Consider the following 114,646-nt stretch of genomic DNA (forward strand, 5'->3'; position numbering starts at 1 on the left):
TTAAGCGATGATTTTGGAGACCACGCCTGCGCCGACTGTGCGGCCGCCTTCGCGGATGGCGAAGCGCAGACCATCTTCCATCGCGATGGGGGCGATCAGCTCGACTTCGAACTTCAGGTTGTCGCCGGGCATAACCATTTCCGTGCCAGAAGGCAGGGTCACAGTGCCGGTAACGTCCGTGGTGCGGAAGTAGAACTGAGGACGGTAGTTCGCGAAGAATGGGGTGTGACGACCACCTTCTTCCTTCGTGAGGATATAGGCCTCAGCTTCGAACTTCGTGTGTGGCTTCACAGAACCTGGCTTGCAGAGAACCTGACCACGCTCAACGCCCTCACGGTCAACACCACGCAGAAGCGCGCCGATATTGTCGCCCGCTTCACCACGGTCAAGCAGCTTGCGGAACATCTCAACGCCTGTGCAGGTCGTCTTGGAGGTGTCGCGGATACCAACGATCTCAATCTCGTCACCCACATTGATCACACCACGCTCAACACGGCCCGTCACAACTGTGCCGCGGCCAGAAATCGAGAACACGTCTTCAATTGGCATCAAGAATGGCTGGTCAACTGCGCGTGCAGGCGTTGGGATGTAGCTGTCAACAGCTTCCATCAACGCGCGGATCGAGTTCTCACCAATCTCTGCGTCACGGCCTTCCATCGCCGCCAAAGCAGACCCTTTAACAACAGGAATGTCATCGCCAGGGAAGTCGTAAGAAGACAGAAGCTCGCGGATTTCCATCTCAACAAGTTCCAACAACTCTTCGTCATCAACCTGATCGACTTTGTTCATGTAAACAACCATCGCAGGGATACCAACCTGACGACCAAGCAAAATGTGCTCGCGCGTCTGTGGCATAGGGCCATCCGCCGCGTTCACAACCAAGATCGCGCCGTCCATCTGTGCCGCACCGGTGATCATGTTCTTCACATAGTCAGCGTGACCAGGGCAGTCCACATGCGCGTAGTGACGCGCATCTGTCTCATACTCAACGTGCGCAGTCGAAATCGTGATCCCGCGCGCCTTCTCTTCAGGGGCGCCGTCAATCTGATCATACGCCTTGAAATCACCAAAATACTTCGTGATCGCCGCTGTCAGTGTCGTCTTGCCGTGGTCAACGTGACCAATCGTGCCAATGTTCACGTGCGGCTTATTACGTTCAAACTTTTCCTTTGCCATGATGGCCTCCTTGTCTTGTTCAGAGCGGCGGGAAACTGCCCGCCCTACGGTTGGTGGGTAGGGCGGGGTTCACCCCGCCACCCTGGTTTAGGCATATTTCGATTGAATCTCGTCCGAGATGTTCTGCGGAACAGGATTGTAGTGATCGAACAGCATGGTGAACTGCGCGCGGCCCGAAGACATCGAACGCAGAGTGTTGATGTAGCCAAACATATTCGCCAACGGAACGAAGGCATTGATCGCAACAGCGTTACCGCGTGGCTCTTGGCCAGAAACCTGACCACGGCGCGATGTCAAATCGCCAATGATCGACCCTGTGTATTCTTCAGGGGTGACCACCTCGACCTTCATCATCGGCTCAAGCAGTTTCGCGCCTGCTTTTTTCAGACCTTCGCGCATACACATACGAGATGCGATTTCGAAGGCGAGAACGGAGGAGTCCACATCGTGGAATTTACCGTCCAAAAGCGCGACTTTGAAGTCGATCACAGGGAAGCCTGCGAGCGGGCCAGAGTCCATAACGGACTGGATGCCCTTTTCAACACCAGGGATGTATTCCTTAGGAACAGCACCACCAACGATGCGCGACTCAAAGCTATAGCCTTCGCCAGGCTCAGTTGGCGTGATTTCCAACTTAACTTCCGCGTATTGACCCGAACCACCCGACTGCTTCTTGTGGGTGTAAGTATGCTCAACCGCGTGACCAATGGTTTCGCGATAGGCCACCTGAGGCGCACCAATATTCGCTTCCACTTTGAATTCACGCTTCAGACGATCCACCAGAATGTCGAGGTGCAATTCGCCCATGCCCTTCATGATGGTCTGGCCTGATTCAAGGTCAGTTTCCACACGGAAAGAGGGGTCTTCTGCCGCCAGACGCTGAAGACCTTGAGACATTTTCTCTTGGTCGTTCTTTGTCTTTGGCTCAATCGCGATCTCGATCACAGGATCGGGGAAGGTCATGGTTTCGAGAACCACAGGATCTGCCGCATCGCAAAGCGTGTCACCTGTTGTGGTTTCTTTCAGACCTGCCAAGGCGATGATGTCGCCTGCAAAGGCCTCATCAATCTCTTCGCGGTTGTTGGAGTGCATCATCATCATACGACCAACACGCTCTTTTTTGCCTTTGGTCGCATTGAGGATAGAACCGCCCTTTTCCAATTTGCCCGAGTAGATACGGGTAAAGGTCAAGGAGCCAACAAACGGGTCGTTCATGATTTTGAACGCCAGACCTGCAAAGGCCATGTTGTCATCTGCGCGGCGTGCAATGTTACGGGTTTCCGTCTCATCGCCTGGCTTAAAGCCCATGTAGTCGACCACATCGAGAGGGCCGGGCAAGAAGTCAATCACAGCGTTGAGCAAAGGCTGAACGCCTTTGTTCTTGAATGCAGAGCCGCCCAATACAGGCACAAAGCTCAAGGACAAGGTGCCTTTACGGATCAGCTTGCGCAGGGTCGCGATGTCTGGCTCGTTACCTTCGAGATAGGCTTCCATCGCCGCATCGTCCTGCTCAACCGCATTCTCGATCAGGACCGAGCGCCACTCGTCAGCGGTATCCTGCAGGTCAGCGCGGATTGGCTGGCGCTTCCAAGATGCACCAAGGTCTTCGCCTTCCCAAACCCATTCTTCCATCGTGATCAGGTCGACAATGCCTTCCAGCTTGTCTTCGGCACCGATGGGGAAGTTCACAGGAACAGGTGTTGCACCTGTGCGGTCTTTGATCATCTTCACGCAGTTGAAGAAGTCAGCGCCGATCTTGTCCATCTTGTTGACGAACACGATACGGGGAACCTTGTAGCGATCCGCCTGACGCCAAACGGTTTCCGTCTGAGGCTCAACGCCTGCGTTACCATCAAGCAAGCAAACCGCGCCATCGAGAACAGCCAAAGAACGCTCAACTTCGATGGTGAAGTCAACGTGTCCCGGTGTGTCGATGATGTTATAACGGAACTTTGTGTCGGAAGTGCCTTCCGCGGATGGGTCTTCTTGCCACTGCCAGAACGTGGTGGTCGCAGCGGAGGTAATGGTGATCCCACGCTCCTGCTCCTGCTCCATCCAGTCCATGGTGGCCGCGCCATCATGCACTTCGCCGATCTTATGCGAGCGGCCTGTGTAATACAGGATACGTTCTGTGGTTGTGGTTTTGCCCGCGTCAATATGGGCCATAATCCCAAAGTTGCGGTAGCGCTCCAGCGGATATTCGCGTGCCATCTGGTGGTCCTCAGGCTAGAATTAAAATTACCAACGATAATGGCTGAACGCTTTGTTCGCATCCGCCATCTTGTGGGTGTCTTCACGTTTCTTGACGGCTGCGCCGCGTGCGTTGACCGCATCCACCAATTCGCCTGCAAGGCGCTCTTCCATGGTGTTTTCGTTACGGGCACGGGCCGCATTAATCAGCCAGCGGATCGCAAGCGCTTCACGGCGCTCAGGGCGCACTTCAACGGGAACCTGATAGGTCGCACCGCCCACACGGCGGGAGCGCACTTCAACAGCAGGTTTGATGTTGTCGAGCGCTTCGTGGAACACTTCCACAGGCGCGCGCTTGAGACGCTGCTCAACGCGATCAAACGCGTTGTAAACGATCTTTTCTGCGACCGATTTTTTACCATCGATCATCAGATTATTCATGAACTTTGTCAGAACACGATCACCAAATTTGGCGTCGGGCAAAACTTCGCGTTTTTCAGCGCTGTGACGACGGGACATGTCTGTATCCTCTTACTTCGGACGCTTCGCGCCATATTTCGAACGACGCTGACGGCGATCTTTAACGCCCTGCGTATCAAGCACACCGCGCAGAATGTGATAACGCACACCTGGAAGGTCTTTCACACGGCCGCCACGGATCAGAACAACAGAGTGCTCTTGGAGGTTGTGTTTCTCACCAGGAATGTAGCTGATGACCTCAAAACCATTCGTCAGGCGCACCTTGGCAACCTTACGCATAGCTGAGTTCGGCTTCTTTGGCGTCGTGGTGTAGACGCGTGTGCATACGCCGCGCTTCTGCGGGCAGGATTCCAAGTGCTGCGACTTGGAGCGTTTTACTTTGGGCTGCCGTGGTTTACGGATCAGCTGTTGAATCGTAGGCATTCGGTTCCCCGTCTTGCTCATGTCAAAGGGCATCTTGCGTATGCAAAACACCAAAACCGCAAGCGCCCTTTCCCTACCTGGAGGCCGCCGCGGTGGAATTCTCAGAGGATCGAGGCATCAAATCGCCTGGATCATGACCACTCAGTTCTGTATCTTGGGCAAGCTCGCGCAAGGCGCAAAATGCCGCTTATGGCGCGGCGTATAGGGGGAATCGTATGGGGTGTCAACAGCGGCAGGGTCTGCGCTAGTCCCGCTGCATTTGAGACGGGCCAGATATTGGGACATCGGCCACTGCGGTTGCCGTCAGCGAGGCCGCCAACCGTTCAGCACGGCGCGCCACGCGATGTTCACGCAGTAGCGTGAAAATGCCCGAGGCCACGACAATCGCAGCCCCAATTAAGGTCAAAAGATCGGGCCAATCCCCAAACACGAAGAACCCCAAAATTAGCGCCCAAACAAGGGCTGTATAGCGAAACGGCGCGACCACGCCAATTTCACCCACGCGCATGGTCATGATAGAAAACAGATAACCCCCAATGATGCAGATTGCAGCGCCAATGATATAGGTCGCCTCAATCATGTTTATCGGTTGCCAATCTTCACTGATGGACAAAACCCCACCCGATAGGCCAACAGCAATGGCCGTAATAAATGCCACACCCATCGAGGGGGCCTCGGGTGACAAGCGGCGGGTCAGAAGATCACGAATGGTCACGAAACCCACAGTCATCAGCGCATAGATGGAGTAGATGGTGAACCCCTCGCCCCCGGGTTTTACGATCAACATGACACCCGCAAAACCAACCGTAATGGCCAGCATCCGCCGCCACCCCACAGGTTCGCGGAACACGAGAAAGGCAACCAATGTCACACTTAGCGGTAAAGCCGCCAGAATTGCGGCAACATTGGCCAAAGGCATATGGATCAATGCAATCATAAAGGTGATCATGGCGGCTATTTCGGCCAATATGCGGCCGATGACCTTGCCGCGATCCACAGGTGGAATGTGAAAGCGCAGCTTCCCCATCCACCAAAGCAGGGCCACCATCATAATGGCTGTCAGAACCCCCCGCAAAAAGATCATCTGAAACAGTGGCACAGTCTGAGTGACCAGTTTCACCAATGTATCATTGAGCGTAAAGGCGGCCATGGCGCCTGACATCAGCAATGCGCCCTTGATATTGGGTGTCAAAAACCGCGCTCCTTGGTGGTCTGAGCGGAAATCTAGGCTCAGTCATCGTCACTATTGGGGTCACTTTCGCGCAATCGCGCAAGCGCAGCAAGGGTCTTGATCGGTTGCAGCGCAAAGCGGTCGCGCATCAGGGTTTGTGCTTTGGTGATCTCCATCAACTCGGCAGTGGGGGGATAGAACGATCACTGTCATTCACCCCATGCAGCGTGCGCACGAACATCACATCATTTGGGTCGCACCATGTGCGCACATTGGCCGCAATCTTGCGATGGTTCCACCGATAAACATTGGCGAGACTGTCATTATGCGTGACCATCGCGCTGGCCAATCCCAAAGGGCCGATTTCCGAAAATTCCCAATAGGGTTTTTCTTGGGAATTCATGTTCCAATAAATGCCGCGATGAAAGGCGATAGCGGCAGGCGTGTCTTCATCAGCCCACCCCAGTTTCAACAACTGATCTGCGACCGCGCGTGTCTTGGCGATATAGTCACAGGCCACGGCATCATCGTCATCAATGCGAAACCCCGTGATGAATTTCGAATGCCGATCCCACCCACGCCGAAAGGCGCGGCGGGTAGAGTTTAGAGGCCCCGCTGCCTCAAGGGTGCAAACCTGCAGGAAGGGATAAGGGTCCATCAAATCCTTCAGACGCCGCCGCCACCGATAGGGCATCGTATCCGCGATCAAAGCGATCAATTTGAAATCCTGATCCGTTTGAGCGGCCAAGGACGGGAGGCAGATTTGTTCAAACAACACAAAGCGCTGCTTCATGCGCGCAGGATCATAGAGCATGGCCTCTAGCGCCCATTGCTCCATCGTGGCCGAAGCAAAGCCACCTTCGCCCGCATAGGAAAAACGGCAGACGCCCACAATCTGATTGGATAAATCCTTGGCCATATGCCGCTTTCATTCCCAGTTTAGCACCCCAAGCTTACGAGATGGGCGCGCATCGGGAAAGAGGCGGTATAAAAAAGGAAACGCCCCATTGCGAGATCGCAACGGGGCGCTTCAATAGCTTACTGCGCATAGCGCAAGATGCTCTTACTCTTCGCCTTCGCTTGCAGCGTCTGACGCGGCATCGGCCAGATCAGCTTCGCTTGGTGCAGCAAGGGCTGCAGCGGCTTCTGCCTCAGCGCGGGCCGCCTCAATCACCTTGTTGTCACGCTCGGCTGCGATGCGGCGAACACGCTGTGTCGCGCCGCCTGTGCCCGCAGGGATCAAGCGACCCACGATGACGTTTTCCTTGAGGCCAACCAACTTGTCACGCTTGCCCTGCACCGAAGCCTCGGTGAGAACGCGGGTTGTCTCTTGGAAGGACGCCGCAGATATAAAGCTACGAGTCTGCAAGCTGGCCTTAGTGATACCAAGCAACACGGGCTCACCTGTCGCTGGACGACCACCACGGGCTTCGACTTTGGCGTTCTCCTCATCGAATTCCGCCTTGTCGACATGCTCACCCTTCAGCAGCGTTGTCTCGCCTGAGTCGAGGATTTCAATCTTCTGCAACATCTGGCGCACGATCACTTCGATATGCTTATCGTTGATCTTCACACCTTGCAGACGATAGACGTCCTGCACCTCGTCAATGAGGTAATCTGCCAAAGCCTCGATCCCCATGATCCGCAAAATATCATGCGGTGCAGGGTTTCCGTCCATGATGTAATCGCCCTTCTGAACGAAATCACCTTCGACAACGGGGATGTGCTTGCCTTTTGGAACCATGTATTCCACGGGCTCCATTGACTCATCAACAGGCACAACACTGATGCGGCGCTTGTTTTTGAAGTCACGGCCAAAGCGCACATAACCATCAACCTCTGCGATGATGGCGTGGTCTTTTGGACGGCGGGCTTCGAACAATTCCGCAACGCGCGGCAGACCACCGGTAATGTCCTTGGTCTTTGCACCTTCGCGCGGGATACGGGCCACAACATCACCCGCCTCGACAGATTGGCCATCTTCCACCGAAAGAATGGCGTCCACCGACATCGGATAGGTCACAGGGTTGCCCTGATCATTGCGCACAGGTTCGCCATCGGCACCCACGATCAAGATTTCGGGCTTAAGTTCATTGCCCTTTGGCGCAGCGCGCCAATCCATCACGATCTTCTGGGTCATGCCAGTCGCGTCATCGGTTTCATCGCGAACTGCGATGCCGCTGACGAGGTCGACATATTTCACTGTGCCCGATTTCTCGGCGATGATTGGAAGGGTGTATGGATCCCACTCAAACAAGCGGTCGCCACGAGACACTTTGGCGCCCTCGGCCACGTGCACCTTGGTGCCGTATCCCAGTTTGAACGCGGCGCGCTCGACCCCGTTATCATCAATGATAGCAATCTGCATATTGCGGCCAACAACGATCACATCGCCCGCGGCGTTCTTCAGCGTGTTGGCGTTTCGATACTCAATTTTGCCTTCTTGACCAGCTTCTTGGAAACTCTGCTGGCCACCTTGTGCAACCCCACCAATGTGGAATGTGCGCATCGTCAGCTGCGTGCCAGGTTCACCAATGGACTGAGCCGCGATGATACCGACCGCTTCACCCACGTTTACACGTGTGCCGCGCGCAAGGTCACGACCATAACAGACGGCGCAAACACCCTCTTCCGCCTCACAGGTCAAAGGCGAACGGATTTTGATCGACGCCAGACCGGCGGCTTCCACCGCATCTGCCTTGCGCTCGTCAATCAGCTCACCGTTGGAGACGATCACTTCGCCCGTTGCAGGTGCGATGACATCTTCGCCAGCCGAGCGGCCCAAAATCCGCTCTGCCAATGAAGAGACAACCTCGCCATCATTGATCGCTGCTTCAGCGGTGATTGTGGCATCGGTGCCGCAATCGACCATACGCACGATACAATCCTGCGCCACGTCCACCAAACGGCGGGTCAAGTAGCCCGAGTTCGCCGTTTTAAGCGCCGTGTCAGACAGACCCTTACGGGCGCCGTGGGTCGAGTTGAAGTATTCAAGAACGGTCAGACCTTCCTTAAAGTTCGAGATGATTGGCGTCTCGATGATCTCGCCCGATGGTTTGGCCATCAGACCGCGCATACCACCCAGCTGCTTCATCTGCGTCACAGAACCCCGCGCGCCCGAGTGGGCCATCATGTAAACGGAGTTTGGTTCGGACTCTGCGCCATTCTCATCGAATTTCTTCGCCGAGATGGTCGCCATCATCGCGTCAGTGACCTTGTCATTGGCCTTCGACCACGCATCAATCACCTTGTTGTATTTCTCACCTTGGGTGATGAGACCGTCCATATATTGCTGTTCGAATTCCTTCACTTGGTCGCGGGTTTCATCAACCAACGTCCATTTCGTGTCAGGAACAACCATGTCGTCCTTACCGAAGGAGATACCAGCACGGAACGCTTCACGGAAACCAAGGCTCATGATCTGGTCACAGAAAATGACGCTCTCTTTTTGACCGCAATAGCGATAGACAGTGTCGATGACCTGCTGCACTTCTTTTTTGCGCAGCAAGCGGTTCACCAATTCAAACGGCGCTTTTGCGTTTAGCGGCAGAAGCGCGCCAATGCGCAAGCGGCCAGGCGTGGTTTCAAACCGCTGATAAACCTCGTTGCCCTCGTCATCAATTTGCTTGATGCGCGCGGTCACTTTGGCGTGCAGATGCACCTCACCTGCGGTCAGAGCGTGCTCGACCTCCTCGATGGAGGAGAAGGACATGCCTTCACCCTTCATGCCTTCGCGTTCCATGGTCACATAGTAAAGACCCAAAACCATGTCCTGAGACGGAACAATGATCGGCGCGCCGTTTGCAGGCGACAGAACGTTGTTCGTGGACATCATCAAAACGCGGGCTTCAAGCTGCGCTTCAAGGCTCAATGGAACGTGAACGGCCATCTGGTCGCCGTCAAAGTCTGCGTTAAACGCAGAACAGACCAAGGGGTGCAGCTGAATAGCCTTACCTTCAATCAAGACAGGCTCGAATGCCTGAATGCCCAAGCGGTGCAAGGTCGGCGCGCGGTTCAAAAGAACGGGATGCTCGCGGATCACTTCGTCCAAGATATCCCAAACTTCGGGGCGCTCTTTTTCAACCAATTTCTTGGCTTGCTTGACAGTCGAAGACAGGCCCTTGGCTTCAAGGCGCGAATAGATAAACGGCTTGAACAGTTCCAACGCCATTTTCTTTGGCAGGCCACACTGGTGCAGTTTCAACTCTGGGCCCGTCACAATGACCGAACGACCCGAGAAGTCGACCCGCTTACCCAAAAGGTTCTGACGGAAACGACCCTGCTTGCCCTTGAGCATATCAGACAGCGATTTCAGCGGGCGCTTGTTGGCACCTGTGATCACGCGACCACGGCGGCCATTGTCAAACAACGCATCCACAGATTCCTGCAACATCCGCTTTTCGTTGCGGATGATGATGTCAGGTGCGCGCAATTCGATCAGACGCTTTAGACGATTGTTGCGGTTGATCACGCGGCGATAAAGATCGTTCAAATCCGATGTCGCGAAACGACCACCGTCAAGCGGCACAAGCGGACGCAATTCTGGTGGGATCACAGGGATCACTGTCAGCACCATCCATTCTGGACGGTTGCCAGACTCGATGAAATTCTCAACAATCTTGAGGCGCTTGATGATCTTCTTCGGCTTCAATTCGCCAGTGGCTTCCTTAAGGTCTTCGCGCAACTGTGCTGCTTCAGCCTCAAGGTCGATATTGGCAAGCATTTCGCGGATCGCTTCCGCGCCGATATTCGCTTGGAACGCATCAGACCCATAGGCGTCCTGCGCGTCCAAGAATTCTTCTTCGGACAAGAGCTGACCATAGCTCAGATCGGTCAGACCTGGCTCAATCACCACATAGTTTTCGAAATACAGGATCCGCTCCAGATCACGCAGCGTCATATCCAGCATCAGACCAATGCGGGATGGCAGCGATTTCAGGAACCAAATATGCGCAACAGGTGCAGCCAATTCGATATGGCCCATGCGTTCGCGGCGCACCTTTTGCAAGGTCACCTCAACGCCGCATTTTTCGCAGACAACGCCACGATACTTCATGCGCTTATATTTGCCGCACAGACATTCGTAATCTTTTACAGGCCCAAAGATACGCGCGCAGAACAGGCCGTCACGCTCGGGCTTAAAGGTGCGGTAGTTGATCGTCTCAGGCTTTTTGATCTCGCCATACGACCAGCTGAGAATACGCTCAGGGCTGGCAAGCGAAACTTTGATCTCGTCAAACGCTTTTGGCGCGACAAGCGGGTTGAACGGGTTGTTCGTGAGTTCCTGGTTCATTTTCAAATCCTTGAATTCGGGCAGAGAGATGGGGGATCAGGCAGCGGCGGGGACGGGCCCCGCCAACCGCTTACTCTTCATCCTCCGCATCCAGGAGTTCCATGTTGAGGCCGAGGCCACGCACTTCCTTGACGAGAACGTTGAACGATTCAGGCACGCCTGCTTCGAAATTGTCCTCGCCTTTGACGATCGATTCATAGACCTTGGTGCGGCCTGCAACGTCATCCGACTTAACAGTGAGCATTTCCTGCAAGGTGTATGCAGCGCCATAAGCCTCCAAAGCCCAGACCTCCATCTCACCAAAGCGCTGCCCACCGAATTGCGCCTTACCGCCGAGTGGCTGTTGGGTGACAAGGCTGTATGGCCCTGTCGAGCGCGCGTGGATTTTGTCATCCACGAGGTGATGCAGTTTCAGCAGGTATTTCACACCCACGGTGACGGGACGGGCGAATTGCTCACCCGTGCGGCCATCGTAAAGAACCGATTGGCCCGATGTGTCAAAGCCCGCGCGGGTCAGCGCATCGTTTACATCGGCCTCTTTTGCACCGTCAAATACAGGCGTTGCAATCGGAACACCGCGGGTCACGGTTGAAGCGGACTCAACCAATGCTGTGTCGTCCAGATCGGCAAAGGCCTCGCCATACACCTCATCACCATAAGCGATTTTAAGGGCATCGCGCACAGGCGTCATGTCACCAGAGCGGCGATATTCGTCCAAGGCTTCGTCAATCTTCAGACCCAGACCGCGTGCGGCCCAACCCATATGGGTTTCCAAAATCTGACCCACGTTCATACGCGAAGGCACGCCGAGAGGGTTCAGAACGAAATCGACAGGGGTGCCATCTGCAAGGAAAGGCATATCCTCCATCGGAACCACTTTCGAGATCACACCCTTGTTGCCGTGACGGCCCGCCATCTTATCACCTGGCTGAAGCTTGCGCTTCACGGCGATAAAGACTTTGACCATTTTCATCACGCCTGGAGGCAGGTCATCGCCGCGGCGAACTTTCTCGACCTTATCCTCAAAACGGTGATCCAAGGTGCGCTTCTGTGCATCAAACTGTTGGTTCAGCGCCTCTACTTCAGCGGCGTCTTTCTCATCACCAAGGGCAAGCTGCCACCACTGGCCGTGGCTGAGCGTTTCAAGCAACTCTTCCGTGATCTCAGACCCTGCTTTGACGCCTTTTGGCCCTTTTACCGCAGTTTTGCCAAGCAGCATGGACTTGAGGCGCGCATAGATGTTGCGCTCAAGAATTGCCAACTCGTCATCGCGGTCGCGTGCCAGACGCTCGACAATCTCGCGCTCGATTTGCAGCGCACGCTCGTCCTTGTCGACACCATGGCGGTTGAAAACGCGCACTTCCACGACTGTCCCGAAATCACCCGGTGGCAGGCGCAAAGATGTATCACGCACATCAGACGCTTTTTCGCCAAAGATCGCCCGCAAAAGTTTTTCTTCTGGGGTCATTGGGCTTTCACCCTTTGGCGTGATCTTACCAACAAGAATGTCGCCCGGCCCAACTTCGGCGCCGATATAGACGATGCCCGCCTCATCGAGGTTGCGAAGGGCTTCTTCCCCTACGTTTGGAATGTCGCGGGTGATTTCCTCAGGCCCAAGCTTGGTGTCACGGGCAGCAACTTCGAATTCCTCGATATGGATCGAGGTGAAAACGTCATCACGCACGATGCGCTCGGAAATGAGGATCGAGTCTTCGTAGTTGTAGCCATTCCATGGCATGAACGCCACGACCACGTTCTTACCCAAGGCCAATTCGCCCATATCGGTCGAGGGGCCATCGGCAATCACTTCACCTTTGCCAACACGATCGCCCACTTTCACCAAGGGGCGCTGGTTGATGCAGGTGTTCTGGTTTGAGCGCTGGAATTTACGAAGGCGGTAGATATCCACGCCCGCATCGCCCAGTTCCAGATCTTCGGTGGCCCGCACAACGATACGTTCTGCATCCACTTGGTCGATGATCCCGCCACGTTTGGCCATGATCGCCGCACCAGAATCGCGTGCAACAACGCTTTCGATGCCTGTGCCTACGAAAGGCGCGTCAGCTTGCAACAGCGGAACCGCCTGACGTTGCATGTTTGAGCCCATCAAAGCGCGGTTCGCGTCATCGTTTTCCAAGAATGGAATGAGCGAGGCAGCAACCGAAACCAACTGCTTGGGCGATACGTCAATCAGGTCAACCTGATCGCGCGGTGCAAGCGTGTATTCGCCTGATTGACGGGTGTTCACCAGATCATTGATGAACTTGCCGCTTGCGTCCAAAGTCGCGTTGGCCTGCGCAACTGTGTGGCGCATTTCTTCGGTCGCGGACATGTAGACGACCTCATCGGTCACTTTGGTGTCCACAACGCGGCGATATGGGGTTTCGATGAAGCCGTATTTGTTCACCCGTGCGAAGGTCGCAAGCGAGTTGATCAGACCAATATTCGGCCCTTCGGGCGTTTCAATCGGGCACATACGACCGTAATGGGTTGGGTGAACGTCACGAACCTCGAACCCTGCGCGCTCGCGCGTCAGACCGCCAGGCCCAAGAGCCGACAAGCGGCGCTTATGGGTGACTTCCGACAGTGGGTTGGTCTGGTCCATGAACTGAGACAACTGGCTTGAGCCAAAGAATTCGCGAACAGCCGCAGCAGCGGGTTTCGCGTTGATCAAATCCTGTGGCATCACAGTGTCGATTTCGACCGAAGACATACGTTCCTTGATCGCGCGCTCCATACGAAGCAGACCCACGCGATACTGGTTCTCCATCAATTCACCCACCGAACGCACGCGGCGGTTGCCCAAATGGTCAATATCGTCAATGTCGCCCTTGCCATCGCGCAGTTCAACCAAGGCCTTGATGCAGGCAACGATATCTTCGCGGCGCAGAATGCGGGTTGTGTCAGGCGCATCGAGATCGAGGCGCATGTTCATCTTAACGCGACCAACGGCAGACAGATCATAGCGCTCGCTGTCGAAGAACAGCGTGTCAAAGAGGGCGCTTGCCGCTTCAACGGTTGGCGGCTCGCCTGGGCGCATGACCCGATAGATATCCATCAACGCGCCTTCGCGGTTCATGTTCTTATCCACCGCCATGGTGTTGCGGATATAGGCGCCAACATTGATGTTATCGATGTCGAGAATTGGGATGTCGGTGATGCCCGCATCCATCAGATCCTTCAGCGTGCCGCCCGTGACATTGCCATCCTTGTCGGTTTCCCATGTCAACTCGTCCCCAGCTTCGACATAAATCGCGCCAGTTTCTTCGTTGATGATATCCTTCGCAACAAAGCGGCCCACGATGTGATCGAAAGGCACCAACAGCTCGGAGACTTTACCCTCATCAATCAGCTGCTTCACAGCGCGCGGGGTGATCTTCTTGCCTGCTTCAGCGATGACTTCACCCGTGGCTGCATCAACAAGATCAAATGTAGGACGGGTGCCGCGCACGCGCTCGGGGAAGAACTTGGTTGCCCAACCTTTGTTCTTAACAGAGCGGAACATCACAGTGTCATAATAGGCATCCATGATGCCTTCTTGATCCAAACCAAGTGCATAAAGCAGCGTGGTCACTGGCAATTTGCGGCGGCGGTCAATGCGCGCAAATACGATGTCCTTGGCGTCAAACTCGAAATCCAACCAAGAGCCGCGATAAGGGATGATGCGGCAAGCAAACAAAAGCTTGCCCGAAGAATGGGTTTTGCCTTTGTCATGGTCGAAGAACACACCAGGGGAACGGTGCATTTGGCTGACGATCACGCGCTCGGTGCCGTTCACGATGAACGTGCCGTTTGGCGTCATCAAAGGCATATCGCCCATGAACACATCTTGCTCTTTGATGTCTTTGACGGATTTTGCGCCCGTATCCTCATCAACATCAAATACGATCAAACGCAAGGTCACCTTGAGCGGCGCAGCATAAGTCAAATCGCGGCTTTGGCATTCCTCGACATCAAACTTCGGGGCTTCCAATTCGTATTTCACGAATTCCAAAACCGAAGTTTCATTGAAATCTTTGATCGGGAAAACCGACTGGAAAACACCCTTGATGCCTTCACCATCCAAAGGCGTGTCTTGGTCGCCTGATTTCAGGAAAAGGTCATAGGAAGATTTCTGAACCTCGATGAGGTTCGGCATTTCCAATACTTCACGGATTTTGCCATAGAATTTGCGAATGCGCTTCTGGCCTGCGTAGGTCTGAGCCATGCTCTGATACACCTTTCGTTTCTTTCGCTCCACGCGCACCGTCGGGGCCACGGCACGGGGGGCTTTGAAACAAGCGGATGGAGGATCCATTCATGCCTGCCGTCCCACCGGCAAGCTCCCGATCCTGCACCACACCTAGAAGAAGGTCTTGGCCACCAAGGCCCTCATCTAGGTGAGGATGGCTGGACAGGAAAAACCCGCCCAGCCACATCGCAACATGGGGAATGCGCCACGCGCATTCCTTCCATGATTACTTGAGTTCGACTTCTGCGCCAGCTGCTTCGAGCTTGGCTTTGATGTCGTCTGCTTCTGCTTTTGCAACGCCTTCTTTGACGGCCTTGCCACCTGCTTCAACGAGGTTCTTCGCTTCAACGAGGCCAAGACCTGTGATGCCGCGAACTTCTTTGATGACAGCAATTTTATTGCCGCCAGCAGATTTCAGGATAACGTCAAATTCGGTTTTCTCTTCAGCAGCTGCGCCGGCGTCACCACCAGCAGCAGGGCCTGCCATCATGACAGCGCCGCCTGCAGCAGGCTCGATGCCATATTCGTCTTTGAGGTAGTTCTTCAGTTCTTGTGCTTCGAGAAGGGTCAAGCCCACGATCTCTTCGGCAAGTTTTTTGATATCAGCCATTTTTCGGTTTCCGTATCTAAATTTGTGATCCAACATCATGCGGCATAGCCAAACATAACGGGTCTCAAGGTTGCATTATGCGGCTTCGGCCTTCTCTTCGATGGTCGAAAGGATGCTCGCAATATTCGAAGCAGGTGCGCCAATTGCGCCAGCGATGTTGGAAGCAGGTGCCCCAATGCAGCCCACGATCGAAGCAATAAGCTCCTCACGGGATGGCATGGACGCAACGGCTTTAACGCCAGCTTGATCAAGCACAGTGCCGCCCATAGCACCGCCAATGATAACGAATTTAGCATTCGCCTTGGCGTAGTCCTCGGCAACCTTGGCCGCAGCCACAGGATCCTCGGAATAGGACAACACAGTCATACCCGTCATCAGGTCGGCAATGCCTTCGGCAGGCGTTCCTTGAAGGGCGATCTTGGCGAGCCTGTTCTTGGCGACGCGTACAGACCCACCAGCTTCGCGCATTTTCGCGCGCAGGTCTTGCATCTCAGCAACCGTGAGGCCCGCGTAGTGAGACACCACGACAACGCCAGAGCTTTCAAAGATTTGGCCGAGTTCCTCGACCACTCTCTCTTTCTGGGCTCTATCCACAGTTCTACTCCAATTAGGGGGTCACCCCCCGGCTCAAGTTTGGCAGGTTTCCCTACCTCTTCGGGTCCAAGTGAGGGGCCCGAGCCAGACCGCCCGAAGGCGCGGCGGCCTTGCGGAAATCCGAAACTCGTTTCCCATCTCAGGAAGGATTTACGGGCATGCGCCCACCCTCCGTCTCGGACAGGTGACCGCGCCCACGAGCGAATCGCAGACACGGGTCGAAACGGGGCCATACGACAGAACGCAAAGAAACCCAAGAGGGAACACCACTTTGTGACCAAAGTTGCCCCACCCGAGTTGTTGCGGTCAAACCCCGCGGCTTTCGGCCCCCTCGCACAGAGAGGGCCAAAACTGTTTACGCGTTGGTCGCGCTTTCAACGCTAACCGACACACCAGGCCCCATGGTGGAGCTGAGCGTGATACGCTTCAAATATGTGCCTTTTGCGCCTGCTGGCTTGGACTTCGATACAGCGTCAACAAAGGCGCGGATATTTTCCGCCAGTTTCGCTGCGTCAAAGCTGGCTTTGCCAACCGCACAATGAACGATGCCCGCCTTCTCGACCTTGAACTGAACCTGACCGCCTTTGGCCGCTTCTACGGCCTCTTTAACGTCCATGGTCACAGTGCCGATTTTTGGGTTTGGCATCAGGTTACGAGGCCCAAGAACCTTACCCAAACGGCCCACGATTGGCATCATGTCAGGGGTTGCGATGCAGCGATCAAACTCGATCTTGCCGCCCTGAACGATTTCCATCAGGTCTTCCGCGCCAACGATATCCGCGCCTGCAGCCTTGGCTTCATCTGCCTTAGGGCCGCGTGCGAAAACCGCAACACGCACAGATTTGCCTGTGCCATTTGGCAAGGTCACTGTGCCGCGCACCATTTGGTCAGCGTGACGAGGGTCAACGCCCAAGTTCATCGAGATATCAACCGATTCATCGAATTTTGCCGAAGCATTGGCTTTGATCAGCTCAACGGCTTCTTCGATTGTGATGTCTTCTTTTCCTGCGAAGGCGGCACGGGCTGCCGTTACGCGCTTACCAATCTTGCCCATAACTTACCCTTTCACCTCGATACCCATCGACTTTGCAGAGCCGAGGATGATTTTCATTGCCGCTTCAACATCGTTCGCACTGAGGTCTTTCATCTTGGCTTCAGCGATTTCACGAACCTGAGCAACAGTCACAGTTGCAATGGTCTCACGACCAGGATTTTCGGCACCGCGTGGGCGGTTGCGCTTGCCAACAGATTTCAAACCTGCGGCCTTTTTCAGGTAATAAGACGCAGGCGGCGTCTTGATTTCCATCGCAAAAGATTTGTCTTGGTAATAGGTGATCACTGTGGGGCAAGGGGCGCCTTGCTCCATATCTGCGGTCTTGGCGTTGAACGCCTTGCAGAATTCCATGATGTTAATCCCGCGCTGACCCAATGCAGGGCCAACAGGTGGGGATGGGTTAGCTTGACCTGCAGGGATCTGCAGCTTCATCGTTCCAGCAAGTTTCTTGGCCATCTGGCCTCTCCTTTTTTTCATCGGCACAGCTTGGCTGCACCCTATCAGGATCGGGACGCGTCCCTCTCCCAGTCGCTAGCGTGGTTCGGCACATCATGCGCGCATGATCCTGCCTCCCACGAATGAGCGGCGCCTGCGCGCCGCACCCACATCAGGCGGTTTTCGACACCTGCGTGAATTCCAATTCCACGGGCGTTGCGCGCCCGAAAATCGAGACCGTCACCTTGAGGCGCTGGTTCTCATCATCAACTTCTTCGACCATGCCATCGAAATCTTCAAACGGCCCGTCATTAACCTTAACCTTTTCACCAACATCAAAGGTGATGGTCGAGCGGGGGCTGGCCTCGCCCTCTTCGACACGGTTTAGGATCGCGTTCACTTCATCATCGCGCATCGGCATGGGGCGGCCCTGCGGCCCAAGGAACCCTGTGACGCGCGGGATCGAAGACACAGCATGATAGGCGCGGTCGGTCAATTCCATGCGCACCAGAACATAACCAGGCATAAAGCGGCGCGGGACGGTGACTTTCTTGCCACGGCGAATCTCGATCACTTCCTCTTCAGGAACGAGAACTTCTTCGATCTCATCCTCGAGGCCCTTTTCGGCCACGGCGTTTCTGATCTGCTCGGCGATGCGCTTCTCAAAATTTGACAGCACGCTCACCGAATACCACCGTTTCGCCATCCGCTTCTTCCATCCTCGACATAAGGCGCGACCGCGCGCCAGTTATTTTAGTGTCCAACAGCTTGGCATCATGCCGCGCGTGCCGTCCCGAAACAAAAAATCAGCGTGTATCTCGAATCGATACACGCCGCCGGGAAATATTCTCCGTCCCCCTACCCCCCGAAATAGGGAAAATCAAGGGTTCAAGGGTCTTAGCCTACCGCCGTCAGCAGCAATTCCAAACCTTGGCGGATCAGCCAATCGACCATGAAAAAGAACAACGCCGCCAAAACCGCCATCGCGAATACCATCGCGGTGGTGGTCACAAGCTCGCGGCGGGTCGGCCAAACGATCTTGGCGATCTCGGCGCGGGTTTGTTGAACAAATTGGATCGGGTTGGCCATGGTCTTTTACCTTTTTCGATTGTGGGCTGATATAGGCAAGCGCGCCCGATGATGCAAGCCGCGAAGCGCGCTATGTGCAGTCCAAGGTTGATAATCGGGAAAGTGGCAGGGGCAGCAGGATTCGAACCCGCGGCCTACGGATTTGGAATCCGTTGCTCTACCAACTGAGCTATACCCCTAAGGCCGTGCATGCTGATAGCGGGGCTTGGCCCCCAATGCAAGAGGAAGGCTGCGCAGATTTCCATGGTTTATCTTCCGCTTGGCGCTTGCACGGCGGGACAGTTTGCGCGAAGGAACCTAGCTATGACCAAGACCGCCACAGCCCTACGCAAAAGGATCGCAAATTCCGCCTTTGCAAATCGCGCGGTTGCAGCGGTTTTTGGGGCATGGGCGCGGTTGGTGCGCATAACCTCGCGCCGCGAGGAAGAGGGTTGGTCACAGGTTGAGGCGGCATTGGCCACCCATGGCGCTGTGATCATCGTTTGTTGGCATCAACGGCTGATGATGACGCCCTTTATGTTTGATCTTTCTAAATATCGCTGTCGCAGCCTGACGTCTGATGCACGGGCGGGGCGGTTGGTGGGCCATATCCACCGCCATTTCGGCTATGAAAGCGTGCCAATGCCGCGCGGTATCCTTGGGGCCGCTGAAATGCGCCTCATCCTAAAAGGGTTGCGCGAGGGCATCTCGATTGGTGTCTCGCCAGATGGGCCACGCGGGCCTGCGCGGGTCGCAAAATCAACCCCGATCCAATGGGCGCGCTCCGCCCAAGTGCCCGTGGTCAGTTTTACGTTTTCAGCCAAACATTATCTCATTTGGCCAACATGGGATCGGCTGATCTTTCCGCTGCCCTTTACCAAACTGCATCTGCGTTGGCGGGTTTGGGAGGAGACTGTGCCCCCGAAGCTCTCGGAGGCCGAGACCGCCGCACTGGCCGAAAGACTGCAATCCTTCATGGATGCCGAGGCGCTCGCAGCAGATCACAAAGTAGGTCACAATACCGCACAGCTTTAATGAAAAAAGCCGCCCCCGAAGGCGCGGCTTTCTTTGAGTTTAGAAAATCGCTAGCGATTAAGCGATGATTTTGGAGACCACGCCTGCGCCGACTGTGCGGCCGCCTTCGCGGATGGCGAAGCGCAGACCATCTTCCATCGCGATGGGGGCGATCAGCTCGACTTCGAACTTCAGGTTGTCGCCGGGCATAACCATTTCCGTGCCAGAAGGCAGGGTCACAGTGCCGGTAACGTCCGTGGTGCGGAAGTAGAACTGAGGACGGTAGTTCGCGAAGAATGGGGTGTGACGACCACCTTCTTCCTTCGTGAGGATATAGGCCTCAGCTTCGAACTTCGTGTGTGGCTTCACAGAACCTGGCTTGCAGAGAACCTGACCACGCTCAACGCCCTCACGGTCAACACCACGCAGAAGCGCGCCGATATTGTCGCCCGCTTCACCACGGTCAAGCAGCTTGCGGAACATCTCAACGCCTGTGCAGGTCGTCTTGGAGGTGTCGCGGATACCAACGATCTCAATCTCGTCACCCACATTGATCACACCACGCTCAACACGGCCCGTCACAACTGTGCCGCGGCCAGAAATCGAGAACACGTCTTCAATTGGCATCAAGAATGGCTGGTCAACTGCGCGTGCAGGCGTTGGGATGTAGCTGTCAACAGCTTCCATCAACGCGCGGATCGAGTTCTCACCAATCTCTGCGTCACGGCCTTCCATCGCCGCCAAAGCAGACCCTTTAACAACAGGAATGTCATCGCCAGGGAAGTCGTAAGAAGACAGAAGCTCGCGGATTTCCATCTCAACAAGTTCCAACAACTCTTCGTCATCAACCTGATCGACTTTGTTCATGTAAACAACCATCGCAGGGATACCAACCTGACGACCAAGCAAAATGTGCTCGCGCGTCTGTGGCATAGGGCCATCCGCCGCGTTCACAACCAAGATCGCGCCGTCCATCTGTGCCGCACCGGTGATCATGTTCTTCACATAGTCAGCGTGACCAGGGCAGTCCACATGCGCGTAGTGACGCGCATCTGTCTCATACTCAACGTGCGCAGTCGAAATCGTGATCCCGCGCGCCTTCTCTTCAGGGGCGCCGTCAATCTGATCATACGCCTTGAAATCACCAAAATACTTCGTGATCGCCGCTGTCAGTGTCGTCTTGCCGTGGTCAACGTGACCAATCGTGCCAATGTTCACGTGCGGCTTATTACGTTCAAACTTTTCCTTTGCCATAGCCCTGGCGCCTCATTTTTTGGGGGGCAAAATCTGTGCCCGAGTTCAACACGCGCGCTCGTTACGAGGCTTGAGACAAAAAATCAAGACGACATTCAGACCATTCAGCCCATGGTTGCAAACTGGGTTAGGGCGTAGGACGTGGAACGGGCGTGACAGTTGGCGTGGCACTGGTTTCTGCCACGGCCATTTCGGGCAGCTCAAGGGCAGTAAGATCCGCCTCAGCCAAAGGATCGGGGGGCACATCTAACCCCTCAAGCGCCGCATTTGCCGCATCGGGGTCAATGCCAAACCATTGCGGATTTTCAAGCATCCATGCCTGCACACGCTTGGCCGCGTTGCGGGCCAAAATCTGCATCTGTTCTTCGCGGTCACGGGTGAAGCCCGACCCAAATATCGTATCGGGTGACGCGCCCTCAAAAATGGTGATTTGGTTGGGTGCCTCATGCAATTTCACCCCTGCCGCATCGTCCCAAATATTGGCAGAAATCACCAAAACCGATTTTGGGCTGAGAAGGACGGGAATACCAGGAGGGGCCAGAGAATAGGCATCTACACTCAGCGCAATATGGTAGAGCTTATCCCCCTCATAGGCCCCAAATCGGCGATCAATCTCTGAGGAGATCACCGCAATCCACTCTTCGGGTGTAGCATCGCGTGAGGGGGGGACTTGCTGCATATTATCAGCGACAACAATATTGAACCCCAAGGCAAAATCCCCCATCGGGATTTGCGCCTGACCCAAAGGATCGGGGGCTGCGCAACCAAGTAGCAGCAGGGATATCATTCCCGCCGTAACACCGCGCCTTGAGAATGTTAAAAATCGCATGACAGACCCCCAGTGTTGTCAAAGCGGTTATGTAAAGCGGTTATCCCTTGGGAAACCGCGCGGTGCCATGCGCCCTGCCGTGGCCCGTTTGCCAATCCAATCGGCAAGTTCTGTTTCCGTGCGGGTGCGCCCCGCAGGATCAGACCAACTTAGACCATCGGCCAAACGCAAGCCACGCGCATCGACCAAACCGCCATCTTTGTATTTTTGCAGCCGCACACCTTTACCGCGCCCAAGTTCGGGCAGTTCGTCAAGAGGGAAGATCAGCACTTTGCGATTTTCACCGACAACGGCGATGTGATCATCCTCTGCCGCCAATCTATGGCAGACAACCGCGCGCACACCTTCGCGCAGGTTCAAGACTTGCCGCCCTGTGCGCGTCTGCGCCAAAACCTCATCTTCAGCAACGAGGAACCCATCCCCCGCACTGGAGGCCAAAAGCAATTTCTGCCCCTCACGATAGGGGAAGAACGCCAAAATCTCGGCCTCATTGGGCAAATCTACCATCAGGCGCAAAGGTTCGCCCAAGCCGCGCCCGCCAGGCAGGTTTGAGGCTTGGATCGTGTAGAAACGTCCGTTGGAGGCAAAAGCCAGCAACTTATCGGTTGTTTCCGCATGGAACAGGAAACGGCCCGCATCGCCATCGCGGAACTTCATCTCTGTGCCAAGATCAACATGGCCTTTGACCGCCCGCACCCATCCCATGGCTGAACACACCACCGTAATCGGTTCGCGCTCAATCATCGCCTCAAGCGGCACATCTTCAATCTCGCCCGCTTCGGCAAAGGCGGTGCGGCGTGCGCCACCTTCGGCACTTGCGCCACATTTCTTGCGGAATTCACGCAATTCATCGGCAATCCGCGCCCATTGCAGGCTTTCGGTTTCCAACAAATCCTCTAGGCCCGCACGTTCCTCCATCAGCGCGTCACGTTCGCGCTGTAATTCCATCTCCTCCAGTCGGCGCAGACTGCGCAGACGCATGTTGAGAATGGCATCGGTTTGCGTTTCGGTCAGTTCACCCTCGCCTTCGGGCGGGGTCTGATAATCCAATTCGGAGGTGGCGCGCACGAATGTGCGTGACCAATCTTCGCGCATCAATGCAGCTTTGGGGTCTTGGTCATAGCGGATAATATCAATCACGCGGTCAAGGTTGAGGAAGGCGATCAGAAAGCCTTCAAGAACCTCTAAGCGGTGATCGATTTTTGCCATGCGATGCTCGGAACGGCGGATCAACACATCGCGGCGATGGTCGAGGAAGGCGCGCAGCACTTCCTTAAGGCTGCACACTTTGGGCACGCGCCCATCGATCAGCACATTCATATTCAGCGAAAACCGCGTCTCAAGGTCTGAATTGCGGAACAGCATCCCCATCAAAACTTCTGGGTCTACATTGCGCGAGCGCGGCTCAAGCACGATGCGAATATCTTCCGTCGATTCATCCCGAAGATCCGCCAAAATCGGCACTTTTTTCGTTTGGATCAGTTCAGCTAGCTTTTCGATCAGCTTGGATTTTTGAACCTGAAACGGGATTTCTGTAACCACGATCACCCATGATCCGCGGCCTTGATCCTCGACCTCCCATTTTGCACGCAAGCGAAACGCGCCACGGCCCGTGCGATATGTTTCCGCGATACTATCACGCGGCTCGACAATCACGCCGCCTGTGGGGAAATCGGGGCCTTGGATATAATTCAAAAGTGTTTCATCGCGGGCATCTGGGGTTTTGATCAAATGCAAACATGCGGCGATAAGCTCGTCCAAATTATGCGGAGGAATGTTTGTGGCCATGCCCACCGCAATCCCGCTCGCCCCGTTGGCCAAAAGATTGGGGAAGGCTGCGGGCAGAACCTCGGGTTCCGTCAAGGTGCCATCGTAATTGGGGCGGAAATCAACGGCGTTTTCATCCAACCCTTCAAGCAGCGCCTCGGCCATCGCGGTCATGCGCGCCTCAGTATATCGGCTTGCCGCGGGGTTATCGCCATCAATATTTCCAAAATTTCCCTGACCATCAACCAGTGGATAGCGCAGGTTAAAATCTTGGGCCAAGCGCGCCATTGCGTCATAAATCGCGGCATCGCCATGTGGGTGGTAATTCCCCATCACATCGCCCGAGATTTTCGCAGATTTACGGAAGCCCCCGTTCGAGGCCAAACGCAACTCGCGCATTGCAAACAGGATGCGGCGATGAACGGGTTTCAGGCCATCACGCGCATCAGGCAGGGCGCGATGCATGATGGTGGACAGCGCATATTGCAGATAGCGCGTGCCAATGGCACGGCTGAGCGGTTCAACTTCCCGCTTCTCGTCAAAACTGTCATTCTGCTCGCTCATTGCACAACCTGATAGGCAAATTGCCCCGACCAAACAAGCGCCCCGTGCGCCCATTGCGATAAATTATTCCTCGCCTGCGCGGTTTTTTGCCCCAGATCGCCAGAATAGCAGGCCGCCGCAGTGATCCGTGATTGCGCATTTTGTGCGTCACACATAGCAAAGGCTGCGACAGGGCAAAGGCAAAGACCATGACAAAATCTATTCTGATAACAGGCTGTTCGTCAGGCATTGGGGCGTGCTGCGCGCGTGGGTTGCGGGCACGCGGTTGGCGGGTGATCGCAAGCGCTCGCAAAGCGGCGGATGTTGCGGCGCTGCGCGCCGATGGGTTCGAGGCCGTGCAATTGGATTACGCCGACCCTGCATCTGTGGAGACAGGGCTTGCAAACTGCCTTGAGATGACGGGCGGCACCCTTGATGCGCTCTTCTCAAACGGGGCCTTTGGCATCCCCGGTGCAGTCGAAGATTTGCCGCGCGGCGCTTTGGCCGAGATTTTCGAAACCAATGTCTTTGGCGTTCATGATCTGACGCGCCGCGTGATCCCTGTGATGCGCGCACAGGGGCATGGCCGCATCGTGCAACATTCGTCTATCTTAGGGCTTGTGACCTTGAAATGGCGCGCGGCCTATGTGTCGACCAAATTCGCGCTTGAAGGGCTGACCGACACGCTGCGCCTTGAGATGCGGGATACAAATATCAGCATCAGCACATTGAACACGGGGCCCGTCACCTCGAAAATCCGACAGAATTCTATTCCGCTTTTCGAAAAATGGATTGATTGGGAAAATTCTGCACGCGCGGATCAATATCGCAACGGCTTGTTGAAACGCCTTTATGAGGAGCGTGGGCCTGACCCGTTTGAACTGCCCCCCGAGGCGGTTCTGAAGAAGCTTGTTCATGCGCTTGAGGCATCACGCCCCAAGCCGCGCTATTACATCACAACGCCAAGCTATTTCATGTCGACCGCTAAACGGGTGTTACCGACCCGCGCCCTTGATTGGCTGATCGCAAAAGGGTGAGATTGCCGCATCCGTCCCTTGCCCTCTAGCAAAAATAATTCGCCTCTGTGAAAAACGCCCTAGCTGTGGCCTATCACAGACCGCCACGACCGAAGGGAAACCCAAATGATCAACGACCCGCTTTTTATTGTTGTCGCCTTGGCCTGTCTGGTCGTTGTGGCGATCTTGTTTCTTGGCATTAATTCCTTCCGCAAAGGCACCGCCGAAAGCGCGAAGCAATCCAATAAATTCATGCAAGCCCGTATCATCGCACAATTTGTGGCGGTGATTTTGATCGTTCTTTTTGTCATTTTGCGCGGCTAGGCAGCCAATTAAGGGAGCAGACCCATGGTCGTTTTGAACAAAATTTACACAAAAACAGGTGATGACGGTGAAACCGCCTTGGGTGATGGCAGCCGCGTGGCGAAACATTCCATGCGCGTCACAGCATATGGAACGGTGGACGAGTTAAACGCGACCTTGGGCATCGCGCGGCTTGAAGCCAGTGACGAGATGAGTGCGCATCTTGCCCGCATCCAGAACGATCTTTTCGACCTAGGGGCTGATCTTTGCACCCCTAATATCGAGAAAGACGCCGAACGCCCCTATCCCGCCCTACGCATTGTTGAGGCGCAAGTGACGCGTTTGGAAAAAGAAATCGACAAGATGAACGCCGATTTGGAGCCTCTGCGCAGTTTCATTTTGCCAGGTGGCACCGCCTTGTCGGCACATCTGCACATGTGTCGCACCGTCTGCCGCCGCGCCGAGCGCAATTGCGTGGAATTGGCAACGATGGAATCGGTCAACCCTATGGCGGTGAAATATCTAAACCGCCTCTCTGATTGGTTCTTCGTTGCGGGTCGCGTGGCCAATGAGGGTGGCAAAGCCGATATTTTGTGGACACCAGGCGCCAATCGCGAGGCTGAGTAGGTTACCGCAAACAAGCCTTTAAAATTAGTTTTCTCGAGAGCAGCGCCGCGTTAGAGCGTCTCAGATGCCGCTTTTGGTCTGTTGCCGCAGGGAATCAGCGATTACAACAGCGTCTGAATAATCGCGCCGCGGCGCGTGATCGAAATGCTTTAACTGGAGAACGTGCGGATGAAAATTCTGGTGCCGGTCAAGCGCGTGATCGACTATAACGTAAAAGTTCGTGTCAAAGCGGATGGCTCGGGTGTTGATCTCGCCAATGTGAAAATGTCGATGAACCCGTTTGACGAGATTGCCGTGGAACAGGCAATCCGCCTGAAAGAAGCGGGCAAGGCTGAGGAAGTGGTGGTTGTGTCCATCGGCGTCAAACAGGCGCAAGACACATTGCGCACCGCTTTGGCCATGGGGGCAGATCGCGCGATCCTTGTAGAAGCCGCCGATGATGTGCATCAGGATATCGAGCCTCTGGCCGTTGCCAAAATCCTGAAAGCTGTGATTGCGGACGAGGGCCCAAGCCTTGTGATTGCAGGCAAGCAGGCCATCGACAATGACATGAACGCAACCGGTCAGATGCTTGCCGCCCTTCTGGGATGGAGCCAAGCCACCTTCGCCTCTGCCCTTGAGGTCGAGGGCGACAGCGCCACTGTGACCCGCGAGGTTGATGGCGGCTTGCAGACAATTAAGGTCAAAATGCCCGCAATCGTCACAGTTGACCTGCGCTTGAACGAGCCGCGTTACGCGTCACTGCCAAACATCATGAAGGCGAAGAAAAAGCCCCTCGATGAAAAAACGGCGGCAGATTACGGCGTGGATGTGACCCCGCGTTTGACAGTGATCAAAACGACCGAGCCAGAAACCCGCAAAGCGGGCATCAAGGTGGCTTCGGTTGAAGAGCTTATCTCGAAACTTAAAGACGAAGCGGGGGTAATCTGATGGCGGTTCTTCTTCTTGCAGATGTCACCAACGGTCAGCTTGCCGTTGATCAGGTGTCCAAGGCCCTAACAGCCGTATCTGGCTTGGGCGATGTTCATATTCTGGTTGCAGGCGAAGGTGGCGATGCCGCTGCTGCAGAGGCCGCGACCCTTGCAGGCGCATCCAAGGTAATCTTTGCGGGCGATCACGGCTTTTGCCACATATTGGCCGAACCCGTTGCCGATTTGATCGTATCGATGGCGGGCGGCTATAGCCATATTGCTGCTGCGGCGACCTCGGACGCAAAAAACGTGCTGCCCCGTGTGGCCGCTTTGCTGGATGTGATGATCATTTCCGAAGTTGTGGGCGTTGTGGATGCCGACACGTTCGAGCGCCCCATTTACGCGGGCAACGCCATCCAAACGGTAAAATCAAACGATAGCGTGAAGGTCATGACCATCCGCACCGCAGGGTTCGATGCCGCCGCCACTGGCAACTCGGCCCCTGTTGAGGCCCTTGGCACCGCCGCCACAACAGGCCTGTCCCAATGGGTTGAGGATAAGGTGGCTGCTTCGGATCGTCCCGAACTGACCTCTGCAGGGATCGTTGTTTCGGGCGGTCGCGGGGTTGGCAGCCAAGAACAATTCGCCCTCATTGAAGGACTGGCCGACAAGCTGGGCGCTGCGGTTGGCGCAAGCCGTGCTGCTGTCGATTCTGGCTACGCCCCCAATGATTGGCAGGTGGGCCAGACGGGTAAGGTTGTCGCGCCGGATCTCTATGTCGCCGTTGGTATCTCAGGTGCCATTCAGCACCTTGCGGGTATGAAAGACAGCAAGGTGATTGTGGCAATCAACAAAGACGAAGAAGCCCCCATCTTCCAAGTGGCGGATTACGGACTGGTTGGGGATTTGTTTGATGTCGTGCCTGAATTGACAGGCAAGCTCTGATCCAATCAAACTTGGCTCTAAAGACCCGCGCCCCGAATTGGTGGCGCGGGTTTTGTTTTTTCTAAAGCTTGAGGATTTTCTCTGAGAGGTTACGCGCCGCGCGGACATGGATATCAGGCCCAAGCAAAGCGCGCGCTATTTTCTCTTCTCCCAATCCAAAGAACATACCCCGCGTTGGTTTTTGTTGCTCCTCACGCGTTGTCACGCAGATCGTCAATGAGGCCGCTTGGGCGGCTATTTCTTCCAACATTCCTTTGGTGACAAATAGCGGGTCTGACCCCAACTCACGACAATAGCCCGTTTCCGCAGGCGGGCGGTGCCCGATCCATAGCAAGTGAACTGGGCAAATGGCGCGGTTCAAAAGGCTGCGCATACGCGCCATCCAAGCCATCTTTAATTCATCAACAACGATCTGAAACCGATCTTCGGAATAGGTTAAAAGATGTTCCAACATATGGCGCGAGAAGTGGAAATCCGTGAAATCAACCTCGCGATAGATTACCCGCAATATGTCAGAGGGTTGCAGGAACCTATCATTGCGGCGTGGATGCACCTGATAAAAGCGGTTGGTCAGGTGATGCGCACCTGTAATTTGCAACACAATCGCCTCGGCCCTACTCATCGCATCGGCGATAGCTCCATCGCCAAGCGCCAATTCCAACCCCGCATTCATTGCGGCCATATTCGCCACGGGGCGCCCCAACATCGCCGACAAGCGGTCAGGATAGGGCTGCGGCACGAATTTGCCGAATGTCTCAGAGCCGCCCAAACACAGCAAAAACGGCTTGGTTAGATCAATTTGCGGCCCACGAAACCGCATCTGTGACCCCTCATAGGTCACAAGTTTATAATCGAGGGGGCCATGCCCCTTGAAGGCAAAGCTCATTGCCTGCTCCCACCTTGATTCGTCTCACCCAAGAGAAAGAATGGCCAAAGCCTCTTACGAATTCCCTAACCATCAGATTTTACGAGATTTTATGTTGATTTTTGAATGATCCTGCAGCTTTGCATTCTCAACTGCTGCACCGCTTTTGCGCGGTTACGGCTTGTGTCTTTGGGGCTTCGCCTTTTATGGTGCGGCGTGCAAAGACCACGCGTTTTCAAGACAAAGGTTCAGCGATGGAAATCAGCAAAATCGGCATCGTAGGCGCAGGCCAGATGGGCAATGGCATCGCGCATGTCTGCGCCTTGGCAGGTTATGAAATCTGGCTGAACGATGTCAGCCAAGATCAGTTGGACAAGGGCGTAGCGCTGATTGACCGCAACCTTGAGCGCCAAGTGAGCCGCGAGAAAATCTCGGCCGCAGATAAGGCAAGTGCCTTGGCGCGCATCCATACGACATTGCACCTCTCTGACTTGGGCAAAACTGATCTCGTCATCGAGGCCGCGACCGAACGCGAAACTGTGAAGCAAGCCATCTTCGAAGATCTGCTTCCACATTTGCAGCCGCATACGATTTTGACATCCAACACCTCCTCTATCTCCATCACGCGCTTGGCCAGTCGTACGGATCGGCCTGAGAAATTTATGGGGTTCCACTTTATGAACCCTGTGCCCGTGATGCAGTTGGTTGAACTGATCCGCGGCATCGCAACAGATGACGAAACCTTTACGGCCTGTAAGGCGGTCGTGGATCGCCTTGGGAAAACATCGGCCACAGCAGAAGATTTTCCTGCGTTCATCGTTAATCGCATCCTGATGCCGATGATCAACGAGGCGGTTTATACCCTCTATGAAGGTGTCGGCAGCGTGCAATCAATTGACGAGTCGATGAAGCTTGGCGCCAATCATCCAATGGGGCCGCTTGAATTGGCGGATTTCATCGGTTTGGACACCTGCCTTGCCATTATGAATGTCTTACATGATGGATTGGCCGATACGAAATATCGGCCTTGCCCGCTTTTGACCAAATATGTCGAGGCAGGGTGGCTGGGACGCAAGACCGAGCGTGGCTTTTACGATTATCGGGGCGAAGTGCCCGTGCCCACCCGCTAGGGCCTAGACATAAATCGCGCGTCAGGGTTGTCTTTCAAAGACAACACATGCGCCCGCAAATCGGCCATAAATTGACGCGGGGAGGCGCTGGCCTCCTTCCAGTCTTCTGGTAGGATCGGGTGCCCGATTACAGGGGCCTGCGGTTTATCAAACGCATGGGCCACCTCATGCAGCAAAAGACCCTGCCGCAAAATGGGCGAAATCCGATTGGCAATTTGATACCACCGCGAATTTGATCCAGGGAAATTGAGCGGCAAAATTGTTGCCCCCGATGTGCGGATCATCTTTGCGGTAAACACATTCCATTCCGCCTCAACCGCAGGGCCGAAGGCGGTTTTTGCGGCGGCGACCACCCCTGATGGGAAAAGCGCAATCAAACCGCCCGCCTTGAGATGGCTCATCGCTTTGTCGCGCATTTCAACCATTTTGCGCTGGGCCTCGGATTCATGGGGAAACGGCACGGGGATCATGTATTGTGCCGCGCTTTCATCAATCCCAGTCAACAGGGCGCGGGTCAAAATGCGGTAATCTGGCCTTTTGCGCCCGATAAGATCGGCCAAGATCATGCCATCCACCAAACCATGCGGATGATTGGCCACCAACACCACGGGCCCTGTTGCGGGAATACGGTCAAGCTGTGCCTCTGGGGTCAGCAAATCAATGCCCATGACCTTCATCGTAGCAGGCCAAAACTCCTGCCCTTTCGGGGCACCAAGTTTTTCAAATGCACGCACGCGGCGGATGATCGTGATCTTGCCCGTCATCCATTCTATCGCCCGAACAATCGTGCGTGTGACGGGGCTTTCGAATGTGTTGGAGTAGGTCAGGCTGCGCCGATCATAGACGGGGCCTTGCGGCGCTTCGGCCGCCACAACAGGCGCTGCGCCAGATTTTGCTTCTGTCGTCTCAGTCACGCGATCTGTCCCCTCCAGCCGCCGGTCGCAAACGGGCCTTAACGGCCTTCGCCAAATTTATCTGCGACAAGCTCCGTCAGCGCCTCTGCCAGAGATTGCGCTTGAGTGCCAGTTGTTTCAACCTCAATTTCAGTGCCAATCGAGGCAGCAAGCATCAAAAGGCCCATAATCGAGTCGCCCGAAGCAGAAATGCCATCTTTGCTCACTGTCGCTTCGGCATCGAATTTTTCGACTGTTTCGACAAATTTCGCAGAGGCCCGCGCGTGTAGGCCTTTTTCATTCACGATTTTCAGAACGCAGCGTACCGTCTCGGTCATTCAGGGGTTCCATCAAAGCTGTTGATATAGCGCCGCCCCGCCTCGGTGGCGCGCGCCACCGCTTGATCCAAGGGCAAATGGCGCGATTTGGCCAATTTGATCAGCATCGGCAGATTAACACCGGTCAGAATTTTGCGGTTGGCACTGCGGCACGCAGGCAAGGATAAGTTCGAGGGTGAACCACCATACATATCGGTGACCACAACCACGCCATAGCCAGTATCAACGGCATCTGCGGCGGCAGAAATATCACGTTGGCAGGTGGCACGATCATCTTCGGGGCCGATGGGGATCGCGCGGGCCGCGTGAATAGGCCCCACCACATGTTCAGTCGCGGCCAACAATTCGCGGGCCAATCCACCATGTGCAACGATAACAATCCCTATCACCCGCAAGACCCTATTGTATTTCAGGGCGTGGCGATGAGGCCGCGCCGCTCCAATTCTCTATGACGTTTTGACACTTGCCAGCCCGCTTGTGCAAGGTGGCTTACGATGATTTCCGTCATTGCAACAGAGCGGTGTTGCCCCCCCGTGCATCCAAACGCAACTGTCAGATGCGTTTTTCCTTCGTCAACATAAGCAGGAAGGAGCGTTTCAATCAGTCCCAAGACTTGGGTGGAAAAGGGTGCGAACCGCGGATCTTTGGCAATGAAATCGCGCACGGCTTGGTCGCGCCCATCAGATTGGCGCAGATCATCTTGCCAATACGGATTTTCCAAAAAGCGACAGTCAAACACCATATCGGCGCCAGTCGGCAGGCCGCGCTTGTAAGAAAAGCTTTGGATCGTCAGCGCCAAGCGATGCGGGGTTGTTGCGCTAAAATGGCGCGCAATCTCCTCGCGCAACTCATGCGGGCTGAGGGTGCTGGTATCGATCAGGCTTGTGGCGCGGGCGCGCACGGGGCTAAGCAATTCCTTCTCACGGCGTATGCCTGTCAGTGTATCCTCAGCGGGGGCCATTGGATGACGCCGCCGCGTCTCTGAAAAGCGGCGAACAAGAACATCATCGGCGCAGTCGAGATAAACCAGTTCGGATAAAACCTGCTCATGCGCAGCCAATCCATCGACCGCAGCAATCAATGCCTGTGCAGAGAAATCGCGGTTTCGCGGATCTGTTCCAAGCGCCAGAGGCCGCGTCAAAGGGGGGCCTTCCAAGAGGCGGGGCAAGAGCAACAATGGCAGGTTATCAATCGCCTCGTATCCCAAATCCTCTAGAGTATGGATGGCGCTGCTGCGGCCCGCACCAGATGGCCCTGTGACAAAGACCACCCGTTGCGCCTCTTCATCTCCCGAGGGGCGCGTGTGCTGTGGGTGGCCTGTTTTATCTTCGCGATCCATCGGCTTGGCACTTGTTAAGAACGGGTGGCATTGGTTGCTGGTCACAACTGTAGCGCAAATGGGCTGCGATCCAAGCGATTACGCGAGCGGGGCGAAGCCATGTCGCAGGGCGTGAACCACCGCGCTGGTCTGCGGGGCGCGCGCATTGACGCTCAAAAGACGCGCAAAATGCCCGCGCCACATCGCCATGCGGGTGGCAGGCAGGCGTGGCTGCGGCATGTCTTGCAGATGTAAGACAAGCGCAAGGGCAGCCTGATCCACCAATGGCCCCGCATTCAAAAGCCCAATCCCCCGCGCCTCAATCATCGGCAGGCGTTCAGGGGGCGCGCGCAAGGTTAAACCTTCGGCATCTGCCTCAAGCAGGATCGCGTCATCGCAGATCAGCTCTGCACCAAACGCCATCAAATCAAGCGCAAGCGAGGATTTGCCTGCGCCAGATGCCCCCAAGATAAGCACCCCCTGCCCTTCATACGCCGCCGCCGTGGCGTGCAAACGCAGCGCAGCACCATGCATATGGCCAAACTGCGCCAAATCGAGCGCATTGGCGAAATCCCCACGATCCTCAGCCATAGATTAAATCGGCAAGCCCACGATGAACCGCGCACCAAGCGGGTCGGAGGTGACATCCGCCTCAGTGGGGCGAATATTTTCAGCCCAAATCACCCCACCATGCGCCTCAACAATCTGCTTGGAAATCGCAAGGCCGAGGCCCGAATGGTTGCCAAATTGTGCTTGGGGCCGCTCTGAATAGAAACGGGTGAACACTTTCGTCAGCGCGTCATCAGGGATGCCTGGCCCTGTATCTTCTACCACCACCAAAATGCGATCCTCTCTTTTGCGCGCCCAGATGCGGACAGCATCCCCAGCATCGCAGAAAGACAAGGCATTGGACAAGAGGTTGACAAAGACCTGCGCCAAACGCCCCTCTAGCCCAGTGATGAGGATGGGCGCATCTGGCAAATCCGTGATGAAACTTACATCTTTCGCGCGCGCCTCGCCCGCGTGATAGTCGCAGATGTTGCGCAAGGTTCGCAGAAGATCGAATTCTTCTTCCTCCTCCTTGACCAAATCAGCATCTAATCGCGAGGCATTCGAAATATCTGACACAAGCCTGTCCAATCGTTGCACATCATGGGTGATCACCTCATAGAGCCTGCTGCGCTGATCATCCGTATTGGCGCGCTGCAAAGTGCTGACCGCTGACCGCAAACTGGCCAATGGGTTTTTGATCTCGTGGCTGACATCTGCGGCAAACTGCTCGTTTGATTCAATCCGATCATAGAGCGCGCCCACCATGCCACGCAGGGCCGCAGAGAGGCGGCCTATTTCATCTGGCCGCCCCGTCAGATCAGGGATGCGCACACGGGTGGGGCTGAGCTTGCGGGCATTTTTATCGCGGCCCAGTTCGGCGGCATCGGCCAAATCGGACAGAGGGTTGGCAATGGTTGAGGCCAAGACAAGCGACAACACAATCGAAATCAACAATGCCACAACAAAGAACTGCAAAAGCTGTTCGCGTTCTGCGCGCACCAGATCATCCACCTCACCTGCCGCGGTGCTAACAGCAACCACCGCGGCAATACCCGCACTGCCGTCAACGGCGCTGACAGCAAGATAAATTGCACCATCAGGCGATTGCCCGCGGCTTAAGACGGTGGCCCCAGACAGCGCCTCAGGGATAAGGGCCTGCGCTTGTGCCTGAACATCAAGCGGCGCGGCCCCGCCCGTATCGCGGGTGATCAGGTCGGCCGTATAGTCCCAAAGACGGTTGAGGAAATCCGTGATCCACATGATCCGTTCGGGGCGCTCAACCAATCCCTGCACAGGTCGGGCGGGGTTAACGGAGATGTCGCTACTGCTGCTTAAGACTGTTCCATCGGGCGCAAAAATATGAACAAACAAACCTTCGGCCAGACCAATGCGTGCCAATGCCTGATCCGCGCGGGACGGGTCTATCGTGCCGCCAAAACTGGCGATACGTTCCTCTAAGACATCGGCAATGAGCTGCGCTTTGAAGGCAAGCGCACGCTCGCGCTGCAATACAAGGCTGTCACGAAACGGGTTGAGATAGAGCATCCCCGCCACCAGCACGACAATACCCAAAAGATTAAACAAAATGATCTTGCGCGCCAAAGGGGATCGGTTCAGCGCGAATACGCTGCGCCGATCACGGGCAGCGCGCAGTTCTTGTTCCACGACAATTTCTGGCTTTTCCCAATCCTCGCCCAAAACCACTTCAGAGCGCGGGGTATCGCGCCCTGAGGGATCGGCAGTCGAAAAGTCAGTGGTCAGTGTCATCTATTCCTCATTATAGCGGTAGCCGATGCCGTAGAGGGTTTCGATGGCATTAAATTCATCGTCTACTTCGCGCATCTTTTTGCGCAGTCGCTTGATATGGCTGTCGATGGTGCGATCATCGACATAGACCTGATCATCATAGGCCACATCCATGAGCTGATCGCGGTTTTTGACAAAGCCTGGCCGCTGCGCGAGGGCCTGAAGCAGCAGGAATTCGGTCACAGTTAAAGAGACATCCCGACCCTTCCATTTCACCGCATGGCGGAGGGGATCCATCGTCAATTCGCCTCGCACCAAAATCTGGCTTTCTTCAGGAACGCCCGTTGCATCCGTGGCGATTGCCTCTTGGCGGCGCAGAATGGAACGAATGCGTTCGACCAAAAGACGTTGAGAAAATGGCTTTTTGACATAGTCATCCGCACCCATGCGCAGACCCATCAATTCGTCAATTTCATCATCTTTTGAGGTTAAAAAGATCACGGGGATGTTTGATTTTTGCCGCAAGCGTTGCAGCAAATCCATGCCATCCATACGGGGCATTTTGATATCCAACACGGCCAATTCGGGCATCCGCCTGTTGAACCCATCAAGGGCCGATTGGCCGTCATTATAGGTTTCGACCTCAAACCCTTCTGCCTCCAATGTAATGGAAACAGAGGTCAGGATGTTACGATCGTCATCCACAAGAGCAATCCGCGACATTGTCTTGGCTCCTTATGACTGCTCAATTTATATTTATTTTTTGTGTATAACACTTTTTCTGAGCGAGAGAATCAATCGAAATATTTCGAATCACGGTTTTTCTGCGGCCAGAATGTGGCATCTGCGTGTGAACGAACCGTTAGCGCCTCAACAAATCGGGCGAGTTCGACAAAATTTGTCCAATCGGGGAAATGGTTGCGCTAACTGTGCGGATGCGTCCTGTTCAGTAATAAAACCGTCATGTTATACGGGGCTTACGCGGGGTTGAGTGCAGCTCTGTTCCCGCGTTGATTTTCATCACTGCCGGGCAGCATCGGCACAGGAGCACAAGAGAACATGAGCACAGGACGCGTGAACCCCGCCCATCGGCTGGAGCATCAAGGCATTTCGGATCTGGGCCAGGTTCACTATAACCTGCTTGAACCTGCACTGATCCAAGCCGCTTTGACCCGCAATGAGGGTCGCCTTGGCAACGGCGGCACTCTGTTGGTCAGCACGGGAAAGTATACGGGCCGCTCTCCTAAAGATAAATTTGTTGTCGCAACCCCTTCGGTCGAGCCGCATATCTGGTGGGATAACAACGCCCGCATGGAAATGGATGCCTTCGATCGCCTCTATTCCGACATGGTCGCGCATATGAAGGGCGGCGAATATTTCGTGCAAGATCTCTACGCTGGCGCGGATGCAGACCACCGCCTGGATGTGCGCGTGATCTCGGAGTTGGCATGGCACAACCTGTTCATCCGTCACCTGCTGCGCCGCCCATCGCGCACAGAACTGGACAGCTTTGTGCCCGAATTTACAATCATCAACTGCCCCAGCTTTAAGGCGGATCCTGCGAAACATGGCTGCCGCACGGATACGGTGATCGCGCTGAATTTTGACAAAAAACTGATCTTGATCGGTGGCACCGAATATGCGGGCGAAAACAAGAAATCGGTTTTCACCTTGTTGAACTATCTCTTGCCTGAGAAGGGCGTCATGCCGATGCATTGCTCGGCCAATCACGCCACGGGCAACCCTGATGATAGCGCGGTGTTCTTTGGTCTTTCTGGCACAGGGAAAACCACGCTTTCCGCTGATCCTGCTCGCGTGTTGATTGGTGATGATGAGCATGGATGGTCAGAAAATGGCATCTTCAATTTTGAGGGTGGCTGTTACGCCAAGACCATCAACCTGCGCAAAGAGGCAGAACCAGAAATCTACGCCACGACCCATAGTTTCGGAACTGTGATCGAAAATATGGTCTATGACGAAGAAACGCTTGAGCTCGATTTTGACGATGCAAGCCTGACAGCGAATACCCGCTGCGCCTATCCGTTGGAACAGATCTCAAACGCATCCGACACAGGGCTTGGCGGGCATCCGAAAAATATCATCATGCTGACCTGTGATGCTTTTGGCGTCCTGCCCCCGATTGCGCGCCTGACCCCTGCGCAGGCGATGTATCATTTCTTGTCAGGTTTCACCTCTAAGGTTGCCGGCACAGAGCGCGGCGTGACCGAGCCAGAACCAACCTTCTCAACTTGTTTTGGCGCCCCCTTTATGCCGCGCCGCCCTGAGGCCTATGGCAACCTTCTGCGCGAAAAAATCGCCACTTACGGGTCGACCTGTTGGCTTGTGAACACGGGCTGGACGGGCGGGGCCTATGGCACAGGGTCGCGCATGCCCATTAAAGCAACCCGCGCCCTTTTGACCGCGGCACTGGATGGGTCACTCAATCAAGGCCAATTCCGCAAAGACCCTAATTTCGGATTCGAAGTGCCTGTCAGCCTTAAAGGGGTGGATGATGCCCTGCTTGATCCACGCAGCACATGGTCAGATGCCGCAGCCTATGATGCGCAGGCCGCAAAATTGGTTGGGATGTTCGCCGATAACTTTGCGCAATATGTGCCCTACATTGACGAAGACGTAAAAGCAGCCGCGATCAGCTAAACCTCATCGCAAGAGTAAGGCTTCGAAAACCGCCCCCGACACAGGGGCGGTTTTTTTATCAGCCCATCAGACCACGGCGCACCAAATTGGCCCCCGCCACAAGTAGAACGATCAATGTGATCTTGCGAAATTTGACAGGATCAAGCCGATCAGACAGTTTGAAACCCACCTGCATGCCCAGAAAGGCAGGGATGAGCAGCGCCACCGAAAACGGTGCCGTGGTCAGGTTTAGCACCCCTGAGGAAAGATGCCCCGTCAACAGGCTGACTGACCCCAGACCATAGACCACACCCTGCACCAACATCTGGCGGGCCTTTGGGGTATCAAGGGCAATGAGATAAAGAACCGTGGGCGGCCCCCATGTGCCTGTCAGCCCCCCCAAAGCCCCCGCCAAAGTGCCAACACCCCATTCCGCCTTGCGGCGGTGCTGCGGTGGAATGTGAAATTTGATGCCCATCAACTGGATCAGGGTTAACACCACCACAGGCAAGCCAAGGATCAGATACATCGTTTGGGTTGGTATGACGGTCACAAATTGCGCCACGATAACGATCATCACACAGACGATCAGGATATACCGCCAATATTCCTCAAACGCCGTTTTGGCCTCAGCCCAGCCATAACGTGCCACCTGCAATCCGTTGGAAAGGACAATCGGGAAAATGATGCCTGCAATCGCCAATTGCGGCTCTAGAAACATCGACAGACCCGAAATCATGATCAAGGGCATGGCAAAGCCAACCGCACCTTTCACGAAACCTGCCGCAAAAGTCACGCCAAGGGCGAGGGCGAAAGCCCAATATGGCATAAGGTGTAAGAAATCTGTCATGGCTGCTCCCTGCCTTGGTCAGGGTATTGCGCACATCCAACACCAAAACAAGCGCGACATTTTAATTCTTTTCGGCGCATTTTTTCGAATTAATGTTGCGCTGCACCTGCAAAATGATTTAGAAGCAGGTGCAGAATCGAAAGATAAGTTTGCCCTTGCGCACCCTCAATTTGGAGAGACGCTATGCCCCGTGACGCCGAAATGACCGCTGCCCCTGTGATCTTGGCCAATCTCACCGCTTTGACGGCAGAGGCCCTGCCCCCAGTCGAGGCGGTTTTAGCCCGCGCCAAAGACGCCGTGCGCGATTTGGTGACAGTGGACGGAAAAATCTCGGGCGCGGCGATTGAGGCGGAGCAGACCGCCGCACATGGTCTGGCCTGGCTTGCCACCTATGTTGAGGCGCTGCGCCAGATGCAAACATGGGCCGAACTCTTGGGCAGTGAGGGCAAGTTTGGTGATATTGAACAATTAATCTTGCAAATTGCTTTTGGCGAATATCTGGCCCAACTTCAGGGCGGGATTGCTATGAACCAAGGCGAAGTGCTGCGCCTGTCTGAACTTGGGCTTGGGGACGCAGATGCAAATCTTCTGAAAACGGATGCAATCGCCACATTGATCACACGCGGCAACACCCAAGCAGCCCGTTTGCGCCTTGTTGAGTTGATGCAGGAACGCGCCGCAGAAATCACTGTTGGCGCCTCAGGCCTTGAAGATGAATTGGAAATGATCCGCGAACAATTCCGCCGCTATGCGCTGGAAAAGGTCGAGCCTTTCGCACATGACTGGCACTTGAAAGACGAACTGATCCCCCTTTTGGTGATCGAAGAGCTGGCAGAGATGGGCGTGTTCGGCCTCACCATTCCAGAGGAGTATGGTGGCTTTGGCCTGTCCAAAGCGGCGATGTGTGTCGTCTCGGAGGAACTTAGCCGCGGATATATTGGTGTGGGGTCCCTTGGAACGCGTTCAGAAATCGCGGCTGAGTTGATCCTTGCTGGGGGAACGGATGAGCAGAAGGAAAAATGGCTGCCCGCCTTGGCAAGCGCCGAGAAGCTGCCAACAGCCGTGTTCACCGAACCCAACACTGGCTCAGATCTGGGCAGCCTGCGCACCCGCGCGGTCAAGGATGAGGCGGGCAATTACCGCATCACGGGCAACAAGACATGGATCACGCACGCGTCACGCACCCATGTCATGACCCTCTTGGCCCGCACTGACCCCACGACCACCGATTACCGTGGCCTGTCGATGTTCTTGGCCGAAAAGACACCAGGCGATGACGAAAACCCCTTCCCCACCGCAGGTATGACGGGCGGCGAGATCGAGGTCTTGGGTTATCGCGGCATGAAAGAATATGAACTTGGCTTCGACAATTTCGAGGTGAAGGGCGAGAATCTTTTGGGCGGCCAAGAGGGGCAAGGCTTTAAGCAACTGATGCAAACTTTTGAAAGCGCGCGCATCCAAACCGCTGCCCGCGCCATCGGCGTGGCACAATCCGCCTTGGATGTTTCGATGCAATATGCCCAAGATCGCAAACAATTCGGCAAATCCCTAATCGAATTCCCGCGTGTTGCCTCAAAATTGGCCATGATGGCCGTAGAAATCATGATTGCGCGGCAATTGACCTATTTCTCCGCTCGCGAAAAAGACAATGACCGCCGTTGCGACCTTGAGGCAGGAATGGCCAAATTGCTTGGCGCACGGGTGGCATGGGCCGCCGCGGATAACGGGTTGCAAATTCATGGCGGCAATGGGTTTGCGCTTGAATATAAAATCAGCCGTATTTTGTGCGATGCCCGTATCCTCAACATCTTTGAAGGCGCGGCAGAGATCCAAGCTCAGGTGATTGCGCGCCGCCTTCTTGGCTAATCATGCGCGCCTTGAGGGCATGTGCCGCCCTTCTGGCACTCGCCGCCTGCAATGAAGACACGCCCATGCCCCCTGTCGGGGCATGGGTCTTGCAGTCTGATCCAAGTATAACCTTGGAAGTGGACGCAGAATTTAACTTTTACGGTCAAGGCCCCTGCAACCGTTATTTTGGTCGGTTCGAAGTGGTGGAAACCGACCTCAGGTCAGGCCCAATTGGCGCTACGCTGATGGCCTGCCCCAATCTCGACCAAGAATTCGCCTATTTCAGCGCCCTTGAGGCGACCCGCAGCACGGCTGTGGAGGATGGGCAATTGGTTCTGCGCAGTGCTGAGGGCGCAGCCCTCGTTTTCAGCCCTCAACCTTGACGGTTGAGGATATCCACCAAGCGCCCACGCGCGGCGGGAAGTGGGCGATCCCCCAAACTGGGGGCCAAATGATTGGCCAAGAAATGCCCTGTCAGGCGCAAGCCTGCTTGCCGTTCAGCGTGATCAGCGGGGCCAACCCCCTGCAAAAAACGCGGCAAGGGCAAAAGGCGATCTGCCCATTCACCCGCCGCATCGCGCGCCACAGCGCGCCCTGTGCGCGGCGACACATAGGCCAAATCCTGCGACACGCCTGTGCGGGCGCAGTGGCTGAGATCAAGGCCAAAGCCCAACTCAGACAACAGCGCCAATTCCCATTGCACATAGGCATCGAGCCAATGATCCGCACCTAGCCCATCCAACAGTGCAAGGCTATGTGCATAAAGCGCGGGGTAAGCGCTGCGTTCAGGCAGGGCAAAAGACAAAAGGGCGCAAACCGCGTTGAGCCCTGCAAGCTGCACAGGGTCGCTCATTACAGGGGCCGCGCGCGCGATCAAAGGCTCGATTGTGAAGGCGCCCATATGATCCGCGAGGCGCGCGCGCCATGTCGCCTGAAGCTGCGTGCCAGCTTGCAAATGGGCGGCCATTTTGCGAGAGGCCCCACCCCGCAAAACGCCTACGAAACGGCCCTGCTCTGCCGTGAAAATTTCAAGGATGGCGGCAGATTCCCCATGGCGCCGCGCCGCGAGCAATACACCTTCTGCGTGCCATTCCATCAGATCAGACCCTTTGCTGCGGCTAAAGCAATCCCTCTTGATCTAGCATATGCCGACCCGCACGATCTTCCACCTCAATTACCCAAAGATCAGGGTCAAATTCGCGCTGTTTGGTGATGGCTGCATCCACCTCGGCCTCTGGCCCTTGCGTAAGCACATCCCAGACCCGCGCACCAGTCTCTAGATCAAACCCACGATGAAACAAGGAGGCGGTGCCATTAAGCAAGGACAGCTTAACCAAGACCGCACCCGCAGCACTATCACCCCGCGCCACGACAAAGGCGGGGATCTCGGACAAAGACAGCCGCCGCAGATAGGCCTGAACCCAAAACTCTGCGCGCAGACGGGGGGTCACTTGGTGTTCCCGTCCTTAAAATCGAGGCCCATTTCTGAATAGCGCTCAGATTCTTCGAGCCAATTCGGGCGCACTTTAACCTGCAAAAATAGATGCACCGTGCGGCCAAGAAACTCGGCCAATTCTTCGCGCGCGGCGCGCGAAACGGCCTTAATTGTTTCGCCCCGATGGCCCAACAAAATGCCCTTATGTCCGTCACGGCTGACGTAAATCACTTGATCAATGCGCGCGCTGCCATCATCGCGTTCCTGCCAACTCTCGGTTTCCACCGTCAATTGATAGGGCAATTCTTGATGCAGGCGCAGGGTCAGTTTCTCACGGGTCATCTCTGCCGCAATCATGCGCATTGGCAAATCCGCAATCTGATCCTCGGGGTAAAGCCACGGCCCCTCGGGCATCTCTTGCGCCAACCATTCGCGCAAATCGCCCACACCATGGCCGCGCTCTGCGGAGATCATAAAGGTTTTCACAAATGGAAAAGCCGCGTTGGCCTCTTCGGTCAGCTTCAACAACTGAGGGGCCTCAACGCGGTCGATTTTGTTTATCGCCAAAGCGATCTTCCGACCCGAGGCCTTTTCAAGCAAACCGCTTAAGATTTCCTTGACCCCTTCGGTCAATCCACGATGGGCCTCGATGAGCAGGACAACCACATCCGCATCTGCGGCCCCTGTCCAAGCGGCCGCGACCATCGCCCGATCCAAACGGCGGCGCGGCCGAAACAGACCAGGCGTGTCGACAAAAACAATCTGGCTGTCGCCCTCAAGCGCCACACCACGAATACGCGCGCGGGTGGTCTGCACCTTATGGGTCACAATTGAAACTTTTGCCCCGACCATATGATTAAGCAAGGTAGATTTACCTGCGTTCGGTTCACCAATAAGGGCAACAAATCCAGCGCGGCTGGTCATGGGCAGTTCCTTTTTTCAACGATCTTTGGGCATAGCGGGAAATCAGCCCTAGCGCCAGACGCATTAAGCGGAACCACCCTCTAGGGCGGCAAGCAATTTTTTTGCGGCTTCTTGTTCGGCGTGACGCTTGGCTTTGGCACTGGCCTGCGCGGCCTCGCCCGAACTAAGCGTAACTTCGATGGTGAAAGTGGGAGCATGATCTGGCCCTTCACGGCTTAGCTCGGCATAGCGAGGCAAGCCTTTCCCCTTGGCCTGCGCCCATTCCTGCAAGGCGGTTTTCGCATCGCGGGCATCATCGGCCACTGTATCGGCCTTGCCCGCCCAAAGACGGCGGATCAGCCCACGCACCGCATCATAACCTGCATCCAAGTAAACGGCGGCAATCACTGCCTCCATGGCATCGCCCAAAAGGGCATCTTTGCGGCGCCCCCCCGTCATCATTTCGGATTTGCCCAATTTCAACACCGCGCCCAAATCTACGCTGCGCGCGACTTCGGCACAGGTTTCCTTGCGCACAAGTGCGTTAAAGCGGGGGGCCAATTGCCCCTCTGGCGCGTCTTGATCCTGTTCGAGCAACAGCTCAGCAATGACCAATCCCAACACGCGATCCCCCAAGAATTCCAAGCGTTGATTATCCGCACGGGTCGGAGAGGAGAGCGAAGAATGGGTCAAAGCCCGCAAAATCAATTCGGGGCGGGAAAAGCTATGCCCTAAACGGGCGCAAAACTCGTCAATCTCACGCGATAATTTCACTGTAATGCTCTAAAAAACCGATCACTGCGCCATGTCCAGAAATAAACCATGCGATCCCCTGCAGAGGAAAAGATCACCCGATCTGCGCGGCCCAAAAGATTTTCAACAGGCACGAATCCAACCCCGCCAATAGAACGTGGGAAACGGCTATCTTGAGAGTTGTCACGATTGTCGCCCATCACGAAGACATGACCCTCGGGCACGGTAAATTCGGGGGTGTTATCCGCGAAGGAGCGATCATCAATATTTAACACCGCATGCGACACCCCATTGGGAAGCGTTTCAATCGCGCGGTCTTTTTCGCAGACCCCACCCGCCCCAACAGGCGCATTGGAACAGCGCGGCAGGTGGCCCAGCGGGCCTTGTGGCTCAAACGCCTCCACGAAAGGTGCTGTTGGCTCTTGTGGGACGGACGTGCCATTGATGATCAACTGGCCGTCTTGAACTTGGATCACATCCCCGGGCAGACCAATAACACGCTTGATGAAATCTGCATCATTGGTGGGATGGCGGAATACGGCGATATCGCCACGCTCGGGCAATGTCTCGAAGATGCGGCCCGAGAAGGGACACATCGAGAAAGGGCAGCTGTGACGCGAATAGCCATAGGCCATTTTATTCACGAACAGGAAATCACCGATCAACAAAGTGTCTTTCATCGACCCTGACGGGATCCAAAATGGCTGAAAGAACAAGGTGCGAAAGACACCTGCAATCAGCAGCGCGTAGACAATCGTTTTGACCGTCTCGCCGATTCCCTCTTTTTTTGCCTTATAGCTTGCCATGCGTTTTGCCCCATCCGCTAAAAAATCGCGGTGGCCTTCGCCTGTGGCACCCTTGTGTCGCATCGCGGCAGGATTGCCAAAACGTCAACCGACCCACGCCCCTCATGGGCCGCGCGCGCCCTGCTGTCAAGCAAGCGAACGGTTTGGCGGGGTTGGCATAGCGGGAAGTTGCGCAGATATCCCATCTGGCAGCGCCTCAATCACCACGAATGCCTGCGCCCATGGGTGATCATCGGTCAATGTAACGTGGATAACGGCATCATACCCTTCTGGGGTCATTTCGTTGAGCCGCTCTTGCGCCCATCCTGTGACGTGCATCAAGGGCTGGCCCGTTTCCAAATTCGTCACCGACATGTCGCGCCACGCAATCCCCATGCGCAGCCCCGTTCCCAATGCCTTGGAACAGGCCTCTTTGGCGGCCCATCTTTTGGCGTAAACCGCAGCGGGGTTTTGCATGCGTTCGGCACGTTTTTGTTCATGTTCGGTGAACACGCGGTTGCGGAACCGATCACCAAACCGATCAAGCGCACGTTGGATGCGTTCGATATTTGCCAGATCCGTTCCGATGCCCAAAATCACGCGCGGGCCTCCTCCATCAGGCGGCGCATTTCACCAATGGCGGCAGATAACCCTGTAAACACCGCCTCACCGATCAAGAAATGACCAATATTCAATTCGCGCACCTCTTTGATGGCCGCAATCGGGGTGACTGTCTCATAATTCAAGCCATGCCCCATATGCACCTCAAGGCCCAGATCAGCCGCCTGTTTGGCACCTGCAATCAAGCGGGAAAGTTCAGCTTTGTGAGCCTCCATCTCACCCTCGGCGTGGTAATCGCAATAGGCCCCCGTATGCAGTTCAATCACAGGCGCCCCAATGCGCGCGGCTGCCGCAATTTGCAGCGGGTCTGCGGCGATGAACATCGACACGCGGATCCCAGCATCGCGCAAAGGCGCAATGAATTCCGCAAGGCGCGCCTCGTCCCCTGCCACATCAAGGCCACCTTCGGTGGTGCGTTCTTCGCGCCGCTCAGGAACGATACAGGCGGCATGCGGGCGATGAGACAGGGCGATTTTTTGCATCTCTGCGGTGGCGGCCATCTCGAAATTGAGCGGGGTTTTAATCGCCGCCATCAGCCCCGCGATATCTTCGTCCCGTATGTGACGGCGGTCTTCGCGCAAATGCGCCGTAATACCATCAGCCCCCGCCGCTTCGGCCAAGAGGGCAGCCCGCACAGGATCAGGAAGCGCACCACCGCGCGCGTTTCGCAATGTTGCGACATGGTCAATATTGACCCCCAGCCTAAGATCGCGGGTCATCTGGTGCCTCCCACCCATTGGACTGTGAACGTTAATCTAGCGTTTTGCGCCCGAAGTGCCAGCCTGTTCGCGGCGTTTCTCAATCTTCGCTCTGCGCTTGGCAATGCGGCGCTTTTGATACGCACGGATCAGGGGCACACTGATAAAATAGGCCAAGATTGATGATAAAATCCCCGGAATAATCGCCCCAATCATCCATGGGAAAAATACCGTATCATAGAAAATCTTGAGTTCATGCCAATGCGCGGGCGCCCCTGAGAAGATCGACCACAGGTTATGCAGCAAATCACCCGCCGCCCCCCGAAACCGCGCAATCAACCCTGCATTCACATCACTGCGCATGGTTGAACCAAGCATGAAATGCCCTGTTTCAAGCGAGATTATCGCAATCGGCACATAGGTCAGCGGGTTGCCGACAAAAGTCGCCAGAAGCGAAGCAATCACATTGCCCCGCAAAATCCATGCAAGCAGAGCTGCGATGAAAAAGTGGAACCCGAAAAAGGGCGTAAAGACAGCAAATACACCAGCGGCAACACCGCGCCCAATCGATTCCGCCGATCCCGGCAGGCGGTTCAGACGATGGGTGACATATTGGAAGGCACGCATCCATCCGCCACGCGGATAGACCCATTCGGCCACAATCCGAAGCAAGGGTCGCTGATCCCTTCGCTTAAACACCACGGATTGTTCCTCTCCCTTACTCGCGTAGCTACACCCGCGCCGTGTCGGGTCTAAGGACGCCTTTCTACATCTCGATAACGGCCAAGCTTGGCGACATCGCTATCAGCCTCCAATGCCATCATCACCGCATGCAGATGTTCAGCATCCCTTACATCAACATCAATTAATAAACGAAAGAAGTCTGGCTTTCGGTCGATAAAGTGTAAATCAGAGATATTGGCATTTTGTTCGCCAATCAATGTGCAGATTCTTCCCAAAACACCGTTAAAATTCGAAATCGTCACGTTGATCGTGACGTTATGCACCGCCGCGTGCCGACCTTCTGACCAATGCAGGTCAATCCAACGCTCGGGCGCGTTATCGAATTCAGCCAAAGCTTCGCAGTCAATCGCATGAACCATTGGCCCACGCCCGCGATAGGTGATGCCCACAATCCGTTCACCTGGCACAGGCTGGCAACATTGGGCACGCTGCACATCCGACCCGGAAGGCAAACCAATCACAGCCCGCTTTTGATCGACATCGACAAAATCACCGCTGGTGGCGAGTTCTGGATAAAGCTTGGTCACCACATCGCGCGCCGAAATTTCAGCAGATCCGATCCGCGCCAAAACCTCGTCACCATCTTCGAGGCCAAGGGCCTTGGCGGCTGTGTCCAAGGCCTTGGGGGTGGATTTCTTATTGGCATGCTCAAACGCCACCCGCGCCAATTCGCGCCCCAATTTGATATAACGCCCCCGATCCTCTTCGCGCAGGCGGCGGCGGATTGCGGCCTTAGCGCGGCCTGTGACCACGATATCAATCCATGTGGCCTGGGGGCTTTGACCTTCGGCGGTCACAACCTCGACCGATTGGCCATTTTTCAGGCGTGTCCAAAGCGGCACGCGAATGCCATCAACCTTGGCCCCCACGCAAGAATGGCCAATGCGCGTGTGAATCGAATAGGCGAAATCCAACGGGGTCGCCCCACGCGGCAACTTCACAACATCCCCTTTAGGCGTGAAGCAAAACACTTGGTCGGAATACATTTCCAACTTCACATGTTCGAGGAATTCATCATGATCCTCGGCCATCTCAAAGCGTTCTGTCAGCGTGGACAACCATTTTGCAGGATCAACCGCAAACGGGTTCGCCGCGCGCACCCCGTCTCGATAGGACCAATGCGCCGCGACACCAGATTCAGCAACTTCGTGCATCTGGCGCGTGCGGATTTGGATTTCAACACGCTTGCCATCTCGCCCTGAAACAGAGGTATGGATCGAACGATAGCCGTTCGACTTGGGCTGGCTGATGTAATCCTTGAATCTTCCCGGAACAGAACGCCATCTTTGATGCATCGCCCCTAAAACGCGATAGCATTCATCCTCTGTCTCAACGATGACGCGAAACCCGTAAATGTCAGACAAACGCGAAAAGGCGAGGTCTTTTTCCTGCATTTTGCGCCAAATCGAAAAGGGCTTTTTGGCACGGCCATAGACATCGCCAGAAATGCCATGCTTGGCCAAAACGGCTTCGATATCATCGGTGATCTTTGGGATCACATCGCCCGATTCTTTCTGCAGGGTCAAAAAGCGGCGCATGATCGAATTGCGCGCTTCGGGATTGACCACGCGAAAGGCAAGGTCTTCCAACTCCTCGCGCATCCATTGCATCCCCATACGGCCTGCAAGCGGCGCGTAAATATCCATTGTCTCGCGCGATTTTTGCAGCTGCTTTTCGGCGCGCATATGGCGGATGGTGCGCATATTGTGCAATCGGTCGGCCAGTTTCACGAGGATCACGCGCAGATCCTTGGACATGGCCATGAACAATTTGCGAAAGTTCTCAGCCTGCTTTGATTCGCGATTGGACAGCTGCAAATTGGTCAGCTTGGTCACGCCATCGACCAATTCCGCAACATCCGTCCCAAAACGGCTTTCCAGTTCGGAATAGGTGCCCTTGGTATCTTCGATCGTGTCATGCAGCAGCGCCGTTGCGATTGTGGCATCGTCCAGCCGCATCTCGGTTAGGATCGCTGCCACCGCAACAGGGTGGGTGAAATAGGCCTCTCCCGATTGGCGCATTTGACCCTGATGCATATCCTGCGCATAGGAATAGGCCCCCCGCAGGAGGGCCTCATTGCATTTTGGATTGTAGTTTCGGACAAGACTGATCAGATCATCGGCATCGAGAAGGCCGCTTCGATCTGATCCATTTCCGTCCATAAATCGCCTGTTTTAGTTCTGCCCCTGCGCTTCAAGCAGGGCACGCAACATCTGTTCTTCAGTCATGTCATCCGCTTGTGGACGATCCTGATCGGCGCTTTGCAGCAATGTCATCGTGTCTTCTTCAGGCTCATCAACCTCAATCTGAGTTTGATGCGATTCAATGAAACGCTCGCGCAGGCCATCTGCGGATTGTGTCTCTTCTGCAATCTCGCGCAATGCAACGACAGGATTCTTGTCATTGTCGCGATCCACAGTAAGCGGCGAGCCAGACGCCATTTCGCGGGCGCGATGTGCAGCAAGCATCACCAATTCAAAGCGGTTGGGAACCTTGTCTACGCAATCTTCTACCGTCACGCGGGCCATACTAAACTCTCCAAGGCTGATTAAGGGAGGGGCGCAAGCCTCGTAAATAGTCAGACCGCCCCCGAAATACAAGTGCAAAAGACCGCGCGCGCCCTCACAGTGGATTGATCTCACGACACTCTTCGGGCGACAATTTTACGCGCAATTCAGAAACCGTTGCGCCAAGGATCGGGTGACACCAATTTGGGGCAACATCACAGAGCGGGATTAAAACAAAGCCGCGCTCAGCCATGCGGGGGTGAGGTAAAATCAATTGATCAGGCGCGCGCGATTGCGCCTCTTTTGTCGAGAGATTGGCCCAAACTTGCCATGTGTCTGGGTCTGGCAAAACCAAATTGCCGAGGCCCAAAAGATCCAAATCCAACCCACGCGCGGCCCAGCGTTGTGAACGGCTGCGGCCAAAATCGGCCTCTATGGCATGCAGCTTTTCCAGCAGCGAATTTGGGCCTAATGGCCAGTCAAAGGAGATCGCCGCATTCACAAAATCAGGGCCAGAACCTGCAGGAAATGCAGGGGTTCGATAGAGTTGGCTCAATTTGAAATCACCACCACCCTGTGCGGTCACATAGTCCCGCAACTGTGCAATCGCACGATCCAAAACCACGCGCGGCGCCTGCCCCTCGACAGGTAGATTTGAGCCAAGCGCGACAAGTGCTTTGCGCGGCTCCGCATTAGAAAGGAAAGCTTGCGCCAAATGATTTATCCCCTATTTTGCTCTGCATTGCTGATCGTGATATTTTGACGAATTATTCAAGGCCGCGATTGGTCTGTTTATTATAAGGTCTTTCAAATGTTTTATCGTGATGAGCGCCTCGCGCTCTTTATTGACGGCTCAAATCTTTATGCGGCAGCCAAGGCTTTGGCGTTTGATATCGACTATAAACTCTTACGCCAAGAATTCATGCAACGCGGAAAACTTCTTCGCGCATTTTATTATACGGCCCTTCTTGAGAATGACGAATATTCCCCGATTCGCCCTCTGGTGGATTGGTTGAACTACAACGGGTTCACCATGGTGACGAAAGCCGCCAAGGAATTCACAGATGCGCAAGGGCGGCGCAAGATCAAAGGGAATATGGATATTGATTTGGCGGTCGATGCGATGGAAATCGCAGACCATGTCGATCATATCGTGCTGTTTTCTGGCGATGGCGATTTTCGTCCCCTTGTGGCTGCCATCCAACGCAAGGGCGTTCGGGTTTCGGTTGTGTCCACCATCCGCTCGAACCCACCTATGATTGCCGATGACCTAAGGCGGCAGGCGGACAATTTCATTGAATTGGACGAATTAAAAGACGCAGTAGGACGCCCTCCGCGCGAAAATGGCGGTGAGGATGACTTTGAGGAAAGCTATTAAGGCGCCCTGCGCACAGCACCGCACCCCTGTTCCTCCCCCGCCAGATAGAGCGACAACATCTTCGACAAATCCCCCAAGCGCACAGGCTTGGTCAGATAGGCATCCATGCCGACATCAATCCCCTTTTGGCGGTCATGGCCAACGGCGTCAGCCGTGATGGCGATTATAGGGATTTTTGAGAACCCTGACGCACTTTCACGCGCCCGAATTTCGCGGGTCATTTCAAAACCATTCATCGTAGGCATGTGACAATCGGTGAGGATCAGATCGAAACAGTCTTGATCCAGCGCCGCAAGCGCCTCGCGCCCATTGATGGCAATCTGGCTCTCATATCCCAGAAGTCGCAATTGTGATGTCAGCACGATTTGATTCACCTCGTTATCCTCGACCAACAAAATCCGTGGCTTGGTATTGGGTGAGTTTGTCTTGCCGATATCGCGGCGGTCCCGTTCGGCATTCTCAAAGGCTAGATCAGGGCGGTGCATCATGTCGGCGCTTAAAAGCGGGGTCTGTGCCGCAATGGGATGGCCTGTGAGGTGGCGCAAACCTGCAAGCAGGTCACTGGCCAATAGCGGGCGAATTTGGGCAACAAATAAATCTGGGGACAAATGTCCCGTTCTCATCCCACGGCGGCGCGTGAGGCCCAAGAGTTTGACCTTCGAAAACGCGCCCAAATCCTGCGTAGGATCAGGCAGGTCAGCATTTTCTAAAACCATCACAAAAAGTGACTTATCGGGTGCCGTTTCCGCGAGGCTCTGCAAATCCGCCATGGTTTTAACCCAATTTTGGGTGGCGCCAAGGGCCTCAAAATAGGGGGAAAGGGTCGCACGATCTTCGGGGGCATTCGCCCAAGCGTGGATCGCCCATCCATCAAGCTGCGGGCAATTCAATGTTTCGCATGCCTCAATGAGCGGCAATGTGATGCGAATGGTTGTGCCCTTGCCAACAGCACTTTGCACGGCAATCTGGCCATCCAATTTATCGACCAATTGCTTGACAATCGTCAGGCCCAAACCCGTGCCGCCAAAATGCAAGGCTGTAGATGCGCCTGATTGCGTGAAGGGCTCGAACATCTCGCGCATGAAATCAGCATCCATGCCAATGCCATTATCGCGGAACTCTAATACAAATTGCCCGCGGCCATCCTGGATCTCACCCAAGCGTGTAACCTGAACAACCAGTTCGGCGCGGGGGGCAGACAGCCCGTCTCTATCGCGGGGACTGGAGAACTTAATCGCGTTGGACAAAAGGTTCAGCGTGATCTGCCCTAAGCGGCCACCATCCATCATCACAAATTTTGGCAGGCTTAAATCATAGCGGAACCGCACAGTGACATTGCGTTCGTCAGCATAGCCGCGCATGACCTCGACCGTGCTTTCAACCTGCGCCAAGAGATCCGTCTTTTCTGGGGCAAGTTCAAGTTTGCCCGCATCAATTTTGGAGACGTCTAATACGTCATCAATGATCCGCAAGAGGGCATAGGACGAACGGCGCGCTGTTGCTAAGAAGCGTTTTTGTTCGTGGCTTAAAGGGGACTGATCCAATAATTCCATCATCCCCACCACCCCATTCATTGGGGTGCGAATCTCATGGCTCATCGCAGCAAGAAAGGCAGATTTTGCCTGATTGGCAGCAATGGCGCGTTCCTCACTTTCGGTCAGGCGCTGATTGAAGGTTTCTGTCAGATTACCGATCAACAATAATTCAATTGCTAAAACCGCAAACACGGTCAGATAGACCACATAGCGCAGCACGCTGCCGATCTCTTCCGAAATGTAAGGCCCGCCAAAATAATCATACCCAAGATATTCGGCGAGCATCCATGTGCAGATAGCAATGGATAAGAGCGTCACAATGAGGCCGCGTTGATAGCGCGTGGAAAAAACCAAAAACGGCCCCGCCACCACCGCGAAATACATGAATTCAACCCGCGCTGTTGGATGTGAGACAAAGAATGCACCCGTAATTGTCACCAAGCCTGCAAAAAACCACAGGATTTTACCGATGGTGTGATGACCAAAAAACGTGACTAAAATGGCAAGCGTGGTCGAGCCCATCATGAACAGGGCAAGATAGACAATCGGCATTTCCCCAAGCGCGAAGCCAATCGCGCACCACCCTGCGGCGGTTACGGTCACCACAATATTTGACACATAGACGGAACGATTGCGCAGCGCATTGAGCGTTTGACTCGAATGGGTGGGCTGCATCTGCACCGTTTGGTTTGATTGCCTTTTCATCACATCTCCCCGCGATGGCGGCCAATTTGGAAGATAATTCTGAACATCGCCTTAGCACCGCACATAGCCCTCACCCTTACGCGTTAAACCCATGCAAATATCGTGCCGAAAAATATTAAATTTATCGATAACCAGCGGATATTTTGATCGAAAGGTTGATCAACCTTGCCCCATTGATGCGCAGAAAATGTGGCTGTGTGAGGCGTTTGCGCTGATGCCATTTAGGCAGAAACGCTAGACGGCGGGGCCACAAAGACTTAACTGTGGGGTGATCGGAGAGATACTATGCAAAAACCGCCCCTCACCCTCTATTTGGCCGCGCCGCGCGGATTTTGCGCAGGTGTAGATCGCGCAATTAAAATCGTGGAAATGGCTCTCGAGAAATGGGGCGCACCCGTCTTTGTGCGCCATGAAATCGTGCATAACAAATTCGTGGTGGATGCCCTACGCGAAAAGGGCGCAGTTTTTGTCGAAGAATTGGACGAGTGCCCAAATGATCGACCCGTGATTTTTTCTGCCCATGGGGTGCCCAAATCTGTTCCCGCAACCGCAGAGCGGCGGCAGATGATATATGTTGATGCAACCTGCCCGCTTGTATCCAAAGTGCATATCGAGGCGGCGCGACATCATGAGGCGGGGTTGCAGATCGTGATGATCGGCCACGCGGGCCATCCTGAAACGATTGGCACTATGGGCCAATTGCCCGAGGGCGAAGTCGTCTTGGTAGAAACAGTTGCGGATGTGGCGACCTTATCGGTGCGCGACCCCCTGAAACTGGCTTTTGTGACGCAAACCACCCTTTCGATTGATGACACCGCCGATGTTGTTGCGGCCCTCAAGACACGGTTCCCTGCGATTATCGGCCCGCACAAAGAAGATATTTGCTACGCCACCACCAACCGCCAAGAGGCCGTCAAGGCGATGGCGGCCAAGGCAGATGCCATGCTTGTCGTGGGCGCGCCCAATTCCTCAAATTCAAAACGCTTGGTCGAGGTGGGGGCAAAAATGGGCTGCAACTATGCGCAGCTTGTGCAACGGGCGATTGATATTGACTGGCGCGCGCTTGAGGGGATTACCAGCCTTGGTCTAACGGCAGGCGCATCTGCGCCAGAGCTATTGGTCAATGAGGTGATTGATGCCGTGCGGGCGCGCTATGATGTGACAGTCGAACAGGTTGAGACTGCCGTGGAAAATGTTGAGTTCAAAGTGCCGCGCATCCTGCGTGAGCCTGCCTAACCATCGCCCATGGATCCGCTTTACCCATTTGTTTTTGCAGGGCTGTTTTCGCCTGGGCCAAATGTTATCCTCTTGACCACATCAGGCGCGCTGTTCGGGTTTCGCGCGACCATTCCGCATATTTTCGGTGTCGCCGCAGGGGTGGGGGTGATTGCTGTTGCCTCAAGTCTTGGCGTCAGCGCGATTTTATTGGCCTATCCAGTGGCTGCCTTAGTGATGAAAATAGCCGCAGCATCTTGGATCCTTTATATGGCATTCACCCTATGGCGGGCCAAACCGGCAGATCCTAAGGCGCGACAGGTCGCAAAGCCGTTTACCTTTCTTCAGGCTGTGATGTTTCAATGGGTCAATCCCAAGGTCTGGGCCGTGAGCGTTGCCGCCGCCGCGGGCTTTGGCGCGGGCGGCACGCTGTTGACAGAAGCCTTACGCCTTTCCTCCGCCTTTTCAGGAATTAATCTTTTTGTCTGTCTGTTTTGGGCAGCGGCAGGAACGGCCTTAGCGCGGCTTCTGACCACGCCGCGTGCATGGAATATTTTTCGCAAAACCATGGCAACTGCCCTCGCGCTGGCAGCCGCAATGGTCTTTATGTGAGCCCCGCCCTATATTGCGCCACAGGGTCAGGCTGCGACCCAATCAACCAATCAGGCCCGATGCTATGTTCCGATTTTTCGAAACACTGGTAGATCCCTATACGCCCTACGCCGACGAGGATACGCCCCCCAATCGACTCTGGCCGTTTTTGCGCGGCTATGCGCAACCCTTCAAACGGGTGTTCATCGCAGCCGCCTTTATGTCGATGGTGGTCGCTTCGATTGAATTGGGGCTGATCGTCTATTTGGGGCGCGTTGTTGATCTGCTATCAGTCAGTAGTCCCCCAGAACTCTTTGCAAATCACGGGCTCGAGCTTGGCTTAGTCGCGCTTTTTGTGGTGCTTGTCCGCCCTTTGATGCAGCTTTTGGATGTGGGGCTTTTGAACAATGCAATCCTGCCGAATTTTGGCACGCTGATCCGTTGGCGGGCACATCGGCATGTTTTGCGTCAATCGGTCGGATGGTTTGAAAATGATTTTGCGGGCCGTATCGCAGGGCGGATTATGCAAACCCCGCCCGCCGCAGGCGATGCGGTGTTTCAGATTTTTGACGCCATCACATTTTCCATCGCCTATTTCATCGGCGCGCTGATCCTACTGACCCAGTCAGACCCACGGCTTGCCGTGCCCTTGGTGATTTGGTGCGGGCTCTATGGGATGTTGGTGCGCTGGACAATCCGCAATGTCACCCCCGCCTCCAAGGCCAGTTCAGATGCGCGATCCATGACAACGGGACGGGTCGTTGACAGCTATACCAACATCCACTCGGTCAAGCTTTTCGCGCATACAACACGCGAACTGGACTATGCTCACGAGGCCATTGAGCACACCCGCCAAACATTCGCCCGCGAGATGCGGATATTCACGATAATGGACGTCACGCTATTGACCTTGAACGGACTTTTGATCGTGTCCGTTGTCGGTTGGTCGGTCTGGTTGTGGTATACGGGAACGGCGACTGTGGGCGTTGTGGCGGCGGCAACCGCCCTGACCTTACAGCTCAATGCAATGACGGGCTGGATCATGTGGGCTCTCTCAAGCCTATTCCGGGAATTGGGGGTGGTGATGGAGGGGATGGAGACCATTGCCCAACCGATCACATTACGTGACCGCCAGAACGCATCCGCCCTCAAATTCGAAAAAGGATTGATCGAATTTGACGCGGTCAGTCACCATTATGGGCGTGGCGCGGGTGGCTTAGATCGCCTCAGTTTAACCATCCAGCCCGGCGAAAAGGTCGGGCTGGTCGGGCGCTCTGGCGCTGGGAAATCAACCCTCGTGAAACTTTTGCTGCGATTTTATGATTGCGAAGGCGGCGTAATCCGCATTGATGGCCAAAATATTGCCGATGTGACCCAAGATAGCCTGCGCGCCACAATGGGCGTTGTGCAGCAAGACAGCAGCCTGTTGCACCGCTCCGTGCGCGACAACATCGCCTATGGCCGCCCCGATGCAAGTGATGCTGACATAATCCGCGCCGCAGAACGCGCCGAGGCCTTAGGGTTCATCCATGATCTTGAAGACCCAGAGGGCCGCACAGGGTTCGAGGCCCATGTTGGCGAACGCGGGGTGAAACTTTCGGGCGGGCAAAGACAGCGCATCGCGCTTGCGCGGGTGGTTCTGAAAGATGCGCCGATTTTGATTTTAGACGAGGCCACAAGCGCGCTTGATAGCGAGATTGAAGCGAGCATCCAAAACACGTTGAGCGACCTGATGGCAGGCAAAACCGTGATTGCGATTGCGCATAGACTGTCGACTATTGCGCAGATGGATCGCATCATCGTTTTAGATGAAGGCCACATCATCGAAGATGGCCCGCATGAGGTGCTTTTGGCAAAGGGCGGGCTCTATGCTTCGCTGTGGAACCGCCAATCGGGCGGCTTTCTTAATCCAGACGGAGGTTCCGCGTGAGCGAAGAAGCCCTCACAATCACCCGCCTCGGACATCGCGGCGATGGCATTGCACAGAACGCAGACGGAGGCCAAATCCTCGTCCCCCTCACCTTGCCAGACGAGGTGGTGCGCGGCGTGGTAAACGAAGGTCAATTGGACGGGGCCAAAATTGTGACCCCTTCCCCCGCGCGGGTAAAACCTGTCTGCGTGCATTATAAATCCTGTGGCGGGTGCAGCCTGCAACATGCCTCGGACACATTTGTCAGTGCGTGGAAGGCAGACCAAATTGCCATTGCGCTTGCCGCGCACGGGATCACAACCGATATCCGCGCAACCCTAACTTCGCCTGCGCACTCACGCAGGCGCGCCACCTTTGCCGCGCGGCGCACTAAATCGGGGGCGATGGTGGGATTTCATGCCCGAAAATCGGACGTCCTTGTGCCGATCGGCGAATGCCACCTTTTGCCCGATGAGATGGTGGCCACGCTGCCCGTATTGGCCGAGATCGCCCGTTTGGGGGGATCGCGCAGTGCGGTTTTGGGCTTTAGCCTAACCCAGTCCGACATCGGGCTTGACCTCCACGTGACGGGCGGCAAGCCCTTGGATCATGCGCTGCGGACTGCATTGCCAAAATTCCGCACCGAATTTCTGCGCCTGACATGGGGGGATGAGGTCGTCTTTATGGAAACCCCACCCTATCACCAAATGGGGCGCGCCCGCGTCACCCCACCCGCAGGTGCATTTTTGCAAGCCACCAAAGCGGGGGAAGCGGCGCTTTTGGCCGCTGCACGCAGCGCGATTTCGGGGGCTACACACATCATTGACCTTTTTGCGGGATGTGGAACCTTTACCTTTCCATTGGCCGAAACAGCGCCCGTGCACGCAGTCGAAGGCAGCGCCGATATGGTCAAGACCTTGCAAGACGCGGCCCGCTATGCGGACGGGCTAAAGCCCATTACCGCCGAAACCCGCGACCTGTTTCGCCGCCCCGTTTTAAGTGACGAATTCGCCAAATATGACGCGGTGGTCATCGACCCGCCCCGTGCAGGCGCACAGGCACAGGTGCATGAATTGGCGAGAACCGACATCCCCCAGATTGCATTTCTATCCTGCAACCCGATCAGTTTTGCCCGTGACGCTAAAACCCTCATTGACGCAGGTTATTGCCTTGAATGGGTGCAGCCCATCGACCAATTCCGCTGGTCGCCTCATATAGAACTTGCCGCCCGCTTTATCCGACCCCATATGGCGCGGTAACGCGCTCAAGGATGGCTGCTATGACCCGTGATTTTGCGACCACGCGACAGATACTTGCCGATTGGCTAGACCGCCCCCGCATCCGCCAATTCATCATCGGCGTGATCATTTTTAACGCCATTCTTTTGGGCCTTGAGACATCGCCCGAGGTTATGGGCACGGCGGGCACCATTATTCTGACATTGGACTGGATTTGCCTTGCGATTTTCGTGATCGAAATTGTGCTGAAACTGGTGGCCCATGGCGCGCGGTTTTTCCGCTCAGGATGGAACGTTTTTGATTTCTTGATCGTTGGGATCGCGCTGATGCCCGCCACCCACGGGCTGTCAGTTCTGCGCGCCTTGCGCATCTTGCGGGTTTTGCGGGTCATTTCAGCCGCGCCACGATTGCGCCGCGTGGTCGAGGGGTTTGTCACCGCCTTGCCAGGAATGGGCAGCGTGTTCTTGCTGATGGGGATCATCTTTTACATCGGTGCCGTGATGGCAACCAAACTGTTCGGGGCATCTTTCCCCGAATGGTTTGGCACGCTTGGCGCGTCTTTCTATTCCCTGTTCCAGATCATGACATTGGAAAGTTGGTCCATGGGCATCGTGCGCCCCGTGATGGATGTTTATCCTTATGCGTGGCTGTTCTTTGTGCCTTTCATCATGGTCACGACCTTTGCGGTGGTGAACCTGCTGGTTGGCCTGATCGTCAATTCCATGCAAGACGCGCATGCCGAAGAAAGCAACGCCGCCACAGATGCCTATCGCGATGAGGTGCTAGACCGGCTGCGCAAGATTGAGGAGCGCTTGGGGAAATAGGCGTTTAAGCCCGCTTTCCCAAAACATCTACACCCAAGGTCATGAGAACCTTGGTCACGATATCCTCGGCATTCATGCCTGCCACCGCATACATGTCGCGCGGGCTGGCTTGGTCGATGAAAATATCGGGCAGCACCATGGAGCGGTATTTGATCCCCCGATCAAACACGCCCGTTTCCGCCAGATGCTGCGCCACATGGCTGCCAAAGCCGCCAATCGCCCCTTCTTCGATGGTGATCAGCGCCTCGTGATGGCGGGCGAGTTGGTCGATCAAATCTGTATCCAAGGGTTTGGCAAAACGCGCGTCAGCAATCGTGGGCGTGATCCCTTTCTGGGCCAAAATCTCTGCAGCTTCGCGCACTTCTTTCAGGCGGGTGCCAAAGTTCAAGAGAGCCACGCGATTGCCGTCCGCGATCATCCGCCCCTTGCCGATTTCAAGCGCCTGACCGCGTGCAGGTAACTCGACCCCAACACCTTCGCCGCGCGGAAAGCGGAAGGCAGAGGGACGATCCCCAATCTCGAGGGCGGTGCGCACCATATGCACCAATTCCGCTTCATCGGCCGCCGCCATCACCACGAAATCTGGCAAATTTGCCAGATAGGCGATGTCAAAACTGCCCGCATGGGTGGCGCCATCGGCACCAACAAGCCCCGCGCGATCAATCGCAAAGCGCACAGGCAGACGTTGTATGGCCACGTCATGCACAACTTGATCATAGCCGCGTTGCAAGAAGGTCGAATAAAGCGCGCAGAAGGGTTTTAATCCACCTGCGGCCATACCCGCCGAAAAGGTCACCGCATGCTGTTCGGCAATGCCCACATCAAAACACCGCTCGGGAAAGCGTTCTGCAAATAGGTTCAGGCCTGTTCCGTCTGGCATCGCCGCCGTGACGGCCGTTACCAACGGATCCTCTGCAGCTTCGGCAATCAGCGCATCTGCAAAGACACGCGTATATGAGGGCGCGTTTGAGGGTGCTTTGTGTTGCTTGCCCGTGACCACATCGAAGCGCGCGGTGGCGTGGCCGCGATCTGGGCGGTCTTCGGCATAACCTTTGCCCTTCTTGGTAATCGCATGAATGAGCATCGGCCCATCCGCCCGCGCCTTGACGGTGCGCAAAACCGCAAGCAACTGATCCATATCATGCCCATCAATCGGGCCGATATAATCAAAGCCTAATTCTTCGAACAAGGTGCCGCCGACTGTCGCGGATTTCAGCAGTTCTTTCGCGCGGCGCGCCCCGTGTTGGAACGGCTCGGGCAAAAGCGATACTGCGCCCTTGGCGGCGGCTTTGAATTCCTGAAACGGCGCGCCTGCATAAAGGCGGGACAAATAAGCCGACATCGCACCTGTCGGCGGTGCAATCGACATTTCATTGTCGTTGAGGATCACAATCAACCGCTTTTTCAGATGGCCCGCATTGTTCAGGGCCTCATAGGCCATGCCTGCGGAAATCGAACCATCACCGATAATCGCAATCGCATCTCCCAAACCTGTCTCGCAGGCACCGCTTAAATCGCGCGCAACGGCAAAGCCGAGCGCCGCAGAAATAGAGGTTGAACTATGCGCAGCGCCAAATGGGTCATAGGGCGACTCGCTGCGTTTCGTGAAGCCTGACAAGCCACCCTTTTGGCGCAGACTGCGGATACGATCCCGCCGCCCTGTCAAAATCTTATGCGGATAACATTGGTGGCTGACATCCCAAATGATCTTGTCACGCGGGGCGTCAAATACGGCGTGAAGTGCCACGGTCAACTCAACCACACCCAGACCAGCCCCCAAATGCCCACCCGTCTCGGAGACAGCCGAAATCGTCTCAGCGCGCAATTCATGGGCCAAGCGGGTCAGATCATGATCAGAAAACCGCTGCAAATCGCGCGGCGTGGTCACTTGATCCAAAAGCGGTGTTTTAGGTCTATCTGTCATCGGCCCTCCAGTGGTCGCCATATAGCCATGACAGGGGCCAAGGGCAACGGATCACGCCTATCTGTCGCGGGCAATGATAAATCGGGCAAGGTCGCGCAGGCTTTGGGCTTTATCCGCGAATGGTGCGAGGGCCGTTTCCGCCTCAGCGACCAAGCGCGCGGCCTCGGCCTTGGCACCGTCTAGCCCCAGAAGCGTGACAAAGGTCGCTTTGCCCGCATCGGCATCTTTGCGCAGGGCCTTACCTGCCTTGCTGCTGTCACCCTCCACATCCAAAATGTCATCAGCAATCTGAAAGGCGAGGCCAATTGCACGGGCATATGCCCTCAACGGTGCGGGATCTTGGCCCGCTATGATCGCTGCGGCATGGGCGGGCCATTCCAACAGCGCACCCGTTTTATTGCTTTGCAATTCTGTGATTTGTTCAAGGGTCAAGGGGGACGCAGCGGTTTCTGCGGCAATGTCCTGCGCCTGACCTAAAACCATACCGCGCGCACCTGCGGCTTCAGCCAAGGTCGACACCAATTTGATCCGCACCTCCGCGGCCCCAAGATTAGGATCAGCCAAAAGCGCGAATGCAAAACTTTGCAGCGCATCCCCCGCGAGAACCGCAATCGCCTCGTTCCATTTCTTGTGAACAGTGGGTTGACCGCGGCGCAGGTCGTCATCGTCCATGCAAGGCAGATCATCGTGGATCAGACTATAGGCGTGGATGGCCTCAACCGCACCCGCCGCAGGAAGCGCGGAGGCCGCAGGAATGCCATATAGCGCCGATGCCTCAAGCACCAAAAACCCACGCAAACCCTTGCCACCCTGCAGCGCATAGCGCATCGCCGTAGCAACATCATCTGAGCCATATTGTGCAAGCGCCTCGGTCAAGAACGCAGCAATGACGCGGGACTGGGTGCTGAGGCGGGTTTGAAACTCAATAGGGGCCAAAGGCGCTCAAAGCCCCTCAACTGGGGTGCTGCCCGTTGGCGCGCCTGTGCCATCTAGGGTGATTTTGGAGACTTTTTCTTCGGCCTCTTTGAGCTTGGCCTCACAGCGTGCGCGCAGCGCAGCCCCCCGTTCATAGAGCGCGATGGATTGGTCAAGTGGCACATCCCCACGCTCAAGCTTGGCCACGACTTCCTCTAGGGCGCGCAAGGCGTCTTCAAAACTCATCTGCGCAAGGTCGTTGTCATCTGTCATTTCGAAGCTTCCATCAATTCTGTGACGTGGGCCGCAACACTGCGTCCCAGTGAGGGCAGATCATAACCGCCCTCTAGCGCCGAGACCACCCGCCCCGCGCATTGGGTTTCGGCAAATGCGCAAATTTCTCGCGTCAGCCATGCAAAATCCGTTTCATCCCAATTTAAGTTGGCCAATGGATCGGCCTGATGCGCGTCAAAACCTGCGGAAATCAGGATAAGGTCAGGCGCAAATTCAGCCAATCGCGGAAATACATCGCGAAGATAGGCCTGTTGCATCAAGGCCCCGTCTGAATTGGGTGGAAGGGGCACATTCAGGATATTACCCGCCACGCCACGTTCACCACGCGCCCCCGATCCTGGATAAAGCGGCATCTGGTGTGACGAGACAAACAAAGCGCGGGTTTCATCCCACAGCAAATCTTGCGTGCCGTTGCCGTGATGCACATCGAAATCTATCACGGCCACCCGCGCGGCCCCCGCCCGCTCGAGTGCATGTTTGGCCCCAATCGCCACTGACCCAAAGAGACAAAACCCCATGGCTGTTGCAGTTTCGGCGTGATGCCCAGGTGGCCGCGTGAGGACAAATGCGTTTTTGGCGCGGCCCTCCATCACGGCATCTGTTGCTGCAATCACACCCCCTACGCCCGAAAGCGCGGCCTGCCATGAGGCGGGCGACAGAAAGGTATCGCCATCAAGCGCAACTTGCCCTTGCGTGGGCAAAGCCGCTTTGAGTTGGTCAATATAGGCTTGGGGGTGGCACAATCGCAGATCTTCTTCCGTGGCCAATGGGGCCGCGTGGCGTTCAAGCCCCACGAAATCTAAGCTATCCAAATGGGCCTTTATGGCCGCAATGCGCGCCACCTGTTCGGGATGGCCCTCTGGCGTGAGATGATCTTGTGCAAATGGGTTTTCAAAAAGCCATGTCGCCATCAGTCAGGCACCAACATATAGCCCGCGCCGCGGACAGTTTGCAGATAACGGGGTTGTTTCGGGTCAGCTTCAATCTTGCGGCGTAGGCGGGTGATTTGCACATCAATCGCGCGCTCTTGCGCAGGGTCACCGCCTGCCGTCTTGTCACGGCCCAATTCTTCGACCAACTGCTGACGGGTCACAGAACTGTTCACATGGGTTGCAAAGATCCGCATCAATGCGGCCTCGGTTGCAGTCAGGCGCAAAGGCTGATCACCCTGCCACAACTCGCCACGATAAATGTCAAAGCGCATGGCCCCAAGATGCAGCAATTTGGGCAGGTTTTGGCTGGCTTCGGGTTGCGGCATACGGCGCAGGATCGCGCCGATACGCAATAGCAATTCCTTGGGCTCAAAGGGTTTTGGCAAATAATCATCTGCCCCCGCCTCAAAACCCGCAATACGATCTTGCGCCTCGCCCTTGGCCGTCAAAAGCAAGATTGGGCAATCCATCGTTTTGCGCAAATCTTGTGTCAGGGTAATGCCATCCTCACCCGGCATCATCACATCAAGCACAATCAAATCGAAATCCAACCCCTGCAACAGGCGGCGGGCTTGCGCAGCATCGCGTGCAACACTGGCCAGAAACCCGTTGCGGATCAGAAATTTCTGCAACAGCCCACGGATACGTTCATCATCATCCACGATCAGGATATGCGGGTTGGTGTCTGCCATTTTAGGTATCCAAACCTGCTTGGAAATGGCGCAGCATCTCAGGATCCATCATCTGCTCAAGGACAGCACGAAATCCTGCCACGGCCTCTGGCCCCGCATTGCGATAGGCAGCGCGCATGCGGTTGCGCTGCGCCTCTGACAATTCGCGTTCAAGCTTGGCACCTGTTTCGGTGAGATAAAGATGTCGTTCGCGCTTATCCTGCACCCCAACGCGGCTTTCGACCAAACCATCAGCGATCAGACTGCGCAGAACGCGATTGAGGGACTGCTTGGTCACGCCCAGAATATTCAGCAGGTTATTGACTGTCGTTCCAGGGGTGCGGTTGATGAAATGGATGGCACGATGATGGGCGCGACCATATTCGTAATTTTGCAAAATGCGATCAGGATCAGCGGTAAATCCCCGATAGGCAAAAAACATCGCCTCAATCCCGCGGCGCAGCTGCTCATCCGTCAAAAAGAGCAAGCTTTCGCCCGTGCCGATAGGGTTATTGACTGCACGCTCTACCATCTTCACCTCCCGCATCATTTTTGATCTTTGGCATCGGAACCAAGGAACACTTCACAGTTTATGTCAGCCTTGTTGACTTTCCAAGAATCAATTGTTACCGAATTGCCAGTTTTGCGAAATATTATGTCCGAAACGGCCGTATTTTGCACAACATTTGCAAACTGGCGCAGATATGCGCCCTGAAGGAAAGATGGGATTGGAAAGATGAGCGGCACCTACGATAACCGCGATGGGAAAATCTGGCTGGATGGGGCTTTGGTCGATTGGCGCGAGGCCAATGTGCATATTCTGACCCATGCGATGCATTATGCATCTTCCGTCTTTGAGGGCGAACGCGCCTATGGTGGCAAAATTTTCCTCAGCCGCGCCCATTCCGAACGGCTGCATTTTTCCGCAGGCCAATTGGACTTCGAAATTCCGTTTACTGTTGACCAAATTGAGGCTGCCAAGGCCGAGGTTCTTGCGGCCAATGGCCTGAGCGATGCCTATGTGCGCGCGGTTGCGTGGCGCGGCGCAGGTGAGGATATGGGTGTCTCCTCTCGCCGTAACCCCGTTCGTTTGGCCATCGCGGCATGGGGTTGGGGCAATTACTATGGGGATGCAAAAACCAAAGGCGCCAAACTTGATATCGCGCGGTGGAAACGCCCCTCGCCCGAAACGGCGCCAAGCCATGCCAAGGCCGCGGGCCTATATATGATCTGCACAATGTCCAAGCATGAGGCCGAAGCCAAAGGCTGCTCGGATGCAATGATGTTTGATTATCGCGGCTATGTCGCCGAGGCGACAGGCGCAAATATCTTCTTCGTCAAAGATGGCGAAGTGCATACGCCGAAGCCAGATTGCTTCCTCAATGGCCTAACCCGCCAGACCGTTATCGGTATGTTGAACGATCGCCAAATCAAGGTGCATGAGCGTCATATCATGCCCGAAGAATTGGAAGGGTTTGAACAATGCTGGCTGACGGGCACCGCCGCAGAAGTCACCCCAGTGGGTCAGATTGGCAGCTATAATTTCGAGGTTGGCGCCCTGACGCGGGACATATCGGACGCCTACGAAAAACTGGTTCGCGCCTAAGCGACACCGCGCATCACGGCCCGCAAGATCAGCTGACCTTGCGGGCCTTTTTGTGATCTCCCTTGCATTTCTTAGAATTCATGCCACCATCAGTTTATGGTGATGCATACTCAATCCTTTGGCGCTTCCCATATTCCCGAAAAGGTCGCCTTTGATCGTGGCGAGTTATCGGCGATCCTGTCGATTTATGGCCGCATGGTCGCCGCAGGTGAATGGCGCGATTATGGAATGTCGCTGCTCAGTGATGTTGCGATTTTCTCAGTTTTCCGCCGCACCGCCGAACACCCCATTTATCGGATTGAAAAGCGCCCCAAATTGGCAGGCAAGCAGGGAATGTATTCCGTGATTGGGATGGACGGGCGCATTCTCAAGCGCGGGCATGATCTGCGCAATGTGCTGCGGGTGTTAGAGCGCAAATTGATCCGCGCCGTAGACGATTAATACCCCGTCATTCTATCAAGACATGCTTGCGCGCGGTAATCTCGCCACCGCCAGAATTGCGAATGCGCGCCTCGGCATGGGCAAGCGGCTCATAGGCCACCGCCATGTGATGGGCATTTGCGTGCAACAGCATCTCTTCATCGGCCATGATCCCGACATGGCCCTTCCAAAACACCAAATCCCCGCGGCGCAGCGGTGCATCCTCGGGCAAAAGCGCGCCGAGCGCTGCCTCTTGTTGGTCACTGTCCCGTGGGCAGTCTTGACCACAGGCGCGTAAGGCCAATTGGATCAGGCCAGAGCAATCAATGCCCCATCGGCTGCTGCCGCCCCAAAGATAGGGGGTTCCAAGAAATAGATCAGCCACGCCCACCGTATCCGAAAACCGCGCTGTTAAGGGGCGCAGGTGGGATTTTGGAACATGATGCCCCGTCTGGATGCGGTGAAAGCTTTCGCCCTCTTTCGCAGGCTCAACCACATTCACACGTGCGCCGAAAAAGATCGACACATCGGGCGGCGATTTTATATCGGGGCGCGGATAGAGATGGGTTGCAGGGGCGGTGACCCAATGGGTGACGGGCGTTTCTGCCGCAAGGGCCTGCGATAAAATATAACCGACTTGGCCGTCCCGCTCGGCTTGACCAAAAACTTGCCCATCGCGCGTTTCAAGCGCCAAAAACCGCTCGCCAAACAACAATTGGCTCGCCCGCGTACCCTTTGGTTCGGTCATGATATTGGCCAACGGTTGCTGCACCGTCATCCATGTGCCATCCAAGAATTCATCCGCCATAACCTGACCTTGCAGCGCCCGAAGCGCCACCCGTCCATTGCTTGCCATGATCCGTGGATCGCTTGCCATGTCTTAAACCCCTTCAGACAGCACCGCGTATAGCGCACGAATGCCCTGACCCAAACCCCCTTTTGGGCGCGCAGGTGCATCGCTTTGCTGCCAAGCAAAAATATCGAAGTGACAATAGCGCGCGGCGCCTTGGGTGAAGCGGCGCAAAAACAAGGCCGCCGTAATCGACCCCGCCATGCCCCCAGAGGGCGCGTTATCCAGATCGGCAATGCCCGGTTCAATCATAGCCTCATAAGGGGCGTGAAAGGGCATACGCCAAACAGGGTCGAACTGATCAGGGCTTTTGGCAGTAATCTGCGCGGCAAGACCCTCATCATCAGTGTAAAATGGCGCAAGATCTGGCCCCACTGCGACCCGCGCAGCCCCAGTTAATGTTGCCATAGAAATCATAAGATCGGGGCTACCTTCGGCCCCAAGCGCCAAGGCGTCAGCCAAGACCAACCGCCCCTCGGCATCAGTGTTGTTGATCTCGACCGTCATGCCGTTGCGGGCGGTCAAAATATCACTGGGGCGAAAGGCTGAACCATCAACGGCATTTTCAACTGCAGGGATCAAGACCCGCAACCGCAGCTTTAGACCCGCATCCATGATCATCTGAGCAAGGCCCAAAACATTGGCAGCCCCCCCCATATCCTTTTTCATCGTGCCCATGGATGATCCAGGTTTCAGGTTCAAACCGCCTGTGTCAAAACACACGCCCTTGCCCACCAAGGTGATTTGCGGCCCGTCTTCGCCCCAAGTCATATCAATCAAACGAGGCGCGCGGGGACTGGCCCGACCGACCGCATGGATCATCGGGAAATTCTGCGCCAATAGATCTTCCCCAAGGATCACGGAAATCTTGGCGTTATAGCGCGCCGCCAAATCGCGGGTGGCCCCCTCCAATTCTTCGGGACCCATGTCTTGCGCAGGGGTGTTGACCAGATCACGCACCATGGCCTCGGCTTCAGCGAGCCGTTCGAAATGCGGGGCATCTATGCCCGCAAGCGCCACCAAGGCCGCCTCGCGACCCGATTTTTTACGATAGCGGTCAAACCGATATCCCGCCAGTAAATACCCCAGTGCAATTTCTTCGCGAAGGTTTTGCGGGTGGCCCTCCAATGAGGCTGAGGCCACCTCGTACAGACCTTTTGGCAAATCAGAAATTGCGGCACCTGCAGCGAACCGCTTCCTGATCCGATCAGCGGACGTTCCTACCCCCAACAAAACAGCGGCAATTCCACCCACCTCATTGGGCAGAAGACAGGTTTTGCCCAATGCCCCGCTAAAGCCATGGGTTATGACCCATTGCCGTGAGGCAGCGTCCAACTCGGCCAAAGCCGCATCAACCCTATCGGTGCTGATCACATGAACGGGGATTGCGTCCGTATCAGGAAATTCATCTGGGCGGGCAAATCGCAGCGCGTGGGACATTCCGTCATTCCTTTGAGGTCAGGGCAATATCGCTGCACCGCAAAGTAACAACACCATCCCGCGCCGCAAGGGCGATCACACACTCATATCCTCAATATCGTAAATCGCATAAACTGATCGCTCACCCACACGGCGCAAACGGGCCAAGGTTGCGCCGATTGCGGCCATATCTTGGCGCGCCATCACGATATGAACATCGCGCGCCACCCGCGCCAAGGTCGCCATACCGATCTTGCTGGCAGAGTCGGCAATCTCAGCAACAATCTTTTTCCGTTCAAGCGTGCTGTCGACACAGTCAATCTGCGCGAGCGCGATCATGATGCGCTCTAGCCCCACAGCCACTTCATATTCTGCTTGCGTCTCGCCAATATCGCGGCAAAGCCGCTCTAACCTGTCGGGATCAAACCGCGCAGGTTCTTCAAAACGCAAGACGGTCACCACATCCGTCATTTTCCCATCCCACCATGCGCTGCATGTGGTCACAGGGTGATATTTGGGGGTGAAGAAAAGGTTGATTTGAGGCAGGAATGAAAAGACAGTTTATAGAAAAATATCAGAGATTGTGATCAAGTGCTCTGAGGGGACGTTATGGATGCACCGCATTAAATCACTGCCAAGTTATTTGCTTGAACGCTATCAGGATTGGAAAGTGAAAACCTTTCCTGAGAACCGTGATTGGTTTCGCAAATTGGCAACCGAAGGGCAGAATCCAAAGGCCATGGTCATAGCCTGCTGCGACAGCCGCGTTGCTGTGACATCCGTGTTTGGACAACGCACAGGCGAATTATTCATTCACCGCAACATTGCCAATCTGGTGCCCCCTTTTACCCCTGACGGGCAGCATCACGGCACCGCCGCCGCGGTCGAGTTCGCAATCAAGAACCTTAAAATCGAGCATCTCATCATCATGGGCCATTCCAATTGCGGCGGCGTGCGGGGGTGTATTGACATGTGCCAGGGCCGCGCCCCCGATTTGGAAAAGAAAGAGAGCTTTGTGGGCCGTTGGTTGGATGTTTTGCGGCCAGGATTTGAGAGGGTCAAAGATATCACCCCCCCTGAGGTTCAACAAACCATGCTTGAGAAAGAGGGGATACAAGTCTCGCTTGAAAACCTGATGAGCTATCCCGTGGTGGCCGAGGCTGTAGGTTCAAGAAACCTGACCTTGCATGGGATTTGGGCCGATATCGCGGATATGGATATCGAAAGCTATGACGGCACATTGCGCCATTTTGTCAAAGTCTAAACTTTACCACTTGGCCCCGCTTCGTTAGGCAACGCTGAGCAAAATCTGGAGGTGTTCATGGACTCGATCCTGTCGCTCGCGGCGCAGAACCTGATCTCGCCCATCATCTTGTTTTTCGTCTTAGGATTTGCAGCTGCTTTTGCGCGCTCTGACCTCAGCGTGCCCGAGGCCGTGGCGAAAGGGATGTCGCTCTATTTGCTCTTTGCCATTGGCTTCAAAGGCGGGGCCAGCGTGGCCGCGCATGGCATTGACCAAACGCTGATCTTCTCAATTTTGGCTGGGGTGGTTCTGTCATTTGTTCTGCCTTTCATAGCCTTCGCTTTGCTGCGCGTGATGACGGGGCTAGCGGCCATTGATGCCGCCGCAGTGGCGGCACATTACGGCTCGATCTCGATCGTGACCTTTGTCGCGGCAAGTTCAGTGCTGCAAACCGCAGGTTTGATGAGCGAAGGCTATATGGTCGCGGTCGCCGCCGCGATGGAGGCCCCTGCAATCTTAGCCGCCCTGTGGCTTGTGGCACGGGCGGATGCAAAAGCGGGTCAAGGCGATGGTATGGATGCGGGTCTGCTGCGGGAAATCCTGCTGAATGGGTCTATTGTTTTGCTCATCGGATCCTTCATTATTGGCGGGATCACAGGCCAAGAGGGCTTGGACAAAATTGCCTCTTTCATCGTATCCCCCTTCCAAGGGGTGCTGTGCCTTTTCCTTTTGGATATGGGCCTTGTGGCGGGGCGCGGCCTGCGGGATGCGCGGCATTTGCTGAAGCCAGGGCTTTTTGCCTTTGGCGTGCTGATGCCCTTAATCGGCAGTTGCCTTGGCCTCGGAGCCGGGTTGCTTTTGGGTCTGTCGACAGGCGGCGTGATGTTGATGATGACGCTCTCCGCCTCGGCCTCTTATATCGCGGTGCCTGCTGCAATGCGCGTGGCCCTGCCTGAGGCCAATCCGTCAATCTATCTCACCCTGTCACTTGGGATTACGTTCCCGTTCAATTTGACATTGGGCATACCAATTTATCTGGTATTGGCGCGCGCCGCCACGGGAGGCTAAGGCAATGGAAACGCATAAGGCAAAACGGGTTGAGATCACAATTGAAGCGGTCATGGAAACCCGCCTCACGGATGCATTGGTCAAGGCGGGGGTGACAGGCTTCACCATCTTGCCCGTGTTGGGCGGGTCGGGCCGTTCAGGACAATGGAGCCGCGAGGGTCAGGTCAGCCGCGCAGGCGGAATGATCAACGTGGTCTGCATCATTCGCCCAGAAAAGCTAGAGGCGCTACTCAAAGCGGCATTCGCGGTGGTGGAACGGCATATCGGCGTGGTCAGCGTGACTGACTGCGAAGTCCTCCGCGCCGAACGATTTTAAGAAAAAGGGGGGCCAATGGCCCCCCGTTATATTTGTTGCGCAACGCCATGCGTCAGCCTTTTTTCAGAACCCGATTGCCCAAGGTTTCTGCAATCTGAACCGCATTCAACGCAGCACCTTTGCGCAGGTTGTCACTGACGCACCAAATATTCAGACCATTCTCAATCGTGCTGTCCTGACGGATTCGGCTTATAAAGGTGGCATAATCGCCGACACATTCCACGGGCGTTACATAACCGCCCGTCTCACGCTTATCGACCACCATCACACCTGGGGCCTCGCGCAGGATGTCACGGGCTTCTTCCTCGTCTAGGAAATCTTCAAACTCGATATTGATCGCCTCGGAATGGCCCACAAAGACAGGCACACGCACGCAGGTTGCAGTCACCTTAACCGAAGGATCGAGGATTTTCTTGGTCTCAGCGACCATTTTCCACTCTTCCTTGGTAGACCCATCTTCCATGAACACATCAATATGCGGGATCACGTTGAAGGCAATCTGCTTGGGGTAAACGCTCGGGGCAACTTCCTGACCTGGAACGAACATTCCCTTGGTCTGGTTCCACAGCTCATCCATCGCATCTTTGCCTGTGCCCGACACAGACTGATAGGTCGACACCACAACACGCTTGATCCGCGCGCGGTCATGAAGCGGCTTCAATGCAACAACCATCTGGGCGGTGGAGCAATTGGGGTTCGCGATAATGTTCTTCTTCGCGTAGCCCTCAACCGCCTCAGGGTTCACCTCAGGGACAACCAAAGGCACATCAGGATCATAGCGATAGAGCGAGGAATTATCGATCACGATACAACCTTGCGATGCCGCAATCGGTGCATAGGTTTTTGTGGCTTCAGACCCAACCGCGAAAAATGCGATATCCCAGCCTGTGAAATCGAATGTATCGAGATCCTTGGTCTTTAGGGTCTTGTCACCAAAGCTGCATTCTGTGCCAAGCGATTTACGCGAGGCAAGCACGGCGATCTCGTCAACGGGGAATTGACGCTCGTCTAGAATGTTGAGCATTTCGCGGCCCACATTGCCCGTGGCGCCGACAACGACAACTTTGTAACCCATGTTCCATATCCTTCAGGCTTACGACTGCGCATGCCCTTAAATCATGTGCGACCAAAGCGAAAGGGGCACTTGGCGCGCAATCTGGTCGCGCTTAGTCAAGGCGATCTTCGCTAAAGAGGTAAATTGCGCATCCGATCAGAACGGCAAGCCCAAAAACCCCAAACAAGGCCCCATAGGCGGCAGGCAAGGCCATCGTGCCTGACAGCGCGGTGAAGAAAGGGGCTGAGGCGAATTGCATCACACCCACCCCACCGATGCCAAATAAATTCATTAAGGTCACACCACGCCCAACCAAATGCGGGGGAAAGAAGCTACGTCCATGGGCAACAAGGGCGGGGAAGGACGCCCCGAATAACCCCAAGGCCGCAATCAGAACGGTGGCTGTCAAAATACTGCTTTCGGGCACAGCCCACACCGCCAAACAGGCGAAGGCCCCTAACAGGTTCCCAATCAAGATAACCCATTTGCGCGTGCCAAAAAACCGATCCAGCGGGCCATAGGCAAAACTGCCCACCACCATCGCAACCCCCATGATCAGGCTCACCGTGCCGATCTGAGCAACAGTTAGGCCAAAGACATCCTCCATATAAGGCCCAACCCACAGGCCACGCACTCCCGCTGACGGGGCATAGCCCACAAACATCAACGGGAAGATAAGCCAAAGCGCAGGAATGCGCAGCAGATCCATCAAGCTGCCTTTTTGATCCCCTTCTGGTTTTGCGGGGTCTTTGATCAAAAGGAACAAAGCCAGCGCAACAAGACCTGTCACAAGCGCCAAGCTCCAAACGGTTTCGCGCCACCCCACGGCCTCAACCGCCCAAGCCATGGGTGTTGCAGCTGCCAAGTTGCCCATTGATCCGATGCCAATCGTCACACCTGCGAGCGTGGCAAAGATGGCCGCAGAATAAACCCGCGCAAAGATGTAATAGGTTGCCATCAAAACGGGCGAACAGCCCAATCCGATCAACCCCATTGCAATTTGCACATCGCGCACATCCGCCGCAGTCGCAAACAGCGCAGCACCCCCCGCACCGCCAACAAGCAGCAACACCGATGCGGTCAGGCGCGGCCCAATGCGGTCAAGTGCGATACCCACAGGAATTTGCATCGCGGCAAAAACGGCGAACCACACGCCCGAAGCTGTCGCCAAGCTTTGCGGCGTAGCCCCGATATCCAATGCCAAAACAGGGGCCATGACGGCCAAAAATGCACGATAAAACTGGCTCAGCACATAGGCGAGCACAAGAAAAGCAATGCCCGCTTTCATGGCTGGCTGTCCTCCTCATCCCTCAGGCAAACTGATGCCGTAGCACCAAGGCAAGGGCAAGCCAGAAGTTAAATCTGATAATTTTTGTCGGAATTTATTTGACCCGCTGCGTGAATCGTGATCAAAAGCGGCATCCCGACTAAAACTGTCGGAAATAACTCGAACAGGAGCTTTAGGATGACCCGACCCCTCTCCCTGCTGCTTGGCAGCGTCGTTTTTCTAACCACCCTGACCGCGGCGCAGGCGCAGGAATTGAACCTGTATTCTTCGCGCCATTACGACACGGATGAGCGGCTATATTCTGATTTTACCGCTGCAACAGGCATCACCATCAACCGCATCGAAGGCAATGCAGATGAGCTGATCGCGCGGATGCAGGCCGAGGGCGCCAATAGCCCTGCAGATGTGTTTTTGACTGTTGACACAGTGCGCTTGGCGCGGGCTGCCGAAATGGGACTGTTGCAGCCCGTGGAAAGCGATGTGCTAGAAGCCCGCATTCCTTCTTATCTTCAAGATGACAGCAACCAATGGTTCGCATTCTCGCAGCGCGCACGGATTTTGTTCTATGACAAAACCGATGTCGCCAACCCGCCCCAAACCTATCAGGATTTGGCCAAGCCCGAATATGCAGGCCAGATCTGCATCCGCTCTGCCACGAATGTCTATACACAGAACTTCACAGCAGCCTTGATCGCACATTTGGGTGTCGATGCTGTGCAGGACTGGGCCAACGCCGTGGTTGGAAATTTCGCCCGCGCGCCACAAGGCGGCGACACGGATCAGCTGCGCGGCATTGCCTCTGGTGAATGTGATATTGCGATGTCGAACACCTACTACTTCGCCCGCATCCTGCGTCAAGGGGATGACCAAATCACCCCCGAGCAACTGGCCAATATCGGATGGGTCTTTCCAAACCAGAACGATATCGGCGCGCATATGAACGTGTCTGGCGGTGGGGTCGCGGCCCATGCCCCGAACCGCGAGAACGCGATTGCCTTTCTGGAATATCTGACCTCGGATCAGGCGCAACAGTATTTCTCAGCGGGCAATGATGAATACCCTGCCGTTCCAGGTGTTGGCCTCGCCCCATCGGTCGCGGCACTGGGCATCTTCCGCCCTGATGCGATTGATCTGTCGGATATTGCCGAAAATGTCGGCGCAGCGGTTGAGGTTCTGAACACCGCAGGTTGGGAATAGGTTCGCGCAACAGGCCACGAACCACCAAACACCTCACGAGCGCCCTATCAAGGGGCGCTCGTTTGCTTTTGGGGCGCTGAGGCGTGTTATGCCCTGACCCCACATTGCCCACCTATGGGCGCGGGGTATGAACAACCCGTTCACCTATCTTCTCGGCTCAGGCTCCAACATAAGATGGCCACTGGGATCAAACCAACGGCGCCAATGATCAGACTGGGAACTGCGGCCTCAGCCAGTCGTTCATCCGCTGCCAATCGGTGCGCTTGCACGGCGAGCGTATCATAGTTGAAAGGGCGCAGGATTAAGGTGGCGGGCAGCTCCTTCATCACATCCACGAAAACAATCAGCAGCGCGGTCAAGATCGAAGGCTGCAAGATCGGCACATGGATCCGCCGCAACATAGGTGCAGGCCCATGCCCCAATGTGCGCGCGACCGCGTCCATATTCGGGTTCAGGGTGGCCATGCCCGCCTCATAGGTGTTCAGCGCCACCGCCATGAAACGCACCATATAGGCCATGATCATCAGCCAGATCGACCCGCTGATCAAAAGGCCCGTATCAATGCCGAAATTCGTCTCCATGAAGTGGTCAAGCGCATTGTCAAAGGCCGCAAAGGGAAACAGCAGACCCACCGCAATCACACCACCGGGCACAGCATACCCAATGCCCGCAACCCTAAGGGCCGTCTTTGACATCGGCGTGGGCCGCAAGCGCGCACGAAATCCAAGCGCAATGGCCGCCCCGACAGTCAGCAAGGCCGCAATCGCGGCAAGTGTCAAAGAGTGCCGCAAGAAGCCCAAATAGCGTTCTGTGAAAAGGATATGCGCTTGATCAGCCGCAAGCGTGATCAAGATCCACACGGGCAAAACAAAGCCAAAGAGAACGGGCAAACCGCAGAATAAAATAGCCCCCAAAGCAGCGCGGCCATTGAGGCTGACAGGCTCCATCACCTCAAATCTACGGCCCGCGTCATGATGACGGGAATTGCGGCGCTGTCGGCGTTCGAACGTGGCAAGGGTCAAGGCCACAACCAACAGACACAGGGCAAGCTGCGCCGCCGCCGCGCGGTCAAACAAGCCAAACCAACTGACATAGATGCCCGTGGCAAAGGTCTGAACACCGAAATAGGCGGTGGTTCCGTAATCAGCCAAGGTTTCCATCAAAGCAAGCAGCACACCCCCTGCAATCGCCGGGCGAGCAACAGGCAGACTGACGCGCCAGAATGCGCCCCATGGCCCCTGCCCCAACGTGCGCGCCGCGATATAAGCGGTGGCGCTTTGGCGCAGAAACGCTGCGCGCGCCAGAAGATAAACATAAGGATAAAGCACCAAGACCAACATTGCTGCCGCACCACCAAGGGATCTGATTTCAGGGAACCAATAATCGCGAGGGCCCCATCCCATAAAGGCGCGCAAGGTGGACTGCACGAGTCCTGGATGATCAAGCAAATCCGTATAGGCATAAGCCAGAACATAGGCTGGGAAGGCCAAAGGCAGGGCGAGGGCAATTTCCAACACCCGCCGCCCAAAAAACCGCGTCATGGTGACAAGCCATGCGGCACCCGTCCCAATTACAGCCGTTCCTAGCCCTACGATCACACTGAGTTGCAAGGTCGCCCCGACATAGCGGGGCAGAACGCTTTGGCTAAGACTAACAATTGTGTCGAAACCACCCGAAAGCGCGGCAATCGCCACAGCAATCATCGGCAGAAGGCATAATGCGACCACAAGCTTGCCCAAAAGGCCAAACCAATGATCCCCCGTGATGCGCATTTTCTCAGTCATGAGAGAGGGCTTATGTGATTTTCAGACCTGAGGGAAGACATCCGATTAAAACAGTCGGAAATATGCACCGCTAGTCTGTTTCTTCCTTGCCGCGCAAAATTGCCGTCATCCGCGGCACGCTTGGTGCCCCAATGCGGCCATGGGTGCGCAAGACAGGCTTTTGGCTATCCGCAGGACGGCTATCTTCGCGCAGCACGATATAAACACCTGACGCGATGATAACGGCTGCACCGATTACTGTGGCTTGATCCACCCCTTCGCCGAAAAACATTGTGCCAAAAAACACGGCCCAAAGGATCTGCGAATATTGCATGGGCGCAACGATCACCGCATCCGCCATGCGATATGCCAAAATCACAAGCCACATCGCAAGCAAGGCCAAAATTGCGACCAACGCCATCAACGCCATATCCAACAGCGGCATCGGCTCGTAGACAAAAGGCAGAAGCGCGCCCATGACGATAAAATTGGCCATCATCGGATAAAGCATCAGGGTCACGGAGCGTTCCTCAGACCCGATCTTGCGCAAAATCACAGAGACTAAGGCGCCGCCAAATGCCGCCGCCAACGCCGATAAATGCCCAAGGTTCAAATCCGCCGCCCCTGGTCGGAGCACAATCAAAACACCGACAAGCCCCAGAACCACCGCGCTTGCGCGCCGAATGCCAATGCGTTCGCCCAACATAGGGATGGCCAGCAATGTGATCAGAACTGGCATCGCAAAAATGATCGCATAGGTCTGGGTCAAGGGCAGGGTTGAGAATGCGTAAAATGCAGTCGCCCCCGTAAACACCACCGCAATTGACCGCAATGCTGTCCAGAACGGGTATTTGGGCCGCAATGTTTCTGGCTTGGGCTCTCCCATCAGCAACAACATGGTCACGGGAAAGCCAAACAAAACCGAGAAGAACACGATCTGAAAGACCGAATAGCTTGCGCCGAGATATTTGATCACCACATCGTGGGTGGCGTAAATTCCGAATGCCGCCAATGCGATCAATGCGCCTTTGATATTGGTGCTCTTGCGATCTTTGGACATGACATTTCCTTGGCTTATTCCTCAATCAAGGCATCGGCACAGCCGCTTGCCAAGATTGAATATGCGAGATGGCGATATTCCTGCCCCCGATGCTGCAGCTTTGCATCGGGTGGCGTATCTGCACAAAAACACCCGCTCAACCTTGAGGTCAAGCGGGTGCAAATCAGAACAGGGCCGAAACTTACAAAGACGCGTCTAGCGCTTTAACAATGGCATCGCCCATCTGAGCGGTCGAAACAGGTGATCCGCCTTCTGGCCCCATCAAATCGGCTGTGCGCAGGCCATCGGCCAAAACGGCCTCAACCGCTTTTTCCAAACGGGTCGCCTCATCCCCTTGATCAAAGCTATAGCGCAGCGCCATCGCAAAGCTAAGAATGCACGCAATCGGGTTTGCTTTGCCTTGGCCAGCAATATCAGGTGCAGAGCCGTGAACGGGCTCATACAATGCTTTGGGGCGGCCATTGGCCATCGGTGCGCCCAGACTTGCCGAAGGCAGCATGCCCAAAGACCCTGTCAACATTGCTGCCAAATCCGACAGCAGATCACCAAAGAGGTTATCCGTCACGATCACATCAAACTGCTTTGGCCAACGGGTCAGCTGCATTGCGCCTGCGTCAGCATACATGTGCGACAATTCCACATCAGAATATTCAGCAGCATGCACTTCGGTCACAACCTGACGCCACAACACGCCCGATTCCATAACATTGGCCTTCTCCATTGAGCAGACCTTGTTGTTGCGGCGGCGCGCCAGTTCGAAGGCCGACCGCGCCACGCGGGCGATTTCGCTCTCGGTGTAACGCTGGGTGTTCACGCCAACGCGCTCATTGCCTTCTTTATGGATGCCGCGTGGCTCACCGAAATAAACGCCGCTGGTCAGTTCACGGATAATCATGATGTCGAGGCCGCCGACCACATCCGCCTTCAACGAAGAAAAATCCGCGAGGGCATCAAAACACTGCGCAGGGCGCAGGTTCGCATAGAGATCCATCTCCTTGCGCAGGCGCAGCAGGCCGCGCTCAGGCTTTACGCTGAAATCGAGATTGTCATATTTCGGGCCGCCGACCGCGCCAAGCAACACGGCATCAACGCTTTGCGCTTTTTCCATCGTCTCATCGGTCAAAGGCGTGCCATGCGCATCATAGGCGCAACCGCCCACCAGATCTTCGGTGACATCAAAGGTCAGGCCACGCTTTGCGCCATACCAGTCGATGATTTTGCGCACCTCGGTCATAACCTCGGGGCCGATCCCGTCACCGGGAAGAATGAGAAGCGATGGGTTGCTCATGGAACTAATCCGTCTTGAAAATCCTGATTGCACACGCCCTATCCTTTGGCTGCGTCAGGGTCAAGAAAGGGCCAGTCTTTCATCAGGTGTCAGCGCCGCGATGATCCTCTTTTGATAGCTGCGGATCATGTAGCGCAACCGCAGCAGGGCCATTGCCCTGATCAACAGGCACATTGGCAAAAAGGCCCATAGGGTCACAACCCAAATCGCGCCTTGCCCATCATAGGCAAGGGTGCTGCCTGTCTGCGAAAACACAGCCCCCAAGACAGGCGGCAATATCAGCGGCAGGCCTAAGCCCCATATGATATTTCTGCGCGCATCACATTTTAAACGATGGGTCACATCGCTGCCCACTGTCGGGTCGAACATGGGCAGGTTCACCCACATATTGATCGACATTCCCCGTCCGGGCCATTTGCTAAAACGTATGAACAGGGCGAATAAGAACAATGTGCCAAGGGCGATGGTCAGGGCCAAAGCGGCCATGACCCTGACGTGATCCATGGCCTGCACGGATAGGGGCGCTGCCCCAAACAAGCGTTGCAACAAATAGTCAGGGCTAAGGTGCGAAAGCCCGCTGTCAAGCAGCACGCCACCCCAATGGTGCGCTCTATTGGCCATTGCACTGACTGCCCCCTCTGGCCCGTTGAACTGCTGCAAATGCACAGGGTCAGCTGAAACAAGGCTCAGCAAGAATAACATCGAAAACAGGGCCAAAATGCGCAGACGATTATAGGGGGGCGCATCGCGAAACTCGATGATAGCGGGATGACGGGCGCTGTATTCAAACACCACAAAGAGGGCCGCAATCAATCCAAACAGCATAAGGCCTTCCACATCCCCGCGGGATGTATCGCCAAGGACAAGCGATGGTGTCGCAATAACAAAAAACACCAATACTGCCCTAAGCACAGCGCCAAAAAGCTGTGAAAGCACCTGCTCTTCCTCGTTCTGGATGGGGTCGGTTCGTGCCTGCCCCTTATTCCACAATTTCGCCTCATTCTGACGATAAGGCCGCCTCAATTGCCACAATATTGCCTAAATTTAATACCTAATGCAACACATTAAAAAAGACCCCCACACCGATAAGGATGCAGGGGTCTGAAATTTATCCAGTCAGATCAGGGCAAAAGCGCAGGTGCGCTTGAAACTAGACCCAAGGACGCGCGGATTGCACGGTTGCTTCAAAGGCGTCAATGGCCTCGACCTTGGTCAAGGACAGCCCGATATCATCCAATCCATTGAGCAAGCAATGTTTGCGGAACGGGTCGATTTCGAAGGCGATCTTCTGGCCATCGGGGCGGGTGATCTCTTGAGCCTCAAGGTCGATGGTCAAAGTGGCATTCGCGCCGTTTGACGCGTCATCCATCAGTTTATCCACCTCTTCCTGCGGCAGAGGGATCGGCAAAATCCCGTTCTTAAAGCAGTTGTTGAAGAAAATATCAGCAAAGCTCGGTGCAATCACGCAACGAATGCCAAAATCCAACAAGGCCCAAGGCGCGTGTTCGCGCGAGGAGCCACAGCCAAAATTGTCGCCAGCGACCAAAATCTGCGCGTCCCGATAAGCAGGTTTATTCAGAACGAACTCGGGGAGTTCATTGCCTGATTGATCAAAGCGCATCTCGTCAAAGAGGTTTTTTCCCAAACCAGAGCGTTTGATCGTTTTCAAAAACTGCTTGGGGATGATCATATCTGTGTCGATATTGATCAGCGGAAGCGGGGCTGCAATCCCCGTCAGGGTTGTAAACTTATCCATGGGCCTCTCCTTGAGATCGGTCAGGCTTTAGCCAATCTGGCCCGCAGGGGCAAGCCATACTCACACCCCGCGCTCATGGGATCATAAAACTCAGGCCTGCCCAACGCGTGCCCCACACGGGGCCATCTTCTTGGGGTGTAATCTCATCCAAAACCACGGCATCGGCGAAATAGGCGTAACCTGACATGACAGGCAAGTTCACCTCGCCTTGATCATTGGTGCGATGCAGCGTGATCGTGACCTCACCTTCAGGGCTGCGCGCAAACAGCTCAACCTGAACAGCGGCGCGCGGCGTGTCTTGATCAAAAAGCTGAAGCAAGAACCCATCGCTCACATCGTCATGATAGGGGTTCTCCAATGCAACGAATTCGGTCGACAGACCAAATCGCTGATCTTGTCCTGCCCCCTCGCCTACGGCGAACAACGCCTTTACATGGCGGGTATAGGCCTCGGAAAAACCCGAACGGGGCAGGCCGCGCGCATTGTGGCGCGCTTCGACCGCGCCAAAATCTTTATGCGCGGCAAATGCTGCAAATGTTTCCCACTCTGACCATGTGACCAATTTCGGCGTGCTTTCGTGGATCATCACCACCAAACCATCAGCAACACCCGCAACATGGGCGGCAGGGCGATCCCCAAAACGCCCCTCAACGGGCCGCAAGCCATTGGCATCAGCAATTTCAAACCGCGTGAAATCTCGCGGCAGATATACCATCGGCGCACCGCGAAATTCAGTGCCCACACGCAAGTCAGCGCGAATTTCCCCGCCAGACGGAACCATGTATTCGAGGGGATCAATCCAAAATTCATGCGCAAATAGCTTGCCCGCCAACAAAATTGCGCCAATGTTAAAACAAACGGCCAGTTTCATTGCATCTCTCCCCTTTAACCTAGGCAGTGACCATGATCTTAAGGCGCATTTTGTCAAACAATTCCCACATCACTTTTTTGTTGGCGATGCTGTGCTTGATGTTCAGCACATCAGCACGGGCCCATGAAATTCGCCCCGCAGTGGCCGATGTGTCTGTCACCGCCGATGCGGTGGAGATGAGCATCTCCCTGACGCTAGAACCGCTGATTGCAGGTATTAACCTTGCGGGTCTAGAGAACACCAATGACGCGCCAGAGGCGTTGATCTATGACCAATTGCGCGCGCAATCGCCCGAGGCCCTGCGCGCCGCGTTCGAGGGGGCATGGCCGCGCATTCAGGACAATATCCAGATTGTCGTGGATGGGGTGACACTGCCCCCTGAATTTGTGGGTGTCAGCATCACCCCCAATCCCGATTTGGAACTACCACGCGACACCACTTTGACCCTGCGCGCCGATTTACCTATGGGGGATGCGCCCGTTCAAATTGGCTGGAGCGCGTCTTATGGCGAATTGGTGCTGCGTCAGGTGGGCGGCGGGGCGGATGCCTATCAAGGCTTTCTCACCAATGGCCAATTATCAGCACCTTTGCCCCGCGGCACTGCCCTCAGCGAGGGGGCATGGCCCGTCTTTACCCGATATGTTGTCGCAGGGTTTGAGCATATTATCCCCTTAGGGATAGATCATATTCTGTTTGTTTTGGGCCTGTTTTTCTTCTCGCTGCGCCTCAAGCCTTTGTTGCTTCAGGTCAGCGCATTTACTTTGGCCCATACCATTACGCTTGCCCTTGCAAGTCTTGAGATTGTGCGCGTCCCCGCCTCGGTGGTCGAGCCATTAATTGCTGCTTCAATCGTCTATGTGGGTGTCGAAAACATCCTCGGCCGTGAAAACCTACGCGCCCGCACGGCGTTGGTGTTCGGGTTTGGCCTGCTGCACGGGCTTGGCTTCGCTTCGGTTCTTGGGGATTTTGGGATCACCGCAGACCGCTTTGGCGTGGCATTGGTCGGTTTCAATATCGGGGTCGAATTTGGTCAGCTTGCGGTCATCGGTCTGGCCTTCCTTGCGGTTGGCCTCTGGTTTGGCAAGCGCGATTGGTATCGCCCCTTCATCGCAGTCCCCGCCTCGGTGGTGATCTCCGCCATTGGGGCCTATTGGGTGGTCGAGCGCACCTTGCTTTGACGCAACAAAAAAGCCCCACCAAATCGGCGGGGCTTTTTCGAAATTCACCAAGGGCGAAGTTACATCATCTCACGCACATCAGTGAGGCGTCCTGTAATCGCCGCAGCCGCAGCCATTGCAGGGCTCATCAAATGGGTGCGACCACCGCGCCCCTGACGCCCCTCAAAGTTGCGGTTTGATGTTGCTGCACAGCGTTCACCGGGCTGAAGTTGGTCAGGGTTCATCGCAAGACACATGGAGCATCCCGCAAGACGCCATTCAAAACCTGCCTCGATGAAGATATCAGCCAAACCTTCTTCCTCAGCCTGCGCGCGCACGAGGCCAGAGCCGGGCACAACCATCGCGCGCTTTACAGCGATTTTCTTACCCTTCAGAATTTCAGCTGCCGCGCGTAAATCTTCGATGCGGCCATTTGTGCAAGACCCGATAAACACCGTGTCAATCTCGACATCCTGCAAACGCTGACCCGGTTTGAGGCCCATATATTCCAAAGAACGGCGTGCGGCATCAACCTTGCCGCCTTTGAAATCTTCGGGCGCAGGGACAACATCAGTGATTGGCAATACATCCTCAGGGCTAGTGCCCCATGTCACCACTGGCGCGATATCCTCGCCCTTGATGGTGATGACCTTATCCCAATGTGCGTCCTCATCCGAGAACAGGGTCTTCCACCATGTCAAAGCGGCCTCCCATTGCGCGCCCTTTGGCGCATGGGGGCGGCCCATGACATAGTCAAAGGTCTTTTGATCAGGCGCGATCAGGCCTGCGCGCGCGCCGCCCTCAATCGCCATGTTGCAGACCGTCATGCGCCCTTCCATCGACAATTCGCGAATGGCTTGGCCGCAATATTCGATCACATAGCCTGTGCCGCCCGCCGTGCCCGTATGGCCGATAACGGATAGGGTAATGTCCTTGGCCGTCACGCCTGGGCGCAGACTGCCTGTGATCTCGACTTTCATATTCTTGGATTTTTTCTGAATCAGGGTCTGGGTGGCCAGAACATGCTCAACCTCAGATGTGCCGATCCCATGCGCAAGCGCCCCAAAGGCCCCATGGGTCGCGGTATGGCTGTCGCCACAAACCACGGTCATGCCTGGCAATGTCCAACCCTGTTCAGGGCCAACAATATGCACAATGCCCTGACGCACATCAGAAACGGGGTAATAGTGTATCCCGAAATCCTTGGCGTTTTTATCAAGCGCCTCAACCTGAATGCGGCTTTCCTCATTCATCCCACCTTTCAAACGATCAGGTGTGGTGGGGACGTTATGATCTGGCACGGCGATGGTTTTCTCTGGCGCACGCACCGTGCGCCCTGCCATGCGCAGACCCTCGAAGGCCTGCGGGCTTGTCACCTCATGCACAAGGTGGCGATCAATATACAAAAGGCAGGTGCCATCCTCAGCCTCATGGACGAGATGGGCATCCCAGATTTTGTCATAAAGGGTTTTTCCTGCGGTCATGTCTTTACTCCTTACGGGTGATTGAATCAGGGAAATCGGTTTGCGTCACAAGGACGGCAAACGCCCCCTGTCGCCAGAGGCACGCCCGAAAAAGCGCCACGGCAGGCGCGCGCGATCATCCATGTCAAACACCCGTGTCATATGGGCCATTTACTGCGCTTGAGGCTGCGGCGCAAGCGGTGAGCGCGCGACCTAGCCTTTGAGATCAGAGAGGTTAAAGGATGGCGCCAGCATATCTGGGTCAAGCCGCAATTCGATCAGATGCAAGCCGCCCTGCAAGGCCGCTTTAAAGGCAGGCGCAAATTCATCGGTGCGGGTCACCAAATGACCCGTCCCGCCATAGGCCTTTGCCAAGGCGACATAATCAGGGTTGAATAAATCCGTGCCAGACACGCGCGCTGGATAGGTTTTCTCTTGGTGCATCCGAATGGTGCCGTAGCGGCCATTATTGGCGATCACCACGACAATATCCGCCCCAAATTGCCGCGCTGTAGACAGCTCCTGCAAAGTCATTTGCAAGCAGCCATCCCCCGCCATGCAAATCACAGGGGTTTCACAATGCGCCAATTTGGCCGCGACCGCCGCAGGCAATCCATATCCCATCGAGCCAGAAGTCGGCGCAAGCTGTTGACCGAAGCGGCGATAAGAAAAATAGCGATGCACAAATGCCGCGTAATTGCCTGCGCCATTGGTCACGATCCCACGCCCCCCAAGAATACGGGACATCTCAAGCACGACTTCCTCAAGGCGCACATCACCCGTTGTGGTTTGGGGGTTTTGCCACGCGCGATAGGCCGCATGCGCGCGCGCGGCGCGACCCTGATCTTGTGCGGGGATATCATCTAAAACCGCCCGCGCCACCCGCAGAAAAGCGGGGATGTCACAAACCATACTTGCATCAGGGCGATAGACGCGACCCAATTCATCCGGATCAGGATGCGCGTGATAAAGCCGCCCCTGCCAACCCTTGCGCGGATCGCGCAATACATATCCGCCTGTCACCACCTCACCCATGCGGGTGCCTAGGGCCAGAACCCCATCCGCCTTGGCAAAACTTTGCATTGTTGCGGGACAGGCCCCGACACCCAAATATCCCGCGAAGCAAGGGTGATGATTATCAACATAATCCTGCCGCCTGAAACTGGTGGCGATTGGGGTGTCCAAATGTGCTGCAATCGTTTCAGCATCCGCGCGGGTCTGTTCTGACCAATCGCTGCCACCCACCACCATCATGGGGGATTTGCACACAGCGAGGGCGCCAAGCCAGTCCCGAACAATCTTCGGATCAGGCAAGGAGGACGAAACATCAGAAGGGGCCAAATCAACACAGTCTGCCACAGCCGAAAGAATATCCTCGGGCAGAGCCAAAACCACAGGCCCCTTGCGGCCCGATTGCGCCACACGAAACGCGCGCGCGATATATTCTGGCAGTCGGTCAGTTTGCTCCACCTCCGCAACCCATTTTACAAGCGGGCCGAAAAACGCACGATAATCAACCTCTTGGAAAGCTGCGCGATCCCGATGCGCCAGCGGAACCTGCCCGACAAAACAGACCAACGGGGTGCTGTCATGCATGGCCACATGCAGACCAGAGGCGGCATTGCTGGCCCCAGGCCCGCGGGTAACGAATAAAACGCCCACCTCGCCCGTGGTTTTTGCATGGGCCTCGGCCATCATGGCCGCACCTCCCTCTTGGCGACACACGATGTTCTCGATTTGGTGATCGTAAAGCCCATCCAATGCGGCCAGAAAACTTTCACCTGGAACAGAGAAAACACGCCGCACCCCATGCGCTGCAAGTTGATCTGCAAGGATTTTGCCGCCATGGCGTGAAGGGGGGGTCATTGTTTCAATCTCTATCCTGACTATCTTTGCGAGGAGCATAGACGAAGAAGGGTGCGAGATGTCCAGAGGAAGATTAATCGGGCTGTGCGGGGCGTTGCGCAAAGGATCAAGCAATCGAAAACTGATGAACGCGGCTGCGCAGAGCTTTGACCCCGCTGAATTTATTGAGGCGAATTTGCAGCTTCCGCTCTATGATGGGGATGTTGAAGACAGCCAAGGCATCCCTGAGGCGGTGATCCGCCTGCGCGATCAAATCGCAGCGGCGGATGCGGTGGTCATCTCGACCCCTGAATATAACAAGGCGCTGTCAGGGGTTTTGAAAAATGCGCTTGATTGGATCAGTCGCACCGACAGCAACCCGTGGCGCGATAAACCCGTTGCGATTATGTCTTCAGCAGCAGGGCGCGCAGGCGGCGAGCGGGCGCAATATTCGCTGCGCCTCTGTCTAACGCCATTTCGTCCACATCTTTTGACTGGGCCCGAGCTCTGTTTGGCGCAAGGGCCAGATCAATTTGATGGCGAGGTTCTGATCAATGCGCGCGCGCAAAAAACCCTTGATGAATTGATGGGTGAATTGCGGCGTGCAGCGGGGCTTTAGGCCTGTGCTGGCAAGGACACAGCGGGTGCGAAATCAGAGGGGATAGTATCGCGCCCCTCTAGCACCAAATCGGCCATGACATCGGCAACACGGGGGGCAATGCCGAACCCAATCTTAAAGCCACCATTGGCAATAAAGTGATCCGTCCGAAGCGGATGCCGCCCCAGCATCGGCGCGCGGCTTTTGGCGCGGGGGCGCAGACCCGCCCAACGCGTGACAACCTGCGCACTTGCTAAAGCAGGGCATAGCCTGCGCGCCTTTTCAATCAAAAGATCTAGATTGGCGTCCGTGGTGGATGGGTCGTTAAAGTCGCGCTCTGACGTTGAACCGATGGCAACCTGCCCGCGCCCCTGCGGCCCTTCATGCGGCACGAAATGCACCCCATCTATGAAAAGCTGTGGAAGGCGGCCCATATCCGCATCAAGGATTGCCGCCTGTCCCTTTTGGCCCGCGCCCACCGCCACGCCAAAAGCATCGGACAGCTCTGCCAAACCTGCGGCACCTGTAGCCTCAACCACGGCTCCCATCAGCGGGGCATCACTGACGATCTGCCCACCCTTGGCCCGCAAAGCTGCGGCCAAGGCGACCAAACCCTGACGCGGGGCAAGCCTTGCGCTGAGACTGTCGAAAATAACCTGCTCGGTGGGGCTTGAGATCCATGGCGCATAATCGGCGGCAGGGCGGATGTCCCAGATATAGCGGCCCTGCCAATGGGTCTTGGCCCCGCTTTGACGCGCGCGCGCCAGATCAAGCCCTGCCTGATCCATGATCGGCTGCACGCGTCCGACCCGCGCATAGCCAGAAGGCAGATTTGCGGCATCAGCGACACCTGCCCAAAATGCGGCTGCCCCATCAAGAGCTTCGAATTGGAATTGTTTTTTCGCGTTCCATTGTTCGGGCACGTGAGGGGCCAAGGCCCCCACAACACCGCTAGAGGAACCTGCGCCAATGCCGTTAGGATCGATGACTTGCACCTTTGCGCCGCGCGCGGCACAGGCCCATGCAGTGGCAAGCCCAAAGATCCCTGCCCCCAAAACTGTCACATCGTAGCGCATGATTTCGCCCCTTGCCAAATTTCGGCGACAGGCTCAGTTTGCCAAAAGCCCGCAATGTCGCGGGTCTTTTAAGGCAAGCCATGAATAAGAGCCAGCCACATCCCCTTGAATGGCGGACGGGTGATGTTCCCGTCTCGCGCCAATTCGATGATCCGTTCTTTTCGCTCGATAACGGATTGGCGGAAACCACCTATGTCTTCCTCAGCGGTAATGACCTACCCGAACGGTTTTGCGATGGGTTTCACATTGCGGAACTTGGCTTTGGCACAGGCTTGAATTTTCTGGCCAGCCTTGCCGCGTTTCGCGCGGCCAAGACCGCGGGCGTTTTACATTTCACATCTTTTGAAGCCTTCCCGCTGCAAAGTGATGACTTGACCCGCGCATGGGGGGCGCATCGCGCGAATTTGCCCGCCGATGCCTGTGCCGCGCTGACCCAAAGCCCTAATTTGCCACCACAAATCATAGGCCCTGACTACGTTTTGCAGCTTGTTTTCGGGGATGCGCGCTTGACATTGCCCCAATGGGATGGGGTCGCAGATGCGTGGTTTCTTGACGGGTTTTCACCTGCCAAAAACCCCGAGCTTTGGGAAGATGATCTTATGCAAGCCGTGGCAGAGCATACCAAACAGGGCGGCACTTGTGCGACCTACACCGCCGCAGGCGCAGTGCGCCGCGCCCTTGAGTGCGCGGGGTTTTCTATCACGAGGGCGCAAGGGTTTGGCCGCAAACGCCATATGACGAAGGGGCGCAAGAATTGATCGAGCAGAACACCCGCAAGGGCATTTTCCTGATGATTGCCACGACCATCGTCTTTGCCATTCAAGACGGGATCAGCCGCCATTTGGCGGGTGAATACAATGTTATGATGGTCGTGATGATCCGCTATTGGTTCTTTGCGGCATTCGTCATCGCCATATCCGCCCGCAAGGCAGGCGGCCTCAAAGCGGCGGCTGCCACCAACCAACCTTTTTTGCAGGCCTTCCGTGGGATTCTGTTGGCAGCCGAAATTTGCGTGGCGGTGTTGTCCTTCACGCTTCTCGGTCTGGTCGAAAGCCACGCGATCTTTGCCTGCTATCCGCTTTTGGTTGCGGCCCTATCTGGGCCAATCCTTGGGGAAAAGGTGGGCTGGCGCAGATGGGCGGCCATTGGCACGGGCTTTATCGGCATCCTCATCATCCTTGAGCCTGGCGTGACTGTTTTTGCCATTGAGGCGCTGATCCCATTGGCATCGGCGCTGATGTTCGCGGTCTATGGGCTTTTGACACGATACGTGTCCCGCCAAGACAGCGCGGCAACCAGTTTCTTTTGGACGGGGATCACGGGTGCGATCTTTATGACAGCAGTGGGCATCTGGTTTTGGGAGGCCATGGCCCCTACCGATTGGATCTGGATGGGGTTTTTGTGCATGACAGGCGCGCTTGGGCATTATTTGCTGATCCGCGCTTATGAGGTGGCCGAAGCCAGTGCCGTTCAGCCTTTCGCTTATTTGCAGATGCCGTTTTCATCGATTATCGGGATATTAATCTTCGGCGATGTGCTGCGGGAAAACGTGGCACTGGGCGCAGGGCTTGTGGTTGCGGCAGGGTTGTTCACCCTCTTCCGCGCCCGCGCCAAGGAAAAAGCAGAGCAGATCAACGCCGTTGCAGCAGTTCCGACAAATGCGGACGCTGCAACGCCCCCGTCAGACGCGCCTCGTAAATCTGAAGGCTCTCCGTGACGCGCATGATGTAATTGCGGGTTTCAGTAAAAGGCACGGCTTCGATCCAATCCACAATATCAACTGCGGGATCGCGCGGATCACCAAATCGCTCGATCCAAGCGGTCGCGCGTGAAGGCCCCGCATTATAGGCGACAGCCAAAAGCACGGGGTTCGTCCCGAAGTCTTCGCTGAGATATTGCAAATATCCAGCGCCAAGCCGCGCGTTATAGGCGGGGTCGCTCAGCAAGCGCTGCTCTTCATAAGCAATGCCTTGTCGGCGCGCCTCGGATTGGGCCGTGCGCGGCATCACTTGCATCAAACCGCGCGCCCCTGCAGGGCTGATAACTGTGGGGTTAAACTCGGACTCGCGCCGCGCGATGGACAAGACAAAAGCAGGGTCAAACCCCAAATCTGCGGATGCCAAATCGGTCACGGGAAAATAGGCAGGCATGATTTCATGCCCATCCAAGGCCGCGCGTTTTGCAATCATGACCGCATAATGCGGCTCGCGCAGTTCAAGCGCGAATTGGGCCAGCGCGCCTGCCTCGGCACGACTCAGGCTCTCGGTCAAATGGGTCATAAAGCGTTCTGCCAAATCCCCCTCGCCGGCCTGATGTAACAACAACGCCGCGTGAAACACCGAAGAATTCGCAAAGGAGGCCTGCCGCCAATCGCCAAATTGCTCGCGGCCTAGGAACCCTTCATCTTGCGGGAAACCTCCGCGCTCTGCGGCCAATTGACCATAAAAACTTGATTGGAATTCAGCGCCATAGGCATAGGCAGAACGGGCCGCCTCTGTGTTGCCCAAGGCCTCTTGCGCGCGCCCAATCCAATAGCCCGCACGCCCTGACGAAATGGGCGAATCCACAACCGACCGCATGGCCTCAAAATGGGTCAAGGCGCGGGCGGCATTGCCAGATTTCAGGGCATTATATCCCGCCAACCATTCCAATTCCGCGTAATCGCTCGCATCGCGTTCGGGCGAGAGGAAATGCGGCGCGGCCAATTGGTAGGCCTGCGCAAAATCCCCTTCGCGCATCACATCGCGGGCCAATGAGGCACGCCGCCACGACCAATATTCAGGGCGACCCAATCCGTCTTGCGAGGTGGAACGCGCCAACATCATCTCACGCGCACCATCCCAAAGCCCTGCCTCCATGCGCCAACGAAACCGCTCAAAAGCAAGCCCCGCATCATCTGCATATTGTGCTGGAACAGCATCGATCAGCGCATTGATCCCATCACTGCGCCCAGCCCGAAGGGCCAAACGCGCCGCCGCCAAGGCACGCGCGCCACTTTCCACTTCGGTCATCATCTGCTCGGCAAGGACGGTTTCCCCCTCCCAGAGCAACATATCAAGCCGCGCAAAATTCAGCGCGGCCAGATCCGAACGATGCCGCGCCAAGAGATCTGCAACCAAATCGCGGGACAGTGGCATGGTCACCCAAGCCTCACGCAGCACTTGCTGATAGGCTGTGTTGTTTCCACGCGCCTCATGGGCCGCCAACAAACCGCGCAGCCCATCGGTGGTCAGGGGCATAGCACCGCCAAAATAGGCAATAACCTGATCAGGGCTGCCCCCCTCGGCCATGGCCCCCTCACCTTGTTGGTGAAGATATGGCAGACCCGGCCAATCGCTACGGCGCTCTAGAAAATCGGGATATTCTGCCGCTGTGCCCCCTTGGGCGCGCAAAATAACCCATTGCACAACATCGCGGGCAACAGCGTCAGCCAGACCCGATTGAAGCGCGCGCGCACGCTCAAAATCGCGCTCTGTTGCCGCCGCGATTGCCGCGCTGAGGGGGCTTTGGGCCAACGCAGCGCGAATTGGCATCACCAATGCGACCAAAGCCAAACCCACGGCCATAATGATCTTATGCCATCTACGTCCTGTGCCTATCGCGCCTGTCACGGGTGAACCCCTATATTTTAAAAGATCAAAACCTGCTCGGGCGCTATTGTGCGCCTCTTTGACCCCCAAGCTATATCTTCCCTCGACATCTGCAAGAGAGGAACTTGGCAATTCTGTCGAAGATCGCTAGTGTCCGCGCGGTCTTGCGCTTATGTTGGGATGGCAAGGCAGATCATCTGTCCAGAAACGAAAAAAGGAAGCGTGTCATGTTCAAAGGCTCTATGCCCGCATTGGTAACGCCGTTCACAAACGGCGCTGTTGATTTCGGCACGCTTGAAAAACTCGTGGAGTGGCAGATCACCGAAGGCAGCCACGGGCTTGTGCCTGTTGGCACCACAGGCGAAAGCCCAACCCTGAGCCATGAAGAACATGAGGCCGTGATCAAGGCGGTTGTGAAAACCGCCGCAGGGCGCGTGCCCGTTATTGCAGGGGCAGGATCCAACAACACAGTCGAGGCATTGCGATTTGTGCAATTCGCCAAGGATGTGGGGGCGGAGGCCGCTTTGGTGGTAACGCCCTATTACAACAAGCCCACGCAAAGAGGCATGATTGCCCATTTCGAGGCATTAAATGAAGTCGGCATTCCGATCATCATCTATAATATTCCGCCCCGCTCTGTGGTGGATATGATGCCTGATACGATGGGCGCACTCGCCAAGTTGCCAAATATTATCGGGGTGAAGGATGCCACTGGTGATCTCAGCCGTGTGCCCAAGCAACGCATTACCTGTGGCACGGATTTCGTACAGTTGTCAGGTGAGGATGCCACTGCCATAGGCTTTAACGCACAGGGCGGTGTAGGCTGTATTTCCGTCACAGCGAATGTTGCGCCCGCGCTCTGTGCCGCGATGCAAGAGGCAACTCTCCGCGGCGATTACGCGGCGGCGCTTGAATATCAAGACAAGCTCATGCCGCTGCATGAGGCCATTTTCCTTGAGCCAGGTGTCGCCGGTGCAAAATATGGGCTGTCTCTGTTAGGACGCGCAAATGATGAGGTGCGGCTGCCATTGACCACGCTGAGCGATGCGACAAAAGCGCGGATCAAATCGGCCATGCAGCACGCGGGTCTGATCGCCTGATCGGCAAGAAGGGCCGATATGGCAAAGAAAGACGAAAATAAAAACTACAAGGTCATTGCCGAGAACCGCCGCGCGCGGTTTGACTATGCCATTGAATCTGACCTTGAGGTTGGAATCGTCTTGCAAGGCTCTGAGGTGAAGTCACTACGCCAAGGCCAATCCAATATCGCCGACAGCTATGCGGCGGTTGAGGATGGCGAATTGTGGTTGGTGGCCGCCTATATCGCACCATATGCCCAAGCCAAAACTTGGGGTCATGAAGAACGGCGTAAACGCAAACTTCTTTGCTCAAAGCGGGAGGTCGCGCGTCTGTGGAACGCCTCGCAACGCGAAAGTATGACCCTTGTGCCTTTGGTCATGTATTTCAACGATCGCGGCATCGTGAAGCTCAAGATTGGCATCGCCAAAGGTAAAAAAGTCGCCGATAAGCGCGAAACCAGCGCCAAGCGTGATTGGAACCGCCAAAAGCAGCGGATTCTCAAACAAAACGGGTAAGCTGTCATGCGCCCTTTGCCTGATCACCAATTTGGGCTAGGTCTTTTTGAAGGTCGCCTTGACCCAACCGCGCCGTGGAGTTTGCTATGACTGATGATCCTAAAACCCTTGTCTCAACCGAATGGCTTGCGGCCCATCTGTCGGATCCTGACCTGCGGATTTTGGATGCATCTTGGTATTTGCCCGATATGAACCGCGATGCTCGCGCGGAATATGACGCGGGCCATATTCCCGGCGCTCGCTTCTTTGATATTGACGAGATTAGCGACACCCAATCTGCCTTGCCCCATATGGCACCACCCTCTGAAAAATTCATGTCGCGGATGCGCGCGATGGGTGTGGGTGATGGGCATCAGGTCGTGGTCTATGACGGGGCGGGCATATTTTCAGCCGCCCGCGTGTGGTGGCTTTTCCGCCTGATGGGCAAAACGGACATCGCCGTTCTTGATGGGGGTTTGAAAAAATGGAAGGCCGAAGGTCGCCCCTTGGAGGATATGGCACCAATCCTGCGCGACCGCCACATGACCGCACAACGCCAAGCAAATTTGGTCAAGGATGTAACCCAAGTCGCTGCTGCCGTGAAATTGCGCGATTGGCAGATTGTTGATGCGCGCGGCCCCGCGCGGTTCCGCGGTGAGGAACCTGAACCGCGGGCAGGACTGCGCGCTGGCCATATTCCGGGCGCATTGAACGTGCATTATGCCACGCTGCTCAATTCCGATGGCACCATAAAAAAAGGCGACGCTTTGCGCGCTGCCTTTACCGATCAAGGCGTTGATCTGGAGCGGCGGATTATCACAAGCTGCGGCTCTGGCGTAACGGCGGCTATTTTGTCCTTGGGGCTAGAGATCCTTGGGCATCGCGATCATGCGCTTTATGATGGATCTTGGGCCGAATGGGGCCAATTTGATCAGCTGAAAGTTGAGACGGGATGAGCCTGATTAAGGCAGGAACCGAGGTTCCCTATCGCGTCACTTTTTTGCGTATGACCGCGCGGCCTGACACCCAAACCGCGCTGCCCCAAGACATCACGCTTGAGCGCGTTATGGATCCGCCCCTTTGGTATTTTTTTGCGCTCTATGACGCGGTGGGACGCGATTACGAATGGGTAGATCAACATAATCGTCCCGAGGCTGAACTGCGCGCCTTTCTCGAAAGCCCCTTGGTCGAGTTGTGGGTCGCCAAACGTGGCGGCGTGCCGCAAGGGTTTTTCATGCTTGATTTCACCGACCCGCCGATCTGCGATCTGGCGTATTTTGGCCTTATGCCAAATGCCGTTGGCCAAGGGTTGGGCCGCGCCCTTTTGAACCAAGCATTGGCACAAGCGTGGGATGGCGCAGGCGTCACATCCGTCACAATAAACACCTGCACGCTTGACCATCCGCGCGCACTGGCGCTCTATCAATCGGCGGGTTTCGTGGCTGAGCGGTTCGAAGATCGCAGTCGTATTCTGACCCGCGACAGAGACACATCACTTCACCCTGCCTAAAGGCCTATGATGTTTGAAACGCTGACCGCCCCCGAAGCTGATAAAATCATCCGTCTGATGGGGATTTTTGCGGCTGACCCGCGCCCTGAAAAAATCGACCTTGGCGTAGGGGTCTATAGAAACAGCCAAGGGCTGACCCCAATCATGGCAGCGGTCAAACAGGCCGAGCGTCAGATTTGGGACGCACAGCACAGCAAATCCTACGTCTCGCTTGCAGGCGATAAAGCCTATCTTGATGCGGTCGAGGAGCTGCTATTTTCCACGCGCGGGGCCAAAGCCGCGATTGCAACACCTGGTGGAACGGGGGCATTGCGCCAATGTTTTGAGGCGCTCAAATATCTGCGCCCAAACCTGACGGTATGGCTGCCAGAACCAACATGGCCCAACCACGCCTCAATCCTGCGTTATTTGGGTCTGCAGGTTCAGACCTATCGCTTCCGCGATGAGGCAACAGGCGGGTTGGATCACGCAGGCCTGATGGCGGATCTGGCACAAGTGGCACAAGGGGATGCCGTGGTCATCCACGGCTGCTGTCACAATCCAACGGGGATTGAACCAACCCCAGACACATGGCGCGACATCGCCGTGACACTGGCCAAGCGCGGGGCCTTGCCCGTGCTTGATATGGCCTATCTGGGATTTGGCAGTGGGATTGAACAAGATCGCGCGGGTTTAGATGTGATCTGCGCTGAATGCCCCGAAGTTTTGGTGGGATTTTCAGCCTCTAAATCCTTTGGGCTGTATCGGGATCGCGTGGGTGCGGTTCTGGCGCAATGCCACAGCCCTGCCATTCAATCTGAGATGCAAGGCTTGCTGACATGGCTTAATCGCCAGAATTATGCCTTTCCCCCAGATCATGGGGCGCGGGTGGTGCAAGTGATTTTGGATGATCCCGAACTGCGTGCCAACTGGGTGGCCGAGCTATCGGCGATGCGTCAAGAGATTGACGCGAACCGCCAATGCTTTGCCAATGATTTGCGTCAGCACCAAATGGGTCGCCTCGCAGATCAAATCTCGGAACAACGCGGGATGTTCTCGCTGCTGGGCCTCAGCCCCGATAACGTGCGTCAGTTGCGCGAAACGCGGGGGATTTATCTGGTTGAGGACAGTCGCGTCAATCTTGCGGCAATGACACCCACGGCCAGCCGCATCGTGGCCGAAGCCATTTCAACGCTTGCACAAGCTGGGCAATCAGCATAGAGCGCGCCCTGTCCCGCGATGCGCGCGGGGCCAAGTCTCCGACTACCTTGTCAAAACGGATGAACATTATGAAATCTTCCTATCTTCCTGGCATCCTTGCCATGGCGGCCATTGTTTTGGCCTCAAATATCCTTGTGCAGTTTCTATTCGGCAATTGGCTGACATGGGGTGCCTTTACCTATCCACTGGCCTTTTTGGTCACTGACATCATGAACCGCGTCTATGGTGTCGCAGCCGCGCGGCGCGTTGTGTTTGCGGGTTTTGTGACGGGCGTGATCTGCTCTCTCATCGGCACGCAAATCATGGGCGAGTTTGGGCCATTGGTGACTTTGCGTATTGCTCTTGGTTCTGGCCTTGCGTTCCTCGTGGCGCAGTTGATGGATGTGGCCATATTTGACCGCCTGCGCGCAGGCGCATGGTGGCGCGCGCCTGTCGTCTCGACCTTGGTTGGGTCTAGCCTTGATACAGCGCTGTTCTTCACCATCGCGTTTTCAGCAAGCCTCAGCTTCCTTGAACCTGCCAATGATGTCTCTTGGGCGGGCGATATCTTGCCCATCTTGGGCCACGGCCCCGAAGCGCCGCTGTGGGTATCCCTTGCCATTGCTGACTGGTTGGTCAAGCTCGCGCTCGCGCTGATCGCACTTGTGCCATTCCGCCTGATTACCCGCAAAGTTTTGGCACAGGTTGCGTAAAAACTTTTGACAAACACAAAATATGTGGCAACCTGTGAATAACAGAAACGTAATGAAAGGAGGTGATCCAGTGTCTAGAGAGGTATTGGAGAAAGGGTTCGGGACAGCGATGGAGGTGCGCCTTTAAGCAGCCTTAAGGGCGATAACCGAAATGGCTGGGCGATAATTTCCTAACCGCGCCCACCTCCTGATTTCTCGAAGGGCCGCTTGCAAGAGCGGCCCTTTTCGATGAGAGGTTTCCCATGACTGAGATAGATCATCTTGCATTGGCCCACCGCGAGGGCCTGCCCGATGCGCTGCGCATTCTGTTGCAGGATTACCCGCGCGAGACATGGCAAGCGCATCCAAATTTTGGAGGCTTGGTCGCATTCTGGTTGGATCGCCACCTTATGTTCCGCAGACTTGACGCCATGTTGACCGATGCGGTGCAACAGGCGCTAGATCGCAATAATAATCCGCAAAACTTTGCGCGCAACCTGTCGCGCTTTGGTGGGATGCTTCTTGAGCAATTGCACGGCCATCACATGATCGAAGATCAGCATTATTTTCCGTTGCTTGTGCAAAAAGAGCCCAAACTTGAACGTGGTTTTGATATTCTTGACCGTGACCACCACGCGCTTGATCCGCTGTTGACGGATTTTGCTACGGCAGCGAATGGGGCGATTACGGGCGCGCTTGCGGGTAAAGGGCCAGATGCAATTGCCCCTCTAGAACGAGAGCTGGCCCGCCTGTCCCGTCTGCTAGATCGGCATTTGCAAGATGAAGAAGAACTGGTGGTTCCCGTCATTCTAAAATTCGGCCCTTCGGGCCTAGACGGATAATGCAAAGCCCCCGCCGATTGGGGGCTTTGGGGGAAAGTTTAGAAATCTAAGTTCTCAACACTCAGAGCGTTGGCTTGGATGAATTCGCGGCGGGGTTCTACGACATCGCCCATCAGTTTGGTGAAAATGTCATCCGCATCGGCCAGATCGTCAATTTTGACCTGCAACAAGGTGCGCGCCTCTGGATCGAGGGTGGTTTCCCACAGCTGGCCTGGGTTCATCTCACCCAAACCTTTATAGCGTTGCAGGGTCAGGCCCTTTTCACCCTCCGCCAAAATGGCATCCAGCAATTCGGTCGGGCCATGGATGATCTGGTTGCGTTCTTTACGGGCAAGATGCGCTGGCTTTGCAAAAATCTCGCGTGTTTCGGCGCTGACGGAGGAGAGCTTGCGCGCCTCGCCAGACCGCAGAACCGCACCATCAAGGTTTCTGATTTCCTCCACCCCGCGCAAAACGCGGCTAAGGCGGATCCCATGATCTTGGGTGATACGCCCTTGCCATCCGCGCTCGTATTCCACGGCGACCAAATCAAGGCGCGCCGCGATTTGATCCGCAACACCCTGAAGATCGCTGTTCAAGCGGTCTTGGTCAAAGCCGCCCGCAAGCGCGGCCTGTTCAAGGATGTGACGGGGATAATGGGTTGGGAAGGCCTCAAGAACACGGCGGAAGGCACGCGCGCCCTCAACAACACGCGCTAAATCTGCGCCTGCAATTTCTTCGCCAGAAGGCATACGCAGAACCGCGCCATCAACGCCCATTTGGATCAGGTAATCCTCAAGCGCTGCTTGATCTTTCAAATAGACCTCGGATTTACCGCGCGCGACCTTGTAAAGCGGTGGCTGCGCAATAAAGAGATTTCCCGCCTCAATGATCTGCGGCATCTGGCGGAAGAAGAAGGTCAACAACAGCGTGCGGATATGCGCGCCATCAACATCGGCATCTGTCATGATGACGATCTTGTGGTAGCGCAGTTTTGATAGGTCAAACTCGTCCCGCCCGATGCCTGTGCCAAGCGCGGTGATCAGCGTGCCAATCTCTTGGCTTGACAACATGCGATCAAAGCGCGCGCGCTCTACATTAAGGATTTTCCCGCGCAGAGGCAGAACCGCCTGATTGTGCCGCGACCGGCCCTGTTTGGCGGAACCGCCGGCGCTGTCACCCTCGACCAAGAACAATTCAGATTTGGCGGGGTCTTTTTCCTGACAATCCGCCAATTTACCGGGCAGGCTGGCCACATCCATTGCCGTTTTGCGGCGGGTCAACTCGCGCGCTTTACGCGCGGCTTCGCGGGCCAAAGCCGCTTCGACAATCTTGCCCACGATATTACGGGCCTCTTGGGGATGTTCTTCAAACCATTCGCCAAGCTTTTCGTTGACCAAATTCTCCACCGCAGGGCGCACTTCTGAGGACACCAATTTGTCCTTGGTCTGGCTTGAGAATTTTGGATCAGGCACTTTGACAGACAACACGCAGGTCAGCCCCTCGCGCGCATCATCGCCTGTGAAATTGACCTTTTCGCGCTTAGCGATACCCGATGTATTGGCGTAGTGGTTGATCGTGCGGGTCAGCGCACCACGAAAACCTGCCAAATGCGTGCCGCCATCACGTTGTGGGATGTTATTGGTGAAAGGCAGCACGTTCTCATGATAGCTGTCATTCCACCACATCGCGACCTCAACGCCGATGCCATCGCGTTCGCCCGACATAAAAATTGGATCTTCCAGCATTCCTGATTTGGAGCGGTCGATATACTTCACGAATTCGCGCACACCGCCCTCATAGACCATCTCGCTGCGCAAAGGTTCGGCGGGGCGTTCATCCTCAAGCACGATTTTGACGCCCGAGTTCAAAAAAGCCAATTCACGCAGACGCGTCTCTAGGGTTTTGAAACTATAGTCCAAGTTCGAAAATGTGGTCAGCGAGGCGAGAAAACGCACTTCCGTGCCCTTTTCACCATCGGAGTCCCCCACAACGCGCAAATGCTCGACCGTTTCGCCACGTTCGAACTTGGCGTAATGCTCTTTGCCATTGCGCCAAATGCGCAGCTCCAGCCAATCGGAAAGGGCGTTTACAACCGACACGCCGACACCATGCAGACCGCCAGACACCTTATAGGAGTTCTGGTCAAATTTGCCGCCTGCGTGCAACTGGGTCATAATCACTTCGGCAGCAGATACGCCTTCCTCAGCATGCATATCCACAGGGATACCACGGCCATTATCGCGCACGGAAACCGAATTATCGGCATGAATTTTGACGGATACTTGCGTGGCGTGACCTGCCAATGCCTCGTCAATGCCGTTATCGACAACCTCATACACCATATGGTGCAGGCCAGAGCCATCATCAGTGTCACCGATATACATACCGGGACGCTTGCGAACCGCCTCTAAGCCCTTGAGAACTTTGATGGAATCTGCGCCGTATTCCTGCGGCGCGGGCGCGTTTTCGGCCATGGGGACCTCTGCCTGTTTATTATGCGGTTTTATAACGCGTTGTTGTGGGAATGTCACGCCTTTGCCACAATATTTAGCGGTTGAACACCGCAATCGCTATCGCCACCAAGATCAACAGGCCGCCCGCGATCTTGTTAATCCGTGTCAGCGCCACTGGGTTCGTCACAAGGCGGCGCGCACGATCCACAAAAAGCGCAAAAAACGTATTTCCAACCAATGGCACAAACATGGAGATGGCCCCAATCAGGGCGATATCGGTCGCGGTAATCGTGCTGAGATCAAAGAACCCCGGTAGCATCCCCATGTAGAACAAAATCGCTTTGGGGTTGGCTAAAATCACCGCAAGGCCTGCAATGAATCCTGCCCAGACCCCTTTGCGATTAAGGCGGCTATCGGCGCTGATTTGGTGGCCTGCATGACGGATCAGCATGACCCCCATACCTGCAAAAACAACCACAGCGAGCCAACGCAGCGCCTCCATCACCCAATCATAGCTTGCGACAATCCATGCAAGCCCGACCAAGGCCAGAACTGACCATGCAGTATCGCCTAGTGCCACACCAAGCATCAGGGGAAACGCCCCGCGCATCCCATGCGCCAATGTGCGTGCGGTCAAGGCCAACCACACAGGGCCAGGGGTGAGAAAAAGCACGAAAAGCGCGCCCGCATAGAGCGCCATTTGGGCCAGCGTTATTGTCATTGTCCTACCTAATTGGCCGCTTCCACTCCGAGCGGCACCTCTTGCGCACGCGCGCCAAATTCCATGAACAATTCTGCGCCCGTGCCTGTCAAGAAAGCTTGGGCATTCAGCGCGCATATTTCGTCAAAGAGGGCTGCTCGCCTGTCTGCATCAAGATGTGCCGCCACTTCATCCAACAGCACCAAAGGGGCGCGGCCCGTGTCCTGCTTTAACGCGCGGGCATTGGCCAAAATCAGAGAGACCAAAAGGGCCTTTTGCTCACCCGTGGAGCATTGCCGCGCTGGGGCATCCTTGACGCGATAAATCGCGCCAAGATCAGTGCGATGCGGCCCAACCAAAGTGCGCCCTGCTGCCATGTCCCGTGACCGCGTGTCAGACCACAACGTGACCAAATCGGTGGGCGCGGTAAAACCCTCTCCCTCCTCCAAGGCCAGATCTGCAATAGGGAAACTGGTTTCCGCCTCCTCTTGCGCGGCAGCAATGCGGGTCAAGGCGGCGCTGCGATTGGCGCAAATTTGCTCTGCGGCACTCATCATCTGACGTTCAAGCGCTGCATACCAACCCGCATCGCGCACCTGATCCTTGAGCAAGCGATTGCGATCCCGCATGGATTTTTCATAGGCCAGAACCGCCTCACCATGATCTGGAAAGAAGCTCAGCGTAATGCGATCCAAAAACCGCCTGCGCCCTTCGGCCCCTTCAATCCAAAGCCGATCTTGCGATGGCACCAGCCAAACCATCCGCAAAAGGCGCGCAAGCGCCAATTGGGGCGCGGATTTCTCATCTATCTCGACCTGACGGGGGCTGCTTGGCTCGGCGCGGGTGATGATCTCATGCACAGTGTCGTCAATCTGCAGGGTCGCCGCCACGCGCCACCCAATCACCTCTGGGCGGCGGATCAAATCCTCGGACGGGGCGCGCCGCAGCCCCCGACCAGGGGACAGCATCGAAATCGCTTCTAAGATATTTGTCTTGCCCGCCCCATTTGGCCCATAAATCGCAACAGGCCGGCCATCGAAAGACAGCCGCAAACCACGATGGCTGCGAAAATGCGACAGATGCAAATTCGAGATATAGGCACTCATCCTGCGCGCTCTTTCAATCTACTTGGCGCGCGCGGCGCCTCAGACCCGCATCGGCATTACAACATAGATCGCGCTGGTGTCGTTCCCTTCGCGCATCAAGGTTGGATCACCCGATGAATTGAACATGAACACAGCGTTCTCGCGATCCACTTGGCTGGCGATTTCAAGCAGGTATTTAGCGTTAAAGCCGATCTCGAGCTTTTCATCCGCATAGGCAACCGCCAACTCTTCCTCGGCCGCGCCTGCATCTGGGGCATTCACCGACAGAACCAAACGATCCTCATCAAGGGACAGTTTCACCGCGCGTGAGCGCTCGGACGACACTGTGGCGACACGATCAACTGCACGCGCGAATTCAGAGGCATCCACCTCCAATTTGCGGGTATTGCCCGATGGGATCACGCGCTGATAATCTGGGAAGGTTCCATCAATCACCTTCGAGGTCAGCGTGATCTCAGGTGTAGCGAACCGAATTTTTGTCTCAGATACGGAAACCGCAATCACCGCATCGTCATCTTCCAACAATTTGCGGATTTCACCAACGGTTTTGCGCGGAACGATTACGCCCGGCATGGCCTCGGCACCTGTGGGCAACTCGGTGTCCACGCGCGCCAAGCGGTGACCATCTGTGGCAACCGCGCGCAGCATCCGTCCCTCTTCACCTTCGGCAATATGGAAATAAACGCCGTTGAGATAATAGCGTGTTTCCTCAGTCGAAATCGCGAATTTGGATTTATCGAACAAGCGGCGCAGCGCCGGCGCTTTGGCCGAGAAATTTGCGCTATATTCGGACGAAGACATCACAGGAAAATCTTCCTTGGGCAATGTCGCCAAAGAGAAATTCGATCGGCCCGCCTGAACAATTAAGCGACCCGAGGCTGCATCATCACTGATTTGCACCAAGGCCCCGTCAGGCAGTTTGCGCGTAATTTCATGCAGTGTGACCGCCGAAACCGTGGTGGCACCCGCTTGTTCAACATGGGCATCCACCTTGTCGACCACCTCAATATCAAGGTCGGTGGCACGAAAGGAAACATGGCTACCATCCGCCTCGATCAACACATTCGCCAAAATAGGGATTGTGTTACGGCGTTCGACAACAGATTGGGCTTGGCTGACAGCTTTGAGCAGGGCCGCGCGCTCGATCGAAAATTTCATAGCCTCGTCTCCAACATATAGCGGGGCGCAGAGGTTACTATCTCTGCGCCGCAGCACAAGTATTTTATCAGCAATGTTTCGATTGGCACAGTCGGGGTCAATGACAATCTTTCGATTGGCATGGCTTAGTGCGGAAAATCACGCCTCCAATAGACGGCGCAACAATTCTGCATCTTCCACGAATTGGCTATCCGTGCTCATCAATTCTTCGATTTTGCGGACACCATGCAAAATGGTCGTATGATCACGGCCCCCAAATTTGCGCCCGATTTCTGGCAAGGATCGCGTTGTGTATTTCTTGCACAAATACATCGCCATTTGCCGAGGACGCACAATATTGCGCGCGCGATTGGGGCTCATCAAATCTGCTGGACGCACTTTGTAATAGTCGCAGGTTTTTTTGATGATTTCATCCATCGTCACCTTGCGGCTGGTCGCGCGCAAAATGTCAGAAAGGCATTCTTGGGTCAGATCGAGCGTGATTTCGGCACCCACCAGATCAGCAAAGGCGCAAAGACGCGTCAAGGCTCCTTCAAGCACCCGCACATTCGATGAGACACGATGCGCAATGAATTCCAAAACCCCGTCTGCGATTTTCAAATCACGATAGCGTTGGCGCTGTGTTTCGAGTTTGGATTGCAGGATACCAAGGCGCAATTCGTAATCGGTTGGATGTAAATCCACCACCAAGCCGCATTGCAAACGCGAGGCGATCCGACTGTCGAGATCCTCCATATCAACAGGCGCACGATCCCCCGAAATGATAATCTGTTTACCAAGTTCCACCAAAGCGTTGAACGTGTGAAAGAACTCTTCTTGTGTAGAATTTTTGCCTGCGATGAATTGCACATCATCAACCATCAAAACATCAACCGAACGGAACATCTGCTTAAAGCCGATAGTATCTTTTTCCCGCAGCGCACGCACAAAGCGATACATGAACTGTTCAGCAGATAAGTAATGAATGCGCTGATTGGGCTTGTTTTTGGTCAACTCCCAAGCAATCGCATGCATCAAGTGGGTCTTGCCAAGGCCAACACCGCCGTAAAGAAACAGCGGGTTAAACGCCACGGGGCCACCTTCGGCAACACGGCGCGCGGCGGCATGGGCCAACTCATTCGGTTTGCCCACGATAAAATTCTCGAACGTATAAGCAGGGTTCAAATTAGACAAAGGAATGTCCGCATCGGCGCTGATCGCGGCCGAGAGGTCAGGCGCAGACTGCACTGGCGCCTCAACTGCAGGCGTTTGCGGTGCATTAGGTGTTTGGGGCGCGCTCTGCACCAAGAATTCCAAGCGGTCTACTGCAAGCCCTGCGCCATGCAGGTGGCGCAAAATTACATCCCCAAATTTTTGCGAAACCCAAGTGCCAAAGAAATTCGTGGGGACACGGAAACGCGCGATGCGGGCATCGATGCGGTCAAACTCAATCGGCTCAATCCAAGATTTGAAGTTATTCTTTCCAATCGCCGATTGCAGTTCATTACACACATCCGCCCACTTGTCGTTCGTCATCATGCACCTACACTTATTTTTAATTTTGCCGCACGAAAACCACCGTTCTGGCAGTTCCCACGCGGATTATCCCCGCTTAACGTTTTCAGAAAATCTGCCTGACCCATTGCAAGTCCAACGGCATAAATATGCCCGCTTGCAACGTCCAAACCGCGAGAGCGAACCGTCTTGAACGATTTTTGCAAAAAAGGTGCCCACCCGCAGTTTGCGAGATCCTATTTTGCCGTTCTTAAAATACGGTCACTCTCTCGAGGGAACACAAACACCTTCGGTGCAGACGCTTGGCATCTAAGCCATAGGTCACAGCGATAACCATACGTAGAAACGCAAAGGCATCACTCAACCTGTAGGCAGATTAATCCACCCTGCGCCGCGCACGAAAATTTGCGCGCGTTGGTTCTTACACCTGTCAGCTGTCCCCCCAGACAATCTGAATCACCTTGCGAAGCTAGCGGGAGTCGCGCCCCCCTCGCAATAGAACTTCACGCTTGACACAATTCTTTTTCAAAGCCGAATCTGATGCATCCGCAGAACGGCCTTGATCGACAAAGATTTTCCCAAAAAAAACGCCCGCAAAAGCGGGCGAATTTGTCATAATAATTAGGTCAAAGCCCAATATTACTTGGCCGAAAGCGCCTTCACACGGGCCGACAGGCGCGACATTTTCCGCGCAACCGTGTTTTTATGCAGGACACCTTTTGTCACACCGCGCATCAGCTCAGGCTGTGCATCGCGCAACGCGGCTGCAGCAACAGATGCATCGCCTGTTGCAATCGCTTCTTCAACTTTGCGCAGGTAGGTGCGGATACGCGAACGGCGCGCTTTATTTACTTCATAGCGGCGCTCATTCTGGCGGGCGCGTTTTTTGGACTGAGGCGTATTTGCCATCGGTTGATCCCTTCTCTCAGGCTCGTATCAATTAAAATGCAACGCGCGCCTGTCCAGCACCAACCACGGGTTTATAACCGGGTCCTCTGGCCAAAGCGGGCCTCACACGCATGTCTGAAGGGCGCATTACGGGAATTCTGACAGAATGTGAAGCCCTGAATCACTTGTCGCGAAACTGAGCTTCGCGCTTTTCAAGAAAGGCTGCCATGCCTTCCTTTTGATCTTCAGTGGCAAATAGCGCATGAAACAGGCGGCGTTCAAACAAAACGCCTTCACGAAGCGTGGTTTCATAGCTGCGATTGACCGATTCTTTGACAGCCATCACAGTGACCATGGATTTCTCAGCAATCTTGGCCGCCGCACCCATGACCTCTTCCATCAATTTTTTGGCAGGGACAACACGGCTGACAAGACCTGCCCGCTCTGCTTCTTCAGCGGTCATGAAGCGGCCTGTCAGATGCATATCCATCGCTTTCGACTTACCCACAAAACGGGTGAGGCGCTGCGTGCCACCGATCCCCGCGACAATGCCCAAATTGATCTCAGGCTGTCCGAATTTTGCCGTGTCCGCGGCAATGATAAAGTCGCACATCATCGCCAATTCGCATCCCCCGCCCAAGGCGTAACCCGCAACGGCGGCAATAATGGGCTTGCGACAGCGCAGTAATTCTTCAGTCTCAGTTGTGAATAAATCACCTGCGAATACATCGACAAAGCTTTTCTCGGACATTTCTTTGACATCTGCCCCAGCGGCAAAGGCCTTATCCGAGCCCGTAATAACGATTACGCGAACCTTATCATTAGAATTGGCGGATTTAATGACCTTGGACAATTCGCCGAGCAACTGAATGTTCAGCGCGTTCAACGCATCGGGTCTGTTCAGCTTGATTAGGCAGACATGGTTTTCAATGTCCACAATCAGGGTTTCATAGGCCATTGCCAGTCAATCCTCGCAGGTTCGCATTCGCGGCAGGGTTAACAGGATAAGCCAAAAGTTGAAACTACCTTTGGCAGGCAGGGCAGTAGAAACTTGACCGCCCCGATTGCACAATACGGCGGATCACGCCCGCGCATCCCGACTTGAGGCAAGGCTGGCCTTCGCGGTCATAGGCTTGGAATCCATGCTGGAAATATCCTAATTCCCCATCTGCTTGGCGATAGTCACGCAAGGATGACCCGCCCGCTTCAAGTGCCTCGGATAAAACCTCGCGAATGATTGGGACAAGGGAGGCAACACGCGCAGGTGCAATTCGACCTGCTTGACGGGTTGGGGATATCCCCGCGCGAAACAGGGATTCGCAAACATAGATATTTCCCAAGCCCGCCACGATCCGCTGGTCGAGCAATGCCGCCTTGATCGGTGTTTTGCGCCCAGACAGCGCATCGACCAAATAGCGTTCATCAAACTGGTTGCCCAAAGGTTCTGGGCCGATCTCGCGGATCAACCAGTGATCCGCCTCACCCGCAGTCGCAAACAAATCCATCGCACCAAAGCGGCGTGGATCGTTAAAGGTGACACGCGCGCCTTGTGCCATTTCGAAAACAACGTGATCATGTTTTTGAGGGGCAGGATGGCCATGCACAAACTGCGCAAGTGTCTCGCGCGCGCCTTCAGGCAGCGAAATCAACATTCGCCCCGACATGCCCAAATGGATCAAGACAGTCGTGCCGCGATCTAAATCCATCAAGATGTATTTCGACCGCCGCCGCAAACGCAGAATACGCGCTCCAGAAACATCCCGCGCCATATTGGCAGGGAATGGCCAACGCAAACCCTCACGATTGAGGCGCAATTCTGTGATTACCTGCCCCTCCATGACGGGGATAAGACCACGGCGCACTGTTTCCACTTCGGGAAGTTCTGGCAAATTCTTCACTCCTTGTTCCAAGCGTCGCATTGTCAGGCGGCCCTTGCTGCCTATAAGAGAGGGGAGTTGAGAAGGAGGGCAAGGCCCGATGACGTCGAAAGATGAAAGCCAAGACAGCCGCACCACCCATTTCGGTTTCCAAACCGTGGGCGAGGATGAAAAGGCAGGCATGGTGCATGGCGTGTTTTCCAATGTGGCAAGCCGCTATGATGTAATGAATGATGTCATGTCCGCAGGCATTCACCGCGTTTGGAAAGATGCGATGATGGATTGGCTTGCCCCGCGCGCGGGTCAGGACTTGCTCGATGTTGCGGGCGGGACGGGCGATATCGCTTTCCGCTTTCTCAAACGCGCGCCTTCTGCGAAGGCAACAGTGCTTGATATGACGCAATCCATGCTGATCGAGGGGCAAAAGCGCGCTGAAGCCGCGCATATGGCCGACAGCCTGAATTGGATTGTGGGCGATGCCATGGCGCTGCCCTTTGAAAACAATCGTTTTGACGTCTACACCATCAGCTTCGGCATCCGTAACGTGACCCGAGTGCAGGATGCGCTGAATGAGGCGTTTCGTGTCCTCAAAACTGGTGGACGCCTGATGGTTTTGGAATTCAGCCAATTGCCGAATACGGGCCTGCAAAAGCTTTATGATCTCTATTCATTCAATGTGATACCGCGCATGGGTCAGATGATCGCCAATGATCGCGACAGCTATCAATATTTGGTCGAGTCGATCCGTAAATTTCCCGATCAAGAGACCTTTGCAGGGATGATCCGCACCGCTGGGTTTGAGCAAGTATCCTATCGCAATCTCAGCTTTGGCATCGCCGCGCTGCATTCTGGTTGGAAAATTTAACCGATGCGCGGGCCACATAATATTTGGCGTGTTATCCGCACAGGCGCCACATTCGAGCGCACAGGTGCAATGCGTGTGGCGCTTGAGGCGCTGAAGGCACCGCGTTCCTTGCGCATTGCAGCACGGGTTTTGGGCCTGCCGTTTGCATGGCTGGGGCATCGCGGTGACCCCGCACTACCACCTGTAACACGCGCGCTGACGGCCCTTGGCCCTGCCTATATCAAATTTGGGCAAATTCTATCGACCCGCCCTGATGTGGTGGGTTCAGAATTGGCGCAACAATTGCGCGTGCTGCAAGATAAGCTGCCACCCTTCTCGACAGAGCGCGCCAAAAAGGTCATTTCCGATGAATTGGAAATTCCTGTCGACCAATTATTCAGCGCCTTTTCCGAGCCAGTCGCAGCCGCCTCTATCGCGCAAGTGCATCAAGCGACCTTGGCTGAGACAGGACAAGAGGTTGCAGTTAAGGTGTTACGCCCCCAAATCGGGCGCGCCTTTCGCAAAGATATCGATGCCTTTTACCTGATCGCATGGTTGGTCGAAACCCTTGCGCCTGCCACGCGGCGGTTGCGTCCGCGTGAAGTGGTCGAGCATTTCGAAGGTGTGGTGCTGCAGGAACTTGATCTGAGAATCGAAGCTGCCGCAGCAGGGGAATTTGCGGCCAACACGGCAAATGACGAAGGCTTTGATGTGCCCCAAATTCAATGGGGCCTGTCATCACGGCAGGTGATGACGATGAGTTGGGCCAAAGGTGTGCCGCTTGGCGATGTCGCGGCGATTGACGCGGCAGGCTTTGACCGCCGCGCCTTAGCCGCGCGCGTGCTGCAGATGTTCCTGCGCCACGCGCTGCGGGATGGCTATTTCCATGCCGATATGCACCAAGGAAATCTCAAAGTTTCACCTGTGGGTGACATTGTGGCCTTGGATTTCGGAATCATGGGGCGGCTCGATGAATACACGCGCCGCGTCTATGCCGAAATTTTGATGGGCTTTATTCGCAAAGATTACCGCCGCGTGGCAGAGGTGCATTTTGAAGCGGGATATGTGCCCGCCGATCGCGATGTTGATCAATTCGCGCAAGCCCTCAGATCGGTTGGCGAGCCAATTTTCGGCATGGATGCAAGCCGCATTTCGATGGCACGGCTTCTGTCATATCTATTTGATGTGACTGAAAAATTTGGCATGGAAACGCGCACTGAACTGATCTTGCTGCAACGCACAATGGTTGTTGTTGAGGGGGTTGCGCGCTCCCTTGATCCACATATCAATATTTGGGATGTGGCAAAGCCCGTGGTCGAAGATTACATCGCCCGCAACATTGGGCCTAAAGCCGTAATCGCCGACCTTTTGAAAACCGCAAAGGTTCTCGCGCGGTTTGGCCCGCGTTTGCCAGATTTAGCTGAGGCGGCGCTGCTTGCGCAGGTCAACACCAAACCTACAAAACCTGTCTCAAGGTGGAAGGAGCGTGTGGCCTATGGCGCGCTCGGCTTTGGTTTGGCGGGGGGGATTTTGGCAATCGCTGAATTTCTATAGGCGTCTTTATGGCATGCGTAGCGCCTCAACCTGATCGGCGGCGATTTCAACCCCACCTGCCATAACAAGTCGCAGTTGATCCCCCTCCATCCGCGCTTCATGAATGCGGGCAAATACGCGGACAGGTTCGGTTTTTGGAACCTCCTCCCTCTCGATATAGGCGCGCGTCTCAAATCGATAGGTGCCATTCGGCAAAGCGGCGCCTGCCTCTGTTTCACCCGTCCATGTGAGCCGTCCCCCTGCAGGGTCAATTGCTTGGGTTTGCACAACTTGGCCCCCGGAATTCATCACCACCAATTCCATCCGCGCGGCACGATCATTTGGCGTCACCTCAAGCTCAAGAGGGGTGCCAACGCGTCTCCTCGGCCACCATGACAGGCTCGGATCGCACATGACCCGTAAGGGCCAAGGGGTTTGTGACGATGTCAAACAACTCTACCATCACAGGGGCAAGAATACGCAGGATATCCCCCGCCGCCCCATCAGGGGTAAAAAGCGGTGCTTCAGGGCGCGAAAAGATTTCGATGATCAAGCCCTCATCCGTGACGCGCATCTGCACATGGGCCAATGCCTGCGCCAGCACGGCATCTTGGGCGGCGGCGGCCTCAAGGAACTGGTTGGCCGCCTGCATATGCTGATCCCCCATGGGCTGGTTTTCAAAGTTTGTGCCGCTTGCCCCCAAACTCTGCCGCCCCTCTGTGGGTCGGCGATTGGTCGCGCCTGTGCCATTTTGCGCCACGGAGAGCTCGGAAAAGGGGCGTTCACCGCCAAATGCGCCCTCGCCACCACCAGAAATTCGGGCAATTGGAACATTGGGGCTAAAATAATCTGCGATACCCTTGCGCTGCTGCTCGGTTGTGGCGTTCAAAAGCCACATCAACATAAAGAACGCCATCATCGCGGTCACAAAATCCGCATAGGCCACTTTCCACGCGCCGCCGTGATGACCATCCCCGCCAACAACCTTTTTCCGTTTAATGATAATGGGGCGATTTTTCAGATCATCAGCCATAGGCGGCATCCACATTCCCAAAGACAAAGCCTCACGAGCCCAGAGCGTAATGCGAGAAACTTTAGGATCGGGTAAACGGCTTTTGCACTTCCCCCAAAGCCGTGGTTAACTGCGCGAAAGAACAATCTGCTCATATAGGATGGCATAACGATGGCGCGGATGATTTACATTCTCAATGGCCCAAACCTTAATCTCTTGGGCAAGCGAGAGCCGCATATTTACGGGCATGAAACCCTTGAAGATGTTGAACGGCGGTGTAAGGCGCTGCTTCCCGAAGGGTTTGACCTCTCTTTGCGCCAATCAAATCACGAAGGCCAACTCATTGACTGGATCCATGAGGCGCGCGAAGCCGCCTGTGGTATTGTCATCAATCCAGGCGCCTATACCCATACCTCAATCGCAATTTATGATGCACTTTGTGCCTATGAGGGGCCAGTGATTGAGGTGCATATATCGAATGTTCATAAACGCGAAGCGTTTCGCCATCACTCCTATGTCTCTGGGCGTGCCGAAGGCGTGATCGCAGGGCTTGGGCTTGACGGATATGAGGCCGCCACGCGGCGCATCGTGACCCTAAATGGCGCATAATTAGCCCACGCGGCGGTCATGCCATAGCTTTCGGATATAGGTTTCCACAGTCGCGCCAAGCACATCATTGCGGCGGGGCAAATCTGACTGCGTGTCCCCTGTTGGCGCTGTTTCAATCAACTCAAGCTGGCCATTTTCATGTTCGGCAATCGCGTGATGCGGCCCGTCACGGCGCACCCATGAGCCACAATTTGCGAACACACCCCCGCCGGCTTGGCTCAATTCAGGCATATGACTGTGGCCGCAAATGATGCCGTCCAACCCGTCACGCGCAGCGCGCTCAAGCGCGAGCCGTTTGAAGGACTGACCCAAAAGCGGCATCCCCCCTTCAATGGATTTGCGCAAAGACCATCGTTTCTTGCGACTGGCCACCTCTGAGACGCGGCGCGGGTTGATAGGCTGAACATAGCCTTTCTCAGTCAACCAAGACCAAAGATTATCCAAGGATTTAGACGACCCTTTGACCAGACGATTGTCAAATTGATCGCCATGCATGACCAAATACCGCCGCCCATCAGCCGCCAAATGGATCACCCGCTCCTCAATCCGAAGCCCGAATTTTCGCAAAATCAATGGTCGGAGAACCGTGGGTAAAATCTCGCGCAACTTTTCGTCATGATTGCCCGTGATGACCGTGACGCGCACACGTTCATCGCGGCGCAGGCGCAGTATCTCGCCCAACACGTTCTGACAATCCTCATTCCAGAACCAACGCTTTTCTAATTTCCAGCCATCAATCACATCGCCAACCAAAAACAGGTTGCGGAATTCATAGCGCGCCAAGAGCCGCCGAACGGCCGCAAGATCAGCCGCTTTGTGGCCCATATGCAGATCAGAGAGAAACAAACTTCTGATCTTGATTGGCTGAGGGCGCGGATCAGCCATGGCTCTCGCAGACAAGGTTCTTGTGGAACACATCGGCCACTTCGGGCCATGAATAGCGCGCCTTGGTTTTTTCATGCCGCTCTTGCGGGCTACCTTTGGCAGCAAGAGCGCGGCGCACAGCATCCGCAAGATCAGTGTCACTGATCGCCCCAAGGGTCGGATCGTGACCCATAATGTCCGATGGGCCTGGTTCATCAAAAGCCGCAATTGGCAGGCCTGAGGCTAACGCCTCAATCAAAACAATTCCAAACGTATCAGTGCGCGAAGGAAATACGAAAACATCCGCATCCCGATAGGCATCGGCCAAAGCGCGCCCTGTTAAGCTGCCTGTAAACCGCACGCTGCCATAGGCTTTGCGGAGATGTGGCAAAAGCGGGCCATCTCCCACAACGATTTTTTCCGCTGCAATGGGAAGATTGAGGAAAGCTTCGATATTCTTCTCTTTCGATACGCGCCCCACATAGAGAAGCCTTGGAGGCTCGGCGCGCTTTGCAAGGGGGGCGGGATAGAACAGATTATAATCCACACCACGCAACAGCCGCACCATCGGCGCGGTAAACCCGCTATCTCGCAACTGCTGCTCAATCCGCGCAGTCGCAACAAATACGCAGGTCGAGGCATTATGAAATTTACGCAAAACGGCCATGACACTCCGCTCAGCGAAACTGCTTAAAAATTTGGGAACGCGCAGGGCAATATATCGGGCAAAATCGGTGTGGAAGGCCGTGGTGAATGGAATGCCGCGCGCTGTGCAATAGCGCCAAGCCGCCCAACCCAGTGGGCCTTCAACCGCGATATGGATTGCATCTGGCGCATAGTCTTCAATCAATCGGCGCAAAGGGCGCGCGGGTAAGATTGCCAGTTCAATCTCTTTGTAAAACGGCAGCGCGATCCGCCGAAAATCTTCTGGGCCAACGACCCGAACATCCACATTGCGCGCTTCAAGCGCAGCGATGATATTTTGGTAAGTGCGCACCACACCATTGATCTGGCCGCCCCATGCGTCCGAAATGATTAAAACCCGTTTTGGCATTGGCGCTGTTGAGGTGCCGCCCATAGTCGCCCCGCTGATCCGCCATCAAACTTCGTCTCAGATGGCGCGTCTTTGTGACAGGTGCGTGTCAACTTGTGCAAAAAGCCAAAAATTTCTGAGATTTGCTATATCTTCACAACAGCGCAGGCTTCGGTCTTTATGGGGCAACCACATTTTGCGAGATGGATCATGACGACAGCTTATCGCCCCGCCCATGAATTGATGGATGAAATCGCCAAGGGCAGTCTTTCTCCAAGCGCGCTGATGGAAGAAAGCTTGGCGCGCATCGCGGCGATCAATCCCAAGATCAATGCCATCGTGGCGCTCCGTGATGAAGCTGCCTTGATGGACGAGGCCCGCGCCATGGACGCGGCCCCTCTAAAAGGGCCACTGCATGGCCTGCCTTTTGCTGTGAAAGATTTGGTTGCCACCAAAGGGATCACAAGCAGCTGGGGATCACCAATTTTCAAAGATTTCGTGCCAAGCAAAGACGACCTTCTTGCAGCGCGCCTTAGGGCCGCTGGTGCGATTTTAATCGGCAAGACGAATGTGCCTGAGTTCGGTTTAGGATCGCACAGCTTTAATCCCATCTACGGCATAACCAAAAACCCTTATGATTTAGAAAAATCGGCAGGCGGGTCATCGGGCGGCGCAGGTGCGGCTTTGGCGGCGGGTTTGGTCAGTCTTGCCGATGGATCAGACATGATGGGCAGCCTGCGCAATCCGGCCGCGTGGAATAATCTCTATAGCCTGAGGCCCACGCATGGTCTGGTGCCCGCCGAACCCCAAGGCGAAATGGTCATGCATCCCTTGTCTACCGATGGGCCAATGGCACGCAACCCACAAGATTTGGCACTTTTGTTAAATGTCCTTGCAGGGCCTGATCCGCGCGTGCCGTATCATTGGCCCAAATGTGACTTTCAAAACCTGCCGCATTTCTTTGGGGCCAAAATTGCATGGCTTGGCGATTGGGGTGGGGCCTTAGCTTTGGAGCCCAGCCTGATCACCCATCTAGAGGCCTCTTTGGCAATTCTGTCCGAAGCAGGTGCCACAGTTGCGCCAGACAAACCACCTTTCCCATTCGAGAAGATTTGGGCCTCATGGTGCAGGCTTCGGCATTTTGCAATCTTGGGAAAATTGGGGGGCTATGCGTCCAATCCTCTACAACGCGACCTGCTAAAACCCGAAGCGATTAGGGAGATTGAGGGCGGTCAATCTCTAACCCCTGCCGATATTCTCGCCGCAAGTGCGGATCGATCTGACTGGCTACGGGCCGCTGCGCGCAGCTTTGAAACCGTTGATTTCCTAGCCCTCCCCGCAACGCAGACATGGCCCTTTGCGGCAGAGCTACGCTATCCCGAGGCGATCAATGGCCGCACAATGGATACCTATCACCACTGGATGGCGGTCGTCACACCCGCAAGCCTTGGCGGCTTACCCGCCCTAACCCTGCCAGCTGGTTTTGGTGAAACAGGCCTTCCCGCGGGCATTCAAATCATCGGGCCAAAAGGATCAGACGCGCAGCTTCTGGCGCTTGCCAATGCCTATCACAGCGTCAATCCGTGGAAGGACAATCGCCCCACCCTGTAACCGCCGCCACTCAATCAAGATCCGCGTCAAGCGATGAAGGCAATATCTAACGCCGCCTTGCGCCCCGTCCAAATGGGGCTTTTGACTGGGGGCAGCGAAGATATGGGCCATACCACTTTCAGGCCGCCGTAAACCGAAGTTATAAATTCAAAGTTTGGATCAAAACATAACCATAGTCCAATAGCCCGCGGCAGGCCTAAGCCGCAAATCTACACGAGTCGACTCAAGCTTTCGGTCTTTCGGCCAGATGGAGGCCATCTCGTGAATACACTTCTGATTGAACAAAATAATATCCGCACTGCGCCGCTTTATGAGTCTGGACTGGTGCATATGCGTGACAGCTATCGCACGGCATTTGGCGCAGAGATATCCTTTCGACCGCCGCGCTTGGTTTTAACCATGGCCGATGCCGACCAAATCACCTGTGCAGCGGGCATTCGCACCCATGACGAAGGGTTCTTTTCACAGCATTATCTGGATCAACCCATTCATGAACGCCTGAGCCTGCAAACGGGATGCAATGTTCAACCGCACGATGTCCTAGAGGTCGGGGGGCTTGCCTGTCGGTCACCTTTTGCCATTTATCCAACCTTGCGCACAGTGTTCCAATGGGGTCAGTCACAGCAGATTGGCTGGGGTATATTCACGGCCACCCGCCAGATTAGGCGACTTTTGTCGCGCGCTAAAATCACCCCGATCTTGCTCAGCAAAGCCGAAGCTACCTGCGTGCCGCATGCGTCCCAATGGGGCTGCTATTATGAGCAAGACCCTTGGATCTGCGCGTTCCGTGATCCTGCCCAAGTCGCGGGTCACGACCTGACCACGGCGAGGGCTGTGTAATGGTCGCGTCAGTCTTTGCAGCCATCGCCACCACGGCCAGACAAAGGCCTGAGGCCATCGCACTTGGCCAAGGGGCGCGGACAATTACCTATGGCGCTTTGCAGGGTTTCCTTGCCGCCTGCCGCCCCCATTTGCAGGGGCCACAACAGGTGATTGGCATTGCCACATCTGATCCACTAGAGGCTGCATTGGCAGATCTGGCGCTAACCGCGTGCGGTCATATCAGCGTGCATCTGCCCCCGTTTTTTTCCACCACGCAAAAAGCGCATATCATCCAAGCCGCAGGCCTGACCGCGGTTATTGGACAAGACCAGCCTGACCTTCCCCAGATTACCCTACCCGCGCCACCTGCCGCGCATGATGATCTGGAAGATTTTCAGCCAATCGCGGGTGCGAAGCGGATCATTTTCACCTCAGGCTCTTCAGGGACGCCTAAAGGTGTGGTTATTGGCGAAACACAAATGCAAACCGTGATCACAGGGCTACGCGATGCGATCGCGCCTGATGCACGGGATGTGCATCTTTCACTTTTGCCAATGGCGCAGCTTTTGGAGCAAATCGCGGGTCTTTATGTGCCGCTCTTATGTGGCGCGCGCATTGAATTTTGCGCAGCGGCGCTCGCAGCCCTGTCGGGCGGCGATCCACAGCCCGTGATCACGGCGATGATAAACAGCAAACCCAGCACAACCATTCTTGTGCCTGCTCTGCTATCGGTCATCGTGGCACATCTGAAATCCAAAGGCATCAAAGCGCCCGACAGCTTTCGCTTTGTCGCAGTCGGGGGCGCGCATACGTCCCCCTCATTGCTCGAACAGGCTGCCGATCTCGGACTTCCCGTCTACGAAGGTTACGGCCTGTCAGAATGCGGCTCGGTCGTGGCGATGAACCGCGTGGGTGCTTCGCGTCAAGGCACAGTTGGAAAAATCCTATCAGGCGTGAACGCTTGGATTGATAACGGTGAAATCGTTGTGTCTGGCCCAAGCGTTATGGAGGGCTATCTTGGCGCCCCTGCCCCTGAATCCCCATGGCGCACAGGCGATTTGGGGCACATTGAAGATGGGTATCTTGTCATCGAGGGCCGCAAGGACTGGCTGATCGTTACCCCGGCGGGCCGCAATATAAACCCCGAATGGGTCGAAGCCTGCCTTGGTGCGGATCCGCGCATTGTTGCAGCAGGTTTATGGCAGACCCCACAAGGCGAGTTGGAAATTCTTGCCGCTTTGCGCGGG

112 protein-coding genes and 1 tRNA gene (1 of these 113 cut by a window edge) are annotated in these 114,646 nt (G+C 55.5%); 40 read left to right on the forward strand and 73 right to left on the reverse strand.

The features are described 5' to 3' along the window. The 15 genes from tuf (AAC620_RS06450) to AAC620_RS06520 form a co-directional block, all read right to left on the reverse strand. The gene (gene tuf / locus AAC620_RS06450) at positions 1 to 1,176 is read right to left on the reverse strand and encodes an elongation factor Tu (protein ID WP_340243653.1); all 1,176 of its coding nucleotides are present in this window, start codon (positions 1,174 to 1,176) and stop codon (positions 1 to 3) included. Between the two features lie 87 nt (positions 1,177 to 1,263). Continuing rightward, on the reverse strand, positions 1,264 to 3,387 hold the full coding sequence (fusA, locus tag AAC620_RS06455) for an elongation factor G (RefSeq protein WP_340243654.1): 2,124 nt from the start codon (positions 3,385 to 3,387) through the stop codon (positions 1,264 to 1,266). Between the two features lie 27 nt (positions 3,388 to 3,414). After that, positions 3,415 to 3,885, reverse strand: coding sequence for a 30S ribosomal protein S7 (gene rpsG, locus AAC620_RS06460; RefSeq protein ID WP_317657479.1), 471 nt, complete (start codon positions 3,883 to 3,885; stop codon positions 3,415 to 3,417). Between the two features lie 12 nt (positions 3,886 to 3,897). Continuing rightward, the gene (gene rpsL / locus AAC620_RS06465; protein ID WP_150420941.1) at positions 3,898 to 4,269 is read right to left on the reverse strand and encodes a 30S ribosomal protein S12; all 372 of its coding nucleotides are present in this window, start codon (positions 4,267 to 4,269) and stop codon (positions 3,898 to 3,900) included. Between the two features lie 244 nt (positions 4,270 to 4,513). Beyond that, the gene (locus AAC620_RS06470) at positions 4,514 to 5,461 is read right to left on the reverse strand and encodes a DMT family transporter (RefSeq protein WP_340243657.1); all 948 of its coding nucleotides are present in this window, start codon (positions 5,459 to 5,461) and stop codon (positions 4,514 to 4,516) included. A gap of 154 nt (positions 5,462 to 5,615) precedes the next feature. After that, a complete protein-coding gene (locus AAC620_RS06475) occupies positions 5,616 to 6,359 on the reverse strand; it encodes a glycosyltransferase (RefSeq protein WP_340243659.1) in 744 nt (247 codons plus the stop codon). Positions 6,360 to 6,503: 144 nt separating this feature from the next. Further along, entirely contained in the window at positions 6,504 to 10,733 is a 4,230-nt protein-coding gene (rpoC, locus tag AAC620_RS06480; protein WP_340243661.1) for a DNA-directed RNA polymerase subunit beta', read from the reverse strand. A gap of 70 nt (positions 10,734 to 10,803) precedes the next feature. Further along, the gene (gene rpoB / locus AAC620_RS06485) at positions 10,804 to 14,940 is read right to left on the reverse strand and encodes a DNA-directed RNA polymerase subunit beta (RefSeq protein WP_340243662.1); all 4,137 of its coding nucleotides are present in this window, start codon (positions 14,938 to 14,940) and stop codon (positions 10,804 to 10,806) included. Between the two features lie 250 nt (positions 14,941 to 15,190). Further along, entirely contained in the window at positions 15,191 to 15,574 is a 384-nt protein-coding gene (gene rplL / locus AAC620_RS06490) for a 50S ribosomal protein L7/L12 (protein ID WP_317657484.1), read from the reverse strand. Positions 15,575 to 15,649: 75 nt separating this feature from the next. Then, a complete protein-coding gene (gene rplJ, locus AAC620_RS06495; RefSeq protein ID WP_317657485.1) occupies positions 15,650 to 16,168 on the reverse strand; it encodes a 50S ribosomal protein L10 in 519 nt (172 codons plus the stop codon). A gap of 355 nt (positions 16,169 to 16,523) precedes the next feature. Continuing rightward, a complete protein-coding gene (rplA, locus tag AAC620_RS06500; protein ID WP_317657486.1) occupies positions 16,524 to 17,222 on the reverse strand; it encodes a 50S ribosomal protein L1 in 699 nt (232 codons plus the stop codon). A 3-nt stretch (positions 17,223 to 17,225) separates the two neighbouring features. Further along, a complete protein-coding gene (gene rplK, locus AAC620_RS06505) occupies positions 17,226 to 17,678 on the reverse strand; it encodes a 50S ribosomal protein L11 (protein WP_317657487.1) in 453 nt (150 codons plus the stop codon). Between the two features lie 151 nt (positions 17,679 to 17,829). After that, positions 17,830 to 18,363 (reverse strand): transcription termination/antitermination protein NusG, encoded by a 534-nt coding sequence (gene nusG / locus AAC620_RS06510; RefSeq protein WP_317657488.1) that lies wholly within the window; start codon positions 18,361 to 18,363, stop codon positions 17,830 to 17,832. Positions 18,364 to 18,554: 191 nt separating this feature from the next. Continuing rightward, the gene (secE, locus tag AAC620_RS06515) at positions 18,555 to 18,746 is read right to left on the reverse strand and encodes a preprotein translocase subunit SecE (protein ID WP_317657489.1); all 192 of its coding nucleotides are present in this window, start codon (positions 18,744 to 18,746) and stop codon (positions 18,555 to 18,557) included. A gap of 103 nt (positions 18,747 to 18,849) precedes the next feature. Further along, positions 18,850 to 18,925, reverse strand: a tRNA-Trp gene (locus tag AAC620_RS06520). Between the two features lie 124 nt (positions 18,926 to 19,049). Here AAC620_RS06520 and AAC620_RS06525 point away from each other — a divergent pair. Beyond that, positions 19,050 to 19,760, forward strand: coding sequence for a lysophospholipid acyltransferase family protein (locus tag AAC620_RS06525; RefSeq protein WP_340243665.1), 711 nt, complete (start codon positions 19,050 to 19,052; stop codon positions 19,758 to 19,760). A gap of 57 nt (positions 19,761 to 19,817) precedes the next feature. Here the strand turns inward: AAC620_RS06525 and tuf (AAC620_RS06530) are convergent, their stop codons facing one another. The 4 genes from tuf (AAC620_RS06530) to AAC620_RS06545 all read right to left on the reverse strand — a co-directional run bounded on the left by tuf (AAC620_RS06530) (position 19,818) and on the right by AAC620_RS06545 (position 24,308). After that, positions 19,818 to 20,993, reverse strand: a complete 1,176-nt coding sequence (gene tuf, locus AAC620_RS06530) for an elongation factor Tu (RefSeq protein WP_340243653.1) — start codon at positions 20,991 to 20,993, stop codon at positions 19,818 to 19,820. A 127-nt stretch (positions 20,994 to 21,120) separates the two neighbouring features. Continuing rightward, on the reverse strand, positions 21,121 to 21,822 hold the full coding sequence (locus tag AAC620_RS06535) for a hypothetical protein (protein WP_340243667.1): 702 nt from the start codon (positions 21,820 to 21,822) through the stop codon (positions 21,121 to 21,123). Positions 21,823 to 21,849: 27 nt separating this feature from the next. Next, entirely contained in the window at positions 21,850 to 24,153 is a 2,304-nt protein-coding gene (locus tag AAC620_RS06540) for a DNA topoisomerase IV subunit A (protein WP_340243669.1), read from the reverse strand. Then, a complete protein-coding gene (locus tag AAC620_RS06545; RefSeq protein ID WP_340243671.1) occupies positions 24,150 to 24,308 on the reverse strand; it encodes a hypothetical protein in 159 nt (52 codons plus the stop codon). Before AAC620_RS06545 ends, AAC620_RS06540 begins: the two co-directional genes overlap by 4 nt. Positions 24,309 to 24,341: 33 nt before the next feature. Here AAC620_RS06545 and AAC620_RS06550 point away from each other — a divergent pair, with 33 nt between their 5' ends. From AAC620_RS06550 to AAC620_RS06570, 5 genes are all read left to right on the forward strand, one after another. After that, on the forward strand, positions 24,342 to 25,169 hold the full coding sequence (locus AAC620_RS06550) for an SDR family NAD(P)-dependent oxidoreductase (protein ID WP_340243673.1): 828 nt from the start codon (positions 24,342 to 24,344) through the stop codon (positions 25,167 to 25,169). A 105-nt stretch (positions 25,170 to 25,274) separates the two neighbouring features. Continuing rightward, complete coding sequence (locus AAC620_RS06555; RefSeq protein ID WP_317657285.1) at positions 25,275 to 25,472, forward strand: twin transmembrane helix small protein; 198 nt, start codon at positions 25,275 to 25,277, stop codon at positions 25,470 to 25,472. Positions 25,473 to 25,496: 24 nt separating this feature from the next. Then, complete coding sequence (locus AAC620_RS06560; protein ID WP_340243676.1) at positions 25,497 to 26,078, forward strand: cob(I)yrinic acid a,c-diamide adenosyltransferase; 582 nt, start codon at positions 25,497 to 25,499, stop codon at positions 26,076 to 26,078. A 168-nt stretch (positions 26,079 to 26,246) separates the two neighbouring features. Further along, a complete protein-coding gene (locus tag AAC620_RS06565) occupies positions 26,247 to 27,008 on the forward strand; it encodes an electron transfer flavoprotein subunit beta/FixA family protein (RefSeq protein ID WP_340243678.1) in 762 nt (253 codons plus the stop codon). Continuing rightward, on the forward strand, positions 27,008 to 27,934 hold the full coding sequence (locus AAC620_RS06570; protein ID WP_340243679.1) for an electron transfer flavoprotein subunit alpha/FixB family protein: 927 nt from the start codon (positions 27,008 to 27,010) through the stop codon (positions 27,932 to 27,934). The genes AAC620_RS06565 and AAC620_RS06570 overlap by 1 nt, the downstream gene beginning before the upstream one ends. A 61-nt stretch (positions 27,935 to 27,995) precedes the next feature. On the opposite strand, the gene AAC620_RS06575 is transcribed toward AAC620_RS06570, so the two are convergent. Further along, entirely contained in the window at positions 27,996 to 28,820 is an 825-nt protein-coding gene (locus tag AAC620_RS06575) for a DUF6473 family protein (protein WP_340243681.1), read from the reverse strand. Positions 28,821 to 29,053: 233 nt separating this feature from the next. On the opposite strand from AAC620_RS06575, the gene AAC620_RS06580 reads away from it, so the two are divergent. Beyond that, positions 29,054 to 29,929, forward strand: coding sequence for a 3-hydroxybutyryl-CoA dehydrogenase (locus tag AAC620_RS06580; protein ID WP_340243683.1), 876 nt, complete (start codon positions 29,054 to 29,056; stop codon positions 29,927 to 29,929). Here AAC620_RS06580 and AAC620_RS06585 read toward each other — a convergent pair. Genes AAC620_RS06585 through AAC620_RS06615 form a run of 7 tightly spaced genes read right to left on the reverse strand, consistent with a single transcriptional unit; the run spans position 29,926 to position 35,499 of the window. After that, positions 29,926 to 30,843, reverse strand: coding sequence for a lysophospholipid acyltransferase family protein (locus AAC620_RS06585; RefSeq protein WP_445322450.1), 918 nt, complete (start codon positions 30,841 to 30,843; stop codon positions 29,926 to 29,928). The genes AAC620_RS06580 and AAC620_RS06585 overlap by 4 nt on opposite strands. Positions 30,844 to 30,881: 38 nt before the next feature. Beyond that, positions 30,882 to 31,160, reverse strand: coding sequence for an HPr family phosphocarrier protein (locus AAC620_RS06590; protein ID WP_317657279.1), 279 nt, complete (start codon positions 31,158 to 31,160; stop codon positions 30,882 to 30,884). Then, a complete protein-coding gene (locus tag AAC620_RS06595; protein WP_340243686.1) occupies positions 31,157 to 31,549 on the reverse strand; it encodes a PTS sugar transporter subunit IIA in 393 nt (130 codons plus the stop codon). Before AAC620_RS06595 ends, AAC620_RS06590 begins: the two co-directional genes overlap by 4 nt. 20 nt (positions 31,550 to 31,569) lie before the next feature. Beyond that, positions 31,570 to 32,544, reverse strand: a complete 975-nt coding sequence (rapZ, locus tag AAC620_RS06600) for an RNase adapter RapZ (RefSeq protein WP_340243687.1) — start codon at positions 32,542 to 32,544, stop codon at positions 31,570 to 31,572. A 33-nt stretch (positions 32,545 to 32,577) separates the two neighbouring features. Beyond that, positions 32,578 to 33,069 (reverse strand): HPr kinase/phosphorylase, encoded by a 492-nt coding sequence (locus AAC620_RS06605; protein ID WP_340243689.1) that lies wholly within the window; start codon positions 33,067 to 33,069, stop codon positions 32,578 to 32,580. Between the two features lie 3 nt (positions 33,070 to 33,072). Then, positions 33,073 to 34,797 (reverse strand): sensor histidine kinase, encoded by a 1,725-nt coding sequence (locus AAC620_RS06610; protein WP_340243691.1) that lies wholly within the window; start codon positions 34,795 to 34,797, stop codon positions 33,073 to 33,075. Further along, entirely contained in the window at positions 34,798 to 35,499 is a 702-nt protein-coding gene (locus tag AAC620_RS06615) for a response regulator transcription factor (protein ID WP_340243693.1), read from the reverse strand. 336 nt (positions 35,500 to 35,835) lie between these two features. On the opposite strand from AAC620_RS06615, the gene AAC620_RS06620 reads away from it, so the two are divergent. Further along, positions 35,836 to 37,434, forward strand: coding sequence for a phosphoenolpyruvate carboxykinase (locus tag AAC620_RS06620; RefSeq protein WP_340243694.1), 1,599 nt, complete (start codon positions 35,836 to 35,838; stop codon positions 37,432 to 37,434). A gap of 58 nt (positions 37,435 to 37,492) precedes the next feature. Here the strand turns inward: AAC620_RS06620 and AAC620_RS06625 are convergent, their stop codons facing one another. Further along, positions 37,493 to 38,263: a sulfite exporter TauE/SafE family protein gene (locus AAC620_RS06625; protein WP_340243695.1), complete on the reverse strand. Its 771-nt coding sequence runs from the start codon at positions 38,261 to 38,263 to the stop codon at positions 37,493 to 37,495. On the opposite strand from AAC620_RS06625, the gene AAC620_RS06630 reads away from it, so the two are divergent. The 3 genes from AAC620_RS06630 to AAC620_RS06640 are packed head-to-tail and all read left to right on the forward strand — an operon-like array spanning position 38,262 to position 40,494. Continuing rightward, positions 38,262 to 38,468 (forward strand): hypothetical protein, encoded by a 207-nt coding sequence (locus AAC620_RS06630; RefSeq protein ID WP_340243697.1) that lies wholly within the window; start codon positions 38,262 to 38,264, stop codon positions 38,466 to 38,468. The two genes, AAC620_RS06625 and AAC620_RS06630, sit on opposite strands and share 2 nt — an antisense overlap. Then, on the forward strand, positions 38,447 to 40,129 hold the full coding sequence (locus AAC620_RS06635; RefSeq protein ID WP_340243699.1) for an acyl-CoA dehydrogenase family protein: 1,683 nt from the start codon (positions 38,447 to 38,449) through the stop codon (positions 40,127 to 40,129). The genes AAC620_RS06630 and AAC620_RS06635 overlap by 22 nt, the downstream gene beginning before the upstream one ends. A gap of 2 nt (positions 40,130 to 40,131) precedes the next feature. Further along, complete coding sequence (locus AAC620_RS06640) at positions 40,132 to 40,494, forward strand: META domain-containing protein (RefSeq protein WP_340243701.1); 363 nt, start codon at positions 40,132 to 40,134, stop codon at positions 40,492 to 40,494. Here the strand turns inward: AAC620_RS06640 and recO are convergent. The 11 genes from recO to folK form a co-directional block, all read right to left on the reverse strand. Further along, positions 40,485 to 41,207: a DNA repair protein RecO gene (gene recO, locus AAC620_RS06645; RefSeq protein ID WP_340243703.1), complete on the reverse strand. Its 723-nt coding sequence runs from the start codon at positions 41,205 to 41,207 to the stop codon at positions 40,485 to 40,487. The genes AAC620_RS06640 and recO overlap by 10 nt on opposite strands. A gap of 22 nt (positions 41,208 to 41,229) precedes the next feature. After that, on the reverse strand, positions 41,230 to 41,562 hold the full coding sequence (locus AAC620_RS06650) for a DUF1491 family protein (RefSeq protein ID WP_340243705.1): 333 nt from the start codon (positions 41,560 to 41,562) through the stop codon (positions 41,230 to 41,232). Then, positions 41,559 to 42,470 carry a GTPase Era gene (gene era, locus AAC620_RS06655; protein WP_340243707.1) on the reverse strand — a complete coding sequence of 304 codons (912 nt, stop codon included), beginning with the start codon at positions 42,468 to 42,470 and terminating at the stop codon, positions 41,559 to 41,561. Before era ends, AAC620_RS06650 begins: the two co-directional genes overlap by 4 nt. Positions 42,471 to 42,533: 63 nt before the next feature. Continuing rightward, entirely contained in the window at positions 42,534 to 43,223 is a 690-nt protein-coding gene (gene rnc, locus AAC620_RS06660) for a ribonuclease III (protein WP_317657266.1), read from the reverse strand. Continuing rightward, the gene (lepB, locus tag AAC620_RS06665; RefSeq protein WP_340243710.1) at positions 43,220 to 44,008 is read right to left on the reverse strand and encodes a signal peptidase I; all 789 of its coding nucleotides are present in this window, start codon (positions 44,006 to 44,008) and stop codon (positions 43,220 to 43,222) included. The genes rnc and lepB overlap by 4 nt, the downstream gene beginning before the upstream one ends. Positions 44,009 to 44,134: 126 nt before the next feature. Then, positions 44,135 to 44,587: a holo-ACP synthase gene (gene acpS, locus AAC620_RS06670; protein ID WP_340243712.1), complete on the reverse strand. Its 453-nt coding sequence runs from the start codon at positions 44,585 to 44,587 to the stop codon at positions 44,135 to 44,137. Then, positions 44,584 to 45,327 (reverse strand): pyridoxine 5'-phosphate synthase, encoded by a 744-nt coding sequence (locus AAC620_RS06675; protein ID WP_340243714.1) that lies wholly within the window; start codon positions 45,325 to 45,327, stop codon positions 44,584 to 44,586. The genes acpS and AAC620_RS06675 overlap by 4 nt, the downstream gene beginning before the upstream one ends. Before the next feature lie 36 nt (positions 45,328 to 45,363). Next, positions 45,364 to 46,005, reverse strand: a complete 642-nt coding sequence (locus AAC620_RS06680; protein ID WP_340243716.1) for a DUF2062 domain-containing protein — start codon at positions 46,003 to 46,005, stop codon at positions 45,364 to 45,366. 53 nt (positions 46,006 to 46,058) lie between these two features. Next, the gene (locus AAC620_RS06685) at positions 46,059 to 48,212 is read right to left on the reverse strand and encodes a RelA/SpoT family protein (RefSeq protein WP_340243717.1); all 2,154 of its coding nucleotides are present in this window, start codon (positions 48,210 to 48,212) and stop codon (positions 46,059 to 46,061) included. A 12-nt stretch (positions 48,213 to 48,224) separates the two neighbouring features. Continuing rightward, positions 48,225 to 48,578: a DNA-directed RNA polymerase subunit omega gene (gene rpoZ, locus AAC620_RS06690; protein WP_213675507.1), complete on the reverse strand. Its 354-nt coding sequence runs from the start codon at positions 48,576 to 48,578 to the stop codon at positions 48,225 to 48,227. A 94-nt stretch (positions 48,579 to 48,672) separates the two neighbouring features. Then, positions 48,673 to 49,272: a 2-amino-4-hydroxy-6-hydroxymethyldihydropteridine diphosphokinase gene (folK, locus tag AAC620_RS06695; RefSeq protein WP_340243719.1), complete on the reverse strand. Its 600-nt coding sequence runs from the start codon at positions 49,270 to 49,272 to the stop codon at positions 48,673 to 48,675. 96 nt (positions 49,273 to 49,368) lie between these two features. Here folK and AAC620_RS06700 point away from each other — a divergent pair, with 96 nt between their 5' ends. Then, complete coding sequence (locus AAC620_RS06700; RefSeq protein ID WP_317657259.1) at positions 49,369 to 49,935, forward strand: LabA-like NYN domain-containing protein; 567 nt, start codon at positions 49,369 to 49,371, stop codon at positions 49,933 to 49,935. On the opposite strand, the gene AAC620_RS06705 is transcribed toward AAC620_RS06700, so the two are convergent. Continuing rightward, positions 49,932 to 52,175 (reverse strand): ATP-binding protein, encoded by a 2,244-nt coding sequence (locus AAC620_RS06705; RefSeq protein WP_340243722.1) that lies wholly within the window; start codon positions 52,173 to 52,175, stop codon positions 49,932 to 49,934. The two genes, AAC620_RS06700 and AAC620_RS06705, sit on opposite strands and share 4 nt — an antisense overlap. A gap of 285 nt (positions 52,176 to 52,460) precedes the next feature. Between AAC620_RS06705 and ispH the strand changes: the two genes are divergently transcribed. The 5 genes from ispH (at position 52,461) to AAC620_RS06730 (ending at position 57,952) form a co-directional block, all read left to right on the forward strand. Then, on the forward strand, positions 52,461 to 53,411 hold the full coding sequence (gene ispH, locus AAC620_RS06710) for a 4-hydroxy-3-methylbut-2-enyl diphosphate reductase (RefSeq protein ID WP_340243724.1): 951 nt from the start codon (positions 52,461 to 52,463) through the stop codon (positions 53,409 to 53,411). A 9-nt stretch (positions 53,412 to 53,420) separates the two neighbouring features. After that, on the forward strand, positions 53,421 to 54,002 hold the full coding sequence (locus AAC620_RS06715; RefSeq protein WP_340243726.1) for a LysE family translocator: 582 nt from the start codon (positions 53,421 to 53,423) through the stop codon (positions 54,000 to 54,002). Between the two features lie 64 nt (positions 54,003 to 54,066). Then, positions 54,067 to 55,911, forward strand: a complete 1,845-nt coding sequence (locus AAC620_RS06720; protein WP_340243727.1) for an ABC transporter ATP-binding protein — start codon at positions 54,067 to 54,069, stop codon at positions 55,909 to 55,911. Then, positions 55,908 to 57,149: a class I SAM-dependent RNA methyltransferase gene (locus AAC620_RS06725; protein WP_340243729.1), complete on the forward strand. Its 1,242-nt coding sequence runs from the start codon at positions 55,908 to 55,910 to the stop codon at positions 57,147 to 57,149. Before AAC620_RS06720 ends, AAC620_RS06725 begins: the two co-directional genes overlap by 4 nt. A 20-nt stretch (positions 57,150 to 57,169) precedes the next feature. Next, entirely contained in the window at positions 57,170 to 57,952 is a 783-nt protein-coding gene (locus AAC620_RS06730) for an ion transporter (protein WP_340243730.1), read from the forward strand. Positions 57,953 to 57,956: 4 nt separating this feature from the next. Here AAC620_RS06730 and dxs read toward each other — a convergent pair whose 3' ends face one another. From dxs to AAC620_RS06760, 6 genes are read right to left on the reverse strand one after another with little or no spacing between them, the layout of a single operon-like run. Continuing rightward, positions 57,957 to 59,876, reverse strand: coding sequence for a 1-deoxy-D-xylulose-5-phosphate synthase (gene dxs, locus AAC620_RS06735; RefSeq protein WP_340243731.1), 1,920 nt, complete (start codon positions 59,874 to 59,876; stop codon positions 57,957 to 57,959). A gap of 57 nt (positions 59,877 to 59,933) precedes the next feature. Further along, entirely contained in the window at positions 59,934 to 60,803 is an 870-nt protein-coding gene (locus AAC620_RS06740) for a polyprenyl synthetase family protein (protein WP_445322456.1), read from the reverse strand. A gap of 15 nt (positions 60,804 to 60,818) precedes the next feature. After that, positions 60,819 to 61,064 (reverse strand): exodeoxyribonuclease VII small subunit, encoded by a 246-nt coding sequence (locus tag AAC620_RS06745; RefSeq protein ID WP_317657251.1) that lies wholly within the window; start codon positions 61,062 to 61,064, stop codon positions 60,819 to 60,821. Then, entirely contained in the window at positions 61,061 to 61,996 is a 936-nt protein-coding gene (locus AAC620_RS06750) for a histone deacetylase family protein (RefSeq protein ID WP_340243733.1), read from the reverse strand. The genes AAC620_RS06745 and AAC620_RS06750 overlap by 4 nt, the downstream gene beginning before the upstream one ends. Then, positions 61,996 to 62,709, reverse strand: coding sequence for a response regulator (locus AAC620_RS06755; RefSeq protein ID WP_340243735.1), 714 nt, complete (start codon positions 62,707 to 62,709; stop codon positions 61,996 to 61,998). Before AAC620_RS06755 ends, AAC620_RS06750 begins: the two co-directional genes overlap by 1 nt. A gap of 1 nt (position 62,710) precedes the next feature. Further along, a complete protein-coding gene (locus AAC620_RS06760) occupies positions 62,711 to 63,220 on the reverse strand; it encodes a MarR family winged helix-turn-helix transcriptional regulator (protein WP_340243736.1) in 510 nt (169 codons plus the stop codon). 204 nt (positions 63,221 to 63,424) lie between these two features. On the opposite strand from AAC620_RS06760, the gene AAC620_RS06765 reads away from it, so the two are divergent. Both AAC620_RS06765 and AAC620_RS06770 read left to right on the forward strand, forming a co-directional pair. Then, positions 63,425 to 64,294, forward strand: coding sequence for a branched-chain amino acid aminotransferase (locus AAC620_RS06765; RefSeq protein WP_340243737.1), 870 nt, complete (start codon positions 63,425 to 63,427; stop codon positions 64,292 to 64,294). Between the two features lie 96 nt (positions 64,295 to 64,390). Continuing rightward, on the forward strand, positions 64,391 to 64,735 hold the full coding sequence (locus AAC620_RS06770) for a DUF2794 domain-containing protein (protein ID WP_340243739.1): 345 nt from the start codon (positions 64,391 to 64,393) through the stop codon (positions 64,733 to 64,735). A 7-nt stretch (positions 64,736 to 64,742) separates the two neighbouring features. On the opposite strand, the gene AAC620_RS06775 is transcribed toward AAC620_RS06770, so the two are convergent. The 3 genes from AAC620_RS06775 to AAC620_RS06785 form a co-directional block, all read right to left on the reverse strand. Continuing rightward, positions 64,743 to 65,591 (reverse strand): C40 family peptidase, encoded by an 849-nt coding sequence (locus AAC620_RS06775; RefSeq protein WP_340243740.1) that lies wholly within the window; start codon positions 65,589 to 65,591, stop codon positions 64,743 to 64,745. Positions 65,592 to 65,594: 3 nt separating this feature from the next. Continuing rightward, positions 65,595 to 67,004, reverse strand: a complete 1,410-nt coding sequence (locus tag AAC620_RS06780; protein WP_340243742.1) for a leucyl aminopeptidase family protein — start codon at positions 67,002 to 67,004, stop codon at positions 65,595 to 65,597. Between the two features lie 75 nt (positions 67,005 to 67,079). Next, complete coding sequence (locus AAC620_RS06785; RefSeq protein WP_317657243.1) at positions 67,080 to 67,454, reverse strand: hypothetical protein; 375 nt, start codon at positions 67,452 to 67,454, stop codon at positions 67,080 to 67,082. 142 nt (positions 67,455 to 67,596) lie between these two features. On the opposite strand from AAC620_RS06785, the gene AAC620_RS06790 reads away from it, so the two are divergent. Genes AAC620_RS06790 through AAC620_RS06800 form a run of 3 tightly spaced genes read left to right on the forward strand, consistent with a single transcriptional unit; the run spans position 67,597 to position 69,610 of the window. Next, positions 67,597 to 68,247: a carbonic anhydrase gene (locus AAC620_RS06790; RefSeq protein WP_340243744.1), complete on the forward strand. Its 651-nt coding sequence runs from the start codon at positions 67,597 to 67,599 to the stop codon at positions 68,245 to 68,247. 57 nt (positions 68,248 to 68,304) lie between these two features. After that, positions 68,305 to 69,294, forward strand: a complete 990-nt coding sequence (locus AAC620_RS06795; protein WP_340243746.1) for a sodium-dependent bicarbonate transport family permease — start codon at positions 68,305 to 68,307, stop codon at positions 69,292 to 69,294. A gap of 4 nt (positions 69,295 to 69,298) precedes the next feature. Further along, entirely contained in the window at positions 69,299 to 69,610 is a 312-nt protein-coding gene (locus AAC620_RS06800; protein WP_317657240.1) for a P-II family nitrogen regulator, read from the forward strand. Between the two features lie 52 nt (positions 69,611 to 69,662). Here AAC620_RS06800 and AAC620_RS06805 read toward each other — a convergent pair whose 3' ends face one another. Further along, positions 69,663 to 70,685 carry an aspartate-semialdehyde dehydrogenase gene (locus AAC620_RS06805; protein ID WP_340243748.1) on the reverse strand — a complete coding sequence of 341 codons (1,023 nt, stop codon included), beginning with the start codon at positions 70,683 to 70,685 and terminating at the stop codon, positions 69,663 to 69,665. 91 nt (positions 70,686 to 70,776) lie between these two features. Further along, positions 70,777 to 71,952 (reverse strand): MFS transporter, encoded by a 1,176-nt coding sequence (locus tag AAC620_RS06810; RefSeq protein ID WP_340243750.1) that lies wholly within the window; start codon positions 71,950 to 71,952, stop codon positions 70,777 to 70,779. Positions 71,953 to 72,129: 177 nt separating this feature from the next. Here AAC620_RS06810 and AAC620_RS06815 point away from each other — a divergent pair, with 177 nt between their 5' ends. Next, complete coding sequence (locus AAC620_RS06815; RefSeq protein ID WP_340243752.1) at positions 72,130 to 73,149, forward strand: extracellular solute-binding protein; 1,020 nt, start codon at positions 72,130 to 72,132, stop codon at positions 73,147 to 73,149. A 140-nt stretch (positions 73,150 to 73,289) separates the two neighbouring features. Here the strand turns inward: AAC620_RS06815 and AAC620_RS06820 are convergent, their stop codons facing one another. From AAC620_RS06820 to AAC620_RS06845, 6 genes are all read right to left on the reverse strand, one after another. Next, positions 73,290 to 74,933, reverse strand: coding sequence for an ABC transporter permease (locus AAC620_RS06820; protein ID WP_445322451.1), 1,644 nt, complete (start codon positions 74,931 to 74,933; stop codon positions 73,290 to 73,292). A gap of 70 nt (positions 74,934 to 75,003) precedes the next feature. Continuing rightward, a complete protein-coding gene (locus tag AAC620_RS06825; protein ID WP_340243753.1) occupies positions 75,004 to 75,972 on the reverse strand; it encodes a DMT family transporter in 969 nt (322 codons plus the stop codon). 181 nt (positions 75,973 to 76,153) lie between these two features. Beyond that, a complete protein-coding gene (gene leuB, locus AAC620_RS06830; RefSeq protein WP_340243754.1) occupies positions 76,154 to 77,260 on the reverse strand; it encodes a 3-isopropylmalate dehydrogenase in 1,107 nt (368 codons plus the stop codon). Between the two features lie 60 nt (positions 77,261 to 77,320). Beyond that, positions 77,321 to 78,172: a hypothetical protein gene (locus AAC620_RS06835; RefSeq protein ID WP_340243755.1), complete on the reverse strand. Its 852-nt coding sequence runs from the start codon at positions 78,170 to 78,172 to the stop codon at positions 77,321 to 77,323. 238 nt (positions 78,173 to 78,410) lie between these two features. Then, positions 78,411 to 79,016: a 3-isopropylmalate dehydratase small subunit gene (gene leuD, locus AAC620_RS06840; RefSeq protein WP_340243756.1), complete on the reverse strand. Its 606-nt coding sequence runs from the start codon at positions 79,014 to 79,016 to the stop codon at positions 78,411 to 78,413. Positions 79,017 to 79,089: 73 nt separating this feature from the next. After that, positions 79,090 to 79,887, reverse strand: a complete 798-nt coding sequence (locus AAC620_RS06845) for a DUF4198 domain-containing protein (protein WP_340243758.1) — start codon at positions 79,885 to 79,887, stop codon at positions 79,090 to 79,092. Positions 79,888 to 79,985: 98 nt separating this feature from the next. On the opposite strand from AAC620_RS06845, the gene AAC620_RS06850 reads away from it, so the two are divergent. Then, positions 79,986 to 81,065: a HupE/UreJ family protein gene (locus tag AAC620_RS06850; RefSeq protein ID WP_340243760.1), complete on the forward strand. Its 1,080-nt coding sequence runs from the start codon at positions 79,986 to 79,988 to the stop codon at positions 81,063 to 81,065. A 59-nt stretch (positions 81,066 to 81,124) separates the two neighbouring features. Here the strand turns inward: AAC620_RS06850 and leuC are convergent, their stop codons facing one another. Both leuC and AAC620_RS06860 read right to left on the reverse strand, forming a co-directional pair. Beyond that, on the reverse strand, positions 81,125 to 82,528 hold the full coding sequence (gene leuC, locus AAC620_RS06855) for a 3-isopropylmalate dehydratase large subunit (RefSeq protein WP_340243762.1): 1,404 nt from the start codon (positions 82,526 to 82,528) through the stop codon (positions 81,125 to 81,127). 192 nt (positions 82,529 to 82,720) lie between these two features. Further along, positions 82,721 to 84,373 carry a thiamine pyrophosphate-dependent enzyme gene (locus AAC620_RS06860; RefSeq protein ID WP_340243764.1) on the reverse strand — a complete coding sequence of 551 codons (1,653 nt, stop codon included), beginning with the start codon at positions 84,371 to 84,373 and terminating at the stop codon, positions 82,721 to 82,723. Positions 84,374 to 84,431: 58 nt separating this feature from the next. Here AAC620_RS06860 and AAC620_RS06865 point away from each other — a divergent pair, with 58 nt between their 5' ends. Continuing rightward, positions 84,432 to 84,971: an NADPH-dependent FMN reductase gene (locus AAC620_RS06865; RefSeq protein ID WP_317657226.1), complete on the forward strand. Its 540-nt coding sequence runs from the start codon at positions 84,432 to 84,434 to the stop codon at positions 84,969 to 84,971. Here the strand turns inward: AAC620_RS06865 and AAC620_RS06870 are convergent. Beyond that, positions 84,968 to 86,026 (reverse strand): NAD(P)/FAD-dependent oxidoreductase, encoded by a 1,059-nt coding sequence (locus AAC620_RS06870; RefSeq protein WP_340243767.1) that lies wholly within the window; start codon positions 86,024 to 86,026, stop codon positions 84,968 to 84,970. The genes AAC620_RS06865 and AAC620_RS06870 overlap by 4 nt on opposite strands. An 80-nt stretch (positions 86,027 to 86,106) precedes the next feature. Between AAC620_RS06870 and mnmD the strand changes: the two genes are divergently transcribed. Continuing rightward, a complete protein-coding gene (gene mnmD / locus AAC620_RS06875) occupies positions 86,107 to 86,784 on the forward strand; it encodes a tRNA (5-methylaminomethyl-2-thiouridine)(34)-methyltransferase MnmD (protein ID WP_340243769.1) in 678 nt (225 codons plus the stop codon). Further along, positions 86,781 to 87,743, forward strand: coding sequence for a DMT family transporter (locus AAC620_RS06880; RefSeq protein ID WP_317657223.1), 963 nt, complete (start codon positions 86,781 to 86,783; stop codon positions 87,741 to 87,743). Before mnmD ends, AAC620_RS06880 begins: the two co-directional genes overlap by 4 nt. Here the strand turns inward: AAC620_RS06880 and AAC620_RS06885 are convergent. Beyond that, complete coding sequence (locus tag AAC620_RS06885) at positions 87,658 to 89,637, reverse strand: lytic transglycosylase domain-containing protein (protein WP_340243770.1); 1,980 nt, start codon at positions 89,635 to 89,637, stop codon at positions 87,658 to 87,660. The genes AAC620_RS06880 and AAC620_RS06885 overlap by 86 nt on opposite strands. A 206-nt stretch (positions 89,638 to 89,843) precedes the next feature. Here AAC620_RS06885 and dapA point away from each other — a divergent pair, with 206 nt between their 5' ends. The 7 genes from dapA to AAC620_RS06920 all read left to right on the forward strand — a co-directional run bounded on the left by dapA (position 89,844) and on the right by AAC620_RS06920 (position 95,413). Continuing rightward, positions 89,844 to 90,716 carry a 4-hydroxy-tetrahydrodipicolinate synthase gene (gene dapA / locus AAC620_RS06890; protein ID WP_317657221.1) on the forward strand — a complete coding sequence of 291 codons (873 nt, stop codon included), beginning with the start codon at positions 89,844 to 89,846 and terminating at the stop codon, positions 90,714 to 90,716. A gap of 18 nt (positions 90,717 to 90,734) precedes the next feature. Then, positions 90,735 to 91,211, forward strand: a complete 477-nt coding sequence (gene smpB / locus AAC620_RS06895) for an SsrA-binding protein SmpB (RefSeq protein WP_340243772.1) — start codon at positions 90,735 to 90,737, stop codon at positions 91,209 to 91,211. Between the two features lie 86 nt (positions 91,212 to 91,297). After that, entirely contained in the window at positions 91,298 to 92,146 is an 849-nt protein-coding gene (sseA, locus tag AAC620_RS06900; protein ID WP_340243774.1) for a 3-mercaptopyruvate sulfurtransferase, read from the forward strand. Next, a complete protein-coding gene (locus AAC620_RS06905; protein WP_340243776.1) occupies positions 92,143 to 92,700 on the forward strand; it encodes a GNAT family N-acetyltransferase in 558 nt (185 codons plus the stop codon). Before sseA ends, AAC620_RS06905 begins: the two co-directional genes overlap by 4 nt. A gap of 6 nt (positions 92,701 to 92,706) precedes the next feature. Then, complete coding sequence (locus tag AAC620_RS06910) at positions 92,707 to 93,900, forward strand: amino acid aminotransferase (RefSeq protein WP_340243778.1); 1,194 nt, start codon at positions 92,707 to 92,709, stop codon at positions 93,898 to 93,900. Between the two features lie 68 nt (positions 93,901 to 93,968). Beyond that, a complete protein-coding gene (locus tag AAC620_RS06915; RefSeq protein WP_317657216.1) occupies positions 93,969 to 94,592 on the forward strand; it encodes a queuosine precursor transporter in 624 nt (207 codons plus the stop codon). 242 nt (positions 94,593 to 94,834) lie between these two features. Next, complete coding sequence (locus AAC620_RS06920; protein ID WP_340243780.1) at positions 94,835 to 95,413, forward strand: hemerythrin domain-containing protein; 579 nt, start codon at positions 94,835 to 94,837, stop codon at positions 95,411 to 95,413. A 38-nt stretch (positions 95,414 to 95,451) separates the two neighbouring features. Here AAC620_RS06920 and gyrB read toward each other — a convergent pair whose 3' ends face one another. The 8 genes from gyrB to mutM form a co-directional block, all read right to left on the reverse strand. Beyond that, the gene (gyrB, locus tag AAC620_RS06925; protein ID WP_340243782.1) at positions 95,452 to 97,869 is read right to left on the reverse strand and encodes a DNA topoisomerase (ATP-hydrolyzing) subunit B; all 2,418 of its coding nucleotides are present in this window, start codon (positions 97,867 to 97,869) and stop codon (positions 95,452 to 95,454) included. Positions 97,870 to 97,942: 73 nt separating this feature from the next. Continuing rightward, the gene (locus tag AAC620_RS06930) at positions 97,943 to 98,569 is read right to left on the reverse strand and encodes a LysE family translocator (RefSeq protein WP_340243784.1); all 627 of its coding nucleotides are present in this window, start codon (positions 98,567 to 98,569) and stop codon (positions 97,943 to 97,945) included. An 8-nt stretch (positions 98,570 to 98,577) separates the two neighbouring features. Then, positions 98,578 to 99,654 carry a DNA replication/repair protein RecF gene (recF, locus tag AAC620_RS06935; protein ID WP_340243785.1) on the reverse strand — a complete coding sequence of 359 codons (1,077 nt, stop codon included), beginning with the start codon at positions 99,652 to 99,654 and terminating at the stop codon, positions 98,578 to 98,580. A gap of 39 nt (positions 99,655 to 99,693) precedes the next feature. Continuing rightward, positions 99,694 to 100,812, reverse strand: a complete 1,119-nt coding sequence (gene dnaN, locus AAC620_RS06940) for a DNA polymerase III subunit beta (RefSeq protein WP_317657211.1) — start codon at positions 100,810 to 100,812, stop codon at positions 99,694 to 99,696. A gap of 138 nt (positions 100,813 to 100,950) precedes the next feature. Further along, positions 100,951 to 102,327: a chromosomal replication initiator protein DnaA gene (dnaA, locus tag AAC620_RS06945; RefSeq protein ID WP_340243787.1), complete on the reverse strand. Its 1,377-nt coding sequence runs from the start codon at positions 102,325 to 102,327 to the stop codon at positions 100,951 to 100,953. 618 nt (positions 102,328 to 102,945) lie between these two features. Then, positions 102,946 to 103,215 (reverse strand): 30S ribosomal protein S20, encoded by a 270-nt coding sequence (rpsT, locus tag AAC620_RS06950; protein ID WP_317657210.1) that lies wholly within the window; start codon positions 103,213 to 103,215, stop codon positions 102,946 to 102,948. Between the two features lie 160 nt (positions 103,216 to 103,375). Continuing rightward, complete coding sequence (locus AAC620_RS06955) at positions 103,376 to 104,152, reverse strand: enoyl-CoA hydratase (RefSeq protein WP_317657209.1); 777 nt, start codon at positions 104,150 to 104,152, stop codon at positions 103,376 to 103,378. A gap of 64 nt (positions 104,153 to 104,216) precedes the next feature. Next, complete coding sequence (gene mutM, locus AAC620_RS06960; RefSeq protein ID WP_340243788.1) at positions 104,217 to 105,083, reverse strand: bifunctional DNA-formamidopyrimidine glycosylase/DNA-(apurinic or apyrimidinic site) lyase; 867 nt, start codon at positions 105,081 to 105,083, stop codon at positions 104,217 to 104,219. Positions 105,084 to 105,171: 88 nt separating this feature from the next. On the opposite strand from mutM, the gene ubiE reads away from it, so the two are divergent. After that, positions 105,172 to 105,936 carry a bifunctional demethylmenaquinone methyltransferase/2-methoxy-6-polyprenyl-1,4-benzoquinol methylase UbiE gene (gene ubiE / locus AAC620_RS06965; protein WP_340243789.1) on the forward strand — a complete coding sequence of 255 codons (765 nt, stop codon included), beginning with the start codon at positions 105,172 to 105,174 and terminating at the stop codon, positions 105,934 to 105,936. Between the two features lie 3 nt (positions 105,937 to 105,939). After that, positions 105,940 to 107,469: a 2-polyprenylphenol 6-hydroxylase gene (gene ubiB / locus AAC620_RS06970; protein ID WP_317657206.1), complete on the forward strand. Its 1,530-nt coding sequence runs from the start codon at positions 105,940 to 105,942 to the stop codon at positions 107,467 to 107,469. Between the two features lie 6 nt (positions 107,470 to 107,475). Here the strand turns inward: ubiB and AAC620_RS06975 are convergent, their stop codons facing one another. Next, positions 107,476 to 107,862 (reverse strand): FlgD immunoglobulin-like domain containing protein, encoded by a 387-nt coding sequence (locus tag AAC620_RS06975; protein ID WP_340243790.1) that lies wholly within the window; start codon positions 107,860 to 107,862, stop codon positions 107,476 to 107,478. Then, positions 107,807 to 108,481 carry a flagellar motor protein MotB gene (locus AAC620_RS06980; RefSeq protein WP_340243792.1) on the reverse strand — a complete coding sequence of 225 codons (675 nt, stop codon included), beginning with the start codon at positions 108,479 to 108,481 and terminating at the stop codon, positions 107,807 to 107,809. Before AAC620_RS06980 ends, AAC620_RS06975 begins: the two co-directional genes overlap by 56 nt. 150 nt (positions 108,482 to 108,631) lie before the next feature. On the opposite strand from AAC620_RS06980, the gene aroQ reads away from it, so the two are divergent. Continuing rightward, complete coding sequence (gene aroQ / locus AAC620_RS06985; protein ID WP_340243793.1) at positions 108,632 to 109,069, forward strand: type II 3-dehydroquinate dehydratase; 438 nt, start codon at positions 108,632 to 108,634, stop codon at positions 109,067 to 109,069. Here the strand turns inward: aroQ and AAC620_RS06990 are convergent, their stop codons facing one another. Further along, entirely contained in the window at positions 109,070 to 109,954 is an 885-nt protein-coding gene (locus AAC620_RS06990) for a UDP-2,3-diacylglucosamine diphosphatase (RefSeq protein WP_340243795.1), read from the reverse strand. Further along, complete coding sequence (locus AAC620_RS06995) at positions 109,947 to 111,011, reverse strand: glycosyltransferase family 4 protein (protein WP_340243797.1); 1,065 nt, start codon at positions 111,009 to 111,011, stop codon at positions 109,947 to 109,949. The genes AAC620_RS06990 and AAC620_RS06995 overlap by 8 nt, the downstream gene beginning before the upstream one ends. Before the next feature lie 165 nt (positions 111,012 to 111,176). Here AAC620_RS06995 and AAC620_RS07000 point away from each other — a divergent pair, with 165 nt between their 5' ends. From AAC620_RS07000 to AAC620_RS07010, 3 genes are all read left to right on the forward strand, one after another. Next, a complete protein-coding gene (locus tag AAC620_RS07000) occupies positions 111,177 to 112,577 on the forward strand; it encodes an amidase (RefSeq protein ID WP_340243798.1) in 1,401 nt (466 codons plus the stop codon). Between the two features lie 261 nt (positions 112,578 to 112,838). Continuing rightward, positions 112,839 to 113,417, forward strand: coding sequence for a thermostable hemolysin (locus tag AAC620_RS07005; protein WP_340243799.1), 579 nt, complete (start codon positions 112,839 to 112,841; stop codon positions 113,415 to 113,417). Next, positions 113,417 to 114,646, forward strand: partial view of an AMP-binding protein gene (locus tag AAC620_RS07010; RefSeq protein ID WP_340243801.1) — the 5' portion only. 198 nt of this gene lie beyond the right edge of the window; only the first 1,230 of its 1,428 coding nucleotides appear in the window; its start codon is at positions 113,417 to 113,419; its stop codon lies beyond the right edge, outside the window. Before AAC620_RS07005 ends, AAC620_RS07010 begins: the two co-directional genes overlap by 1 nt.

The sequence above is a fragment of the Roseobacter sp. HKCCA2468 genome (assembly GCF_037805105.1).
Classification (GTDB): domain Bacteria; phylum Pseudomonadota; class Alphaproteobacteria; order Rhodobacterales; family Rhodobacteraceae; genus M30B80.

What these genes read in the sequence shown, in the direction of transcription:
- AAC620_RS06590 (WP_317657279.1), bottom strand. Translation starts at nt 31,160, where the DNA reads ATGACCGAGACGGTACGCTGCGTTCTGAAAATCGTGAATGAAAAAGGC.
- AAC620_RS06975 (WP_340243790.1), bottom strand. Translation starts at nt 107,862, where the DNA reads ATGTGCGATCCGAGCCTGTCATGGTGGCCGAGGAGACGCGTTGGCACC.
- AAC620_RS06800 (WP_317657240.1), top strand. Translation starts at nt 69,299, where the DNA reads ATGGAAACGCATAAGGCAAAACGGGTTGAGATCACAATTGAAGCGGTC.
- AAC620_RS06910 (WP_340243778.1), top strand. Translation starts at nt 92,707, where the DNA reads ATGATGTTTGAAACGCTGACCGCCCCCGAAGCTGATAAAATCATCCGT.
- AAC620_RS06860 (WP_340243764.1), bottom strand. Translation starts at nt 84,373, where the DNA reads ATGACCCCCCCTTCACGCCATGGCGGCAAAATCCTTGCAGATCAACTT.
- AAC620_RS06760 (WP_340243736.1), bottom strand. Translation starts at nt 63,220, where the DNA reads ATGGTAGAGCGTGCAGTCAATAACCCTATCGGCACGGGCGAAAGCTTG.
- AAC620_RS06475 (WP_340243659.1), bottom strand. Translation starts at nt 6,359, where the DNA reads ATGGCCAAGGATTTATCCAATCAGATTGTGGGCGTCTGCCGTTTTTCC.
- rplL (WP_317657484.1), bottom strand. Translation starts at nt 15,574, where the DNA reads ATGGCTGATATCAAAAAACTTGCCGAAGAGATCGTGGGCTTGACCCTT.
- AAC620_RS06620 (WP_340243694.1), top strand. Translation starts at nt 35,836, where the DNA reads ATGAGCACAGGACGCGTGAACCCCGCCCATCGGCTGGAGCATCAAGGC.
- dnaA (WP_340243787.1), bottom strand. Translation starts at nt 102,327, where the DNA reads ATGACGAACGACAAGTGGGCGGATGTGTGTAATGAACTGCAATCGGCG.
- rpsT (WP_317657210.1), bottom strand. Translation starts at nt 103,215, where the DNA reads ATGGCAAATACGCCTCAGTCCAAAAAACGCGCCCGCCAGAATGAGCGC.
- AAC620_RS06805 (WP_340243748.1), bottom strand. Translation starts at nt 70,685, where the DNA reads ATGGGTTACAAAGTTGTCGTTGTCGGCGCCACGGGCAATGTGGGCCGC.
- sseA (WP_340243774.1), top strand. Translation starts at nt 91,298, where the DNA reads ATGACTGATGATCCTAAAACCCTTGTCTCAACCGAATGGCTTGCGGCC.
- AAC620_RS06730 (WP_340243730.1), top strand. Translation starts at nt 57,170, where the DNA reads ATGACCCGTGATTTTGCGACCACGCGACAGATACTTGCCGATTGGCTA.
- fusA (WP_340243654.1), bottom strand. Translation starts at nt 3,387, where the DNA reads ATGGCACGCGAATATCCGCTGGAGCGCTACCGCAACTTTGGGATTATG.
- AAC620_RS06795 (WP_340243746.1), top strand. Translation starts at nt 68,305, where the DNA reads ATGGACTCGATCCTGTCGCTCGCGGCGCAGAACCTGATCTCGCCCATC.
- AAC620_RS06770 (WP_340243739.1), top strand. Translation starts at nt 64,391, where the DNA reads ATGGTGATGCATACTCAATCCTTTGGCGCTTCCCATATTCCCGAAAAG.
- AAC620_RS06605 (WP_340243689.1), bottom strand. Translation starts at nt 33,069, where the DNA reads ATGGCTGAGGATCGTGGGGATTTCGCCAATGCGCTCGATTTGGCGCAG.
- recO (WP_340243703.1), bottom strand. Translation starts at nt 41,207, where the DNA reads ATGGAATGGCACGCAGAAGGTGTATTGCTCGCGGCGCGGCGCCATGGG.
- AAC620_RS07000 (WP_340243798.1), top strand. Translation starts at nt 111,177, where the DNA reads ATGACGACAGCTTATCGCCCCGCCCATGAATTGATGGATGAAATCGCC.
- ubiE (WP_340243789.1), top strand. Translation starts at nt 105,172, where the DNA reads ATGACGTCGAAAGATGAAAGCCAAGACAGCCGCACCACCCATTTCGGT.
- AAC620_RS06980 (WP_340243792.1), bottom strand. Translation starts at nt 108,481, where the DNA reads ATGGCTGATGATCTGAAAAATCGCCCCATTATCATTAAACGGAAAAAG.
- AAC620_RS06820 (WP_445322451.1), bottom strand. Translation starts at nt 74,933, where the DNA reads ATGACTGAGAAAATGCGCATCACGGGGGATCATTGGTTTGGCCTTTTG.
- AAC620_RS06990 (WP_340243795.1), bottom strand. Translation starts at nt 109,954, where the DNA reads ATGGCTGATCCGCGCCCTCAGCCAATCAAGATCAGAAGTTTGTTTCTC.
- dapA (WP_317657221.1), top strand. Translation starts at nt 89,844, where the DNA reads ATGTTCAAAGGCTCTATGCCCGCATTGGTAACGCCGTTCACAAACGGC.
- AAC620_RS06825 (WP_340243753.1), bottom strand. Translation starts at nt 75,972, where the DNA reads ATGTCCAAAGATCGCAAGAGCACCAATATCAAAGGCGCATTGATCGCA.
- rpoB (WP_340243662.1), bottom strand. Translation starts at nt 14,940, where the DNA reads ATGGCTCAGACCTACGCAGGCCAGAAGCGCATTCGCAAATTCTATGGC.
- AAC620_RS06750 (WP_340243733.1), bottom strand. Translation starts at nt 61,996, where the DNA reads ATGGCGACATGGCTTTTTGAAAACCCATTTGCACAAGATCATCTCACG.
- AAC620_RS06610 (WP_340243691.1), bottom strand. Translation starts at nt 34,797, where the DNA reads ATGACACTGACCACTGACTTTTCGACTGCCGATCCCTCAGGGCGCGAT.
- dnaN (WP_317657211.1), bottom strand. Translation starts at nt 100,812, where the DNA reads ATGAAATTTTCGATCGAGCGCGCGGCCCTGCTCAAAGCTGTCAGCCAA.
- AAC620_RS06915 (WP_317657216.1), top strand. Translation starts at nt 93,969, where the DNA reads ATGAAATCTTCCTATCTTCCTGGCATCCTTGCCATGGCGGCCATTGTT.
- AAC620_RS06560 (WP_340243676.1), top strand. Translation starts at nt 25,497, where the DNA reads ATGGTCGTTTTGAACAAAATTTACACAAAAACAGGTGATGACGGTGAA.
- AAC620_RS06565 (WP_340243678.1), top strand. Translation starts at nt 26,247, where the DNA reads ATGAAAATTCTGGTGCCGGTCAAGCGCGTGATCGACTATAACGTAAAA.
- era (WP_340243707.1), bottom strand. Translation starts at nt 42,470, where the DNA reads ATGACCAGCCGCGCTGGATTTGTTGCCCTTATTGGTGAACCGAACGCA.
- AAC620_RS06630 (WP_340243697.1), top strand. Translation starts at nt 38,262, where the DNA reads ATGGCTGCTCCCTGCCTTGGTCAGGGTATTGCGCACATCCAACACCAA.
- rpoZ (WP_213675507.1), bottom strand. Translation starts at nt 48,578, where the DNA reads ATGGCCCGCGTGACGGTAGAAGATTGCGTAGACAAGGTTCCCAACCGC.
- rpoC (WP_340243661.1), bottom strand. Translation starts at nt 10,733, where the DNA reads ATGAACCAGGAACTCACGAACAACCCGTTCAACCCGCTTGTCGCGCCA.
- smpB (WP_340243772.1), top strand. Translation starts at nt 90,735, where the DNA reads ATGGCAAAGAAAGACGAAAATAAAAACTACAAGGTCATTGCCGAGAAC.
- nusG (WP_317657488.1), bottom strand. Translation starts at nt 18,363, where the DNA reads ATGGCGAAACGGTGGTATTCGGTGAGCGTGCTGTCAAATTTTGAGAAG.
- AAC620_RS06905 (WP_340243776.1), top strand. Translation starts at nt 92,143, where the DNA reads ATGAGCCTGATTAAGGCAGGAACCGAGGTTCCCTATCGCGTCACTTTT.
- AAC620_RS06845 (WP_340243758.1), bottom strand. Translation starts at nt 79,887, where the DNA reads ATGAAACTGGCCGTTTGTTTTAACATTGGCGCAATTTTGTTGGCGGGC.
- AAC620_RS06745 (WP_317657251.1), bottom strand. Translation starts at nt 61,064, where the DNA reads ATGACAGATGACAACGACCTTGCGCAGATGAGTTTTGAAGACGCCTTG.
- AAC620_RS06865 (WP_317657226.1), top strand. Translation starts at nt 84,432, where the DNA reads ATGTCCAGAGGAAGATTAATCGGGCTGTGCGGGGCGTTGCGCAAAGGA.
- AAC620_RS06525 (WP_340243665.1), top strand. Translation starts at nt 19,050, where the DNA reads ATGACCAAGACCGCCACAGCCCTACGCAAAAGGATCGCAAATTCCGCC.
- AAC620_RS06550 (WP_340243673.1), top strand. Translation starts at nt 24,342, where the DNA reads ATGACAAAATCTATTCTGATAACAGGCTGTTCGTCAGGCATTGGGGCG.
- leuD (WP_340243756.1), bottom strand. Translation starts at nt 79,016, where the DNA reads ATGGATAAGTTTACAACCCTGACGGGGATTGCAGCCCCGCTTCCGCTG.
- leuC (WP_340243762.1), bottom strand. Translation starts at nt 82,528, where the DNA reads ATGACCGCAGGAAAAACCCTTTATGACAAAATCTGGGATGCCCATCTC.
- mnmD (WP_340243769.1), top strand. Translation starts at nt 86,107, where the DNA reads ATGAATAAGAGCCAGCCACATCCCCTTGAATGGCGGACGGGTGATGTT.
- dxs (WP_340243731.1), bottom strand. Translation starts at nt 59,876, where the DNA reads ATGACAGATAGACCTAAAACACCGCTTTTGGATCAAGTGACCACGCCG.
- AAC620_RS06755 (WP_340243735.1), bottom strand. Translation starts at nt 62,709, where the DNA reads ATGGCAGACACCAACCCGCATATCCTGATCGTGGATGATGATGAACGT.
- rpsG (WP_317657479.1), bottom strand. Translation starts at nt 3,885, where the DNA reads ATGTCCCGTCGTCACAGCGCTGAAAAACGCGAAGTTTTGCCCGACGCC.
- secE (WP_317657489.1), bottom strand. Translation starts at nt 18,746, where the DNA reads ATGGCCAACCCGATCCAATTTGTTCAACAAACCCGCGCCGAGATCGCC.
- AAC620_RS06575 (WP_340243681.1), bottom strand. Translation starts at nt 28,820, where the DNA reads ATGAGCTTTGCCTTCAAGGGGCATGGCCCCCTCGATTATAAACTTGTG.
- AAC620_RS06675 (WP_340243714.1), bottom strand. Translation starts at nt 45,327, where the DNA reads ATGACCCGCGATCTTAGGCTGGGGGTCAATATTGACCATGTCGCAACA.
- AAC620_RS06570 (WP_340243679.1), top strand. Translation starts at nt 27,008, where the DNA reads ATGGCGGTTCTTCTTCTTGCAGATGTCACCAACGGTCAGCTTGCCGTT.
- AAC620_RS06790 (WP_340243744.1), top strand. Translation starts at nt 67,597, where the DNA reads ATGCACCGCATTAAATCACTGCCAAGTTATTTGCTTGAACGCTATCAG.
- AAC620_RS06615 (WP_340243693.1), bottom strand. Translation starts at nt 35,499, where the DNA reads ATGTCGCGGATTGCTCTTGTGGATGACGATCGTAACATCCTGACCTCT.
- AAC620_RS06815 (WP_340243752.1), top strand. Translation starts at nt 72,130, where the DNA reads ATGACCCGACCCCTCTCCCTGCTGCTTGGCAGCGTCGTTTTTCTAACC.
- AAC620_RS06785 (WP_317657243.1), bottom strand. Translation starts at nt 67,454, where the DNA reads ATGACGGATGTGGTGACCGTCTTGCGTTTTGAAGAACCTGCGCGGTTT.
- AAC620_RS06930 (WP_340243784.1), bottom strand. Translation starts at nt 98,569, where the DNA reads ATGACAATAACGCTGGCCCAAATGGCGCTCTATGCGGGCGCGCTTTTC.
- AAC620_RS06685 (WP_340243717.1), bottom strand. Translation starts at nt 48,212, where the DNA reads ATGGACGGAAATGGATCAGATCGAAGCGGCCTTCTCGATGCCGATGAT.
- AAC620_RS06640 (WP_340243701.1), top strand. Translation starts at nt 40,132, where the DNA reads ATGCGCGCCTTGAGGGCATGTGCCGCCCTTCTGGCACTCGCCGCCTGC.
- AAC620_RS06635 (WP_340243699.1), top strand. Translation starts at nt 38,447, where the DNA reads ATGCCCCGTGACGCCGAAATGACCGCTGCCCCTGTGATCTTGGCCAAT.
- AAC620_RS06580 (WP_340243683.1), top strand. Translation starts at nt 29,054, where the DNA reads ATGGAAATCAGCAAAATCGGCATCGTAGGCGCAGGCCAGATGGGCAAT.
- AAC620_RS06955 (WP_317657209.1), bottom strand. Translation starts at nt 104,152, where the DNA reads ATGGCCTATGAAACCCTGATTGTGGACATTGAAAACCATGTCTGCCTA.
- lepB (WP_340243710.1), bottom strand. Translation starts at nt 44,008, where the DNA reads ATGGCAAGCTATAAGGCAAAAAAAGAGGGAATCGGCGAGACGGTCAAA.
- ubiB (WP_317657206.1), top strand. Translation starts at nt 105,940, where the DNA reads ATGCGCGGGCCACATAATATTTGGCGTGTTATCCGCACAGGCGCCACA.
- recF (WP_340243785.1), bottom strand. Translation starts at nt 99,654, where the DNA reads ATGAGTGCCTATATCTCGAATTTGCATCTGTCGCATTTTCGCAGCCAT.
- rpsL (WP_150420941.1), bottom strand. Translation starts at nt 4,269, where the DNA reads ATGCCTACGATTCAACAGCTGATCCGTAAACCACGGCAGCCCAAAGTA.
- AAC620_RS06810 (WP_340243750.1), bottom strand. Translation starts at nt 71,952, where the DNA reads ATGAAAGCGGGCATTGCTTTTCTTGTGCTCGCCTATGTGCTGAGCCAG.
- aroQ (WP_340243793.1), top strand. Translation starts at nt 108,632, where the DNA reads ATGGCGCGGATGATTTACATTCTCAATGGCCCAAACCTTAATCTCTTG.
- gyrB (WP_340243782.1), bottom strand. Translation starts at nt 97,869, where the DNA reads ATGGCCGAAAACGCGCCCGCGCCGCAGGAATACGGCGCAGATTCCATC.
- AAC620_RS06540 (WP_340243669.1), bottom strand. Translation starts at nt 24,153, where the DNA reads ATGAGCGAGCAGAATGACAGTTTTGACGAGAAGCGGGAAGTTGAACCG.
- AAC620_RS06775 (WP_340243740.1), bottom strand. Translation starts at nt 65,591, where the DNA reads ATGGCAAGCGATCCACGGATCATGGCAAGCAATGGACGGGTGGCGCTT.
- AAC620_RS06705 (WP_340243722.1), bottom strand. Translation starts at nt 52,175, where the DNA reads ATGAAAAGGCAATCAAACCAAACGGTGCAGATGCAGCCCACCCATTCG.
- AAC620_RS06780 (WP_340243742.1), bottom strand. Translation starts at nt 67,004, where the DNA reads ATGTCCCACGCGCTGCGATTTGCCCGCCCAGATGAATTTCCTGATACG.
- AAC620_RS06995 (WP_340243797.1), bottom strand. Translation starts at nt 111,011, where the DNA reads ATGGGCGGCACCTCAACAGCGCCAATGCCAAAACGGGTTTTAATCATT.
- AAC620_RS06765 (WP_340243737.1), top strand. Translation starts at nt 63,425, where the DNA reads ATGAGCGGCACCTACGATAACCGCGATGGGAAAATCTGGCTGGATGGG.
- tuf (WP_340243653.1), bottom strand. Translation starts at nt 1,176, where the DNA reads ATGGCAAAGGAAAAGTTTGAACGTAATAAGCCGCACGTGAACATTGGC.
- AAC620_RS06850 (WP_340243760.1), top strand. Translation starts at nt 79,986, where the DNA reads ATGTTCAGCACATCAGCACGGGCCCATGAAATTCGCCCCGCAGTGGCC.
- leuB (WP_340243754.1), bottom strand. Translation starts at nt 77,260, where the DNA reads ATGAGCAACCCATCGCTTCTCATTCTTCCCGGTGACGGGATCGGCCCC.
- AAC620_RS06920 (WP_340243780.1), top strand. Translation starts at nt 94,835, where the DNA reads ATGACTGAGATAGATCATCTTGCATTGGCCCACCGCGAGGGCCTGCCC.
- AAC620_RS06625 (WP_340243695.1), bottom strand. Translation starts at nt 38,263, where the DNA reads ATGACAGATTTCTTACACCTTATGCCATATTGGGCTTTCGCCCTCGCC.
- ispH (WP_340243724.1), top strand. Translation starts at nt 52,461, where the DNA reads ATGCAAAAACCGCCCCTCACCCTCTATTTGGCCGCGCCGCGCGGATTT.
- AAC620_RS06545 (WP_340243671.1), bottom strand. Translation starts at nt 24,308, where the DNA reads ATGTGTGACGCACAAAATGCGCAATCACGGATCACTGCGGCGGCCTGC.
- AAC620_RS06720 (WP_340243727.1), top strand. Translation starts at nt 54,067, where the DNA reads ATGTTCCGATTTTTCGAAACACTGGTAGATCCCTATACGCCCTACGCC.
- tuf (WP_340243653.1), bottom strand. Translation starts at nt 20,993, where the DNA reads ATGGCAAAGGAAAAGTTTGAACGTAATAAGCCGCACGTGAACATTGGC.
- AAC620_RS06700 (WP_317657259.1), top strand. Translation starts at nt 49,369, where the DNA reads ATGTTTTATCGTGATGAGCGCCTCGCGCTCTTTATTGACGGCTCAAAT.
- AAC620_RS06555 (WP_317657285.1), top strand. Translation starts at nt 25,275, where the DNA reads ATGATCAACGACCCGCTTTTTATTGTTGTCGCCTTGGCCTGTCTGGTC.
- rplK (WP_317657487.1), bottom strand. Translation starts at nt 17,678, where the DNA reads ATGGCCAAGAAACTTGCTGGAACGATGAAGCTGCAGATCCCTGCAGGT.
- rplA (WP_317657486.1), bottom strand. Translation starts at nt 17,222, where the DNA reads ATGGGCAAGATTGGTAAGCGCGTAACGGCAGCCCGTGCCGCCTTCGCA.
- AAC620_RS06870 (WP_340243767.1), bottom strand. Translation starts at nt 86,026, where the DNA reads ATGCGCTACGATGTGACAGTTTTGGGGGCAGGGATCTTTGGGCTTGCC.
- AAC620_RS06535 (WP_340243667.1), bottom strand. Translation starts at nt 21,822, where the DNA reads ATGCGATTTTTAACATTCTCAAGGCGCGGTGTTACGGCGGGAATGATA.
- AAC620_RS06715 (WP_340243726.1), top strand. Translation starts at nt 53,421, where the DNA reads ATGGATCCGCTTTACCCATTTGTTTTTGCAGGGCTGTTTTCGCCTGGG.